At 57.6% G+C, this 115,343-nt stretch carries 116 protein-coding genes and 1 tRNA gene (2 of these 117 cut by a window edge); 44 read left to right on the plus strand and 73 right to left on the minus strand.

Translation table 11 applies throughout. The features are described from left to right. Positions 1–43: 43 nt before the first annotated feature. Positions 44–817: an SDR family NAD(P)-dependent oxidoreductase gene (locus BVH74_RS17730; protein ID WP_080051386.1), complete on the minus strand. Its 774-nt coding sequence runs from the start codon at positions 815–817 to the stop codon at positions 44–46. 11 nt (positions 818–828) lie between these two features. Next, positions 829–1,563, minus strand: coding sequence for an SDR family NAD(P)-dependent oxidoreductase (locus tag BVH74_RS17735; protein WP_080051387.1), 735 nt, complete (start codon positions 1,561–1,563; stop codon positions 829–831). Positions 1,564–1,779: 216 nt separating this feature from the next. On the opposite strand from BVH74_RS17735, the gene BVH74_RS17740 reads away from it, so the two are divergent. The 16 genes from BVH74_RS17740 (at position 1,780) to BVH74_RS17815 (ending at position 20,891) form a co-directional block, all read left to right on the plus strand. Continuing rightward, positions 1,780–3,102, plus strand: a complete 1,323-nt coding sequence (locus BVH74_RS17740; protein WP_080051388.1) for a spinster family MFS transporter — start codon at positions 1,780–1,782, stop codon at positions 3,100–3,102. Between the two features lie 18 nt (positions 3,103–3,120). After that, positions 3,121–3,960, plus strand: coding sequence for an alpha/beta fold hydrolase (locus BVH74_RS17745; protein ID WP_080051389.1), 840 nt, complete (start codon positions 3,121–3,123; stop codon positions 3,958–3,960). A gap of 49 nt (positions 3,961–4,009) precedes the next feature. Next, complete coding sequence (locus BVH74_RS17750) at positions 4,010–6,133, plus strand: oxidoreductase (RefSeq protein WP_080051390.1); 2,124 nt, start codon at positions 4,010–4,012, stop codon at positions 6,131–6,133. A 49-nt stretch (positions 6,134–6,182) separates the two neighbouring features. Beyond that, on the plus strand, positions 6,183–6,860 hold the full coding sequence (npdG, locus tag BVH74_RS17755) for an NADPH-dependent F420 reductase (protein ID WP_080051391.1): 678 nt from the start codon (positions 6,183–6,185) through the stop codon (positions 6,858–6,860). 15 nt (positions 6,861–6,875) lie between these two features. Next, positions 6,876–7,628: a coenzyme F420-0:L-glutamate ligase gene (gene cofE / locus BVH74_RS17760; RefSeq protein ID WP_080051392.1), complete on the plus strand. Its 753-nt coding sequence runs from the start codon at positions 6,876–6,878 to the stop codon at positions 7,626–7,628. Further along, positions 7,625–8,605 carry a 2-phospho-L-lactate transferase gene (gene cofD / locus BVH74_RS17765; RefSeq protein ID WP_080051393.1) on the plus strand — a complete coding sequence of 327 codons (981 nt, stop codon included), beginning with the start codon at positions 7,625–7,627 and terminating at the stop codon, positions 8,603–8,605. Before cofE ends, cofD begins: the two co-directional genes overlap by 4 nt. Before the next feature lie 234 nt (positions 8,606–8,839). After that, positions 8,840–9,481 (plus strand): 2-phospho-L-lactate guanylyltransferase, encoded by a 642-nt coding sequence (gene cofC, locus BVH74_RS17770; RefSeq protein ID WP_177344554.1) that lies wholly within the window; start codon positions 8,840–8,842, stop codon positions 9,479–9,481. After that, complete coding sequence (cofH, locus tag BVH74_RS17775; RefSeq protein WP_080051395.1) at positions 9,457–11,886, plus strand: 5-amino-6-(D-ribitylamino)uracil--L-tyrosine 4-hydroxyphenyl transferase CofH; 2,430 nt, start codon at positions 9,457–9,459, stop codon at positions 11,884–11,886. Before cofC ends, cofH begins: the two co-directional genes overlap by 25 nt. A 25-nt stretch (positions 11,887–11,911) precedes the next feature. Then, positions 11,912–12,844 (plus strand): sulfate adenylyltransferase subunit CysD, encoded by a 933-nt coding sequence (gene cysD, locus BVH74_RS17780; protein ID WP_269434115.1) that lies wholly within the window; start codon positions 11,912–11,914, stop codon positions 12,842–12,844. Next, positions 12,844–14,751, plus strand: a complete 1,908-nt coding sequence (gene cysN, locus BVH74_RS17785; protein ID WP_080051397.1) for a sulfate adenylyltransferase subunit CysN — start codon at positions 12,844–12,846, stop codon at positions 14,749–14,751. Before cysD ends, cysN begins: the two co-directional genes overlap by 1 nt. A 32-nt stretch (positions 14,752–14,783) precedes the next feature. Next, positions 14,784–15,560 carry a 3'(2'),5'-bisphosphate nucleotidase CysQ gene (gene cysQ / locus BVH74_RS17790; protein WP_080051398.1) on the plus strand — a complete coding sequence of 259 codons (777 nt, stop codon included), beginning with the start codon at positions 14,784–14,786 and terminating at the stop codon, positions 15,558–15,560. A gap of 145 nt (positions 15,561–15,705) precedes the next feature. After that, complete coding sequence (locus tag BVH74_RS17795; protein WP_080051399.1) at positions 15,706–16,383, plus strand: TetR/AcrR family transcriptional regulator; 678 nt, start codon at positions 15,706–15,708, stop codon at positions 16,381–16,383. Next, positions 16,358–17,557 carry a sulfotransferase family protein gene (locus BVH74_RS17800; protein WP_218189153.1) on the plus strand — a complete coding sequence of 400 codons (1,200 nt, stop codon included), beginning with the start codon at positions 16,358–16,360 and terminating at the stop codon, positions 17,555–17,557. Before BVH74_RS17795 ends, BVH74_RS17800 begins: the two co-directional genes overlap by 26 nt. Beyond that, entirely contained in the window at positions 17,544–18,956 is a 1,413-nt protein-coding gene (locus BVH74_RS17805; protein ID WP_080051401.1) for a hypothetical protein, read from the plus strand. Before BVH74_RS17800 ends, BVH74_RS17805 begins: the two co-directional genes overlap by 14 nt. A 10-nt stretch (positions 18,957–18,966) precedes the next feature. After that, positions 18,967–19,833, plus strand: a complete 867-nt coding sequence (locus BVH74_RS17810; RefSeq protein ID WP_080051791.1) for an SDR family NAD(P)-dependent oxidoreductase — start codon at positions 18,967–18,969, stop codon at positions 19,831–19,833. Positions 19,834–19,850: 17 nt separating this feature from the next. Continuing rightward, positions 19,851–20,891: a TIGR03617 family F420-dependent LLM class oxidoreductase gene (locus BVH74_RS17815; RefSeq protein ID WP_080051402.1), complete on the plus strand. Its 1,041-nt coding sequence runs from the start codon at positions 19,851–19,853 to the stop codon at positions 20,889–20,891. An 80-nt stretch (positions 20,892–20,971) separates the two neighbouring features. Here BVH74_RS17815 and BVH74_RS17820 read toward each other — a convergent pair whose 3' ends face one another. From BVH74_RS17820 to BVH74_RS17890, 15 genes are all read right to left on the minus strand, one after another. Continuing rightward, the gene (locus tag BVH74_RS17820) at positions 20,972–22,525 is read right to left on the minus strand and encodes an MFS transporter (RefSeq protein WP_080051403.1); all 1,554 of its coding nucleotides are present in this window, start codon (positions 22,523–22,525) and stop codon (positions 20,972–20,974) included. A 47-nt stretch (positions 22,526–22,572) separates the two neighbouring features. Beyond that, entirely contained in the window at positions 22,573–23,364 is a 792-nt protein-coding gene (locus BVH74_RS17825) for an SDR family NAD(P)-dependent oxidoreductase (RefSeq protein WP_080051404.1), read from the minus strand. Between the two features lies 1 nt (position 23,365). After that, on the minus strand, positions 23,366–25,057 hold the full coding sequence (locus BVH74_RS17830) for a class I adenylate-forming enzyme family protein (protein WP_080051792.1): 1,692 nt from the start codon (positions 25,055–25,057) through the stop codon (positions 23,366–23,368). Between the two features lie 305 nt (positions 25,058–25,362). Continuing rightward, positions 25,363–26,496 carry an acyl-CoA dehydrogenase family protein gene (locus tag BVH74_RS17835; RefSeq protein ID WP_080051405.1) on the minus strand — a complete coding sequence of 378 codons (1,134 nt, stop codon included), beginning with the start codon at positions 26,494–26,496 and terminating at the stop codon, positions 25,363–25,365. 10 nt (positions 26,497–26,506) lie between these two features. Further along, positions 26,507–27,697, minus strand: coding sequence for an acyl-CoA dehydrogenase family protein (locus BVH74_RS17840; protein ID WP_080051406.1), 1,191 nt, complete (start codon positions 27,695–27,697; stop codon positions 26,507–26,509). A 104-nt stretch (positions 27,698–27,801) separates the two neighbouring features. Further along, positions 27,802–29,283 (minus strand): FAD-dependent oxidoreductase, encoded by a 1,482-nt coding sequence (locus BVH74_RS17845; protein WP_080051407.1) that lies wholly within the window; start codon positions 29,281–29,283, stop codon positions 27,802–27,804. A 35-nt stretch (positions 29,284–29,318) separates the two neighbouring features. Further along, positions 29,319–30,557, minus strand: coding sequence for an NADH:flavin oxidoreductase (locus BVH74_RS17850; RefSeq protein ID WP_080051408.1), 1,239 nt, complete (start codon positions 30,555–30,557; stop codon positions 29,319–29,321). Next, complete coding sequence (locus tag BVH74_RS17855; protein ID WP_231705540.1) at positions 30,547–30,996, minus strand: nuclear transport factor 2 family protein; 450 nt, start codon at positions 30,994–30,996, stop codon at positions 30,547–30,549. Before BVH74_RS17855 ends, BVH74_RS17850 begins: the two co-directional genes overlap by 11 nt. A gap of 15 nt (positions 30,997–31,011) precedes the next feature. Next, positions 31,012–31,953, minus strand: coding sequence for an SDR family NAD(P)-dependent oxidoreductase (locus tag BVH74_RS17860; RefSeq protein WP_308417525.1), 942 nt, complete (start codon positions 31,951–31,953; stop codon positions 31,012–31,014). Positions 31,954–32,356: 403 nt separating this feature from the next. Next, on the minus strand, positions 32,357–33,523 hold the full coding sequence (locus BVH74_RS17865; RefSeq protein ID WP_080051411.1) for an acyl-CoA dehydrogenase family protein: 1,167 nt from the start codon (positions 33,521–33,523) through the stop codon (positions 32,357–32,359). Between the two features lie 10 nt (positions 33,524–33,533). Continuing rightward, complete coding sequence (locus BVH74_RS17870) at positions 33,534–34,712, minus strand: lipid-transfer protein (RefSeq protein ID WP_080051412.1); 1,179 nt, start codon at positions 34,710–34,712, stop codon at positions 33,534–33,536. Positions 34,713–34,724: 12 nt separating this feature from the next. Next, positions 34,725–35,147, minus strand: coding sequence for a MaoC family dehydratase (locus BVH74_RS17875; RefSeq protein ID WP_080051413.1), 423 nt, complete (start codon positions 35,145–35,147; stop codon positions 34,725–34,727). Continuing rightward, positions 35,116–36,252 (minus strand): acyl-CoA dehydrogenase family protein, encoded by a 1,137-nt coding sequence (locus tag BVH74_RS17880; protein WP_080051414.1) that lies wholly within the window; start codon positions 36,250–36,252, stop codon positions 35,116–35,118. The genes BVH74_RS17875 and BVH74_RS17880 overlap by 32 nt, the downstream gene beginning before the upstream one ends. 9 nt (positions 36,253–36,261) lie before the next feature. Continuing rightward, positions 36,262–37,242 carry a bifunctional MaoC family dehydratase N-terminal/OB-fold nucleic acid binding domain-containing protein gene (locus BVH74_RS17885; RefSeq protein WP_177344555.1) on the minus strand — a complete coding sequence of 327 codons (981 nt, stop codon included), beginning with the start codon at positions 37,240–37,242 and terminating at the stop codon, positions 36,262–36,264. A 56-nt stretch (positions 37,243–37,298) separates the two neighbouring features. After that, entirely contained in the window at positions 37,299–38,084 is a 786-nt protein-coding gene (locus BVH74_RS17890) for an SDR family oxidoreductase (RefSeq protein ID WP_080051415.1), read from the minus strand. Between the two features lie 145 nt (positions 38,085–38,229). Here BVH74_RS17890 and BVH74_RS17895 point away from each other — a divergent pair, with 145 nt between their 5' ends. Then, positions 38,230–39,015: an enoyl-CoA hydratase gene (locus BVH74_RS17895; RefSeq protein WP_080051416.1), complete on the plus strand. Its 786-nt coding sequence runs from the start codon at positions 38,230–38,232 to the stop codon at positions 39,013–39,015. A gap of 18 nt (positions 39,016–39,033) precedes the next feature. Next, entirely contained in the window at positions 39,034–39,786 is a 753-nt protein-coding gene (locus tag BVH74_RS17900; protein WP_080051417.1) for an SDR family NAD(P)-dependent oxidoreductase, read from the plus strand. Between the two features lie 68 nt (positions 39,787–39,854). Here the strand turns inward: BVH74_RS17900 and BVH74_RS17905 are convergent, their stop codons facing one another. The 9 genes from BVH74_RS17905 to BVH74_RS17945 all read right to left on the minus strand — a co-directional run bounded on the left by BVH74_RS17905 (position 39,855) and on the right by BVH74_RS17945 (position 52,785). Next, positions 39,855–41,234 carry a DUF1329 domain-containing protein gene (locus BVH74_RS17905; protein WP_080051418.1) on the minus strand — a complete coding sequence of 460 codons (1,380 nt, stop codon included), beginning with the start codon at positions 41,232–41,234 and terminating at the stop codon, positions 39,855–39,857. Positions 41,235–41,246: 12 nt separating this feature from the next. After that, the gene (locus tag BVH74_RS17910) at positions 41,247–42,899 is read right to left on the minus strand and encodes a DUF1302 domain-containing protein (protein WP_231705541.1); all 1,653 of its coding nucleotides are present in this window, start codon (positions 42,897–42,899) and stop codon (positions 41,247–41,249) included. Positions 42,900–43,008: 109 nt separating this feature from the next. Further along, the gene (locus tag BVH74_RS17915; protein ID WP_080051419.1) at positions 43,009–44,598 is read right to left on the minus strand and encodes a FadD3 family acyl-CoA ligase; all 1,590 of its coding nucleotides are present in this window, start codon (positions 44,596–44,598) and stop codon (positions 43,009–43,011) included. A gap of 21 nt (positions 44,599–44,619) precedes the next feature. Continuing rightward, positions 44,620–45,654, minus strand: a complete 1,035-nt coding sequence (locus BVH74_RS17920) for a ferredoxin--NADP reductase (RefSeq protein WP_080051420.1) — start codon at positions 45,652–45,654, stop codon at positions 44,620–44,622. Position 45,655: 1 nt separating this feature from the next. Then, positions 45,656–46,420, minus strand: a complete 765-nt coding sequence (locus tag BVH74_RS17925) for a glucose 1-dehydrogenase (protein WP_080051795.1) — start codon at positions 46,418–46,420, stop codon at positions 45,656–45,658. 13 nt (positions 46,421–46,433) lie between these two features. Continuing rightward, the gene (locus BVH74_RS17930; protein ID WP_080051421.1) at positions 46,434–48,146 is read right to left on the minus strand and encodes an FAD-dependent oxidoreductase; all 1,713 of its coding nucleotides are present in this window, start codon (positions 48,144–48,146) and stop codon (positions 46,434–46,436) included. Between the two features lie 62 nt (positions 48,147–48,208). After that, on the minus strand, positions 48,209–49,399 hold the full coding sequence (locus BVH74_RS17935; protein ID WP_080051422.1) for an acyl-CoA dehydrogenase family protein: 1,191 nt from the start codon (positions 49,397–49,399) through the stop codon (positions 48,209–48,211). 213 nt (positions 49,400–49,612) lie between these two features. Further along, on the minus strand, positions 49,613–51,421 hold the full coding sequence (locus BVH74_RS17940) for a methyl-accepting chemotaxis protein (RefSeq protein WP_155121741.1): 1,809 nt from the start codon (positions 51,419–51,421) through the stop codon (positions 49,613–49,615). Further along, positions 51,355–52,785, minus strand: a complete 1,431-nt coding sequence (locus tag BVH74_RS17945) for a coniferyl aldehyde dehydrogenase (RefSeq protein ID WP_080051424.1) — start codon at positions 52,783–52,785, stop codon at positions 51,355–51,357. Before BVH74_RS17945 ends, BVH74_RS17940 begins: the two co-directional genes overlap by 67 nt. 192 nt (positions 52,786–52,977) lie before the next feature. Between BVH74_RS17945 and BVH74_RS17950 the strand changes: the two genes are divergently transcribed. Genes BVH74_RS17950 through BVH74_RS17975 form a run of 6 tightly spaced genes read left to right on the plus strand, consistent with a single transcriptional unit; the run spans position 52,978 to position 58,908 of the window. Beyond that, the gene (locus tag BVH74_RS17950; RefSeq protein WP_080051425.1) at positions 52,978–54,003 is read left to right on the plus strand and encodes a flavin reductase; all 1,026 of its coding nucleotides are present in this window, start codon (positions 52,978–52,980) and stop codon (positions 54,001–54,003) included. Continuing rightward, positions 54,000–54,773 carry a glucose 1-dehydrogenase gene (locus BVH74_RS17955; protein ID WP_080051426.1) on the plus strand — a complete coding sequence of 258 codons (774 nt, stop codon included), beginning with the start codon at positions 54,000–54,002 and terminating at the stop codon, positions 54,771–54,773. Before BVH74_RS17950 ends, BVH74_RS17955 begins: the two co-directional genes overlap by 4 nt. Positions 54,774–54,793: 20 nt before the next feature. Then, on the plus strand, positions 54,794–55,585 hold the full coding sequence (locus BVH74_RS17960; protein WP_080051796.1) for a fumarylacetoacetate hydrolase family protein: 792 nt from the start codon (positions 54,794–54,796) through the stop codon (positions 55,583–55,585). Positions 55,586–55,602: 17 nt separating this feature from the next. Further along, positions 55,603–56,499: an acetaldehyde dehydrogenase (acetylating) gene (locus BVH74_RS17965; RefSeq protein WP_080051427.1), complete on the plus strand. Its 897-nt coding sequence runs from the start codon at positions 55,603–55,605 to the stop codon at positions 56,497–56,499. An 11-nt stretch (positions 56,500–56,510) separates the two neighbouring features. Continuing rightward, the gene (gene dmpG, locus BVH74_RS17970; RefSeq protein ID WP_080051428.1) at positions 56,511–57,536 is read left to right on the plus strand and encodes a 4-hydroxy-2-oxovalerate aldolase; all 1,026 of its coding nucleotides are present in this window, start codon (positions 56,511–56,513) and stop codon (positions 57,534–57,536) included. Positions 57,537–57,594: 58 nt separating this feature from the next. Continuing rightward, on the plus strand, positions 57,595–58,908 hold the full coding sequence (locus BVH74_RS17975) for a spinster family MFS transporter (RefSeq protein ID WP_080051429.1): 1,314 nt from the start codon (positions 57,595–57,597) through the stop codon (positions 58,906–58,908). 53 nt (positions 58,909–58,961) lie between these two features. On the opposite strand, the gene BVH74_RS17980 is transcribed toward BVH74_RS17975, so the two are convergent. From BVH74_RS17980 to BVH74_RS17995, 4 genes are all read right to left on the minus strand, one after another. Further along, positions 58,962–59,729 (minus strand): SDR family oxidoreductase, encoded by a 768-nt coding sequence (locus BVH74_RS17980; RefSeq protein WP_080051430.1) that lies wholly within the window; start codon positions 59,727–59,729, stop codon positions 58,962–58,964. Between the two features lie 83 nt (positions 59,730–59,812). Then, positions 59,813–61,342, minus strand: a complete 1,530-nt coding sequence (locus BVH74_RS17985; RefSeq protein ID WP_080051431.1) for an amidase — start codon at positions 61,340–61,342, stop codon at positions 59,813–59,815. Positions 61,343–61,357: 15 nt separating this feature from the next. Further along, complete coding sequence (locus BVH74_RS17990) at positions 61,358–62,008, minus strand: EthD domain-containing protein (RefSeq protein WP_080051432.1); 651 nt, start codon at positions 62,006–62,008, stop codon at positions 61,358–61,360. Between the two features lie 314 nt (positions 62,009–62,322). Continuing rightward, a tRNA-Ser gene (locus tag BVH74_RS17995) sits at positions 62,323–62,413 on the minus strand. 187 nt (positions 62,414–62,600) lie between these two features. Here BVH74_RS17995 and BVH74_RS18000 point away from each other — a divergent pair. From BVH74_RS18000 to BVH74_RS18010, 3 genes are all read left to right on the plus strand, one after another. Beyond that, positions 62,601–63,290, plus strand: a complete 690-nt coding sequence (locus BVH74_RS18000) for a crotonase/enoyl-CoA hydratase family protein (RefSeq protein WP_080051433.1) — start codon at positions 62,601–62,603, stop codon at positions 63,288–63,290. 89 nt (positions 63,291–63,379) lie between these two features. After that, on the plus strand, positions 63,380–64,444 hold the full coding sequence (locus BVH74_RS18005) for a metal-dependent hydrolase (RefSeq protein WP_080051434.1): 1,065 nt from the start codon (positions 63,380–63,382) through the stop codon (positions 64,442–64,444). A gap of 57 nt (positions 64,445–64,501) precedes the next feature. Further along, positions 64,502–65,728, plus strand: coding sequence for an MFS transporter (locus BVH74_RS18010; protein ID WP_080051435.1), 1,227 nt, complete (start codon positions 64,502–64,504; stop codon positions 65,726–65,728). Here BVH74_RS18010 and BVH74_RS18015 read toward each other — a convergent pair whose 3' ends face one another. The 5 genes from BVH74_RS18015 to erdR all read right to left on the minus strand — a co-directional run bounded on the left by BVH74_RS18015 (position 65,729) and on the right by erdR (position 71,490). Continuing rightward, a complete protein-coding gene (locus BVH74_RS18015; RefSeq protein ID WP_080051436.1) occupies positions 65,729–66,064 on the minus strand; it encodes an AzlD domain-containing protein in 336 nt (111 codons plus the stop codon). Continuing rightward, a complete protein-coding gene (locus tag BVH74_RS18020) occupies positions 66,051–66,779 on the minus strand; it encodes an AzlC family ABC transporter permease (protein WP_080051437.1) in 729 nt (242 codons plus the stop codon). The genes BVH74_RS18015 and BVH74_RS18020 overlap by 14 nt, the downstream gene beginning before the upstream one ends. A gap of 84 nt (positions 66,780–66,863) precedes the next feature. After that, complete coding sequence (locus BVH74_RS18025) at positions 66,864–70,355, minus strand: hybrid sensor histidine kinase/response regulator (RefSeq protein WP_080051438.1); 3,492 nt, start codon at positions 70,353–70,355, stop codon at positions 66,864–66,866. Between the two features lie 104 nt (positions 70,356–70,459). Further along, positions 70,460–70,831 carry a diacylglycerol kinase gene (locus tag BVH74_RS18030; protein WP_080051439.1) on the minus strand — a complete coding sequence of 124 codons (372 nt, stop codon included), beginning with the start codon at positions 70,829–70,831 and terminating at the stop codon, positions 70,460–70,462. A gap of 2 nt (positions 70,832–70,833) precedes the next feature. Continuing rightward, complete coding sequence (gene erdR, locus BVH74_RS18035; protein WP_080051440.1) at positions 70,834–71,490, minus strand: response regulator transcription factor ErdR; 657 nt, start codon at positions 71,488–71,490, stop codon at positions 70,834–70,836. A 184-nt stretch (positions 71,491–71,674) separates the two neighbouring features. Between erdR and BVH74_RS18040 the strand changes: the two genes are divergently transcribed. Beyond that, positions 71,675–72,604 carry a DMT family transporter gene (locus BVH74_RS18040; RefSeq protein ID WP_080051441.1) on the plus strand — a complete coding sequence of 310 codons (930 nt, stop codon included), beginning with the start codon at positions 71,675–71,677 and terminating at the stop codon, positions 72,602–72,604. A 6-nt stretch (positions 72,605–72,610) separates the two neighbouring features. On the opposite strand, the gene BVH74_RS18045 is transcribed toward BVH74_RS18040, so the two are convergent. Then, positions 72,611–73,327, minus strand: coding sequence for a tRNA-uridine aminocarboxypropyltransferase (locus BVH74_RS18045; protein WP_080051797.1), 717 nt, complete (start codon positions 73,325–73,327; stop codon positions 72,611–72,613). Between the two features lie 182 nt (positions 73,328–73,509). Here BVH74_RS18045 and BVH74_RS18050 point away from each other — a divergent pair, with 182 nt between their 5' ends. The 3 genes from BVH74_RS18050 to BVH74_RS18060 all read left to right on the plus strand — a co-directional run bounded on the left by BVH74_RS18050 (position 73,510) and on the right by BVH74_RS18060 (position 76,526). Beyond that, positions 73,510–73,908: a PA3611 family quorum-sensing-regulated virulence factor gene (locus BVH74_RS18050; protein ID WP_080051442.1), complete on the plus strand. Its 399-nt coding sequence runs from the start codon at positions 73,510–73,512 to the stop codon at positions 73,906–73,908. Between the two features lie 110 nt (positions 73,909–74,018). Next, on the plus strand, positions 74,019–75,422 hold the full coding sequence (locus BVH74_RS18055; RefSeq protein ID WP_080051443.1) for an MBL fold metallo-hydrolase RNA specificity domain-containing protein: 1,404 nt from the start codon (positions 74,019–74,021) through the stop codon (positions 75,420–75,422). 27 nt (positions 75,423–75,449) lie between these two features. Then, on the plus strand, positions 75,450–76,526 hold the full coding sequence (locus BVH74_RS18060; protein ID WP_080051444.1) for an LOG family protein: 1,077 nt from the start codon (positions 75,450–75,452) through the stop codon (positions 76,524–76,526). A gap of 17 nt (positions 76,527–76,543) precedes the next feature. On the opposite strand, the gene BVH74_RS18065 is transcribed toward BVH74_RS18060, so the two are convergent. The 10 genes from BVH74_RS18065 to BVH74_RS19020 all read right to left on the minus strand — a co-directional run bounded on the left by BVH74_RS18065 (position 76,544) and on the right by BVH74_RS19020 (position 83,658). After that, positions 76,544–76,981 carry a regulatory protein RecX gene (locus BVH74_RS18065; protein ID WP_080051445.1) on the minus strand — a complete coding sequence of 146 codons (438 nt, stop codon included), beginning with the start codon at positions 76,979–76,981 and terminating at the stop codon, positions 76,544–76,546. A 65-nt stretch (positions 76,982–77,046) separates the two neighbouring features. Further along, positions 77,047–78,084, minus strand: a complete 1,038-nt coding sequence (gene recA / locus BVH74_RS18070) for a recombinase RecA (RefSeq protein ID WP_080051446.1) — start codon at positions 78,082–78,084, stop codon at positions 77,047–77,049. 103 nt (positions 78,085–78,187) lie between these two features. Then, positions 78,188–78,697, minus strand: a complete 510-nt coding sequence (locus BVH74_RS18075) for a CinA family protein (protein ID WP_080051447.1) — start codon at positions 78,695–78,697, stop codon at positions 78,188–78,190. Positions 78,698–79,065: 368 nt separating this feature from the next. Beyond that, positions 79,066–79,926: a BRO-N domain-containing protein gene (locus BVH74_RS18080; RefSeq protein WP_080051448.1), complete on the minus strand. Its 861-nt coding sequence runs from the start codon at positions 79,924–79,926 to the stop codon at positions 79,066–79,068. After that, a complete protein-coding gene (locus BVH74_RS18085; RefSeq protein ID WP_080051449.1) occupies positions 79,923–80,390 on the minus strand; it encodes a hypothetical protein in 468 nt (155 codons plus the stop codon). The genes BVH74_RS18080 and BVH74_RS18085 overlap by 4 nt, the downstream gene beginning before the upstream one ends. Continuing rightward, complete coding sequence (locus BVH74_RS18885; RefSeq protein WP_177344556.1) at positions 80,387–80,560, minus strand: hypothetical protein; 174 nt, start codon at positions 80,558–80,560, stop codon at positions 80,387–80,389. Before BVH74_RS18885 ends, BVH74_RS18085 begins: the two co-directional genes overlap by 4 nt. Before the next feature lie 368 nt (positions 80,561–80,928). Then, positions 80,929–81,774 carry a DUF4435 domain-containing protein gene (locus BVH74_RS18090; RefSeq protein WP_080051450.1) on the minus strand — a complete coding sequence of 282 codons (846 nt, stop codon included), beginning with the start codon at positions 81,772–81,774 and terminating at the stop codon, positions 80,929–80,931. After that, positions 81,761–83,080: an AAA family ATPase gene (locus BVH74_RS18095; protein ID WP_080051451.1), complete on the minus strand. Its 1,320-nt coding sequence runs from the start codon at positions 83,078–83,080 to the stop codon at positions 81,761–81,763. The genes BVH74_RS18090 and BVH74_RS18095 overlap by 14 nt, the downstream gene beginning before the upstream one ends. Before the next feature lie 97 nt (positions 83,081–83,177). Continuing rightward, complete coding sequence (locus BVH74_RS19115; protein WP_373279497.1) at positions 83,178–83,357, minus strand: hypothetical protein; 180 nt, start codon at positions 83,355–83,357, stop codon at positions 83,178–83,180. Then, a complete protein-coding gene (locus BVH74_RS19020; RefSeq protein ID WP_231705542.1) occupies positions 83,275–83,658 on the minus strand; it encodes a hypothetical protein in 384 nt (127 codons plus the stop codon). Before BVH74_RS19020 ends, BVH74_RS19115 begins: the two co-directional genes overlap by 83 nt. A gap of 123 nt (positions 83,659–83,781) precedes the next feature. Between BVH74_RS19020 and BVH74_RS18105 the strand changes: the two genes are divergently transcribed. Together BVH74_RS18105 and BVH74_RS18110 are read left to right on the plus strand one after the other, a co-directional pair. Then, positions 83,782–84,564 (plus strand): hypothetical protein, encoded by a 783-nt coding sequence (locus BVH74_RS18105; protein ID WP_080051453.1) that lies wholly within the window; start codon positions 83,782–83,784, stop codon positions 84,562–84,564. After that, complete coding sequence (locus BVH74_RS18110) at positions 84,554–84,772, plus strand: hypothetical protein (protein WP_080051454.1); 219 nt, start codon at positions 84,554–84,556, stop codon at positions 84,770–84,772. The genes BVH74_RS18105 and BVH74_RS18110 overlap by 11 nt, the downstream gene beginning before the upstream one ends. 3 nt (positions 84,773–84,775) lie before the next feature. Here the strand turns inward: BVH74_RS18110 and BVH74_RS18115 are convergent, their stop codons facing one another. The 26 genes from BVH74_RS18115 to BVH74_RS18240 all read right to left on the minus strand — a co-directional run bounded on the left by BVH74_RS18115 (position 84,776) and on the right by BVH74_RS18240 (position 107,413). Beyond that, a complete protein-coding gene (locus BVH74_RS18115) occupies positions 84,776–85,117 on the minus strand; it encodes a M15 family metallopeptidase (RefSeq protein WP_080051455.1) in 342 nt (113 codons plus the stop codon). A gap of 217 nt (positions 85,118–85,334) precedes the next feature. Beyond that, a complete protein-coding gene (locus BVH74_RS18120; protein ID WP_080051456.1) occupies positions 85,335–86,450 on the minus strand; it encodes a hypothetical protein in 1,116 nt (371 codons plus the stop codon). Next, positions 86,450–88,102: a hypothetical protein gene (locus tag BVH74_RS18125; protein WP_080051457.1), complete on the minus strand. Its 1,653-nt coding sequence runs from the start codon at positions 88,100–88,102 to the stop codon at positions 86,450–86,452. Before BVH74_RS18125 ends, BVH74_RS18120 begins: the two co-directional genes overlap by 1 nt. After that, entirely contained in the window at positions 88,099–88,455 is a 357-nt protein-coding gene (locus BVH74_RS18130; protein ID WP_080051458.1) for a hypothetical protein, read from the minus strand. Before BVH74_RS18130 ends, BVH74_RS18125 begins: the two co-directional genes overlap by 4 nt. Before the next feature lie 2 nt (positions 88,456–88,457). Beyond that, a complete protein-coding gene (locus tag BVH74_RS18135) occupies positions 88,458–90,173 on the minus strand; it encodes a hypothetical protein (RefSeq protein ID WP_080051459.1) in 1,716 nt (571 codons plus the stop codon). A 1-nt stretch (position 90,174) separates the two neighbouring features. Beyond that, positions 90,175–90,672, minus strand: coding sequence for a hypothetical protein (locus tag BVH74_RS18140; protein ID WP_080051460.1), 498 nt, complete (start codon positions 90,670–90,672; stop codon positions 90,175–90,177). Between the two features lie 4 nt (positions 90,673–90,676). After that, the gene (locus tag BVH74_RS18145) at positions 90,677–92,602 is read right to left on the minus strand and encodes a tape measure protein (RefSeq protein ID WP_177344557.1); all 1,926 of its coding nucleotides are present in this window, start codon (positions 92,600–92,602) and stop codon (positions 90,677–90,679) included. A gap of 334 nt (positions 92,603–92,936) precedes the next feature. Further along, on the minus strand, positions 92,937–93,302 hold the full coding sequence (locus BVH74_RS18150; protein WP_080051462.1) for a hypothetical protein: 366 nt from the start codon (positions 93,300–93,302) through the stop codon (positions 92,937–92,939). A gap of 54 nt (positions 93,303–93,356) precedes the next feature. Further along, positions 93,357–93,851: a DUF4124 domain-containing protein gene (locus BVH74_RS18155; protein WP_080051463.1), complete on the minus strand. Its 495-nt coding sequence runs from the start codon at positions 93,849–93,851 to the stop codon at positions 93,357–93,359. A gap of 72 nt (positions 93,852–93,923) precedes the next feature. Continuing rightward, positions 93,924–94,661: a phage tail tube protein gene (locus BVH74_RS18160; protein ID WP_080051464.1), complete on the minus strand. Its 738-nt coding sequence runs from the start codon at positions 94,659–94,661 to the stop codon at positions 93,924–93,926. Between the two features lie 53 nt (positions 94,662–94,714). Next, positions 94,715–95,146, minus strand: coding sequence for a hypothetical protein (locus tag BVH74_RS18165; RefSeq protein ID WP_080051465.1), 432 nt, complete (start codon positions 95,144–95,146; stop codon positions 94,715–94,717). Beyond that, positions 95,143–95,718, minus strand: coding sequence for a hypothetical protein (locus tag BVH74_RS18170; protein WP_080051466.1), 576 nt, complete (start codon positions 95,716–95,718; stop codon positions 95,143–95,145). The genes BVH74_RS18165 and BVH74_RS18170 overlap by 4 nt, the downstream gene beginning before the upstream one ends. Beyond that, a complete protein-coding gene (locus BVH74_RS18175; protein WP_080051467.1) occupies positions 95,718–96,263 on the minus strand; it encodes a hypothetical protein in 546 nt (181 codons plus the stop codon). The genes BVH74_RS18170 and BVH74_RS18175 overlap by 1 nt, the downstream gene beginning before the upstream one ends. Beyond that, positions 96,260–96,793: a head-tail connector protein gene (locus tag BVH74_RS18180; protein ID WP_080051468.1), complete on the minus strand. Its 534-nt coding sequence runs from the start codon at positions 96,791–96,793 to the stop codon at positions 96,260–96,262. Before BVH74_RS18180 ends, BVH74_RS18175 begins: the two co-directional genes overlap by 4 nt. Positions 96,794–96,798: 5 nt before the next feature. Continuing rightward, entirely contained in the window at positions 96,799–97,041 is a 243-nt protein-coding gene (locus BVH74_RS18185; RefSeq protein ID WP_080051469.1) for a hypothetical protein, read from the minus strand. Positions 97,042–97,104: 63 nt separating this feature from the next. Beyond that, positions 97,105–98,343, minus strand: coding sequence for a phage major capsid protein (locus tag BVH74_RS18190; RefSeq protein ID WP_080051470.1), 1,239 nt, complete (start codon positions 98,341–98,343; stop codon positions 97,105–97,107). Positions 98,344–98,415: 72 nt separating this feature from the next. Then, entirely contained in the window at positions 98,416–99,135 is a 720-nt protein-coding gene (locus BVH74_RS18195; RefSeq protein WP_080051471.1) for a head maturation protease, ClpP-related, read from the minus strand. Continuing rightward, on the minus strand, positions 99,077–100,375 hold the full coding sequence (locus tag BVH74_RS18200; RefSeq protein ID WP_231705543.1) for a phage portal protein: 1,299 nt from the start codon (positions 100,373–100,375) through the stop codon (positions 99,077–99,079). The genes BVH74_RS18195 and BVH74_RS18200 overlap by 59 nt, the downstream gene beginning before the upstream one ends. Before the next feature lie 7 nt (positions 100,376–100,382). Continuing rightward, positions 100,383–102,122 carry a terminase large subunit gene (locus tag BVH74_RS18205; RefSeq protein WP_080051472.1) on the minus strand — a complete coding sequence of 580 codons (1,740 nt, stop codon included), beginning with the start codon at positions 102,120–102,122 and terminating at the stop codon, positions 100,383–100,385. After that, positions 102,088–102,615, minus strand: coding sequence for a phage terminase small subunit P27 family (locus BVH74_RS18210; protein WP_080051473.1), 528 nt, complete (start codon positions 102,613–102,615; stop codon positions 102,088–102,090). Before BVH74_RS18210 ends, BVH74_RS18205 begins: the two co-directional genes overlap by 35 nt. Positions 102,616–102,757: 142 nt before the next feature. Beyond that, complete coding sequence (locus BVH74_RS18215; protein WP_080051474.1) at positions 102,758–103,126, minus strand: HNH endonuclease; 369 nt, start codon at positions 103,124–103,126, stop codon at positions 102,758–102,760. Then, positions 103,101–103,472: a phage holin family protein gene (locus tag BVH74_RS18220; RefSeq protein ID WP_080051475.1), complete on the minus strand. Its 372-nt coding sequence runs from the start codon at positions 103,470–103,472 to the stop codon at positions 103,101–103,103. The genes BVH74_RS18215 and BVH74_RS18220 overlap by 26 nt, the downstream gene beginning before the upstream one ends. A gap of 577 nt (positions 103,473–104,049) precedes the next feature. Next, complete coding sequence (locus tag BVH74_RS18225; protein ID WP_080051476.1) at positions 104,050–104,424, minus strand: PA0613 family protein; 375 nt, start codon at positions 104,422–104,424, stop codon at positions 104,050–104,052. Then, on the minus strand, positions 104,421–106,643 hold the full coding sequence (locus tag BVH74_RS18230) for a virulence-associated E family protein (protein WP_080051799.1): 2,223 nt from the start codon (positions 106,641–106,643) through the stop codon (positions 104,421–104,423). The genes BVH74_RS18225 and BVH74_RS18230 overlap by 4 nt, the downstream gene beginning before the upstream one ends. A 10-nt stretch (positions 106,644–106,653) precedes the next feature. Further along, positions 106,654–106,881, minus strand: coding sequence for a TraR/DksA C4-type zinc finger protein (locus tag BVH74_RS18235; RefSeq protein ID WP_080051477.1), 228 nt, complete (start codon positions 106,879–106,881; stop codon positions 106,654–106,656). Beyond that, positions 106,874–107,413 (minus strand): phage regulatory CII family protein, encoded by a 540-nt coding sequence (locus BVH74_RS18240; protein WP_080051478.1) that lies wholly within the window; start codon positions 107,411–107,413, stop codon positions 106,874–106,876. The genes BVH74_RS18235 and BVH74_RS18240 overlap by 8 nt, the downstream gene beginning before the upstream one ends. A gap of 755 nt (positions 107,414–108,168) precedes the next feature. On the opposite strand from BVH74_RS18240, the gene BVH74_RS18250 reads away from it, so the two are divergent. The 3 genes from BVH74_RS18250 (at position 108,169) to BVH74_RS18840 (ending at position 111,023) form a co-directional block, all read left to right on the plus strand. Next, positions 108,169–108,900, plus strand: a complete 732-nt coding sequence (locus BVH74_RS18250) for an XRE family transcriptional regulator (protein ID WP_080051480.1) — start codon at positions 108,169–108,171, stop codon at positions 108,898–108,900. 21 nt (positions 108,901–108,921) lie between these two features. Beyond that, positions 108,922–110,064 carry a ParB N-terminal domain-containing protein gene (locus tag BVH74_RS18255; RefSeq protein ID WP_080051481.1) on the plus strand — a complete coding sequence of 381 codons (1,143 nt, stop codon included), beginning with the start codon at positions 108,922–108,924 and terminating at the stop codon, positions 110,062–110,064. 86 nt (positions 110,065–110,150) lie between these two features. Continuing rightward, a complete protein-coding gene (locus tag BVH74_RS18840) occupies positions 110,151–111,023 on the plus strand; it encodes a hypothetical protein (RefSeq protein WP_155121743.1) in 873 nt (290 codons plus the stop codon). On the opposite strand, the gene BVH74_RS18265 is transcribed toward BVH74_RS18840, so the two are convergent. Continuing rightward, positions 111,020–112,018, minus strand: coding sequence for a DNA cytosine methyltransferase (locus tag BVH74_RS18265; RefSeq protein ID WP_080051483.1), 999 nt, complete (start codon positions 112,016–112,018; stop codon positions 111,020–111,022). The genes BVH74_RS18840 and BVH74_RS18265 overlap by 4 nt on opposite strands. 341 nt (positions 112,019–112,359) lie before the next feature. Between BVH74_RS18265 and BVH74_RS18270 the strand changes: the two genes are divergently transcribed. Then, positions 112,360–112,890, plus strand: a complete 531-nt coding sequence (locus BVH74_RS18270) for a hypothetical protein (RefSeq protein ID WP_080051484.1) — start codon at positions 112,360–112,362, stop codon at positions 112,888–112,890. A 10-nt stretch (positions 112,891–112,900) separates the two neighbouring features. Further along, complete coding sequence (locus tag BVH74_RS18275; RefSeq protein ID WP_080051485.1) at positions 112,901–113,191, plus strand: phage antirepressor KilAC domain-containing protein; 291 nt, start codon at positions 112,901–112,903, stop codon at positions 113,189–113,191. Continuing rightward, positions 113,181–113,390 carry a hypothetical protein gene (locus BVH74_RS18280; RefSeq protein ID WP_080051486.1) on the plus strand — a complete coding sequence of 70 codons (210 nt, stop codon included), beginning with the start codon at positions 113,181–113,183 and terminating at the stop codon, positions 113,388–113,390. Before BVH74_RS18275 ends, BVH74_RS18280 begins: the two co-directional genes overlap by 11 nt. Further along, on the plus strand, positions 113,387–113,710 hold the full coding sequence (locus tag BVH74_RS18285) for a pyocin activator PrtN family protein (protein ID WP_231705545.1): 324 nt from the start codon (positions 113,387–113,389) through the stop codon (positions 113,708–113,710). The genes BVH74_RS18280 and BVH74_RS18285 overlap by 4 nt, the downstream gene beginning before the upstream one ends. 46 nt (positions 113,711–113,756) lie before the next feature. Continuing rightward, a complete protein-coding gene (locus tag BVH74_RS18290) occupies positions 113,757–114,227 on the plus strand; it encodes a hypothetical protein (protein ID WP_080051487.1) in 471 nt (156 codons plus the stop codon). Continuing rightward, the gene (locus tag BVH74_RS18295; RefSeq protein ID WP_080051488.1) at positions 114,224–114,829 is read left to right on the plus strand and encodes a phosphohydrolase; all 606 of its coding nucleotides are present in this window, start codon (positions 114,224–114,226) and stop codon (positions 114,827–114,829) included. Before BVH74_RS18290 ends, BVH74_RS18295 begins: the two co-directional genes overlap by 4 nt. A 346-nt stretch (positions 114,830–115,175) precedes the next feature. Then, positions 115,176–115,343, plus strand: the 5' portion of a protein-coding gene (gene xisR / locus BVH74_RS18300) for an excisionase family protein (RefSeq protein WP_080051489.1). It continues 30 nt past the right edge of the window; 168 of the gene's 198 nt are visible here — the first part of the coding sequence; its start codon is at positions 115,176–115,178; its stop codon lies beyond the right edge, outside the window. Next, positions 115,340–115,343, plus strand: the beginning of a protein-coding gene (locus BVH74_RS18305) for an Arm DNA-binding domain-containing protein (RefSeq protein WP_080051490.1). It continues 1,274 nt past the right edge of the window; 4 of the gene's 1,278 nt are visible here — the first part of the coding sequence; it begins with the start codon at positions 115,340–115,342; the stop codon falls past the right edge of the window. Before xisR ends, BVH74_RS18305 begins: the two co-directional genes overlap by 34 nt.

Here is a 115,343-nt window from a genome sequence, read left to right on the forward strand (position 1 = left end):
CTTTTGCCTTTTTCGGGCAGGTGCGGGCCCATGGCCCGCCCTGTCATTCGAGTACGGTGTAAAGGTCCGAGCTGCGGCCGCCATCCACGGCCAGGCTGGCCCCGGTGATGTAGGAGGCTTCATCCGATGCCAGGAAGAACACCGCATTGGCCAACTCATCGGCCTCGCCAACACGGCCCATCGGGATCAGCTTTTCAGTGTTGGTCCTGGATTTGTCGTCGCCCAGCATGCCGGCAGTCGCGGGGGTCGCTACCACGCCCGGCACGACCACATTGCAGCGCACATTGACTGGCGCCCCTTCGGAGGCCACGGCACGGCTGAAATTGATCACAGCAGCCTTGGCTGCTGAGTAACCGGACATCCAGGCGGTACCAAACACACCGCAGATCGAAGCGATATTGACGATGGCCCCACCACCCTGTGGCTTCATCAGCTTCATGGCCGTGCGGGTACCCCAGAATGTGCCGTCCACCGTAGTGGCAAAATTGACATGCCAATCCTGAGTACTCATCTGATCAACCCCGCCCCAGGTGTAGGCCATGGCGTTGTTGACCATGACATCCAGGCGGCCATACTCGGCTGCAGTGGACTCGATGGCTGCGACAAAAGCCTTCTCATCGCTGACATCAGCAACCCGATACGCGGCCTTGCCTCCTGCCTGTTCGATCTGGGCCACTACTGTCTTCAAAGGCTCTTCCCGGCGACCACAAATCACCACGATGCCGCCCTCTGCCGCCATTTTTCGGGCAGTAGCGGCGCCGATACCCGAACCACCACCGGTTACAAAACAGACTTTGTTCTGCATGCGTGCTGTCATCACAGTTCTCCTCAGATAAAGGCCGAGCCGCCATTGATGGTGATGTTCTGACCGGTAATGAAGCTGGCCTCATCGCTGGCCAGGAAGGCCGCGGCACGAGCAATCTCGACAGGTTGGCCGAGGCGACCCAAAGGAATGGCCGCAATCATCGACTGCATCCACTCATCCGGAATACCTGCCATCATCGGGGTATCGGTTGGGCCTGGAACGATGGTGTTGACGCGGATACGGTAGGGCGCCAGCTCTCGCGCCAAACTGCGAGTCAGCCCCATGACGCCAGCCTTAGAGGCTACGTAGTGGCTTGGGCCTTCACCGGTCACGGCACCGGTGCTGGAGAAATTGATGATGGTTCCTGCGGTTTCCTTCGCCACCATCAGCCGGGCGGCTTCACGAGCACACAGGAAACTACCCTTGAGATTGACGCCGACCACCCGATCCCAGTGCTCGACCGGGGTATCCAGGAAACTGTCAACCGAACCGGTACCGGCATTATTGACAAGAATATCCAGGCGCCCCACCTCTTCAGTGATACGCTGCATGGCAGCCTGAACCGAGGCCTCGTCCATGACATTGCACACCAGTGCGCGGGCCTTGCCATTCAGCTCAGCCACACTGGCTACAATGGCCTGCTCATTGATATCAGCGGCATAGACGGTGGCGCCTTGCTGGACAAACTCGCGAACGATGGCAGCACCCATACCTTGGGCGGCGCCGGTCACGAAGGCAATCTTGTTATTGAGTTTCATGGCTGCTCCTCATTGGCTGACACAGGGTCAACCCGTTGACGGTTGCAGCTATGATTGATTGGCCGACAAGGCCCAACATCGTCCGTTGAGACTAAGGCTTTTAAAGGATGCTTGACCTTTCAGCACCACCATGATCTCAATGGTCTGAACGGACGATGCCGGCGATCATGACAATAGGGACTATCGAGCAAATGATAAAAATCCGGAGTCCTCGACGTGTCCACCAACAATCACAAAGTCACATGGCATACGCACTACGCGCTGCTGATCCTGGCGATAATCTATATCTTCAATTACATAGATCGTCTGCTGGTTTCTATTCTGATCGAACCAATCAAGCTTGAGTTTGGTGTCTCCGATACGTTGATCGGGCTACTCTCCGGCGTAGCGTTTGCTCTGTTCTACACCGTGTTCGGATTACCCTTCAGCCGTTTGGCCGATCGCATCGGACGCAAACCCGTCGTGGCCATGGCCTGTATCGCCTGGAGCCTGATGACCATGCTGTGCGGTGTAGCTACCAGCTTCGCGATGCTACTGCTGTTCCGTATCGGTGTAGCCGTCGGTGAAGCCGGTGGCTCAGCACCCTCGGTCGCGATGATTTCCGACCTTTACCCAGCCAATCAGCGTTCACGCGCACTCGCCGTTTTCCTTATGGGACCCGCTCTGGGTGCCGTATTCGGCCTGGGGGCCGGCGGCTGGATCGCCGAAATGTATGGTTGGCGCTGGGCATTCATCATCATCGGCGCACCAGGCGTATTGCTGGGTCTTATTCTGGCATTGACTGTCAGAGCTCCCACCAGAACGGCCAGCGATGCCAGCCTCCCGCAAGAGTCCTTCGCCAAGACGGTCCGCTCCCTGACCCGCACCCCGTCATATCTGCTGATTGTGACTGCCGGCAGCGTTGCTGCTATCGCTGGCTATGCCATTGGCACCTGGAATCCCAGCTTCCTGATCCGCTCCCACGGACTCAGCCTCAAAGAGGCGGGGATTCTGATGGGGCTGGGCGGCGGCATGATGTCCGTTGTCGGAACCCTGGCTTGTGGCTGGTTCACCGACCGAATGGTCAACAAGGATACTGGCTGGCAGTTGGGTACAGCACTGCTAGGCACTGTTATCAGCATTCCCTTCGGCCTGCTGTTCTTCCTTTGGCCGGCCGGAACTGCCTTCATGCTGGGTGAGATTGCCGTGCCCACCGCATTCTTCTTCTACCTGGGCTTTGCATTCTTCGGCACCTGGTGGACGGTGCCCTGCTTCGGCTCAATGAGCCACCTGTTCCCTGCCCACAAACTGGCCCAGGGCACAGCTATTTTCTTCATGGGCATCACCTTGCTAGGTGTAGGACTGGGCCCTCTGGTGGTCGGCATTCTGAGTGATTTCTTCACCCTGACTATCGGTTCCGAGGCGCTGCGCTATGCCCTGGCCAGCACTATTGGCTTACTGGCTATTACCTGCATCTGCTTTGCTTACGCCATTCCTCGCTATCGCCAGCAGGTAGCAACACCAGCAGATTCGATTGCAACTCAAACAGCCACAGCCTGATTATTCGGAGTCAAGCGCATGTCATCTCATACTCAACAAGATCTACCACTGCCTACTGGCGAATTCGTTACTCTGGACAATGGTCTGACCCTGCACTACCTGGATATCGGCACCGGCCCGGTGGTGGTCTGGCTGCACGGTAGTGGCCCAGGCGCCAGCGGCTTCAGCAACTTCAAGGGCAACTACCCAGCGTTCGAGAAAGCCGGCTTTCGCAATATCGTGCTTGATCTCCCAGGCTTTGGCCGGTCGGACAAACCGGACAACGTCAATTACGATCTGGATTTCTTTGTCGGTAACCTGAAAGCCCTGCTGGACAAGATTGGCATCCCCAAGGCGACACTGCTTGGCAACTCGCTGGGCGGCGCCATCGCGTTAGGCGCAGCACTTGCCCACCCCGAGCTGATCGAGAAACTTATTCTCATGGCCCCGGGGGGAGTTGAAGAACGTGAGACCTACTTTCAGATGGAAGGCATTTCACGCATGGTCGAAGTCTACAGCCAGGGACCGATGGGCATTGAGCAGATGCGTCAGGTCATGACCTTGCAACTGTTTGACAGCAGCCAGTTGCAGGACAGTCTGCTGGCAGAGCGGGTAGCCGTTGCGGTAACCCAGCCAGCCAATCTGTTCTCCACCATGATGGTGCCCAACATGACCAAGCGTCTGCATGAAATCCAGGCACCCATTCTTGGCTTCTGGGGTACCAACGATCTGTTCAACCCCCCATCGGGCAGTTTCAAGATCCTCGACAACGCACCCAATGCCCGCTTCACCATGCTCAACCGTTGTGGGCACTGGGTGCAGGTTGAGCATCAGTCACTATTCAATCGCCAGTGCCTCGATTTTCTGGGCAACGCCTGACCCTCAACTCCCATGCCGCACTGCCCAGTGCGGCTTCGAGGTAAGTTTCATGTCCTACAAACACCTTCTTGCGCCAGGCAATATCGGCAAACTGTCGCTACGCAACCGCATCATCATGGCACCGATGGGTTCGAATTTCGCCGAAGCCGACGGCACCTGTGGCGAGCGTATCCAGGCCTACTATGAGGCACGTGCCGCAGGCGGTGCCGGCTTGCTGATCATGGGTGTCTGTGCCGTGGCCTTTCCGGCCGGCACCGCCGAACCGTTCCAGGTTGGGGTTTCCGATGACCGGTTCATACCGGGCCTGCAGCGTCTCGCCGAGCGGGTACACCAGCACGGCGCCAAGATTGCCATGCAGTTGCAGCACGCGGGCAAAACTGCCACGCGCGACCTGGCCGAAGGCCGTGAGCTGTGGGTACCCTCCATGCCTCCGCCATTGAAGACCGACATGATGGCGGCCCTCACTCCAGAGGAGCTCGGCAACTTTATCAGTGGCAACAAAGGAGCTGGGCGTCCAACCATCCGGGTGATGCAAAAGCCCGATATCGAGCAGATGGTCGAGTGGTTCGCCAGCGCCGCCGCGCGCGCGCAGCAGGCAGGTTTCGATGGTGTCGAGATCCATGCGGCTCACAGCTACATCATTGCCGGTTTTCTTTCCCCCTACTACAACAAGCGCGAGGACGAATACGGTGGCAGCATCGAGAACCGTGCCCGTCTGATGCTGGAGATTCTGCGCGAAGTTCGTAGCCGAACTGGTGATACGTTTGGTGTGTGGCTACGCCTGGACGCCAAGGAACTGCACACCGAAGGTGGTATCACCCTGGATGAGTGCAAGGCTTTTGCCCGCATGGCCGAGGCAGCCGGTGCCGACGCAGTGTCGGTTTCGGCCTACGCCACCATCAAGACTGGCGTCGCCTTTACCGAAGCCCCCCTGGTACAAAAGCCTGCCGGCTTCCTCGACTGGGCCGCAGAGGTCAAACAGGCCGTCAAGGTTCCCGTAATCGCCGTTGGTCGTCTGGAGCCAGAGGTAGCTGAAAAGGCCATTGCCAATGGGCAGTGCGATTTTGTCGCCATGGCCCGCAAGATGCTGGCCGACCCTGAACTGCCCAACAAGCTGGCACGCAATGATGCCGCCTCGATTCGCCCCTGCATCTACTGTTATGTCTGCGTCAGCCAGATATTCGTCAACGAACGGGTCAAATGTGCAGTCAATCCCTTTACCGGCCATGAGTACCAGCGGGTAATCACCCCCAGCGAATCACCCAGGCATATTCTTGTGGTCGGCGCAGGTCCGGCCGGGCTGGAAGCCGCTCGTCTGGCTAGTCTGCGCGGACACAGGGTAACGCTGGTCGAGCGCAGCAACCGCCTTGGCGGAACGCTGTTCTTCGCAGCATTGGCCTACCCCGAGAACGGCGCACTACTGGACAATCTGGTTCACCAGGTCAAGCAATTGCCGATCGATATCAGACTCAACACCACAGCCACAGCCGAATTGGTCGAGCAATTGAATCCCGACCATATTCTGGTTGCCAATGGCGCCAAGCGTGCCGCACCGAATATTCCGGGCGCTACAGCCAAACATGTATGGAGTGGTGACGAGTTACGCCGCCTGATGACCGGCGACGGCGCCGACGAAATCGCCAAGGCCAAGCTCTCTCTGACCCAGCGTACCCTGATGAAGGCTGGCAGCCTGACCGGAGCCAACAACAGTACCGACGCGCTGAAACAGTTGTCCAAACTGTGGATGCCTCTGGGCAAACAGGTAGTCATTATCGGAGGTGGGTTGGTCGGACTCGAGTTGGCGGAATTCCTAGTCGAGCGTGGCCGCCAGGTCACCATTCTTGAACCCAGCGAGAGCCTGGGGCGTGAGTTATCTATCGTGCGCCGCTGGCGAGTGCTGGACAACCTGCACCAGCATAAGGTGTCAATGCTCACCCAGACCAAGGTTATCAGCATTGACCAGGCTCAGGTGCACTACCTGGACGACAAGGGGAATCAACAGCAGCTTGCCATGGACTCAGTGGTGCTGGCATTGGGCGCCGGCCCGGATGAGAGTTTGAGCATAGCGCTGGGCAAGACCGGTAAACCGGTTCAGAGCATTGGTGATTGCAGCAACCTGGGATACATCGAGGGTGCTATCCGGTCAGCCACTGAAACCGTGCTGGCCCTCTAAGGTTCTTTAGAAACCAATCTAAACAACGATCATTGCCAGGAGACAAGGCATGACTGCACGCATCTACACAATCGGCATCCTGGGCGGCACAGGTAACCTCGGCAACGCTCTGGCAGCGCGCTGGGCAAAGGCCGGGCACCGAGTGATACTCGGTTCACGGGATGCCGCAAAGGCCCGTCAGAGAGCCGAGGAAATGTCCACTACGCTTGGCACAGAGATACGCTTTGGCAGCAATCAGGACACAGCCGAGCAGGCCGAAATCATCGTGCTGGCGGTGCCCTTCGCCAATCAGACAGATGCCATCGAAGAGGTTCGTCCGGCGCTAGCCGGGAAGATACTGCTAGACACCACGGTGCCTCTGCTACCACCCAAGGTAATGCGCGTGCAGATGCCCGCTGAGGGCTCAGCCGCCCAACGCGCTCAACTGGTCGCTGGAGAAAACGTACGCGTTGTGTCGGCCTTCCACAATGTGGCAGCCCACAAGTTGGCCAGCGCGCACAAACTGGAAGGTGATGTACTGGTATTTGGTGATGACCTTGAAGCGCGCAAGGTAGTGGTTGAACTTGCCAATGCGACCGGTCTACGCGGCTTGCATGCAGGCGCTTTGGCCAACTCAGTCGCTGCCGAAGCGCTGACTTCTGTGCTGATCTTCATGAACAAGCACTACGCTGCCGATGGTGCCGGCATTCGTATCACCGGCGAACTCGACGCGGGAAAACTGGGCTAGAAACAGGAGTTCGCCATGCATGTCGTCCCTCTGGTTGGACTGCCGGAAATCAGCCCTGGTACCGAGCTGGCCGACCTGCTCGCAGCTCGACTGCAAACCGAAACCGTGGACTGGGGCAGCTCACCGCTGCTGGTGTTGGCACAAAAGATCATTTCCAAGGCCGAGGGCCGCTACGTCGATCTTGCCGAGATAACGCCTGATGCCCAAGCGCTTGAACTAGCCAGAGTAACCGGCAAGGATCCGCGCATGATCAGTCTGATCCTTGCAGAGTCCAGCGAAGTGGTTCGCGCTGTTCCCGGTCTCATCATCGTTCGCCACCGGCTGGGCTACGTCATGGCCAATGCGGGTATCGATCAGTCGAATATTCCAATGCAGGGTCGTGATCTCGCCCTGCTGCTTCCTGAAGATCCGCATGCATCAGCCCGTCACTTGCTCGAGCAACTGCGCAAACTCGAGTGTCCTTTGGCCGGGATAATTATCAGCGACAGCTTCGGTCGTCCCTGGCGTCAAGGCGTGGTCAATATCGCCCTGGCCAGTGCCGGTATCCCTGCACTAATTGATCGTCGCAACACCGCTGATCGCCATGGGCGGACTCTGCAAGTCACTCAGATCGCCTTTGCCGATGCCGTCGCCGCCGCTGCGGGACGGGTTATGGGTGAGGCCGAAGAAGGGGTACCGGCTGCGCTGGTCTGTGGGCTCATGACACAGGCTCCGGAGGTAGACTGCCGGGCCCTACTGCGGCCACCGGAAATGGATCTGTTTCAATGAGCACCCAGTCCTGCCCCCGGGTCCTGGCTTTAAGCGGTGGCGTCGGCGGGGCCAAGCTGGCCCATGGTCTTTATTCAATCCTGCCTGACTGGCAGTTGCAGATCGTGGTCAATACCGGAGATGACTTCGAGCACCTGGGACTGCACATCAGTCCCGACATCGACACCCTGCTCTACACCTTGTCAGGCCTGGCCAACCCCGCAACCGGCTGGGGCCGCGATGGAGAGCAATGGCTATGTATGGAAGCGCTGTCGCAACTAGGTGAAGCCGATTGGTTTCAGTTGGGTGACCGTGATCTGGCTATGCATCTTTCACGTAGCCATCGTCTGCGTCAGGGCTCAACGCTGACCCAGATCACCCAGTACCAGGCCGAACGTCTGAGCATACAGGCGCGGATCACACCGATGTCAGACGACCCCGTGCCCACTCGGGTTCATACTGATGCCGGCCAGCTCGATTTCCAGCATTATTTTGTCAAGGAGCGCTGCCTGCCGCAGGTTCATGCGCTTGAATATACCGGAGCAGACGCGGCACAGCCTGCACCCGCAGCATTGGCCGCCCTTCAGGAGGAAACTCTGGAAGCTGTGATCATCTGCCCTTCCAACCCTTATCTGAGCATCGCCCCCATATTGGCACTTCCTGGATTTCGAGAAGCATTAAGGAACACGCGAGCTCCGGTTATTGCTGTATCCCCTCTCGTCAACCGCAAGGCGATCAAAGGACCTACGGACAAGATAATGCGCGAACTGAGCATCCAGGTTAGCTCTGCCAGCATTGCCAACCACTATGCCGATTGCCTGGATGGTCTTGTGATCGATTACAGCGAACAAACCCTGGCCCACACACTGCCATTACCTACCCTAGTGACCAACACCTTGATGCAGAACAACGACGATCGGTGCCAACTGGCTCACGCCTGCCTGAACTTTGCCTCTGAACTCAAACAAGCGAAGAACCAAAACCGAGCTTTTTCATAAAACCAGCACCGCCCCGCAAAAATCAGATGTAACCACTTGAAAATAAATATTTTTTTAAAACTCACTCGAATCAAAAAAGATACCGAAAGCGAGTAGAACCGAGCAAATTCAGTTGTTTGAATGGAGGTAACCAGGGAGTTACCTCATGCTCAACACCCACAAAGTCACCACGTACCAGAACAGCCCCCAGTCCAGAAGCTGGCTGTCACTGCCGCAGCTCGTGGAGACCTGGACATGAGCTGCTGGGCCCTTATTCCGCTTAAAAATACCTGTCTCAGCAAAAGCCGGCTGATGCCACACCTGACGCGGCAACAACGGCAAGCATTGATCGACCACATGCTCGATAGGGTCATAGACGCTGCCAGGTCCTGTGCTCATGTCGATGCCGTCGCACTGGTTGGCAGCCGGCTTCCCCCCAGATCGGACCTGCTGATTCTGCAGGAGCGCCAGCCCGGACTAAACCCGGCGCTGAAACAAGCGCGCAGCGTGCTGCGCCAGAAGGGAGCGCAAGAGCTGGTCATTCTGCATGCCGATCTACCGTTGATCCGTGCAGATGATATCGATGCCTTGATCGAACAAGGTCGCCAACAGGGTCTGGGAATTGCCCCGGACAAGCTTGATCAGGGCACCAATGCGCTCTACCTGCCCACAGACCTGCCGTTCGATTTCCAGTTTGGTAACACCAGCCTGCGCTGCCATGTCGCTGGGGCCAATGACCTGCATATCCAGCCAGCGCTTGTGCGTCGTCAGGGGCTTGGCCTTGACATCGACACTCTTGACGACTTAACGGCGCTGGGCAGCGAGACCGCCGCCCTCTTCGCTCATACCACACGCTTCGGGAGTTCATCCTCATGGAAACTGTCGGCACTTTGTTGAATCAATTGCGTCAAGACGTACGCCTCGGCCGCGACGAACTCATGCTTCTGGGTGAAAAGGCCCCGTTAAGCGCGCTGATGGCCTGTGCGCAAGAGCTCACCCTAGCGGGGCATGGTCAACTGGTCGGCTACTCGCGCAAGGTGTTCATTCCCCTGACACGTCTATGTCGAAACACCTGCGGCTATTGCACCTTTGCCACCTCACCGAAAAAACTGACCTCAGCCTACCTGAGCCCTGATGAGGTTCTTGAGATCGCTCGAGCCGGGGCCGCACAAGGTTGTCATGAGGCGCTTTTCACCCTGGGAGAAAGGCCCGAACTGCGCTATCAGCAGGCTCGCCAGGCACTGGCTGAGCTCGGCTACGCCACTACCCTGGAGTATCTGGCGGCAATGGCTGATCTGGTCTACCACGAGACCGGACTGCTGCCGCATATTAATCCAGGCACCATGCACCCGCATGAGGTGGTGCCACTACATGCTGTGTCAGCCTCCCTGGGAATCATGCTGGAAACCACCGCGCAACGTCTGTGCGAGCCGGGCGGGGCACACTGGAACTGCCCGGACAAACATCCCCAGGTACGCCTGGACACCCTGCGCAGTGCAGGTCAGCAAGGCGCTCCCATCACTTCAGGCTTGCTCATAGGTATTGGTGAAACGCGTACCGAACGTTTAGAGGCCTTACTCGAACTCCGCAGCCTGCAGGAGCAATACGGCCATCTTCAGGAACTCATCATTCAGAACTTCCGGGCCAAACCGGGTACCCGCATGGCATCGGCCGGCGAACCCGACTTGGATGAGCAGTTATGGACGATTGCCATGGCGCGACTGGCCTTTGGTTCACAGATGTCAATCCAGGCGCCACCGAACTTACGCCCGGAAGCCTTGGGGCAACTGTTGAGCGCCGGTGTAAATGACTGGGGTGGGATCTCCCCCGTCACCCTGGACCATGTCAATCCCGAGGCGGCCTGGCCACAAATAGAGCAGTTGGCAGTTGAAACAGCACGCTCTGGTCGCCACCTGCTTCAGCGTCTGCCGCTGGTTCCAGCCTTTGTCCGTGAAGTTGATCGCTGGGCAGCCCCGGAGATGGCGCGGGCCATTCGCCGCAACAGCGATAGTCGAGGTTATGCACGTGGCGAACAATGGTATCCCGGTAGTGGCAAACCGTTGCCCGTCGGCGCCGCCCATCGCCTGCTCAACGGCCTTGGCCCCGCCAGTACCAATTTGCAGATTACCGACATCCTGGCCCGGGCTGCCAACCATCAGCGTTTGACCGAACAGGACATTGTCACCTTGTTCCAGGCCGAGGGTGCCGACCTGCAGGCGATCTTCCACCAGGCCGATGCTCTGCGTCAGGCTAGCTGTGGTGACAATGTCACCTTTGTGAACAACTGCAATATCAATTACACCAACATCTGCCTTTTCCGCTGCGGATTCTGCGCTTTTGCCAAAGGCCGAACGGCCAACCAGTTACGTGGCCCAGCCTATTTGCTGACACCGCAACAAGTCGCCGAGCGCGCCAAAGAAGCCTGGCAACAGGGCGCGCGGGAAGTCTGCATGCAAGGCGGAATCCACCCCGCGTTTACCGGTGAGACTTACTTGAGCCTGGTCAAGGCGGTCAAAGAGGTCGTGCCGGACATGCATGTGCACGCCTTCTCACCTCTTGAAATCAAACAGGGCGCCCAGACACTCGGGTTATCACTGCACGACTACCTGCAGCAACTGTATGACGCTGGCCTGCGTACACTGCCAGGCACCGCAGCGGAAATACTTGATGACCCGGTCCGGGCCAGACTGTGCTCCGACAAGCTCTCCACCCAGGAATGGCTTGAGGTCATGCGCACAGCCCACCGTTGCGGAATACGCAGCACAGCCACCATCATGTTTGGCCACCTCGACACGCCTCAAAACTGGGCCCGCCATCTGTTGGCGATCCATGACCTGCAGGCGCAAACCGGGGGCTTTACCGAATTCGTTCCGTTGCCCTTCGTGCATATGGAGTCACCCATCTGGCACAAGGGGCTTGCTCGCTCCGGCCCGACCCTACGTGAATGCCTGTTGATGCATGCCGTCAGCCGGCTGGTGCTGGACTCTGTCCTGCCGAATATCCAAACCTCCTGGGTCAAGATGGGTAACGATGGTGCAGCTCTATGCCTGCAGGTAGGCGCCAACGACCTGGGCGGAACCCTGATGTATGAGTCCATCACCCGCGCGGCTGGTGGCAACAACGGCCAACTGCAGACACCATCCAGCCTGCATGTCATCAGCAGCCGTTGTGGTCGTACCCTGCAACAACGCGACACCCTTTACCGGCCAATATCGCCGGCACTCCCACCGCTGACTATGTCACTTACCCAAAACATACCGCTTGTCGACTGCACGCTGGCTGTTGCAACCAGGCAGTCGTGATATCGACAGGCACTTACAACAATCAATAACCGCAACGAGGCAAACCATGTCATTAACTCATTTGCAGCGGCTGGAAGCCGAAAGCATCCAAATCATGCGTGAGGTTGTGGCCGAAGCCGAGTCACCGGTCATGCTGTACTCGATCGGCAAGGACAGCGCCGTCATGCTGCATATTGCGCGCAAGGCCTTTTACCCCTCTGCCCCACCATTTCCCCTACTGCATGTCGACACTCGTTGGAAGTTCCGGGAAATGTACGCATTCCGCGACCAGATGGCCAGTGACAGCGGCATGGAGCTGATTGTCCACATCAACCCTGAAGGCGTTGAGCACGACATAAACCCCTTTACTCATGGTTCGGCCGTTCACACCGACGTAATGAAGACCGAAGGGCTAAAACAGGCCCTTAACAAGTACGGCTTTGACGCCGCGTTTGGTGGCGCACGACGTGACGAGGAAAAGTCACGCGCCAAGGAGCGAGTCTTTTCTTTCCGTACAGCACAACATAACTGGGATCCAAAAAATCAGCGACCGGAGCTTTGGAAGCTATACAACGCTCGCAAAAACAAGGGTGAATCGATCCGCGTATTCCCCTTGTCCAACTGGACCGAGCTGGATATCTGGCAGTACATCCACCTGGAACAGGTGCCTATCGTGCCCTTGTATTACGCCGCCAAAAGACCCGTGGTAGACCTGAACGGCACCTTGGTAATGGTCGATGACGAACGCATTCTGCACTACCTCACACCAGAACAGCGAGACAGCATCTCGGAACGCATGGTGCGTTTCCGGACCCTGGGTTGTTACCCGCTGACCGGTGCAGTGGAATCCAGCGCGGTCAGCCTGCCGCAAATCATCCAGGAAATGCTGCTGACCAGAACATCCGAACGCCAGGGGCGGGTCATCGATCATGACACCGCAGCCTCCATGGAAAAGAAAAAACAAGAGGGGTATTTCTGATGGCCCATGTTTCTGACCTGATTGCCAAAGATATCGACACTTATCTGCAACAGCATGAACACAAAAGTCTCTTGCGCTTTATCACCTGCGGTAGTGTGGATGATGGTAAAAGTACGCTGATCGGCCGCCTGCTGTTCGAGTCGAAGATGCTGTTCGAGGACCAGTTGGCCGCCGTAGAAGCTGACTCGCGCAAGTTCGGTACACAGGGTGATGACATCGACTTCGCCCTGCTGGTCGATGGCCTGGCCGCCGAACGCGAACAAGGCATCACCATTGATGTGGCCTACCGCTTCTTCTCAACTGACAAGCGCAAGTTCATTGTTGCCGACACTCCCGGCCACGAACAATACACACGCAACATGGTCACCGGTGCCTCGACCGCAGATGCCGCTATTCTCATGGTCGATGCACGCAAGGGCATACTGACCCAAACCAGGCGCCACAGCTATCTAGTCTCCATGTTGGGCACCCGCCACGTCATAGTCGCCATCAACAAGATGGATTTGGTTGATTATCAGCAGCTCACCTACGAGCAGATCGTTGCCGATTATCGTCGGTTCGCTGCCGACCTGGGCATGAAGGATGTAATCTTCATTCCTCTGTCAGCGTTCAAGGGCGATAACATCGTTGAGCCCAGCACGCGCATGCCTTGGTACAAAGGCCCAACCCTGATGCAGGTGCTGGAACAGGCCGAGATCGACGACGACCACAGCACGCAGTTACCATTCAGGCTGCCAGTACAGTGGGTCAACCGCCCCCATCTTGATTTTCGGGGCTATTGCGGAATGGTCACCAGCGGACGGATCAAGCCAGGGGATCGTGTACGCGTGCAGCCCTCGGGCAAGGAAAGCACAGTTGCCGCTGTCGTCACCATGGACGGCGAACTGAGCGAAGCGCTCGCCGGACAGTCAGTCACCCTAACCCTGACTGAAGAACTGGACATCTCTCGCGGCGATGTCATCTCCAGCGTCACGGGCCCTGCGGAGATTGCCGACCAGTTCGAATGCACCCTGGTATGGATGCATGACAGCCCGTTGCTGCCAGGACGTCCCTATCTGCTGAAGATCGGAACCCGAACCTTGACGGCCAGCGTCACCGAGATCAAGCATCAGGTCAACATCAATACCCTGGACAAACAACCGGCCAAATCGCTGGAACTGAATGCTATCGGCCTTTGCAATCTGAGCCTGGACCGGGCTATAGCCTTCGACCCCTACGCCGACAACCGCGACATGGGCAGTTTCATTCTGATTGATCGCTTCAGCAACAATACCGTTGGTGCCGGCCTGATCAATTTCGCCTTGCGCCGCGCCAACAACATCCATCAGCAACCACTGGATGTCAACAAGGCCGCACGCGCACAGCTCAAGCTGCAAAAAGGCTGCGTACTCTGGTTCACCGGTTTGTCCGGCGCAGGAAAGTCCGCCATTGCCAATGCCGTGGAGAAGCGTCTGTTTTCCATGGGTCAGCACACCTATCTGCTCGATGGCGACAATGTCCGTCATGGTCTGAACAAGGACCTAGGCTTCACCGATGTCGATCGCGTCGAGAACATCCGCCGCATCGCCGAAGTATCCAAGCTTATGGTCGATGCCGGCCTGATCGTATTGACAGCCTTCATATCGCCTTTTCGTGCCGAACGGGATATGGCTCGCACGCTCGTTGAAAGCGATGAATTCATCGAAATTTTCGTCGATACGCCACTGGATGTGGCAGAACAGCGAGACGTTAAAGGGCTGTACCGCAAGGCCCGCAAGGGTGAACTCAAAAATTTCACTGGCCTCGACTCTCCTTATGAAGCGCCACAGAACCCGGACCTGCGCATCGATACCACTCACATGAACATCGACAGCGCCGCCGACCTGATCATCGATCTGCTCAAGACCCGCAAGGTCGTATGCGCATAAGCAGTCCTGCCGCTAACATAGGAAACACCAACATGAGTACACAACTATCACTTGGCGAATGGCTGCACACCCTGATACCGCTGGTCAGACAAGCCGGTGAAGCCGTCATGAACTTGTACGACAGCGATTTGAAGGTGCGTGAAAAAGCAGATCGTTCGCCGGTTACCGCCGCCGATATGGCTGCCGAGGCGATTCTGGTCCCAGCACTTGAACGCATCGACCAGGCAATTCCGGTGGTGTCAGAGGAACAGGCCGAGACCGGAATACTACCGGAGGTCGGCGAGTGCTTCTGGCTGGTCGATCCTCTGGACGGTACCAAAGAGTTCATCAGCCGCAATGGTGAATTCACCATCAATGTCGCCCTGATAAAGGCCGGCGAGCCAATTCTCGGTGTTGTATACGCCCCTGCTCTAGACCGCTTGTTTGCCGGTGCCAAGGGACTTGGCGCTTTCGTTGAAGAACAAGACACAAGACGCAGCCTGCACACCCGACAACAGCCAAACGAAGGCCTGACAGTCGTTTCAAGCCGCTCACACGGCGATGACGACGCACTGAGTGGCTTTCTTCGCGATCTGCCGGTTGCTCAGCGCGTCAGCGCCGGCTCATCGCTCAAGCTCTGTCTGGTAGCCGCGGGAGAAGCCGATCTCTACCCACGACTCGGGCGCACCATGGAATGGGATATTGCCGCTGGCGACGCAGTGTTACGCGCCGCTGGTGGCGCAACTCTGACCTTGGACGGAGCACGGTTGCTGTATGGCAAGACCGGCTTCGACAACCCGCATTTTGCCGCTTGGGGCCAGTGCAACTGAGCCACCGTAGGGATATGCCCTCCGGGCAGTATCGGCAAAACCGAATCTGCTCGGATTTATCCTGCATAAGGCCTATGCGCGCGAAATTTTATCGGCGTACAACAAACGACAGGCAGTCCTCAATAACAACAAGAGGGGTAAGACGATGGCAGCACGTACACCGGCCTTGCGCAGAAACCCGACCCAGTCGCGCGCGGAGATGACCTTGCAATCCATTCGCGAAGCCAGCCTCAAAATTCTCGAGAAAGAGGGTTACAAACGCCTGACAACCAACCACATCGCAGAAGTTGCCGGTATCAGTATCGGCACCCTGTATCAGTATTACGCCGACAAGCAAGCGATTGCGGCTGACTTGTGCAACCAGTTGCTGTGGAGTGAGCTCAGCGAGCTGAACCGCTTCGACCAAACCACGTTGGCGCACTTTGAAACATCCCTGGAATGCACCATGGCGTTCTTCGTGCGCGAACATATTGCCCGGCATAAGCGCCTATACCAAAAGCTGAAAACGTTTTATCTCGAGATCCACTGGCAATACGACTTCGAAGACTACATGCGCAGGAAACACCCGCGGAAGCTGAAAACTGTCGAATGGTTGCCGTCAGCGCTAGCCCACCACTCCAGGAATCTGGGCGTTAACAACTACAGCCTGGCCGCAACCTTAGTCATGCACATGATTGAAGGCACTATCCACGCCACCCTGGACCGCGACCCGGAATTGATCATGCATCCCGAGTTCGAAACCGAACTTGTGCATGCGGTACTCGGCTATCTGCATTTCAAGCCAGCGGCCAGCCCGCATGGCGACCATGAACAAGGAGAATGACGTGCTGTTCTATTTTGATTTCACCATGTGGCTGAAAATGCTGAGGATGGCCTCCAAAGAGGCCAGCAGGAAACAACGCTACAAACTCTACAAGCTACTGCTGGTTCGGGTGCCGTTGCGTGCCAGCGTTCACAGCCTGTTCTTCATGCTCGACATGCTGCTGTTTCCCAAACTGTGGTTCACCAAGGTTCGAGAACCCGTTTTCATTATCGGTCATGCTCGAAGTGGCACCACCCTGGCGCATAGGCTCATGAGCGGAGATGAGCGCTTCTCGACTTTTAAATACTACGAGTTGCTGTTGCCCTCGTTACTCCAGAAAAAGCTGGTCCGGCTCGGCGCCTGGCTGGATAGCCACCTGCTACGCGGCTATCTGGAAGGCCGACTTAAGGCTTGGGAGGCACGCAAGTTCGGCCCTACTCAGCACATTCACAAGATGGGCCTGAACATACCCGAGGAGGACGACCTGATGTATTTCAACTCCTGTGCCTCTGGTTTCTGGGCCACCAAATTGCCCTACATGGATTCACTGGATTTTTTCCACATCGATCAGAGACCAGCCCGAAGCCGTCGGCGACTGATGCGCTTCTACCGCAACTGTGTCAAACGCCAGCTCTATATCAACGGCAACAACAAGATTCACTTGAGTAAGAACCCTACCTACTGTGGCCGTGTCGAGTCCCTGCTGGAAGCCTTCCCGGATGCTCGCTTCGTCGTGCTCTACCGCAACCCGTATGAAACCATACCCAGTCTGCTCAAGCTGTTGCATGTCGGCTGGAAACTGCAAGGCAACCTTGCGAGCGAACGCATCCAGCGCTCAACCCGAGAAATGATCAACCTGTCTTATGAAAGCTATTTGTATCCATTGCAGGTGCTGAAGCGCCACCCACAAACGCCGAGCGCGATTATCGACTACCGCGAACTGATCAGCGCCCCACGTCAAGCTATTGAAAAAGTCTATGCCGATCTCGGCTTAACGCTGACGCCGCAATTGAGCACTTTTCTAGACAGGGAAGCGAGCCGCTCAGGCAAACATGAAACAAGCCACAGCTATAGCCTGGCCGAGTTTGGCCTAGCCGACGATGAAATCCATCAGCAACTCGAACCACTGTTTTCCACCTTTGATTGGGAGTTGCCGAACACATTACAAAAGGAGACCGACCATGACCATGCCTGAGAACTATCATGACGACCCCGCTACTCTACAGGTGGCCGAGCAACTTAAAGACGCCTGGGACGCCTTGTGGGAGGATGTTCAGCAAGCCCGCAACTGCGTCGACGACCCCAAGCTTTGGGCTCCACCAGCCTCGCCACGTAATCTGGCGGAAGGCTACCGCTACGTACTTGGCTTTTTGTACGGCTCCATTGCCCGCAGTCTGGGCCCTACAGTGGAAAACCCCTATTTCGTAAGGGCAATCCAGCCCCTTAACCGCTCGACCATCGATAACGCAGACGCCATCTACCTGACCGCACCAATCGACGGCAACTACACCTATAGCATTCGCGGCCGTGTAGGTGATACCAGCGCATGGCGCGCAGAATCAGCGCCAGAAGGAGTACGCAAGGCACCACATTATGTAATTTTCGAGACGCCGAGCGGCTTCTCGGGCGAAAGTGGAAGTCTTAAGGAGCTCAAACCTGGCACTCGCGTCAATTGCGCCGTACTTGACTCCAGCAAGCTCCAGGTAGCTGCCGACGGCAGTTTTGAGATTCTTCTAGCGCCGGAAAAACCCGCAGACTACAACGGCAATTTCATGCTCACGCGCACCACCCGCCAGCGCAAACAGCAGGATGGCTCAGTGATTGAAAAAACCTATGTCGCCCAACAGGTGATGCTGCGTGAACTGTTCTGCGACTGGGCCAACGAAGACCTGATGGAACTGTTCATCTATCGCCATGATCGACTCGGCAAACCCATCGCAGTCTACGATGCCGAACGCGCCACACAGCAGATGCATACCATAGGTACTATCACCCGCAACCAGGTGCATTTCTGGAATGAATTCTATGCAGTCGTTTGCGAGGCCTATGGCGACATGAACGGTGATGGTGAATGCTTTATGCCACGCAACACCTTCAACAAGCCCAATGCCGCCTCGCTGGCAACTGCTGGTGGAATGGCCACCAATGTCTATTGCGGAGGCATCTTCGAACTGGCCGATGACGAGGCCCTTATTGTTGAGCTACACCAGCCTGTCGAGCCTGTTTACATCGGCTTTCACCTCGGCAACATGTGGGGCGAGTCCCTTGAGTTCGGCAGCCATCAGACCAGTCTCAACGGACTGCAGGCACATCGCGATCGCGACAACGTCTACCGCCTGGTAATTGCTCATCATGATCCAGGTATTGCCAACTGGCTGGATACCACGGGGCAACCCGAAGGCTATATGGCAGTGCGCTGGGCCTACCCGGAAAAACCCATGGACAACCTACCCTGGGCTCAAGCGCTCAAGGTTAAGTTCGACGACATTCGCCTGCACCTTCCTGCCGAGACAACTCAAATTACTGCACAGGAGCGCGAACAGGTGATCGCGGTTCGGCAAGAGCATGTGCAACGCCGCTACCGCCATCATTAGAGAGATCATCATGGGCAATATTCTGAACAACAAGATTGCCATCATCACTGGCGCCAGCCGTGGCATTGGTGCTGCTATTGCCGAGCGGTTTGCTGCCGAGGGTGCCAAGGTAGTGATTACCGCCCGTACTAGCGAACCGGGCGCTCGTTTGCCTGGTTCCTTGCAAGAAACCGCCGAGCGCATCCGCGCTCGCGGTGGCGAATGCATGTGCATCAGTGGCGATCTTTCGAAGGAAGCTGACCGCGAACGAATCATCGCCGAAACTCTAGAACAGTGGGGAGGCATCGATATCCTGGTGAACAACGCCGCGTTTGCGCGCTTCAGCCCGACGCATAGGCAGGAGCCGAAGCACGTGCAACTGTCATTGGGAATCAACTTCATCGCACCGCTGCATCTGACACAGTTGGTCGTGCCAGTGATGATCGAACGGGGCGGCGGCTGGATCCTCAATCTGTCCAGTGATACCGCACGCAGACCAGCATCTGGACCCTATCAGACGGATGATCGCGCGTATCGCTTTCACACCGCTGCATCGCCCAACCTCTACGGGGCGACCAAAGCGGCGCTGGAGAGGCTGACAGCAGGCTGGGCCATGGAGCTGGCCAGCGACTCTATTGCACTCAACACTCTAGCACCAGTGGAAGCGGTCGCCAGTGAAGGAGCACTAGACAGCGGCAGTATCGATGAGCTGGCCTTTTTTGAGCCAATTGAATCCATGGCCGAGGCAGCTTTGGCTCTCTGCTCCAAACCACGCGATCAGTTAACCGGACGCATCACCTTTAGCTTGCCATTGCTTGAGGAGCTGGGCATTCCGGTCCGCACGCTGGACGGCCTGACCAAACTCGACAACGTGCCCACAGCACCACAAAAAGCGTAATATCAAGGAGCATCACCATGTTGGAAGTTTTTGCCTCTACCCCAGAGAACCTCGGGCTGGGTGATATCGGTGCCTTCGCGCGTCGCGTTGAAGCCATGGGCTACGATGGGCTGTTCGTCTCCGACGCCATCCATGACGGCCTGCTATTGGCCGGACAGGCGCTGGCCTCCACCAGCCGGCTCAAGGTTGGCACCTCTGTACTCATCGCCTTCCCCCGTAGCCCAATGAACGTAGCTCTGGCCTGCTGGGATCTGCAAAGCATGTCTAGCGGGCGCTTCGAGCTGGGGTTAGGTACTCAGATAAAACAGAACATCGAAGAACGCTATTCCGCTCGCTGGCTTCCACCTGCAGCTGGCATGCGCGAATACCTGGAAGCATTGAGGGCAATCTTTCACAGTTTCCGCACTGGGGAAAGACTAAATTACGAAGGCGAACACTTTCGCTTTACTCGCCTGCAACCCTTTTTCAATCCTGGCCCGATCAATGCACCCGACGTTCCGCTGATGCTTGGTGCCGTAGGTCCAAAGATGCTTGAGCTGGTAGGCTCAACAGCTGACGGCATTCACACACACCCAACAAACACCTCTGTCCGCTACCTGCAGGAGGTCATTCGCCCGCACATCAACAAAGGCCTGGCTATGCGCGATCCACAGTTGCCACCACCTGTGATCAGCGCCAGTCAGTTTGTCGCCACCGGCCCCGATGCAGAAACAGTCGCCGGTGAGCGTGAGCGCTTCCGCGACATGTTGGCTTTCCTGTTTTCCACACCGGCCTACCGCGCTAGCCTGGAATTATTTGGCTGGGAAGAAATTGGCGAACAGCTCCAGCAACTCACCCGTGCCAATCGCTGGCATGACATGCCCAATATTCTTACTGACGAGATTCTCGATACCTTCCTGGTCAGCAGCGACTATGCCGGGCTACCAGACGCACTGGTCAGCCGGTTCAATGGACTGGTAGACCGCGTGACCCTGACGGTGCCTGGCAACCCCAACCATGATGAGGCCTGCGCCGTCGCCATCGCGGAGATTCGCCGCCGAGCCCAAACCCACGCATGAAACAGCTGCGCCAGACCGGACTTCCGGGCTGGCGCAGCAACTCATACTTACCGTTTCAGTTTCACCACACGTATAACGGATTATCCCGAGACAGCCTGAATATCCTTGCGCAAACTCAGCCAGGGACTCAGCAGCAAGGCCAGCAGCAACATCATTAGCAGCAGATAGCCTACATTGTTGATTGCCCCACCCAGAGAAGCCACGGTAATACTTTCAAGCACGTGCCCCACCTCAGCCCCGGAGGCCTGAAGTGCCGCCGCCAGATCAGCGCTGACCTCGGCCGACCGGCGCCCCGCCGCCGCCATCAGCTCGGCCCCCAGAGCATCACCCAGGCCCAGCTCGGCCGCCGTTTCATCCGTTACACGCCGGGTGTGAAACGACGAAGACAAGCCAAAGATTGCCAACGCCAAAGATGAGCCCGTAGGCAAGCCCAAATCACGCAACATGCTGAACAACCCAGATCCGGCACCCGCCTTATGTGGCGGAACCGCTCCCAACGCCAACTTCATCAAGGCGGTACTGTTGGCCCCCATCATGACTCCGATAACGCCCGCCATCACCAGTACTGAGCCCAGCGAAACAGTAGTTTCCATCTGCACAAAGAACAGTATCGCCAGCAGACTGCCGATCAGCGACAGGGTTGCAATGCGCTTGGGCTCAAAATGATCAATCAACTTGCCGGCGATCGGCGAGGCCAGCATAGTGCAACCGAACAGCGCCAAGGTCACCATGCCAAACTGCGCGGCAGAGCCACCGGGGCGATTATTGATAAAGAATGCCAGCGAATAAACCACACCACTGCTAAGCAGCATCTGAATCCAGTAGATCGCGCTGGGAACAGCAAAGCGCCGATCCTTGAGCAGAGCCACATCCAGAATTGGAGCAGCCTGTCGGCCACTGTGTCGCCACAGCGCTATCAGACTCAGCAAACCAACCACCACAACGGCCCAGGTTACCCAGGATGAACGACCGAAATTAGCCGCCCAGGTCGGCAAAGACAGTAATGCAGCGATCGTCAAAAACAGCAACAGCGCCCCAAGACTGTCAAACCGGCCCGCAGGTACTTCGCCATCACTCTCCGGCACCCAGACCAGCAGTGGTACCAACCCCAGAAGCGCCAGGATGCCACTGATGATGTAAACGCTGGGCCAGCCAAAAGCATCAATCAGCAAACCACCCAGCAAGCCGCCACTGGCGGCCCCCAGTGTCATGATAAACATCATGATGCCTAGCGCCATGCCCCGCTGATCCTCGGCAAACAGCCGATTTACATAGCTGAACACTGCCGGGAAGATGAAAGCCACGCCCAGGCCCTGCAAAAAGCGGGCAAAAAGGAAAAACCAGAAGCTTGGCGCCCATGCTGCCATGAACTCGGAAATACCAAATACCACCAGCCCTATGGTAACCATGCGTCGACGACCATACTGATCACCCATGCGCCCCATCATGGGTGCGAACACAGCCACCGCAATGAAATAAAAAATCAGGATCAGCGCGGCCAGGTTTACCGGGATACCAAAATGCGCTGTGACACTGGGCAGAACCGGGGCCTGAAAAGCTGCCGCTTCAATGGTTACGAAGGTTGCAAACAGCAGGGCAATGAAACTTACCCAGGGGTTGGCTTGCTTGTTCATGGATGCCTCTATGTTTGTTGTTGTCAGGCCAGAATCAACTGTGATCCTCAATCTCCTGGCTGTGGAGACCAATGCACACCGTTGATGTGGGCGCCACCGTCGACGAAAAAGGTATTGCCCGTGACATAGCGGCAGTCGTCACTGGCAAGGAAGACGGCCACCGGCCCGATATCATGCAGCGGATCACCGATACGCCCCATCGGGTTGGCTGCTTGCATGGCCGCAGCATTGGCGGGGTTGGCGGCAGCAAAGCGTTGATAAGCCTCGCTGGCAGCGCCAGGGCAAATGATATTGCAGCAAATCTGGTCCGACGCCCATTCCCGGGCAGCGGTGCGCGTCAGGCTGCGCAAAGCTTCCTTGGCAGCGTTGTAGTCGGCACTGTACATGTGGGCATTGACGCCATTGAGCGAGCAGAGATTGATTACCCGACCCGCACCCAACCGGCGAAACTCGGGCAAGGCCGCCTGCATGGCCCAGAAGGCGGCCATCACCGCCATATCAAAAGCGCCACGCAGTTGCTCATCACTCTGACGCTCAATACGCGCCAGCCCCGCCCCCTTCCAGGCGTTGTTGACCAAAATATCCAGGCGACCAAACTTGGTGCAGGTAGCGGAGATCATCTGCTGCACCTGGGCCTTTTTGGTCACGTCCACAGTCATGCTACTGACCCTGTCATGATGCCGCTCACTCAGCTCCCTGACACATGCATCTAGTGCCGTAGTGTTGATATCAATGAGCATGACTCGGGCGCCAGCATTCAGCATAGCTTCGGCAATACCCCGACCTATGCCCATTGCCGCCCCTGTAATCAACGCCGCCTTGTTATCCAGACGCAACATCTCAAACCTCCTGATCAATCCCTAGTGCTTGTTTGATCAAGGGTTTCTGCAGTTTCCCGGTTGCATTACGAGCCAGGGGCTCCGACGTGAACCAGACATGTTCAGGGCATTTATAGGTTGCCAGCTGCTCACGCATGAAGGCACACAAAGCACTCGTCTCTAACGGCTCACGAGAGCGCACAACCAGCCCTACAACTTCACCAAAGCGCGTATCCGGGCAGGCAAAAGCCGCAGCTTCGATCACCGCCGGATGTGTTCCGGCAACCTGCTCGACCTCCTGTGCCGAGATATTCTCACCACCACGAATAATGATGTCTTTAATCCGGTCGGTAATATGGACCATGCCGTGTTCGTTCAGGTAGCCAACGTCGCCACTGAACAACCAGCCATCACGCAAGGCCTCACCGGTCTCCTGAGGGCGTTTCCAGTATCCCTTCATCACTGCAGATGAGCGCAACCAAATCGGCCCCTGTACCCCCGGCGCCATGGGCTTGCTGGGAGTTTCACCAACGACCAGATCAACTATCGGCAGAGGCCAGCCCACACTGCCGGGGAAGTGGACGAACTGCTCACCAGAATGTGCAGCACCAATACCGTTACCTTCGGTCATCCCGTAGCCAGTACCGGCCATGGCCAACGGCTTAACACTCAACAACCGGTCAAGCAAACTACCTGATGCAGCCCCCCCGCCCATGCCCAGAGAGTACAGGCTGGCGGTTGCCTGAGAATCAAAACGCGGGTGATTGAGCAGTTCCTGCATCATCACTGGGGCGCCATTGAACTGGGTACAGCGTTCAGTTTCAATCAGCCTCATGGCTTCATCAACATCCCACTTGTACATGATCACCATGCGCCGGCCATTGCGCAGCATGCTGAGGAACTGAGCGTGCAGACCACTGACATGAAACAGCGGGAAACACAGCAATGCCGTCGGTTGCAGACCTGACTCCATGATCGGCTTGATGCGCTCGGGTGAAGTCATACCGGCCATTGCCGCCTGATAGTCCAGAGCAAACAATGCCTGACCCAAAGCACGATGGCTGGAAACCACACCCTTGGCCCGACTCGTAGTGCCTGAGGTATAGAGAATCAACGCGTCATCGTCAGGAGCTGGCTGGTGTAGACTGGCAGGAGACAATGACAGTTGCATCTGCTGCTCCCAGAATGCCGAAACGGTTTCATCGCCGCTGCCATCAACCAGCAACACCAGGGTGCTGTCGGGCAGCCCCCCCTCAATCTGCTGCCAACGTGCGAGATCACAGATCAGCAGATCCACCTCGGCATCTTCAATACTGTGCAACAGCTCGTCACGCAACCCCCAACTGTTAAGCGGCACGGGTACCACCCCAGCCTGTACGCAGGCTACGAAGGCGATCATCCACTCCGGGCGGTTACGCATGGCAATCGCAGCACGCTGCCCCGGGCGCAAGCCCAGTGACTGTTGCAATGCAGCGGTTAACTGATCTGCTGCCGCGAAAAACTCGGCAACTGTATAGCGCTGCTGCTGCCACAGTAACAAAGGCGCATTACCATGCCGGCGCCCAGCCTGAATAGCTTCAACCAGATTGACTGGAGCATTGCGGAAAGACTTCACCCCAGAGGTATCCGTATCCAGGGCAAAGGGCGACTGGTCATGCAGCAACTGCTGGATACTGGCCTTGGCAGTGTCAAGAAAAGCTTGCGGATTGGTCATGGTCGTGGCCCTGATCTTATTGGTCATCGTCTAGAAGCATGGTGCTTCGCAGAAACATCAGCAGTTGGCGGTCAGCTTCCTACTTGACCGGTTCATCCCGGCCAAAGATGTAGTCTTGTGCAGACAAGTCTCATGGCAGTATCTGCTGTTCATGCCCAGTTGAAATAGCGACTTGCGGTCCAACCAGTGTCGGTAGCTGCCGACTGACGGCCCTTCACTACCAGATAGCATTTTTGTCATTGTTATGTCCTGATATTGCATCAAACGCCATCCAGCCAGCCCTATCGAGGCTGGCTGGAAGTTGATCATGAATTACCCTGGCTCGCCTCAGCATAACGCCGTGCCAGAAACTCCGAATGCCCCAGTTGTGCCTGAGCCAGACGAATACGCTTGAGGTACAGCCCAAGATCATACTCATCGGTGACACCGATACCGCCATGCATCTGCACCGCTTCGTTACTGATCAGTTGAGCTGCCTGGTTGGCCTTCCATTTCGCCAGACTGCTCAGGCGGGCACACTCTGCGGCATTGTCGGCGGTTCGCTCAAGGCACTCGAAAGCACCCATCACTGCACTACGCGCCAGTTGCAATTCGATATAGAGGCGCGCAGCCCGGTGTTGCAAGGCCTGGAAGCTGCCAATAGCTGCATCGAACTGCACACGCGTCTTCAGGTAGTCGATCGTCATCTCAAACAGGGTTTCCGACAGGCCCAGCAACTCGGCCGCCAGACAGGTACGGCCCTGTTCAAGTACTCGCTCAAGAGCATTCTCGGTATTCCCGCAAGCCAGCAGTGCCGAAGCCTCAACCAACGCATCTTCGAATGTCAGCTCGGCCATATTGCGCGCATCGATCATCTGCCGTGGCGAAACACTGACCCCTTGGGTGTCGGCAGGAACGATGAAAATTGCTCGCTGCCCCGCTTCCGAACGGGCCACAACCAACCAGCTATCGGCGCCCTGGGCATCGGCGACCCACACCTTTCGACCGCTCAGACGGTAGCCTTCCGAGGTCTTGCGCGCAATCAGGGAGCAGGTTTCTGGTTGATGCCGTGCACACTCTTCCAAGGCAAGTGCAAAGCGTTTCTCACCACAAATCAGTGCCGGCAACAGAGCTTTCTGGTCAGCAGATCCCAGTTGTTCAATCAGACCGGCGCACAACACGATACTGCTGAGCATCGGTGATGCCGTCAGATGGCGACCAATCTGTTCAAACAGCGGGGCAAACCCGGCAAAGCCAAAATTCAGTCCACCATGCTCTTCAGGCAATGCTACAGCGGACCAGCCCAGCTCGATCATGCCTTCCCAAACCTTGGGGTCGTAACCCAGTGGGCTTTTTTCATCGCGCAGAGCACGCTGAGCGGCAACGGGTGAGCGCGCAGCCAAAAAGTCGCGGGCACTGTCGAGTAGCTGCAGTTGATCTTCGTTATACACCAGGCTCACAGCGTTCTCCTTACTTGGCATCAGGCAGGCCAAGCACACGCTTGGCAATGACGTTCAACTGAACTTCAGATGAGCCGCCAGCAATGGTCTGGGCATAGCTCATCAACCAGGCTCCGGTCAGTTCCAGATCTCGCGGTGAAAATCCCTGCCCTTCCCAACCCAGCGCCTCATGGCCAAGCAATTCCAGCAAAAGTTCGAACTTCTCCCGCTCCTGCTCGCTGTGAACCAGTTTGGAGATGGCCATCAACCCGGAGACATCCTGACGCGCCCGCAGGCTGTCCGTCATACGCCGATTGGTCAGGCTGTAGGCTTCTTCATTCATCATGCAGGCGATGGCTCTCTGATGTAGAACCACTTCATCGGCGCTGGTCGGTTGCGGTAGGCAGCGCTGAAGAAACTCGTCCAGATCGAAATGAGTCGGCAGAGCAAATTCGCTGAACTTCGACATCGCCCGGCGTTCGTGCTGTAAAAGCGCCTTGGCCAGTTTCCAGCCTTCGTTGACCTGCCCGATCAACTGCGATTTGGGCACCCGAACATTGTCGAAGAAAACCTGACAGAAGCTGGATTTGCCGCTGATCAGATCAATCGGGGTCACTGTGACGCCAGGCGACTGCATGTCCAGCACGATCAGGCTGATGCCTGCTTGCTTGGGCACCATCGGACCAGTACGCACCAAGGCATACATCCAGTCAGACTTGTTGCCGTATGAGGTCCAGATTTTGGTGCCGTTGATGACATAGTCATCGCCATCCAGCACCGCACTGGTTCTCAGACTGGCCAGATCAGAGCCGGCATTAGGCTCTGAGAAGCCCTGACACCAGCGTACTTCGCCGCGCGCCATAGGCGGCAGGAAGCGCTGTTTCTGCTCTTCACTGGCGTATTCGAGCAGAACCGGGCCGAGCATCCAGATCCCCAGATTGATCTGCGGTGGGCGACAGCGCAAGCGACGCATTTCCGCCTCAAGAATGGCCAAGTGCTGATGATCCAGGCCACCACCGCCATACTCGCTCGGCCAATCCGGACAGAACCAGCCTTTATCACGCATGCGCTCGAACCAGAGCCGCTGATCCTCATGTTTGAACTCCAGATTGCGGCCGCCCCAAACCATTTCGTCGGATGGCATGGCGGTACGCATCGACGCGGGGCAATTGGCTTCCAGCCAGGCCCTGGTTTCTGCGCGGAAAGCTTCTAGATCACTCATCATCGTACCTGTTGGCGGTTGATGCCGGATCCTCGGACCCGGGGACGGAATTTGATTCTGACTCTACCGACTGTACAGCCGCTCTTCGTCGTCCAGACGGACGATCAGACAACCGATTGACCAGCTGCCTTGCGTCCCGCCTGACGACCAAAAAAGGTGGAATCACCCAGCGAAAGACCAGAGCTGTAGCCCTCGCCCCAGCGCGGCAGACCGCAGGCGGTCCGACCTGCGGCAAACAGTCCGGGGATTGGCTGACCATCAGCATCCAGTACCTCGCCACTGGGCCGAGTGGCCAGACCGCCCAGAGTAAAAGCATGACCCTGGAAGTCCCCCTTGCAATAACTCAGAGCTGCAAACGGAGGCTCGGTCAGTGGTCGTAGCCACTCTGCAGCCTTATGGAAATAGGGATCGTTACCCGTACTCGCCAGGCGATTGAATTCCTCGACCGTATGTACCAGAGCACCTTCCGGCAAGCCCAACTCCCGCTCAACCTCAGCCCAGGTTTCACCTACAGCAGCTATCTGAATATCTTCCTGGATCACCGGACGACCAAAAATTTCGTTGTCGACCAACAACCAGGCACGCCCATCCGGCTGGCGCAGCACATAATGAGCTACCCGGCCGTGATAGCTGTCTTCATTAATGAAGCGCTGCCCACGTCCGTTGATAAAAATCCCCTTGACCAGAGATTCGGGCGGGAAAAATGGCAAGGTGGCAAAAAACTCCTGCATGTTGAGTGTTGCCGCACCAACACTAATGCCCATACGAATGCCCGAACCATCATCATTGCCGCCAGTTACCGGCAACTCACAGTCCAACGCTGCTGGTACAAAACGCTTGACCATTTCACTGTTGCAGATAAAACCACCGGCGCACAGGATCACCCCGCGCCTAGCCCGGACAAAACGCACTACGCCCTCTTCCCGGACTACAGCCCCGATCACTTGCCCGGCATCCACCACCAGCGTCAACGCCCGGGTGTTGTAATGCACATCAGCCCCAAGCTGCACGGCACGCTCACACAACACCTGCATCAGCACCTTGCCGCCACCCCAGCCCGTGAACTGCACTGTATGCCCGCGCGGCGCCGGATTGGCCTTTTCAACATAGGGCCAGGCTTTTTCGTTGCCGGACCAGAGCAAGGTGTCGTCGGTTGGTGGCTCGATCCACTTGCCCGGCAGATAGGTTCCCTTGAATGGTACGCCCTGCTCACGCAGCCAATTGAAATGACTGACTCCGTTGCCAGCATAGATTGCCACCCGCTCGGCATCGGCAGCCGGTCCTCCGGCCATCAGGAGATACTGCTGCAGGTCCTCGGTGCTGTCGACAAACCCATGTTCACGCTGCACATCAGTACCACCACTGCCCCCGACGTAGACCTCGCCCCCCGACAGGCTGGCACTACCACCACCAGCGGCAGCAACTTCCAGCACCAAAACCTCTGCACCGGCCTGGCGCGCCTCAATCGCCGCGCAGGCACCAGCCGCACCAAACCCCACCACCAGCACATCAGTTTCAAGATCCCAGTGCGGCACCTGATCCAACGAGCAGGCCCGGGCGGGAGTAAAGCGTTTTTCGGCACTCATAAACACCTCTTGTTCTTTTTAAAATTACCAGGCGATCAGCCAGCGGCCGGCATACTATTGAGCAAGGGATCACCGGGCTTACCCAGGACGCAAGAAGTGCCCCCCTCGGTATACATCATGGCGACACAACGATTGCAGGCTGTACACCCAGAACGCGTCATGCTGCCGTCACGCAACTGGTTAACCCAAGTCGGGTCATGGATTAACACACGCCCCAAGGCCATGGCCTCAAACCCCTCTGAAATAAGCGTATTGACACCATCAGCGGAGGTCAGGCCGCCAAGATAAGCCAGCGGAATATTGACTGCCGAGCGTACCTGACGGGCATACTTGAGCAGATAAAGCTCACTGAAATCGCGAGGCTTTTCAGCCAACTGCTGCAAATACATCGCGGCCTTCATAATCGGATTGGTTACCACCGCACGGTTTTCCGGCGGAAAAGACGAACCGAACATGGTCGTGATGGATTCGGCATTCATGCCGGCACTGAGCACCAGCATGTGCGCTCCCTCCTCAGCCAGATGCCGGGCGATTTCAACGCCATCCTCTGGACGATTACCGGCACGCACACCGTCAGTCATACTGAATTTGCAGATCACCGCCAGATCATCACCCACGGCATCCAGCACCTGACGCAGCACCTGACGCGGAAAACGCATGCGGTTTGCCAGGCTGCCGCCATATTCGTCACGACGCCGGTTATAAAGCGGCGAAATAAACTGGCTGAGCAGATACCCATGCCCCATGTGTATCTCTACTGCATCAAAACCAGCCTCCCGAGCCAGTCGCGCCCCCTCGGCGAAATCCTCAGCGATACGCTGCATGTCGGTGCTACCCATTGCGCGCTTGAAAAACTGCCCGCTCATGAGCCCGATCTTGTTGAAGCCACCACTCGCCGACAACGGACGCCGCTTACCTTCGACCTTGGTAAAGGTGAAACAACCTCCATGGGTGATTTGTGCCGACACCGCGCCACCGGCTGCATGCACCGCATCGGTTAGCACTCGCAGATGCGGCAGCGTAGCCCGATCCAGACGAATCTGACTGGGCAGCGTGCAGCCATCAGCACTGACAGCACAGTAGGCAACCGTCGTCAGAGCGGCACCGCCCGCAGCCATTGCCGCGTGAAACTCAACCAATTGCCGTGAAGGCACGCCTTGTGGCGACATACCTTCATTGGTTGCCGACTTGATGAAGCGATTCTTCAGTAGCAGCGGCCCGATCTGTAACGGCGTAAAGGCCTGTTCGATAGACGACAAGGCATTATTCGACATTGTGCTCTCCCAAATGACGACCATTAACCACCGAGTGCAGACGGCAAACGCTCTCGACGATACGCCAGCCTTCGCTGGTTTTTCGATAGCGATCCAGATATACGCCTCCAAGCTGACGCGTCAGCCCGGTATCTGCATCCAGGTTGAAGTAATACAACGCCCAACGCGCCTGAGCCCACTCATCACCATCCAGAGTGATTTCCGGGTTGGCTCCATGGTGCAGGTCAACCACCTGAGGACGACAAGCCATATGCCGGTAGACCTCGATAAAGTCATCGCGGTTGCTGAAAGTGCCAACCGGGCCGAAGTCGATCCAGATTTCCCCGGCGGCGAAACAGTCACGAATCGCATCGATGTCTTTCTGGTCACAGGCGTTGAGGTAGCGATGTTTCAGTGTACGAATGGCCTCAAGGTCTTCGAGGCGAATCAGTCGTTGCAACAACGCATCCACTGTTCAGCCCACCCTGGCCGGATTCACGCCACGCGGACCACCCAGCTGGTTGCGTAACGACGCTGGCTGACGCCCATCAAGATCTTGCAAGCCGTAGGTCAGTGCCTGCTCGGCAACAATCAGGGCCTGACCGCTAAGTTGCTTGAGATCTGGATCGTTCAGCAGGGCATGAATCAGATTACCGGTGAATTCCGGCGTCTCGGCCCGATCCAAAAATGCGGCGTACTCGGCACCCACACTAGCGCCGGCTAACGCACTGCGCTCTGTTTTCTGCAGTCCCAGCCAGAGCGATACAGCCGATACCGCCGTCGTTTCCAGGTCCACCGCCATATCGGCTGCCATCTTGTCACAGCCCGCTTTCTGTGCGCCGTAAGCCGGGCCATGCATGTAACAGTTGGCGCCATAGCTGGAAATAAATGCGATCAAACCCTGCCTGCTACGCAGCAGCAACGGCATAGCCAAACAGCTGGCGACATAGGCCGAGCGCAACCCGACATCGAGCATACCGGCCATATCCAGTGGCTTGTCCCAGAACGGGCCTGGTTCGATTAGCTGTGCAGGGAGAAAAGTCGCGTTATTGACCAACAGATCAAGCCGCCCCTGCTCCAGCTCTATGCGCTTGAATAGCGCAGCGACCTGCACATCATCGGCATGATCACACAGTACCGGTATCGCTTGGCCGCCAGCGGCACAGACGTCCGCCGCTGCCTGGCGCAAGTTACCTGACAACGGCTGGCCGTTGACTACGTCTGTGCCATTACCATCCCAGGTACGACCGCTTAGGTATACCGTCATCCCTTTTGCACCAAGAGCCCGGGCTATGCCGCAGCCAACGCCCCGGCTGGCCCCGGTCACAAGAGCGACTCGTGGTGAATTGTTATCGTTCATGGCTTGTTTCCCTGATCGCTTGCACCCGATTCTGAGAACAGCAACCTGCGCCGACATCGTCTGAGTGGACGATACCTGCCACTGGTCAGCAACCAGCACACCTAACCCGTTTGGACGAGGCAGCAACCCTGCGAACCCGCAATAGTGTCAGCCTGTATTAGTTGTTTTCCCGGCTCACACAAACTCAAGAAGAGGGCCTGAGATGAAAAAAACAAAAACGCATCTGTGGGTATTTGGCTCAGTAACCGTGTTTCTGGCGATCCTCATAACTGCAGCCTTGCATGCTCCGCACCCCCAGCCCAAGCACCCCCAGTGCCATAGCAATGGCCAATTCTGTTACACCCAGTCGTTGCACGTTCTCAAGTTGTTACCTTGAGCGATCAGCAACCTAGCCCCAAAGCCTGACACCGCCATAAACGCAAAAGGCCAGCTTCAAGCTGGCCTTTTGCGTTGCTGACAATCAGCGGGAACGAGGCATACCCAACCCGAACTGAGCGATCAACTCGCGCTGGATTTCATTGGTCCCTCCGCCAAAGGTCAAGGTTACGCACGCCCGTACATCGTACTCCAGCTCGCCCATCAAAAAGGCTGCCGTACTGCCGTCACGCACCAGACCATTAGCACCAACCACCTCAGTCAATTTGCGCAGAATATCCACTACAGACTCTGAACCATAGACCTTGGTCACCGATGCCAGTGCCACATCCATCTTGCCTTGTTCCAGATCGGCAGCAATCCGGAAGTTGATCAGCCGCATGGCATCAATCCGGGCATAACACTCAGCCAAAAGCTGGCGAACCCAGCCCTGATCCATCGCACGACGCCCTGACTCATCAGGCTCCTTGGCCCACAGGTAAACCTTGCGGAACATGCCGACCACGCGATCAGACCAGGAACCCAGCCCCAAACGCTCATGATTAAGCTGCGCGGTGACCAGTTGCCAGCCTTTGTGCAGCTCACCCACCAGCCGGTTTTTCGGAACGACAACGTTGTCATAATAGGTCGCAGCCGTTGGATTACTGCAGGTCGGGATCAGGGTATGCGAGAACCCCTCGCTACGGCAGTCGACGATCAGGATCGAGATCCCCTTGTGCCTAGGCTCCTGCGGATTGGTTCGGGCTGCCAGCCAAACATAGTCCGCTGAGTGCGCGCCGGACGTCCACAGCTTGTTGCCATTAACCACAAAATGCTCATCTTCAACCCGAGCCGTGGTTTTCAGGGTAGCCAGGTCCGAACCAGCTCCAGGCTCGGAATAGCCGATGGCGAAATGGATTTCACCTGCGGCGATACCCGGCAAGAAAGCCTCCTTCTGCTCGTCGGTGCCATAACTCATCAACGCTGGACCAACCGTACTAATAGTTACGAACGGCAATGGAGCCCCTGCGATATTGGCTTCCTCGAAAAAGATCAGTTGTTCGGTCGGCCCATAACCCTGCCCGCCATAGGCCTTAGGCCAGCCAACCGCAAGCCAGCCATCCTTGCCCATCTGCCGTACCAGCCGGTGCGAGGTCTCACTCCCCTCGGCACCGCGCAACTCCTGGCGCAGCTCATCAGTCATCAGGCCATTGAAGTAGTCGCGCACTTTCAGGCGCAGTTCCCGTTGTTCCGCTGTCAGATCAACGTACATAACCACCTCCTCAGGCAATACCCAAAATCAGGCCACTAGTCGGCACCCCGGTCCCAGCGGTAACCAGCACGTTTTCAACCTTGTCCACCTGGTTGACCGAACTACCCCGTACCTGACGCACTCCTTCGGCAATACCGTTCATACCATGGATGTAGGCCTCACCTAACTGACCACCATGGGTATTGATCGGCAAACGACCGCCACGGGCATGCTGACCGGCTCGAATGAACTCCTTGGCCTCACCACGCTCGGCAAACCCGAACTCCTCCAACTGCGGCAAGACAAAGGGCGTGAAGTGGTCATAGATAACCGCTGTCTGAATGGCATCAGGCCCCAGACCAGACTGGCGATACACCTCCTTGGCAACCACACCCATTTCCGGCAAGCCGGTAATATCTTCGCGATAGAAAGACGTCATGCTCTGCTGCCCGTCGGCAATTCCCTGCGACGCGCCTTTGATGATCACCGGCTTCTGCCGCAGATCCCGTGCACGCTCAACCGAGGTGATAACCATGGCTACAGCACCATCGGATTCTTGGCAGCAGTCCAGCAAATGCAGGGGTTCGCATATCCAGCGTGACTCTTGGTGCTCCTCAAGGGTAATCGGCTTCTGGAAGAAGAACGCTGCCGGATTGGTCGCAGCAAAGTCGCGTGCAGCCACTGCTACCCGACCAAAGTCTTCAGAAGTCGCACCGTAGGTATGCATATAGCGCTGGGCAAACATACCCACCCAGGCCGCCGGAGTATGAAAGCCATGCGGCATGTACCAGCCATAATTGACATTATCGAAGATCGGCGTGGCGCCAAAGCCATAGCTGCCGGTACCGAAGCGATACCAGGAACGCTCATTCATGGCCCGGTAAACCACTACGGTTTTCGCAACGCCGGTGGCTACCGCCATCGCTGCATGCATCACCGGACCGCAGGCGGCCCCCCCACCATGGGGGACCTGAGAGAAAAACCGTACATTGTTGCAGCCCAGCAGACGTGCAATCTCATACTCAGGGACCTTGTCGACCGAATAGGAGCTGAAACCATCAACATCCTTAGGGTCGATACCAGCATCCGCTAATGCTGCCAGGGTAGCCTCCATTGCCAGTCGCAGCTCGGTGCGCCCGGAATTCTTGGAAAACTCGGTGGCACCCAGGCCCACAATGGCTGCCTTGCCGGAAAGCAATGCATCACTCATGTAATTTCTCCGTTACGCGGGCAGAACCACTGTGACCTTGCCGGTCGCGTGATTACCCATGGAATTCTTGCCCTTGAGACTGACTACCAGCGTATTACTGGCCTCGTCCCGCTCGGTGACCTCGCCGAAAAAGGTCATGGTGTCGCCCGGATAGTTCGGCACACCCAGCTTGATCTGGATGTCCTTGAACGTCGCCTGCGGGCCAGCCCAGCCTTCGACAAACCGCTGCACCAGCGCCGTGGTGGTGAGAATGTTCATAAAGATGTGTGGCGAGCCCAGTTCACGTGCCGCGTCGGCATCATGGTGGCCGGCAAAATAGTCACGCGTGGCAATCGCACCACCATTGATAAGGGTAACGGTGACCGGAATCGCCAGCTCGGGCAACTGCTCGCCCAGGCGTGTATCAGCAAAGGCTCTGGTTTTCATCGAGGTCATATTTCCATCCAAGCTTGTCATTGTTGGCCAACCAGTCCCCCAGACGTTCGAGGCTGGCAGCGGAACCGCCGAGCACCTGACTCAGGTAACGGCTCCAGTAAAGGAAACGATGGATCGGATAAGTCAGATCGACACCGATCCCGCCATGCACGTGCTGGGCCTTGTGGCCAACCAGATGCGCCATTTCAGTACACAGATAGCGTGTCGCTAACGCTTCAGAGTCACTGGCCAGACTGTTGTCCAGCCGGTAGCAGAGCTGGAACAGTGCGCTGCGCAACGCCTCAATGGCGATATGGGCATCCGCCATGCTCACCTGCACAGCTTGGAAGGTAGCGATCGGCCGGTCGAACTGAACACGTTGATTGACATATTCCACCGTACGGCGGACTTGCTCTTCACTGACACCCAACTGCAGCGCCGCCGTCGCAGCAATCGCGCGCTGCTCCAGCCAAGCCACGGCCTGAACCGGCAGAATCTGATCGCCACTGAGCACCACCTGATGGCAGTGCACATCGGCCACCGCAAGGCCATGGTTGTAAGTCCCCTCAACCAGCTCTACCCCGTCGCTACGCGGGTCCAGCAAGACCAGATGTACCCCTTCCTCAGACTCGGCCAGCACCAGCAAACGCTGAGCCTGGGCGGCGACATCAACAGCCCCAACCGAACCTTGCAGCAGCAGATGTCCATCGGACTGCTCCAGTTGCAGGCCAATACCGTGGCTGGCTGCCAGACCATTGAGGGAGAAGCTCATCAGCAACTCGCCAGTGGCTGCCTGCTGCACCAGATCCGCCATAGCATCACCCGCGAATCGGGCCACGCAGGAGGCTGCCAACTGGTGCTGCCACAAGGGCACTTGGCCAAGCCCCGCCCCCTGAGCCTTGAGCACACAATACAGATCGGTGATACCCATACCACTGCCGCCAAAGGCTTCCGGAATGGTCAGAGCATGCAGGCCAGTCTCAATACAGGTTTGCCACAGCGGCTGCATGAATGGCTGGGCATCGAGGTCAAACTCGCGCATACGCTCGTCAGTGCAATAATCACGAAACACACTCTCGGCCATTTCGGCGATAGCGCGCTGATCATCAGTCAGAGAAAAATCCATGGCGGCTCCTTATTCAGTGACCGGCCGGAATTGCGGCAGGGTTTGCTGGTCATCAAAACGCTGGAATTCCACCTGGACACGCTGCCCAATGGCCAGCTCATCCTTGTCGACCCCGATCAAACCGGCAATCAGCCGCACGCCCTCATCCAGCTCAATCAAACCGATCGGGTTGGGGTATTCAAAGGGCGGGACTTCGGGATAGTGCATGACCACAAACGAGTAGATCTGCCCCTTGCCCGTAGACTCCACGGTATCCCAGGCAAAACTGTGGCATTTTGAGCACACGGGCCCCGGCGGATGACGCAGAGTTTTACAGTCCTGACAACGCTGAATCAGTAGCTTGCCGGCCTCGCAGCCTTCCCAGAAGAAACGGGTATCATCGCTGACACCAGGCAACGGGCGCTTGACGGACTTGGCCTCGGCTTTTTTCTCGGTGTTCTGCGCCTGTGGCCGTTGAGCCGGCTTGAACTTGAACACTCGGAACAATTGCCGACCAATAGGCTCATCAACACCGTCGTTCTCGGCCTGAACGAAATAGCTCATCAGCACCGTAACGAAGAAACCGGTTCCCAGCGGGGTGGTCTTTTCTTCGCTGACGCTGTCCAGCTTGCTGGTAAAGTACAGGCGCTCACCGGCGACTATCTGACGGTCGAAATAAAGGTCAGAGTTCACCGCCACAACTGCCGGATAGCCGTAAGGCTCGATGACCTTGAGCACCTCGAAATTGTTCTCCGTGCTAGACCCCTCAGGGAAGCTCTCCTGGTCCAGCCCACCCATGCACCAGACCTGCAACATGCCAGGTGGCGCTACCACATCTGCATACCCCTGATCGCGGGCAAAGGCAGCGTCGGTATACAACGGATTATTGATGCCCATGATCTCGCACCAGTGCCGGATCATCGGAGCGTTCACCCGGTCCCAGGCATAGACACGACCGTATTCGCGTCCGACCATGGCCTGTACCTTGTCGAGTAGTTCTTGATCAGCCAAGTTCGTCTCCTGATTGTTCTAATGGACAATGCCGAATCAGGCACAGTCGGGTTGGATCACGCCATGCCGGCGGTCGAAGCAGCCAGAAACGCTGGCTTCTCGCCTCCGCCATGCAACAGCAGGTTGGTACCACTGAAATAAGCCGCCATCGGAGAGGCAGCGAAGACACAGGCATTGGCGATATCCTGCGGATCACCCATGCGACCGACAGGAATGGTCTGACCGACCGCTGCGATACCCGCAGCATCGCCATAATGCAAATGAGATTGCTCGGTCTGGATAAGACCAGGACTGATGCACAACACCCGTACACGCGGCGCCCATTCAACCGCCAGAGAGCTGGCCAGTGACACGATGCCGGCCTTTGCCGCACCATAAGCAGCCGTACCAGGCGATGGGCGCGATGCGCTGACCGAGCCAATGAAAATGATCACGCCACCTTCAGCCTGCTGTTGCATCAACTGGTTGGCTTGCTGGGCGGTGTTTAAAGGAGCGAGCAGGTTGAGCCGCAGAATGCTTTCGCTAAAGCGTGGCGATGCTGTCGCCGCGTCCACATGCGGACTACCACCGGCATTGTTGATCAAAACATCGAGCCGGCCGTAATGCTCGCTGACGGCGGCAAACACTCCTGCCATGGCTTCTACATCACGCACATCAGCCGCCATGAACCGGGCACTGCGCCCCGCCGCCTGCGGCAGATGTTCCGGCTGTTGGCGACCACAAACGACAACCTGGGCACCCGCAGCCAGGAAACCACAGGCTATCCCAGCTCCAATACCTTTGGTCCCGCCGGTGATCAGTACCACTTTGCCGCTGAAGTCGAGTTGATTGGGGGAGTGCATCCGACATTCCTCTTGCGAAGTCATGCCCTCACTCTATTGGCTGTGTCACCCGGGCTCTTCGTCTGAACGGACGATGAATGCCACCTTCACGCTCCCGACAATCATCAGTATCGCCATACTGCCGTTCACTTTTGGAGCAATGCCCATGTCGGATACAGACCCTGCCATTCTGCTGCTTGAACACCCAGCCCCCGGAGTCGCCCGCCTGACCCTGAACCGCCCGAAGGTAAGCAACGCTCTGAGTCTGGACCTGCAGGCAGCGCTGTCCGAACAGTTCAGCTTGCTGGCAACAGATCCCGATGTGCGCTGCATCATTCTTACTGGCGGCGATACGGTTTTTGCCGCCGGTGGCGACATATCCAGCATGGCTGGCGTTGGCCCGATCGATATCGTGCAACGTCACACTGAACGCGTCTGGGCTCCCATACAACATTGCCCCAAGCCGGTGATCGCCGCTGTGTGTGGTTACGCCTACGGCGGAGGCTGTGAGCTAGCCATGCATGCCGACATCCTTATCGCCGGCAAGAGTGCACGCTTCTGCCAGCCGGAAATTCGCATTGGCATCATGCCTGGCATTGGCGGAACTCAACGCCTGGTACGCGCGGTTGGCAAGGCCAAAGCCATGCAGATGGCCCTTACCGGGCGCCCAATCACTGCGGAGGAAGCCTGGGTCAGCGGTCTGGTCAGCGAAGTGGTCGATGATCAACAGGTTCAGAGCGTTGCTCTGGAACAGGCCAGTCTGATTGCTGGCATGCCGCCCTTGGCGGCAGAACAGATCAAGGAAGTCATTCTTGCCGGCATGGATGCCTCGCTGGAGGCTGGCTTGGCACTTGAGCGCAAGGCCAATGCCCTACTGTTCGCCTCGCAGGATCAGAAAGAAGGCATGCAAGCCTTTATTGAAAAACGCCGGCCCAGGTTCAGCGGCCAATAAACTTGAGGAATCACCAATATGAACAGCCCCCTGTTTTCGCTTGAAGGACAAGTGGCCCTAGTCACCGGTGCAGGCCGTGGCATGGGCCTGGGTATCGCTGAAACGCTGGCCAGGCTGGGCGCCACAGTCGCAATCAACGATTACTATCCCGAGCGCGCGCAAGCTGCGGCGGCTCAGCTAACTGAACAGGGCCTCAAGGCTATTGCCGCCCCTGCCGATGTTACCGACTATCAAGCCGTTGAATTGATGGCCCGCGACATTGAGAAACAGGTCGGCGGGATTGATATTTTCGTCTCCAATGCCGGAGTACCGGTCACCGGCATGGGTTACAAAAAGTTCATCGAATCAAGCCGGGATGACTGGCAAGACTTCATCAATCTAAACCTGTTCGGACTGATGAATGCCTGTCATGTAATCGTGCCCGGCATGATTGAGCGTGGCTATGGCCGTATCGTCGCAATCACCTCAGAGTCCTGGCGCGCCGGACTGCCGATGGGCATTGCCGCCTACGCCGCCTCCAAGGCGGGTGCTGTGGGCTTCATCCGCCATCTGGCCGCTGAAACCGGACGCAAGGGAATCACCGTCAACGCCTTGTCTCTCGGCACCATGAACAACTGGGATTCCGAGGAACTGGCGAAGAAAACCTGCTTTGTGCCTAGAGCCGGATCACCTCAGGATGTCGGTGCCGGGGTGGCCTACTTCGCCTCCAGGGAAGCCAGCTGGGTAACCGGACAGGTACTACCGCTCAACGGAGGCAGCCTGACGGCCTGATTCACCTGACACCCGAATCAAAAAGCCCCGCCGTTACAGCATGTCGGCGGGGCTTTTTATTGAGGCTCTCAACGCCCAGCGCGACGGGCTGCTTCCGGACCGAAATCCCGGGCAGACAGATTCCCCCGATTGAGGATGTAGCCGCGAGGCTGCTCATTGATCAAATTGAAGGCCAGATAGCTACGAGCCTGCAGATCATGGTACAGCCCAACCCCGGCCTGCCAGGTTTGCGCCTCATATGCGTAGAAGTAGTTCACCATTGAGGTGCGCCACAAGCCACCACGAGCGTCGTAATTGTCAGCCATGATCATCAGCCAACTGTCCTCATCCACATACATGTGTCGCTTGGTATACAGATGCCGATAGTTGTCCTTGATATTGGCCTCCAATACCCAAACCCGACGCAGCTCATAACGCATATGTTGCGGGTTGGCATGATGAGGCGGCAGCAACTCATCGTAACTCAGATCTGCGGAGTGGATACGGTAGGTATTGGCTGGGATATACATCTCCTGCTTGCCAACAATGCTCCAGTTGTAACGCTGGCCAGAGCCATTGAAGATGCGCACCTCATCCACGGTAATTGAGCCGCCACTACCCGGGAACTGCATATCGAAGCCGTATTCCGGCGATTGCCGCACACGCCGTGTACCCGGATCATAGCGCCAGCTCTGACGAGGTTCACTGCGGTGGTTGAAGAACTCCATTCCAGTATTGATTTCACCACGATCACGCTGCGGCAGCAGGGTTTCGTTCAGGTAGAAGGAGGACTGCCCCTCGGTCCTGCCGATATGCCCAGGTTTGAGCGACGGCGCCAAGTTCCGGGAGTTTACCCGCCCCCAGTTGATGCGACCGTTACTCAACACATAGGCGTTGTCTGAAACCAGTTCCTCGGTCCACGGCCGATAGGTGAAAAAGGACGAGGTCCACATCAGCTCAAGGCCAGTCTTCGGGAACGGGAACAGGATGCCGCCCGTGGTGGCCACAACCCCTTCACCATCATCGACCAATTGAGCACTTTGGGCATTTTGCAGGGTGGCTTCACAGACCGAATCCGGGAAACGGAAATCACGCCGGGTTTCATATATCGGCATTTGGAAAGTATCCGGATAGGCTTCAAACAATGCCTTTTGCCCGGCAGACAGACGTCCGGCATATTCATGCATGTTTGCCGCCGTAATCACGAACAAGGGTTGATCATCTGGATAGGGATCAATCGGGTGATTCCCCGTCCCCTGGAAATCAACATGCTCAGGTACGCCCAGCCATTTACCAGTCCAGGCACTCAGGCTGCCGTCGGCATTACCGGCCTTTTCCGCACCGACACAGGTCAGATCCTTGCCAAGCCTGGCAATCTCCTGCGGCGTGGCTGCAGCTTGAGCCAGAGACGCTGTAAGCAGGCACTGAGCGGCCAGCAGAGACAAACAAAAAGGTTTGATGACACGCATGCTCACTGCTCCCTAGAAAGTGTATTTGGCATTGATCGACAGGTAGTCACGGTCAGCCATGACACGATCCTTGGCGACATTGGCTGAAGACAGGTAGTTGACCCAGGTCATGCCAATTTCAAAGTTGCCCAAATAACTGAAATCAGCGCCCAGAGTGAGCGTTTTTTCATCTTCACCCAGGCCCTGGTACGCATAACCGTCGAGATTCTGTTGCCAGACCGCAGACAGGGTCAGATCCCAGCCACGCATAATGCTCGGATAGTCGAAAAAAGCCCCGACGCCCATGACCGTGGTTGAACGCGTACCGAAGTCTTTGAAAGAGCCATCCACGCCTGGCCCGCCGCCAGTGACATGTAACGTATCGACCGACTGAATCCGCTCATTGACGATCTCACCCATCCAGGTTGTTTGTTGCGCCAGACGTGAGGGCCCCTGAATATAAACTGCATTCAGGCTGGTCATCAGCCGATCACCCGTGGTTGGCGACCCATTACTCAGATAGACAGGCGCGTCCTGACGCAGGCTCAGGTCAGAGCCAACCTGCACATCTCCCAGTTTCGACGTCAAGCTCAGCCCCGTCAGCTTGATATCTTCAAAGTAACCAAACTTGAGCGCAGGAATACCCGGACCAAATCCCAGCTTGTCGATACTGCTCAAAGACGAGAATTGGGTGGTGCCACTGAAATCAAAGAACATCGCCGCAACACGGTCATGGTAGCGGTAGTGATACAGACCGAGTTCTGTGTTGAAGTCGACATTCCAGCGTACGCCCAGACCCCATTGGCCCGAGTCTCGCGGATCAACTTCACCTGCGGTATTGACTACAGTAAATGTGTTGTCCGGCAGGTTACTGATCACTCCCGGAGCCAGGCGAAAAAATTGCGAGCCTGGACCAAAGAAGTCACTGCCAAAAAAATCACCGACCGGATTCAGACGCGTCTCTTCCCACTCGAATTGATAGAAGCCGGTGACCGCCCAGCTCTCATTCAATGCATAGGTGAAAGAGAACTGGTTGACTGGCAGGTAGGCATCCTTGGCTTCGGTACCCGGCACATTGAACTTGGTGGCATCAACCGGGGCCTGACCCTGACTGATATTTGGCCAGAACAGGCTCTCACCCCAGGCAACCAGATGACGACCGGCATTCAAAGACAGATACTGCGTCTCTGCGATCGGCCAGTTGCCATACACATATGCATCGAGCAACTGGAAACGACTGCCACTGTCACGCCTGGTCTTACCGATGAAACGCTTTTCATCACCTGGGTTGGCGACCACCCGGTTCACGCTACCGGGCGAATCGTTATTGTTGTCACGCTTGTAGACATCATCATAAAAATGACTGGCCCGCAGCACCGCCCCAAGATTGTCTTTCTGGGCGATAACCTCGCCAAACAGACTGACCCGGTTGTTGATTGGACGATAACGCTTGAAGTTACGCGTTCCGTCATCATGGTTGAGTTCAGCCAGATAATGGCTGTCCGGGCTACGGGTCCGGAATGAATAGGTGTAGTTGGCGGTGACCTGTGAATCCAGAGTCAAACCGTTGTCGAACTCTATAGTCGGCAACGCTAGAGCAGCGGGTGCCAAGCCTGCCGCGACGGCGAAGGCCAAAGGCTTCAGTGCCGGCTGCAGACATCTTGTCTTGAGGTTATTGTTCTTCACATGAGGCTCCTGATTATTATCCACACCTTTTGAGGGTGTTCAGGCAGTATCAGCAAGCCAAAAAAAAACCGCCTACTCCGAATGGAGTAGGCGGGATCAGCAAATAAAATCAAGCAGATAGCTGAGCGGAAAGCTGCAGTTTGTCTACCTTGTTGGAAGCATTAACCGGCAGAGCTGAATAAAACACCACCTTACGCGGCACCTTGTAATTGGCCATGCGCTCACGTGACCATGCAATCAACTCAGCCTCGTTCAACTCGCTGCCCTGGCGCAACACTACGCAGGCACACCCGACCTCCCCCATACGCGGATCCGCCACTCCCAATACCGCAACCTGGGCAATTGCCGGATGCTCACTCAGACAAGCTTCGATCTCGGCTGGATAGCAATTGAAGCCACCGACGATGAACATATCTTTAAGGCGCCCGGTAATCCGAAGATTGCCTTGCGCGTCCAGACTGCCAACATCACCTGTATGCAGCCAACCTTCGGCATCGATACTTTCGCTGGTAGCTTCGGGGTTATTGAAATAGCCAGGCATAACATGGAAGCCACGCAGGCAGATCTCACCCTGCTCTCCAGGCGGAACGCCGTGCCCCTGCGCATCCAGAATTGCCAGCTCGGTGCCCGGTATAGGCTTGCCGCTGGTGCTGGCGATAGTTTGCGCCGAGTCCTGTGGGTCGCAGATGGTTGCCAGACCACCGCATTCGGTCAGCCCGTATGCCGTAGTGACCAGTTCAAAACCCAGCTCTTCGCGCATGCGTTTGATCAGCACCGGCGGAATGGTCGATGCGCCGGTTATCGCCACACGCAGGCTGGATAGATCCGCTGTAGCCAACCTGGGGTGATCCAGCATGGACAGATAAAGCGTTGGCGGCCCTGGCAGAATGGTAATGCGCTGCTGAGCTACGCACTGGAAGATCTCGTCAGCATCGAACATCGCCAGAGGCAAAATCGTTGCCCCTCCCAACAGGCAGGTCAACCAGCCGGCCTTGTAGCCAAAGGAATGGAAGAACGGATTGACGATCAGGTAGCGGTCACCAGGTACCAGACCAATAATCCGCACATACTCATTGAATGCCCTCAGACTCTGGCCATGGGTATACATAACCCCCTTGGGTTTGCCGGTTGTTCCCGATGTAAACAACAAATCGGACAGGTCTTCACTCCGTACTGCGGCGGCACGGGCCTGAGCCTGATCGAGCGTCACGGAGCTTCCAGCTTCCAGAAAGGCTGACAGTGTTTGATCCCCGGCACCCGGCGCAGTACCGATGACCACCATGCGCTCCAAGCTCTGCGGCCGAACAGCCGCGAGCATTGCCGGATAATCATTGCCAAGAAAATGCTCCTGAACAAACGCCAGACGCGCTCCGCTACGAGCAACGATATCCGCCGCCTCATGACCTTTCATTCTGGTATTGAGTGGAACCAGAATCGCGCCAGCTGCCTGCAACCCCAGAGCCAGTAGCACCCAATCAATGCTGTTGGCCGCCCAGAGTGCAACACGGTCGCCCTTGTTGATACCCACAGCCATCAAGGCCCGTGAAATCTCCAACATACGCTCGGGCAGTTGGTCATATCTGACGCACTGCCCGGCATCTTCAAGCGCCGTGCGCCCCTCATGCAAATGCGCGGCACGCATCACCAGTGCCGGAATGGAGGCTGGCAGATCAGCCGGAGTTGAAAACACTGAAGCCATCTGAGGAAACTCTCATTGGAATTAATCGGGGAAGCGCAAATGCACCTGATCACTGGTGGCGACCGCCTGACAGGCCAACGTCCAGCCCTCGCTGAGTTCCTGCTGATCCAGGGCATCGTTGTGCAAAAGATCAACCTTGCCCGCAACCAGCGTGCACATGCAGGAGGCGCAAGAACCGACCAGGCACGAATGTGGTGGCTCCAGCCCCTCGCGCTGCATCGCCGCAAGCAGTATTTCTCCGGGAGCACATTCGATTTCACGAGTCTCACCATCGAGTTCAACAGTCAGCCGGGTCGCGGTTGCTCCTGCATGCTCGACGACCGTGGCCACCGGCTGCTCACTCTCACCAGGCAGTGAGACAAAACGCTCGACATGGATTGCTGAACTGGCCAAGCCAGCCTGTTTCAGTGCTGCAACCCCGGCATCCATGAACGGCTCCGGGCCACAAATGAAGGCCTGGGCTGCTTCATAGCCCGCTGCCAGATGCGCCAGTTGATGACTGCTCGGATGCCCCTGTACGCTGGCCAACCAATGCACCACCTGTAGCCGTTGCGGATAGTCGGCAACCAGTTGCTGGAGCAGGTCACGAAAGATCACCGATTGCTCATCGCGGTTGGCATACACGAGGCGCACTCGCCCCTGAGCCTGACTCAGCACCGAACGCAGAATCGACAATACCGGGGTGATGCCGCTACCACCGGCCAGCAATAGAAAGTCACCCTCCAGACTCTTGGGTACGAATGCCCCAGCTGGTGGCAAGGTCTGCAGCAGATCACCGGGCCTGACCTGATCACACAACCAGTTCGAGCCACGCCCATCATCTACTCGCTTGACCGTTACCCGCAGGTTTTCACTCTCATAGGGCGAACTGGATAGCGAATAGCAGCGCGGCAACCAGTCATCGCCATGCGGGATGCGCAGTGTTAGAAACTGGCCAGGACGGTATTTGAACCTTTCCCGCAGCTCTGCAGATACGGAAAACTCAAAAGAGCAGCTATCGTGTGTTTCCCGAATCACTGCGGCAACCGGCAGACTGATATAGGTGTGGCTACTCATTTCAGATACTCATCACAAATTGGCCACTATCGACCCGCAACTCGATGCCGTTGACCGCTCGCGACTCATCCGATGCCAGATAGAGCACCGCAGAGGCTACATCCTGCGGGAGGCAGGCCCGGTTCATCGGATCGCTATCGATTGTAAAACGGGCCGGATCGACACCCTGGGGATAGGACGCTCGCGTCATGGCCGTCAACACTCCGTCGGGGTGTACCGAATTGCAACGGATCCGGTATTTCTGCTTACGACAATGTACCGCTACGCTGCGAGTCATGGCCGCCACCGCCCCCTTGCTAGCTCCATAGGCCATGTAATCATCACGCGCCGCCAACGCTGCAATCGAGGAGATATTGATGATAGAACCGCCACCACCACTGACTTTCATGAGTCGAATCGCCGTCTGACAGCCCAGAAAAGCACTATCTGCATTAACCCTCAGCAGTTTCTGCCACTGTTCCAGGGTCGCTTCTTCAATGTTCCCCGAAAGCAGAATACCGGCATTGTTAACCAGCACATCCAGGCGTTGAAAACGCTCCCGGACCAAGTCCGCCAGTGCCGCCCAAGACGCAGAATCAGCAACATCCTGAGTCATAAACACGACCTGGTTACCAAGTTCTGCCGCAATGCGCTCGCCCTCAACCGCGTTCAGATCGGTCATGATCACGCGAGCTCCTTCGGCTACAAACAGCCGTACAACGGCTTCACCGATACCGCTGGCGGCCCCGGTAACCACTGCCACTTTGTTGTTCAGTCGCTTGCTCATGCTGGGTTCCTCTTCACTGTTCAGCCAGATGCCCAGCCGCAACATAACCAAAGGTCATGGCAGGCCCCAAAGTCCCACCAGCTCCGGGATAAGTTGTCCCCATTACCGAAGCCGAAGTATTACCAATGGCATACAGGCCAGCGATCGGCTCTCCCGACTCGCACAGCACCCGAGCATGCTCATCGGTCAGCAATCCACCTTTGGTTCCAATATCACCGGCATACATGGGCATGGCGTAGTAAGGCCCTTTTTCCATTGGTGCCAGACAAGGGTTGGGGCTGATATTGCTATCGCCGTAATAGCGATCAAAAACATTCCCGCCACGCGCAAAGTCTTCATCCTTACCAGTACGGGCAAAACCATTTACGCGTTCGACGGTGCTTTTCAGCCCAGCCGCATCGACCCCAATTTGCGCCGCCAGGGCGTCCAGGCTGTCGGCCTTGAAATAGACCTTGTTCAGCCACTCCTTGCGCAGGCGGCTATCCGGCATTATTTGGGCCGGCATAAGCGGCCCCATGGCATAGTTGAAGCGGAACTTGCTATCGAACACCACCCAGCTCGGAATAGTTTTCCCGCCGCTAAGCGTATTGTCCCGGTACATGGCATCGACAAACTCAAGATAGGGAGCAGCTTCATTGACAAAGCGACGGCCTTCGCCATTGACCACAATGGCACCAGGGAAAGCCCGCTCGGCAAACACTCCGCGCGCCCGGTCTTCACCCGGAACCAACAGGCTAGGCGCCCACCAACCCCACTCCATCAGGTCCGTTGCAGCCCCCAGTTTCTGGGCCGCCTCAAGGGCCGCACCGGTATTGGCACCCGCCGGCGTAGCACTCCAGGCAACCTTGTTTGGTTGTGGTAGATACTTGTCACGCAATGCCTGGTTCTGCTCAAAGCCGCCGGAGCCGAGTACAACCCCCTTGCGCGCTGCAATGCGCAAAACCTGCCCGTCGCGCTCCACCACCACGCCGCAAACACGCCCAGCCTCTTCAATCAATTCACGAAAGTCGGTTTTCAGCCAGAGCGGAATTTTGCGGTCCATCATCGACACTCGCAGACTGGCTACCAAGGCATTGCCCAGGGCAGTACGTCGGTCACGCCGGCTTCCGGTCTTGCGCCGCCAGGCAAAATCCAGTTTGTAGCGCAGCATCAGACCAATGATCATCAGGCGCCAGCCACGACTTTTCGACATGGCCTTGTGTGCATGCCGCGCGGTCCAGGCGATGCGCCCCATTAGCATATTGCCGGGAGCGCCCTCACGCAGAGCATGCAACTCATCACCCAACTGACTAAGGTCAAAAAGCTCAGGATCCAGGCTGCGGCCACCAGCAAGGGCACCCGGCAAATCCTGATAGTAGTCAGGATATTTTTCAGCCACGGCATAGCGCACCCGAGTATGTTGCTCCAGCCAAGCAATCATCTCAGGGGCTTTTTTCAGGTAGGTGCGCAGACGCTTTTCATCAACCCGATCACCGACGGCCGCTTTGAGGTAGGTCCAGGCCAGCTCTTCACTGTCGTTACCGCCTATCGCTTTGAAATAATGATTGTTGGGGATCCAGATTCCACCACCGGACAAAGCTGATGTGCCACCATATTGGTCAGCTTTTTCCACCACCAGCACACTCAGGCCCTTGTCGGCGGCCGCAACAGCCGCCGTCATGGCTCCAGCACCGGAGCCAACCACCACTACATCAAACTCTGCGCTGAAATCGTTCTTGTTATGCATGTCACTACTCTTGGTTGCGATCTGCCAACGGCCACCCACAATTGCAGGTGGCCAACTCAGGCTCAGACGTAAGGATCAGGATTGGGGAGTCCCAGTTGAACCGCACCATAGGCACGTGCGAAAGCCGCCACGTTGTTGGAAATATGACCCCGTGCCTGGTGCAGATCACGGAAGATCCGTGCGACCGGGTTGGTGTTGTACAACCCAGAAGCGGCCATGCAACGCAGCAGTTGACTCACTTTCTCAGCACAGGTGTTGGTCACATATGCCGACTGGTAGCGATACAGCAGCCGGGTTTCAACATCGGGAAACTCGCCCCGCTCGGCCAGAGTCCAGAGATGTTCGAAGTTGCGCTCCAGCACTAGCTTGAGCTGATCAAGTGTCAACAGAGCATCGGCAACCACTTCCTGGGCCAAGGGGTCTTCCGCCGTTTTGGCGCCATGCTTGCCGATGTGCTTGGCGGCGTTATCACGGAACTCGTTGATGGCACCCTGCAACGCTCCCAGACAGGAACTGGAAACTGCCCGGGTAAATACCTGAGCAAAGGGGATGGCGAACAGCGGACTGGTATTGACCTTGCGACCTGGAGTTGCCTCCAGACTGGTATTGTTGGTGCGTTGTACCCGGTGATACGGGACAAAGGCATCTTCGACAACAATATCGTGACTACCGGTACCGCGTAGCCCCAGTACATTCCAGTTGCGTTCAATCCGGTAATCGCTACAAGGTACCAGGAAGGTGCCATGCTCGGAGCCTTCGCCCTTGGCATCCGGCGGGATAATGCCGCCAAGCAGAGTCCATTTGCAGTGTTCACTACCGCTGGAGAAGCCCCAGCGCCCACTGATACGGTAACCGCCATCGACCTCGGTTACCTTGGCAACTGGCATATAGGTCGAACCCACCAGGGTTTTGGGGTCGTCGCCCCAGACCTCTTCCTGGGCCTGCAGCGGGTAGCGCGCCAGCTGCCAGGGATGCACGCCCATGACCCCGTAAATCCAGGCAGTGGACATGCAGCCTTCGGCCAAGGTCATCTGAATATCGAAGAAAGCTCGCGGATCCAGCTCAAGTCCGCCAAAGCGCTTGGGTTGCATGGCCTGAAAGAGCCCGGCTTCCTGCATATCGGCCACGGTCTCATCGGGCACCTTGAGATCCCGCTCTGCCTGCTCGGCGCGGGCTTTGAGCGCTGGAATCATCTTGCGCGCGGCGTCCAGCATCTCGAGTTCTTTTTGTGTTCTTTCGCGACTGACAACCATCTCTTGGTCCTCCAAAGACTTTTCCGCAACGACAATACGCGCGGCTTGATTCGATTATCTGGAGGCTGTCCGTATGACTCATCGTCAATGTGGACTATGGGTTATATCCGCAGCGACGAACGATCCGCAGACTCATAAAAAAGCCCGGAGACGCACAGGCGGCTCCAGGCCAGACAAAAAATCACATCGACCACACGAGTCCCCAGGCGAGGCTCAGGTCACTCTGAATTGTTGTGCCATCTGCTCAAGCTCAACCGCCAGGCGCTCCAGCTCTAGCGCTGCCGAAGCGCCATCAGCCGCACTCTCGGACATCTGGTGCACACCAGAGGCCACGCCCTCGACCTCTTGAGCAATTTCACGGGTTGCTGTTGACTGGCCGTTGAGAATTTCCCTGATTTCACTGACCGCCGTAATCACCTCTACAGTGCCAGCACGAATGGCCGCCACAGACTCACTGGCCTGCCCGGCCAGCCGTACTCCGCGCTCAACTCTCTCGACCGATTGACGCATACCACCGGCAGCCGCCCGCGTACCATGCTGGATCTGCTTGACCGTTTCGACAATTTCCAGAGTCGATTGCGACGTGCGCTCGGCCAACTGCCTGACTTCACCGGCCACTACTGCAAATCCACGCCCCATATCCCCTGCACGCGCCGCTTCAATGGCCGCGTTCAATGACAACAGGTTGGTCTGTTCGGCAACCTCATTGATCACCTGAATCACACTGCCAATCTGCTCGGAAAACTTCTCCAGCGCCTGCATGTGCTCTGCAGTTGACGCCACGACCCCTGCAATATCGCGCATTTCTGCACTCATCTGGCCAATCAGGGCTTCACTGTCATGGCTCGCCTGCTCCGCTCGCTCGGTGGTCTGGCGGGTCGCCTCGGCATGATTGCGCACCTCATCAATCGAAACCGAAAGCTCTTCCACGGCTGCCGACATACTGCTGACCGCTTCGGCCTGATGCCTTGCCAACCGTGATGAGCCATCGGACAGCGATGTCATTTGCGAAGAAGAACGCCCCAACAGACTCACCTGATCCCTCACCGCAACAAGCAACTTGCGCAGGTTATCGCGCATCCGAGCGAAATCATGCATCAGATCGGCGATTTCATCATTGCCTGAAACGTCGAGCTGGCGGGTCAAGTCGCCAGATGCGATGGCCTTGGCCTGCCCGGCCACGATTTTCAACCCGGAACGCAGCCGGCGCAGGGTCATGACCCCGGCCGCGCTACCAACCACCAGCCCGAACACGGCAAGAACGATATAAACGCTGACCGTTAATTGATAACGGCGTTCAGCAAGGAGGAAATCCGCTTCGGTTTTCTCTTCCTGATAAGCCCGCAATTCAACCAGCACATCACTCGCCTGCCGCCCCTCCTCAGCACCAACCTGGAGAAATACACGCATACCGTTAACGCCAAAGTCTTCGATCTCCAGCAATGCCAACATGGCATCCAGATCTTCACTCCAAAACCCATAATGCTCATCAAAGCGGGCCAACAGCAAATGATCAGTCTCATCCAGATCTCGTACTTTCAATTGCTCACGCAACGCCTCGATGCGCGCAGTATTGGCCCTAATTTCATCAAGATAAACCGACAGTGCCTGACCATGTGCAATGGAAAGCTTGCCGTCGGGGTCATATTGGAAGGCAATCAGAACCAGGCGCCGGTTGTAGTCCAGCAGACGCTCAATTTCACTGGTCTGCCGAATCGCTGCAAGACGCTCTTCATGCGCCGTATACAGGCTGTCACGAGATAATTTCAAACCATACCAGCCCAGCGCCACAGCACTATAAAACAAGATACTTGCCAGGCCCGCCCAAAGAAGAAGGCGCGCAGCAATGGTCATACGCAACGCGACAGGGAACATGCGAAGTACTCCGACAGAGAGTGCAGCAACAGACCACCAGACATGATGGCCTGCATGGATGGCGGGATAAGCGCTCCTGATCAGCGACTGATCTGAGCTTTCATCGCTGCAGTAAACCCTTCGTGGTAAGGCGCAAGCATGCCCCACTCGGCCCGCGGGTCGAACTCTGGCGCCTTGAATACGGTGCGTACGTGGCTGAACTCGACGAAACCTTCACGGCCGTGATAGTGCCCCATACCGGAGGCGCCGACACCACCAAAGGGCGCATCCTCCATGGCCGCATGCATGAGCGCATCATTAATGGTCACCCCGCCGGACAAGGTGTGGCTGAGCACCAGTGTTTGCTCAGCGTCATCATTGCCAAAGTAATACAGCGCCAGCGGCCTTTCGCCCTGGTTGATTTCCTCGACCACATGCCGAATATCACTGTAGGTCAAAACAACCAGGGCCGGCCCAAAGATCTCTTCGCGCATGATGCGACTAGTACGCGGCGGATTGATCACCAGAGACATCGGCCGCTTGCGCTGCGTCAGCGAAAACTCCACATCAGGACAGCGCACCACCTGCGCGCCCAGCTCAACCGCTTCGTTCAGGCAGGCATCAATACGCTGCATGTGATGGTCGTTGACTACGCAGACCAGATCCGGATTGTCGCTCACCTGCGGGTACAACTGGGAAAAGGCCCGGGAAAAGGCCTGAATGAAAGCGTCGCGCAACTCCACAGGGACATATACCGTATCCGGAGAAATACAGATTTGCCCCCCATTGGTCCCCTTGGCTACGGCCAGACGCCGAGCAGCCTCGGCTATATCGGCGGTCCGACTGATCAACACCGGCGACTTGCCCCCCAACTCCAGGGTCACAGGCACCAGATGCTCAGACGCCCGACGCATAATGTCACGCCCCACAACCGTACTGCCGGTAAACACCAGATGATTGAACGGCTGACCAGCAAACCCCTGCCCCACGTCAACACCACCGGTTATGACAGCCAGCTCCAACGGATCAAAACGTGCGTCAATGGCCTTGGCCAGCACTTCAGCGGTACGCGGGGTAATTTCAGAAGGTTTGAGTACCGCTCGATTGCCAGCAGAAAATGCCCCAGCCAGAGGGCTCAGCAAGGTAAACAACGGCGCATTCCAGGTTCCCATGATGCCAACCGTACCTTTGGGTTGGTACTGAACCCAGGCCTGGGCGCCCAACTGATCATAGGGCGGAAAAACCTGACGAGGCTGACTTGGTGTCCACTCGTGCAAGTGATCACGGGCATATTTCAGCGATGACAGCGAACCAAGCACATCATTCATCAACCCATAACCAGGATGGCGCCCACCAAAGTCAGCATCCATGGCAGCCGACAAGTCCTCATGCTCATCCACCAGCAGGTCAATCACGGCCTGGATACGCTGACGCCGGACATCCTCACTCACCATGCCCTGTTGATCAGTAGCCTGGCGCTGCTCAGCCAACAGTGAGGTCAATTGCTCTATCGATTGCAGATGCGCACGCATGTCAGCCTGACTCCTTACCCGCGAATGGGTCGTTATTGTAATTGCTAAAGACACTAGCCCAGGCCTGCGGAAGCATCCTCGTCCGTTCGGACGACTGCAGCATGCGCACCACCGTTAGTCCATTAAGACGATGACTGCAGCCCCCATGGATTCGATACTTGCCGCACTATCACGAATAATGCGAGGCAGGTCATGACTGCTCAAGCCAGTTTCAATCCCAAGGCGTTCCGCGACGCACTTAGCACTTTCACCACCGGCGTAACCATTATTACCACTCGCAATAGTGATGGGGAACCGGTAGGCATTACCGCTAACAGCTTCAATTCGGTGTCTCTGAACCCGCCACTGGTACTCTGGAGCCTGGCCAAGTCTGCCTTCAGTCTTGAAGCCTTCTCGAGCAACAAGCACTGGAACGTGCATGTCCTGTCAACAGAACAGGAAACCCTGTCTGGCCGTTTTGCCTCACGAGGGGAAGACAAGTTTGCCGGAATTGACCTGGACCGGGGCATTAACGATATCCCCCTGCTGCACAATTGCACCGCACGCTTTCAGTGTCGAACCGCCTTTATGTATGAAGGCGGCGATCATGTCATCTTTGTTGGCGAAGTGCTCGGTTTCGACAAGAGCGAACTACCCCCGTTGGCATTTCAAAGCGGACAATACGCCCTGGCGGCCCGCAAACCCCGTGAAGGCGTCCGCCTTTCCAATGCCCAGGAGCACCCACCGGAGTGCAGCTATACCGAAGACCTGCTCGGTTATCTGGCCGGCCGCGCCCACTATCAACTGGTTGCCTACCTGCGCACCCTGCTGCAGAACCACAGACTCGACGAGCATGCCTTCTTCGTCCTATCAGTGCTGAGCATTCAAGACAAACTGACCTTGGAGCAGATCAATCATTACGTGGCCTACACCGGTCGCGAAGTCAATCTGGCGTTGATGCTGTTTCTTGAGAAACAGGGGTACGTGGTCATGGAGCGCAAAGGCAATCGGGATCGCTATGTTCTCACCGCTGAAGGCCGTGAAGTATCTCTGGAGCATGTTGCTCTGGCCAAGGCCGTTGAGCAGCAAGTCACTGAAAAGCTCGGCGCAGGCGATAGCCAAGCCCTGAAAATTCTGCTCAAACGCCTGATCCAGGCCACCGACCCAGGCATTCCAGACCTGTGGACAACTGAAGATAGCCCAATCCTGACAAACCCTACCAGTGAGGTACCGTCATGAGTCTTATCGACAGATTCACCCTCAAAGATCAGGTTGCCCTGGTTACCGGGGCCGGCAAAGGGATTGGCAAAGCCATTGCCCTGGCCTACGCCGAAGCAGGCGCCAAAGTAGCCTGCGCAGCCCGCACCCTGGCCGACGTGGAAGCCGTTGCTGAGCAGATCCGCGCCAGCGGCGGCCAGGCCATCGCTATCAGCTGTGATGTGAATGACGCCAGCCAACGTGAAGCTGCAGTCCAGACCACAGTCCAAACCTTCGGAAAACTGACTCACTTGGTCAATAACGCTGGCGGCGGCGGCCCTAACAACCCGCTGAAATTGAGCTGGGAAGAGTTTGACCGCTCCATGCATTTTAACGTCACCAGCGCTTACCACCTCATTCAGCTGTGCGTTCCACACATGTTCGAAGCAGGCCAGGGTAACGTGGTCAATATCACATCAGGAGCCGCTCGCTATATTCAGCGCGGTTTCAGCCGCTATGCTTCAGCCAAAGCCGCACTGACTCAACTGGGCTTCATGCTGGCGCAGGACTTTGCTCCAACCATCCGCATTAATGCTATCGCTCCCGGACCAATCATGACCGACGCCTTGCAGGGCGTGATGAGCGATGAAATCCGTCAGATCATGGAAACCAACACCCCCCTGAAATGCCTGGGCGAAGTCGAGGATATCGCCGCCGCCGCACTTTATCTGGCAACACCGGCTTCCAAGTGGGTGACCGGCAAGGTCATCGAAGTCGACGGCGGTGCCGAATCCAGCGTATTCCCCACCTGAGAGGCAAACAGCACATGGCTCTGGATCCACAACTGATCAAGGCTTTGGGTGACGAACTTTTCAACGCCCTGCGCCAGCGCACAACGCTCACCCCGCTGACCAACCGCTATGCAGACATCAGCATTGAGGATGCCTACCGGATTTCCCTGCAGTTTCTGAGCCGGCGCGAAGCACTTGGTGAACGCGTGATCGGCAAGAAGATCGGCGTAACAAGCAAGGCCGTGCAGGACATGCTCAATGTGCATCAACCTGACTTCGGCTTTCTCACTGACCGTATGCAGGTAGCCAACGGTACCAGTGTGAGTCTGGCCGAGTACAACCTGATCCAGCCCCGAGCCGAAGGCGAGATCGCCTTCATTCTGGCTGAAGATCTGAATGGCCCAGGTATCAGTGCCGACGATGTACTGACCGCAACTGAAGCGGTTACCCCCTGTTTTGAAATTGTCGACTCTCGCATTGCCGACTGGCAGATCCGCATTCAGGACACCGTCGCCGATAACGCCTCGTGCGGCGTTTTTGCTTTAGGCGAGACCCGCATTGACCCACGCCAAATCGACCTGGCCAGCGTGGAACTGACCATGCAGAAAAACGCCCAACCCGCCGGTAATGGCCTGGGCTCCGCAGTTCAGGGGCACCCCTGCGCGGCAGTTGCCTGGCTGGCCAATACCCTTGGTGAGCTGGGCATTCCCTTCCGTCGGGGCGAAATCATTTTGTCCGGGGCGCTTGCCCCGTTGGTTCCGGTCACTGCCGGCGACCAGATCGAGATGCATATCAGCGAACTGGGCAGTGCCCGCCTGCGCTTCACCGACTGACACTCAGGGAGAACCTTATGAGCAAGAAAATCCGCTGCGCCCTGATCGGGCCCGGCAATATCGGTACCGACCTGCTCTATAAACTGCAACGCAGCGAAGTACTTGAGCCCGTGTGGATGGTCGGTATCGACCCGACCTCCGAAGGCCTCAAACGCGCAGAACAGATGGGGCTCAAGGTAACCTGCGAAGGCGTCGATGGACTGCTGCCACATGTACGCGATGATGATATCCGTATCGCCTTCGATGCCACGTCGGCTTATGTGCATCGCGAAAACAGCCGCAAACTGACTGAGCAAGGGGTCCTTATGATCGACCTCACGCCGGCTGCCATAGGCCCCTACTGCGTACCACCAGTCAACTTGGCGGCCAACCTCAAGGCCGGTGCCACCAATGTCAACATGGTCACTTGCGGTGGCCAGGCAACCATTCCTCTGGTTGCCGCCGTGTCTCGCGTACAACCGGTGGAGTACGCCGAGATCATTGCAACTGCCGCGTCGAAATCGGTCGGCCCTGGCACACGCAAGAACATCGATGAGTTCACTCGCACCACCGCTAGCGCGATTGAGAAAGTCGGCGGCGCACGCAAAGGCAAGGCGATCATTATCATCAACCCCGCCGAGCCTCCGCTGATCATGCGCGACACCGTTCACTGCCTGGTTTCTGGTGAACCAGACCAGGCGGCGATCAGTGCTTCCATCGAGCAGATGATCAGCGAAGTACAGAAGTACGTCCCCGGCTACAAACTGGTCAACGGGCCGGTATTTGACGGCAATCGGGTCTCGATCTTTATGGAGGTAGAGGGCTTGGGCGACTTCCTGCCCAAATATGCCGGCAATCTGGACATCATGACTGCCGCCGCAGCCCGCACGGCGGAAATGTTCGCCGAAAACCTGCTCAAGCAAACCGCTCTGTAAGGAGGCACATCATGGATCTTAGCGGCAAGAAGATTACCGTACACGACATGTGCCTGCGCGACGGCATGCACCCGAAAAGACATCAGATCAGTCTGCAACAAATGCAGGCTATCGCCATGGGCCTGGATCAGGCCGGTATTCCTCTGATCGAAGTCACCCATGGCGACGGCCTGGGAGGCAGTTCGGTCAACTATGGCTTCCCGGCTCACAGCGATGAAGAGTATCTGTCGGCGGTCATTCCGCTTCTCAAACAGGCCAAAGTTTCCGCTCTGCTACTCCCGGGTATCGGCACTGTCGATCACCTGCGCATGGCGCAGGATCTGGGCGTCAACACCATCCGTGTGGCAACCCACTGCACTGAAGCCGATGTCTCGGAACAGCACATCAGCCTGGCCCGCAACCTGGGCATGGATACCGTCGGTTTTCTAATGATGGCTCACATGAACAGCCCCGAAGGTCTGGCCAGTCAGGCGCTGCTGATGGAGAGCTACGGTGCAAACTGCATTTATGTCACCGACTCGGCCGGCTATATGTTGCCGCAGGACGTCAGCGCGCGCATCGAAGCACTGCGCGCTACCCTCAAGCCAGAAACCGAAATCGGCTTCCACGGCCACCACAACCTGGCCATGGGGGTTTCCAACTCCATCGCGGCCATTGCCGCCGGAGCTAATCGCATCGATGCAGCCTGTGCAGGACTGGGCGCCGGCGCCGGCAATACCCCAATGGAGATTCTGATCGCGGTCTGCAGTCGCATGGGTATCGAGACCGGCGTAGATGTCTTTGACATCCAGGATGTTGCCGACGATCTGGTCGTTCCCATCATGGACTTCCCTATTCGCAGCGACAAGGATGCCCTGACCATGGGTTATGCCGGAGTTTATGGCTCCTTCCTGCTATTCGCCAAACGTGCCGAGCAGAAGTACGGCGTGCCAGCCCGAGAGATTCTGGTCGAAATGGGTCGCCGCGGCATGGTTGGAGGTCAGGAGGACATGATCGAAGACACTGCACTTACTCTGCTCAAGCAGCGCCAGGCCTGAACCTCTGTAGCCTACCAGCGGCCCCTGATGGGGCCGTTGTTTATTGGGGAGTGATCTTATGTCCACGGTAGTTGAGAGTCCCGGCCTCGGCTGGCGGGCCCATGGGGTGCTTTCGGTTTTGGTGTTTGGCTATGCCGGATTCTTCATCGGCCGACAGATCATGTCGGTGATGATTGAGCCGATCAAGCTCGAGTTTGGTGCATCGGATGCAGCCATGGGGCTGATCTCCGGGCTGGCCTTTGCCGGTGTCTATGCCCTGATGGGATTGCCAGCAGGACGCCTGGCGGACCGTCGATCCCGAGTTCGCCTACTGGCCGCTACCGCCCTGCTATGGTCCATAGCCACCCTGCTATGCGGCTTTGCCATGAGTTTCTGGATGCTAGTACTAGCCCGCATGCTGGTTGCGGTTACCGAAGCACCAGTGACCCCAGCATCCCTGTCTCTGATTACCGACCTCTATCCAGCCAATCAGCGTTCGCTGGCCATCAGCTTTTTTACTGGCGCCCCTACCGTGTCGGCGATTATCGGACTGGGCCTGGGCGCCTGGGTGATCGACAACTTTGGCTGGCGTACCGGCTTTTACCTGATTGCCACGCCAGTACTACTTGTTTCGCTGGTGCTGAGCTTCCTGGTCAAAGAACCTGCGCGCGGCTACTGGGATACCAGCCCCCCTGCCAAGCCGCCCCACCAGTCACTGCGTCAGGCTGCCCACCGGTTAATGCGTAATCGAGCTTATATGCAGCTGATCGCGGTATGCGCCCTGTTCAGCTTCAGCGGCTTTGCGTTTGCGATGTGGAACACCAGTTTCCTGATCCGCTCACACGGCTTGTCATTGCAACATGCCGGGATCATGGCCGGAGTGGTAACAGGTACTACCGCCGCAGTCGGTGGCCTGTTCAGCGGCTGGCTATGTGACCGTCTGAGCAGCACCAATCGGCAATGGCTGATCTGCATTCCCATTATTGGTCAAAGCATTGCCCTGCTCTGCATGCTGTCCTATCTGCTATGGCCAACCGGAACGGTGTTTCATATCGGCAACATGCCTGTACCCAAGGCAATGCTGTGGTGCGCGCTGATGGGCTTCTTTACCGTCTGGTGGGTAGCCCCGATCTTCAATCTGCTAACCCAACTGGTCAGTCCCTGGGAGCGCGCTACCGCCATTGCTCTGCAAACCATCTGCACTACGCTCGCCGGAGTAGGGCTCGGGCCGCTCCTGACCGGCATTCTGAGTGACGCCCTAAGCGGCCCAAGCGGCAGTGAGTCACTGCGCCACGCCATGCTCATCATCAACCTCAGCCTGCTTATCCCTATTGCCTTGCTGGCTTGGCTGCATCGCCAGAAAATTATTGTCCACCCCCCGGCACCTGGATAGCCCACTCACACAAAAGGCCCCAGTGGGGCCTTTTGTGTTGACTCAGCAAACCATCAGAAACGCTCAGGCCGCATCATAGCGTCCATCCCGCCATCGGCGAAAACCACCGTGCCATGCATGAAACTGGCTTGATCAGACAATAGAAAGCGAATCACGTTGGCCAGCTCATCCGGCTGGCTACCCCGGCCCAGCGGAGCAACAAAGTTGCGGGTCGCTTCGCCATAACGCGCATCTTCGGTAGAAGCCTTATACAGAGGAGTTTCCACCACACCCGGCGCAACCACGTTCAAGCGTACTCCACGCTTGGCCCACTCACGCACCTTGCGCCGCACCAAAATACTCACTGCCAGCTTGGAGCCGGCATAAGCCAGACTAGGCTCCTTGATGTCATCGATCGCAGCCAAGGCGCCAGCCTCATCACCGTCGAGCATCTGCGCAATAATTGGGTGTTTATCCACGCCCGGCTGCACCGAAGCCACTGACCCCACAACAACGGCCGAAGCCTCATGCCCGTTGCCCAGCGCTTCGGCCAAGCCATCAAGCAATGAACTGACGGCGAAATAGTTGACCGCGAGAATCAAGCCACAGCTAGGCGCCGTGACACCCACACCCGCACAAAGCACCAAATGATCAAGGGTCCCGGCAGACTTGGCCAACACTTGCTCAATCACTAACTGCCGACCTTCGGCCGTTGCCAGATCGGCATTGATATCAGCATTGGCGCGATCAATGCCAATGACTGTATGTCCGGCTTCGCGCAATTGGGCACAGAGCGCAGCCCCAATGCCCGAGGCCGAACCAGTAACCGCAGTAATAGGCATATTGCTTCTCCAAGGTTTCAAAGGTTGATGACTGCCACTCTGACTAACCTCCGGCGACTATTCATCGTCCTAAAAGACTAGCGTTACAATTTCGGCAGGCGCGTGAACCAGGGCTGCGCCTGTTCCAGCTGCGCCGCCAGACGCAACAAAGTACGCTCCTCACCAAAACGTCCAGCAAACATCACCCCAACCGGAAGTCCAGACTCAGTCCAGTACAAAGGCACCGACATCGCCGGCTGGCCAGTGGTATTGAATATTGATGTAAATGCCGCAACCCGGCCTGCCACAGCCCCGAACTGCTCCAGCGGCAGCGCCATGTCAATTACCCCGAGCTTGGGCGGGACCTGTGCAAGGGTAGGGCTCAGCAGCACATCATAATCTTGCATGAACTCGGCCATTTCGCGCGCTGCCTGCTGCAGCGCATCAAGTCCGCGGGCATAGTCCAGCGCAGGAATTTGTTTGCCCCAGCTCAACATCTGCCAGTTGGCCGGCTCCAGGTCAGCCTCCGTAACCGCACGCCCAAGTTCAGCTTCTCGCAGCGCTACACGATGCGCCAGGCTGACAATACTCATAAGCCCTGATGCCTGGGCAGCGGAGGCCATATCGATACGCGGTACCGCCTCCTCGACCCGATGCCCCAGTTCGCGGCAAAGCAGTGCGGCCTGATCAACAGCCTTGATACATTCGGCATCGACCGGAAAATCCTGCAAGGGCTCCTGCATCACCGCGATGCGCAGCTTCCCGGGTTCACGCTTCATCTGCGCAATATAACTGCCCTCACCCGAGTGGGCATCAAACGCCCGCCCCGGATTCGACCAGGCAAAAGCGTCCAGCATTGCGGCAGTGTCACGCACACTGCGACTGATCACATGCTGCGCCGACAGGCCTCCACGCACTTCCCCATCGCCCGAACCGATCGGCACCAAACCACGACTAGGCTTCAGGCCAAACAAGCCACAAGCAGAAGCCGGGATACGAATCGATCCACCACCGTCGCTAGCATGGGCAACCGGCACAATGCCGGCCGCTACTGCAGCAGCGGCACCACCTGACGACCCGCCAACGCTGTAATCCAGATTCCAGGGGTTACACGTTGCGCCAAACAGGGAGCTTTCGGTATTGGGACTGTTACCAAACTCAGGACTGTGGGTTTTGCCGAAGACCACCAGTCCGGCATCACGCACCTTGCGCACGAACGGGTCGTCCTGCCGGGCTCGGGCATCCTTGAAGAACCGTGAACCCTGGGTAGTCACTGTATCGGCCATGGAAACGCCAAGGTCCTTGAGCAGAAAAGGCACCCCAGCAAAGGCTCCGCCACCGACTCCGGCCGCAACCTGTCGCCTGGCCAGTTCAAAGTGTTCCATAACCACAGCGTTGATCTGCGGATTGACCGCCTCAGTACGGTTGATCGCCAGTTCCAGAAGCTCGGCCGGGGATACCGCACCCAGGCGCACCTGCTCAGCCAGCCCCATGGCATCGAAACGCACATATTCATCAAAGCGCAGCCCGCTTGACCCAGCCCAACTGAGCGGGGCCCGTAACGTGCTGACTGCGGCACCAGCAGCCAGCAGCGCGGTACCGGCAATAAAGTCTCTGCGGGAAAATGTTGTCATTATTGTGCTCCACAATTACGGAAGAAATGCCACGAAACGCTCTTTCAACTCATCAGCATCCGATCGGCAAGTAGCCACCCGAATGCAACGCTCATCACCCTTAAGGGCTCTTGTAAGGCTGGATTGCAGCTCTTCGATATTCTCAGCCTCCAACCACAGCAAGGCGGCAAACGGCAATATCGACGCGCCTTTTTGCAACTGATCAAGGCTGGCCTTGATGTCGTAAAACTCACCGCCGGCCAAAACCTGCAGCAGTGTCTGGGCCCTTACCAGTTGCGCGGTGGCGGAAGCATTGGGAGGCAATAACACAACCACACGCTCACCAGCGCAGCCCCCAGCCGGTTTAATATCACGCCAATCAGAAAGCAATAGCTCATGCGCCGACCCAACCCGAATCATCTCCTGACGCATGAACTGGGCTTCATCATCGAGCACCCGGTTACGTGATTCGGAGCGCATGATGCGCCCCACATCCAAAACCTGGGCAAGGCGGACTTCGGTTATACAGTCGAAGTCCAGATCTTCAGCATCCAGAAGATGGTTACGAACATATTGAGCGAATGGGAAGTATTTCATCGCCAACAGGCAATGAGTCGACTCGTAATAGTTGCGAAAGGCCTGCCGATCCAGATCGTCCCGGCGGGTAATTAGTGACAGAGCTTTCATCCCGGCGTTCCGTGGCTACAATTTCTTGCAGACTAGAAGCCGGGGAAGACCTCGACATCGTCAATTCAGACCATGCCTGGAGGATCAGGCCAGGTTATAAGCTACTTTTTAGCTTTCTCCACGCATAGTCATGCAGCAACTTACCAATACGGTACCAGTACAGTAAGCCACATACTGCTTGGCGGGTCTGAATGCATTATGGGGCTCAAGCCCTGATCAACACGAGCAAGATCTTTCGGCACCGTTGTCCCCCCAACTTTCCCCCGGGAAAAGTAAAAAGGCCCAAGCTTGCGCTTGGGCCTTTTTACTTTGTCTGGCGGAGAGAGAGGGATTCGAACCCTCGATACGCTATTAACGTATACACACTTTCCAGGCGTGCTCCTTCAACCACTCGGACACCTCTCCGGAGGCTTGATGACCGGTCACCCGGCTACCAAGGCGCGCTAATTTACCGGATGCAGGCTGCCTTGGCAAACCCTTTTTCGCAGCCACGGCAACAGGATAGCCAGAACTGGCCGGTCATGATTAAGTTGTTAAACTGCCTCGATACCAGGCCGTGTCGGCCTGTGGTCTTTGCATCGAGGATTTGATCATGAGCGAGCTGGTTTCCTACCGTTTTGCCGACGGCATTGCCCACCTGAGTCTGAGCAATGGCAAGGTCAATGCGATTTCACCGGAGGTGATCGATGCCTTCAATGCAGCGCTGGACCAGGCTGAGGCGGATCGGGCGGTAGTAGTGATCAGCGGTCAGCCGGGCATGCTCTCGGGTGGTTATGACCTCAAGGTGATGACGTCCAGCGCCGAGGCGGCCAAGGCGCTGGTAGCCAAGGGCTCGACTCTGGCCCGGCGTATGCTCTCGCACCCGTTCCCTATAGTGGTCTGTTGCACCGGCCATGCCGTGGCCAAGGGTGCGTTCATCCTGCTCTCTGCCGACTACCGGATTGGCGTGGAGGGTCCGTTCAAGATTGGCCTGAACGAAGTGGCGATCGGCATGACCATGCACCATGTCGGCATTGAGCTGGCCCGCGCCCGGCTGACCAACGCAGCATTCAACCGCTCGGTCATCAATGCCGAGATGTTCTCACCGGAGCAGGCAGTAGAAGCTGGCTTTCTGGACAAGGTGGTGCCCGCCGATCAACTGGAAGAGCAAACCCTGGCGATGGCCAAGTTCCTCACCACCCTGAACATGACCGCGCACCGCAATACCAAGCTCAAGAGTCGCAAGGCGCTGCTGGAACTGCTCGATGCGTCCATTGAGCTGGATAAGCAACACGCCCTCTGAGCCGGAAAAAACTCGAATCCATTTGCCACTGGGCCTGTATTGGCCGACCGGGTTAAGCTGACGCCCTTGAACCAAACGGGACGGTGGCAGTGGATTCAATTACCCAGGCAGTTCTCGGCGCCTCGATTCATGGTGCCATGCTCGGTCGCTGGCAGGGACGCAAAGCCCTGCTCTACGGTGCCATGCTTGGTACCCTGCCAGACCTGGATGTGGTGCTTGATTATGGCGATGCCGTAGCCAACATGACCCAGCATCGCGGTTTCAGCCATTCCCTGTTCGTGCTCACCGGTCTGAGCCTGCTAATGACCTGGCTGATCCGCCGCTATCGTCCCAATCCCGGCTACACCGGCATGCGCTTATGGCTAACGATCTGGCTGGTGCTGGTGACCCATGTACTACTCGACGCCTTCACCGCCTACGGCACACAACTGTTCTGGCCGTTCACCCCTACGCCTACGGCCTGGTCGAGCATTTTTATCATCGACCCCCTATACACCCTGCCGCTGCTGTTGGCCGTTATCGTCGGCCTGCTGTTTGGCCTGCGCCACCGCGGCCTGCGCTGGCAGTACTGGGCACTGGGTCTGAGCAGTCTGTATCTGGCCAGTACTCTGGCCGGCAAGCAGATGGCCGAGCAGCAATTGCAACTGGCGCTGGCCGAGCGCGGCATTCAGACCGAGCAGACCTTCACCTCGCCTACCCCGTTCAACACCCTGCTCTGGCGGGTGGTGGCAATTGATGGTGATGACTATTACGAAGGCGTGGTGAGTTGGCTGGACCGTCAGCCGCCGCCACTGGAGCGCCTGCCGCGCCACTACCGGGCAGCCAAGACGGCCCTGGCCGGCAGCAGCGCTCACCAGCGGCTGCGTTGGTTCACAGATGATGTGCTGCGCTATGACCTGATCGACAATCACTGGGTGGTTACCGATCTGCGTTTGGGCATGACTGGTTATCACCCCTTCCGTTTTGCCCTGGCCGAGATTACCGACAGCGGTGTAAAGCTGATCGAAGCCCCGGAGCACTGGCCTCTACCGCCACGCGACTTTTCTCAATTGACAGCGCTGCGCCGGCGCGCTCTGGACCCGGACTACCCATTGTCATTAGCGGAACTCGCCCATGGGCTGGGTACATCACCAAGCGTGATCAGCAATCCTTAGCGCAGGCGGGCCGGCACTCTGCAATAATGGCCGTTATTTTGCCCAGGAAATGACGCTATGCCGGGCCCTGCGCCAACGACGCTCCCACCAGAAAGCCGCCGCCTGGCCATGGCGGCGGCTTTGCTGGCAATCTTCACCACTATCTTCGCCAGCAACCTGCCAACCCCACTGTATGCGGTCTGGCAGGTACGCATGGGCTTTTCATCCACGGCCCTGACGGCGATCTTTTCGGTATACGTGCTCGGGGTGATCAGTATGCTGCTGACCCTGGGCTCATTGTCGGACAAGCTCGGCCGCCGCCAATTGCTGGTACCCGGCATGCTGTTCATCGCCGCCGGCGCAGTGATGTTCCTGCTGGCTCAGGATATTGTCGGGCTGGGGGTGGCGCGGGTTTTGACCGGTTTGGGTACCGGGCTGGTGACGGGGGCTGCATCAGCAGCGGTTGTGGAACTGGAGCCAAACGAAAACTGGACCCGTGCCGCCACACTGTCGGCCCTGGCCTTCACCCTGGGCGCCTTTGCCGGGCCTATGCTCAGTTCATTGGCACTGAAACTCGGGCCAGGCGCGGATACCTGGCCCTTCGTACTGGTCGTGGTCATGAGCCTGACGACCATCGCCCTGCTGGTGCTGGCACCCTGGCCAAGCGGGATCGGACAACGCCAGGCCGGTTTCAGCCTGCGGCGCTGGAGACCTACCACTATTCGGGTGCCACGCGAGTTGCTGGGGCCATTTGCCTTTGCTGGGGCGGCCATCTGCCTGGCCTGGTCAACCGGCAGTCTGTACGCTTCGCTGGGTCCGTCGCTGGCCCGTGAGCTGGTAGGTATCAGTGACCGAGCACTGGCCGGGATGTTCGCCGCCGGTTGGCAGTTGATTGCCGGACTCAGCCAGTTTTTCTGCCAACACCAACCACGTGATCGTCTGCTACTGGTCGGCCCGACCCTGCTGATCAGCGGCCTGCTGGTGATGGCCGGCGCGGTGCTCCTGGCCTCGCCCTGGCTGTTTACTCTGGCAACCCTGGCCACCGCCAGTGGTGCCGGCTCCACCGGGGTGGTGGCCATGGCTTCGATCAGCCAGGATGCCCCGCCCAGCGAGCGCGCCAGCATCAACTCAACGTTCTACCTGTTAGCCTATCTGACCATGGCTTCGGTAGTACTTGGGGTCGGTTTCGTCAGTGATCTGATCGGTTTCGGCACAACCGTAATCGGTTTCACCCTGTGCATTTCGCTGGCGGCCATCAGCCTGATGGCCGTAGCCATCAGGACCGGGCGCACCTCGCTGTGGTAATCAGAACAACCCTTGGGCCAGCCAGCGCCAGAGGAAGAAGGCCAGCATACCGCCACCGATGGTGGCCAGCAGGTTACGCCAGCGTGCGGCGATCAGGATAGCGATGAGGCCACCGATCAGGTAGGCATTGTCCAGGCTCAGTTGCCAGTGCTGGCCGTCGGGTATGACCATTGCCGGAACGATGATCGCAGTCAGTACCGCCACGGGTACATAGCCCAGTGCCTGACTGACCAGCGGACTGAAGCGCACCCGATGGCCGGCGGCAAACAATACATAGCGAATACCGAAGGTAATCAGCGCCATACCGGCGATCAGCGTAACCTCAAAGCTGCTCATCAGCCACCTCCAGACGCTCGCGGGCATTCAGCCGCTCAGCCATTACCCCGGCAGCCACCCCCAGCAACGCCGCCAGCATCAGCCCCAGCTTGTAGGGCAGCGGATGCGCAACCAGCGCTACCACTGCCGCAACCAGCGCGGCCACCAGCATCGGCCGGGTGCGCAGCATAGGCACAACAATACCGATAAAGGTTGCGACCATGGCGAAATCCAGGCCCCAGCCAGCCATGCCCGGCAAGGCATGGCCCAGCAACGCGCCGATCAGGGTGCAGGCGAACCAGTTGCTGTACATGGCCAGGCAGGAACCAAGAAAATACCAGTGCTTGTGGGTCATTGGGGTCTGAGCATCGTGGTAGTGATGCTGAACCACTGCATAGCTTTCATCGGTCAGCCAGAATGCCAGCGGCACCCGCCAGCGTTGCGGCAAATGACGCACAAAGGGCAACAGGCTGGCACTGTAGAGCATGTGCCGCAGGTTGACGATGAAGGTCGTCAGCAGAATCACCGCCAGACCAGCCCCGGAGGCCACCAGACTGACAGCGATGAACTGGGCCGAGCCGGCGAACACCAGTAGAGACATGGCCAGGGTTGCGCCCAGCGACAACCCCGAGGCCACCGCCAAGGTGCCGAATATGATGCCGAACGGCAGCGCGCCGACCAGCATGGGAATGGTATCGCGGGCCCCGTGCAGGGCCGCCTGAAAACGGGCAGACATGAGTGCAACATTCATATGGGATGGCAGAGTACGCTAACAGCCCCACCCCGCCCCCACAAGATACAGTTGGGCAGTAACAGTGCCCTACTTGAGGTCGATATAGCGACTGATCAGGGCCCGCAAAGCCGCCGGCTTGACCGGCTTGGGCAGGTAATCCAGACCCGCCAGACGGATGTGGGCAATCAGTTCGCTGCGCCCGTCGGCGCTGATCACCACACCTGGCAGATCGTCGGACAGCCGCTCGCGCAGCCAGCTCATCAACTCAAGCCCGGTATCCCCGGCATCCAGGTGATAGTCGACCAACACCAACTGCGGCTGGAAGCCGGACTCCAGAACCTGCTCGACCTCCAGCCGGTCGCGAGCGATAGCCACATGGCATTGCCAGCGACTGAGCAGGCTTTGCATCCCGGTCAGGATATTCGGCTCGTTGTCGATGCACAGCACCTGCGCACCACTGAGCACTGGCGCCGGCTGAGTACTGGGCACAGCCACCCGGACTGGCGTGTGCTTGGCCACCGGCAGGGTCACGCTGAACACGCTGCCACGCCCCGGCCAGGAGCGCACGCCCAGCTCATGACCAAGCACCCGACACAGCCCGTCGGCAATCGCCAGGCCCAGCCCCAGCCCTTTTTCCGCCTGGGTTCGATGGCTATCCAGACGCTGAAATTCCTCGAAAATCACCTGCAACTTGTCGCGCGGAATGCCAGGCCCCTGGTCCCACACCTCGATCCGCACCTGCTCGCCCTGACGCCGCACCCCGAGCAGTACCCGGGAGCGCCCGGCATAGCGGAAGGCATTGGTCAGGAAGTTCTGCAGCACCCGACGCAGCAGGCGCATGTCACTGCGCACCCGTAAATGACTGGACAGCACCCGCAGGTCTACACCCTGCTCGGCAGCAATCGCCCCGAACTCGATTTTCAGCGGCTCCAGCAACTCGGCCAGATCGAAATCGCTCCACTCCGGGTTGACCCGCCCAGCCTCCAGCCGCGAGATATCCAGCAGATCGGAAATCAGATCCTCGGCCGAGCGCAACGAGGTATCCAGATGGCGAATCAGTTCCTCGCTTTCCGCCGGCAAGCCCTCCTGGTGACTGAGCGAAGCCGAGAACAGCCGGGCGGCATTGAGCGGCTGCATCAGGTCATGGCTGACGGCGGTCAAAAACCTGCTCTTGGACTGACTGGCGCGCTCGGTCTGGGCCTTGGCCAGCAGCAGCGCCTCGTTGAGTTCGGACAGTTCGCGGGTCCGCTCGGCCACCCGCTGCTCCAATCGTTCATTGGCTTCCTTGAGCGCCTGCTCAGCCTCACGGAACGCGGTGATATCGGTAAAGCTCATAACAAAGCCGCCGCCAGGCATCGGGTTGCCGATGATCTCGATCACCCGGCCGTTGGGGAAGCGCCGCTCGGAACGGTGAGCAGTGCCCTGCTTCATCCAGTTAATGCGCTTGTCGACATGCTCCTGCGGATCGCCCGGGCCACACAGCCCACGCTGGGCATTGTTCAGAATAATGTCGGCGATCGGCCGGCCAATGGTGATCAGACCATCGGGATACTCGAACATTTCCAGATAGCGACGATTCCAGGCTACCAGCCGCAGTTCCTTGTCGGCCACGCTGATGCCCTGGGTGATGTTCTCGATCGCGCCCTGCAGCAGCCCCCGGTTGAACTGCAAGACCTCCGAGGCTTCATCGACGATACGCACCACATCGTCGAACTGCATGTCACGCCCTTCAATCGCCGCCTTGACCACCACCCGTGCCGAAGAAGCTCCCAACACCCCGGCCAGCAAACGCTCGCTGTGGGTAATCCAGCCGCTGCTGGCAACCTGGCCCGGCGCGAAGTTCAGGGCCTGAACCTGCGCGTAACGCTGGAAGCTGACCAACGCCCGCTCCTCACCAACGAAGCGCGCCGCCAGGGCCAGCAGGTCTTCCACCGTGACCCGCAGCAAGGCCCGACTCGGGCCATCGACCCAGGCCTGCGAGTCCTGGCTGACGAAACGGCCAGCCTGCCAATGCTCCAGCACCCGGGTTCGGCTGAACACCGAGACCATAACAAAGGCCATGAAGTTGCAGGTCAGCGCAATTAGGCTACCCAGGGTGATGCTATTGACCGGTAGCCCCAGCGAACGCTCGTGCAGCACCTCAAGCAGCGGCCAACCGTTCAATTGCCAGCCCATACCAGAGCCCACCAACGGCAGGATCAGCAGATACAGCCACAGCACCAGGCCAATGAGTAGTCCGGCGAACACCCCGCTGCGATTGGCCTGCTTCCAGAACAGCGCGCCAAACATAGCCGGTGCCAACTGGGCAATCGCGCCAAAGGCGATCTGGCCGATACTGGCCAGAGTCCCGGCCGAACCGATCAGCCGGTAGACCACATAGGCCAGTAACAGAATAACCAGAATACTGGTGCGCCGAACATTCAGCAGCAGGCCGCGAAACTCTTCATAGGAGCGTTCCTGCTGACTCTTGTTGCGCAGCATCAACGGCAGCACCACGTCATTGGAGACCATGGTACTCAGGGCAATGGCGGCCACGATCACCATTCCGGTCGCTGCCGACGCTCCGCCAAGAAACGCCAGCAACGCCAGCACTGGCCGGCCTTCGAGCAGCGGCACGCTGATCACATAGGAGTCGGCCGAGACCGCCGGCCCCAGGGTCATCTGCCCAGCCAGGCTGATCGGCACCACGAACAGCGCAGCCAGTACCAGATAAGCTGGGAACACCCAGCGCGCCAGACGCAGATCACCCGGTTCGATATTCTCCACCACCGCAACCTGGAATTGCCGCGGCAGGCAGAGAAAGGCCAGGATAGCGATAAAGGTCTGGAAGATCAGACTGGTTACCAGCGTTTCACGCTGCCAGTAGTCGGACAACTCAGGACTGCTGCTGGCACGCTCGAGCAGGTCCTGCACCCCGCCGAACAGACTGAAAGTCACGAAGGCACCAACCGCCAGGAAGGCCAGTAGCTTGACCAGCGACTCGAAGGCGATCGCCAGCATCATGCCACGGTGGTGCTCGGTGGCATCCAGGCTGCGGGTACCGAACAAAATGGTGAACAGCGCCAGCACCAGCGTCACTACCAATGCGGTATCGGCCGCCCCCGTCGACTCTTCGGCCTGGCCCTGAAGCATCGCCGGCACGCTCAGCAGGTTGTAACCCAGCACGATACCCTTGAGCTGCAGGGCGATATAGGGCAACACACTGACCAGGCACAACAGGCTGACCGCCACCGCCAGCGCCTGGGACTTGCCATAGCGCGAGGCGATGAAGTCAGCAATCGAGGTGATGTTTTCCTGCTTGCTGATGGCGATCATGCGGGCATACAGACGCCAGCCAAACAGGAACAGCAGTACCGGACCGATGTAAATGGGCAAAAAGCCCCAGAGTTGCTCCGAGGCCATGCCAACGGCGCCAAAGAAGGTCCAACTGGTACACCAGACCGCCAGTGACAGACTGTAGACCCAGACACGCAGGCGCGGATTGAACTCCCCGGGGCGACGGTCACCCCAGAAGGCGATGGCGAACAGCAACGCCATATAAAGCAGGAAAATAAAGGCTACCAGGCCACCTGAAAGCATCGTCAACCGTCGCGCATCATATCGGGGAAACAGAAGTTAGTCTGGCAGTGCTGACGGCATTTGCCCAGTCATGGACCCTACGACCTAAGTCGACCAACTGCTGATCAACCCAGCAGCACCAGACTCCAGACCACGATGATCAACAGCAACCCAAGCATCTGCGCAGCGCTGCCCATATCCTTGGAGGCCTTGGACAATGGATGACGTTCCAGCGAGATTCGATCGATCGCAGCTTCGATGGCCGAGTTGAGCAACTCGATAATCAACGACAACAGCACACTGCCGATCATCAAGGCACGGCCAATATTGTCGACTGGTAGCCAGATGGCCAGGGGAATCAGCACCAGCGCCAGCCATACCAATTGGCGGAATGCGGCTTCGCCGCGGTAGGCGGCACTCAGGCCATCGAGCGAATAGCCCGCCGCACGCCAGATTCGGCGCCAACCGGTAATACCCTTATAAGGATTGTCGCTCATCGTCAGTGACCGGTCTGGGTCAGCTCCATGTGCTGTAGCGCCAGGGCAGCCTGGGTACGGGTACGCACCCCAAGCTTGCGGAAGATTGCAGTGACGTGGGCCTTGACCGTCGCCTCCGATACGTTCAGTTCATAGGCGATCTGCTTGTTCAGCAGGCCGTCACACACCATGGTCAGAACCCGGAACTGCTGCGGCGTGAGGCTGGCCAGCTGGGCACTGAGCGCCTGCTCCTGATCCGACAACGGGCCGCTATCCTCACTCTGGGCAGGCCAGCATACCCCACCTTCAAGCACTTCGGTCACGGCCGCCTGAATACCTTCCAGAGTCGATGACTTGGGAATGAAGCCACTGGCGCCGAAGTCCCGGGCTCTGGTCACCACAGCGGCCTCTTCCTGAGCCGAAATAACCACTACCGGAATCTGCGGATACTGGCCACGCAGCAGGACCAGACCGGAAAAACCGTAGGCGCCGGGCATGTTCAGATCCAGCAGGACCAGATCCCAGTCACCGCGCTGATCCAGACAGTTCTGCAATTCGGCGATGCTGCCGGCTTCGGTAAGGCGAAGATCAGCCCCCAGACCACTGCTCAAGGCTTGCTTCAAGGCGCTGCGAAACAGCGGGTGATCATCGGCGATCAGGATGTCATAGGTCAGGCCCATGCAGGGATTCCCAAGTTTTTTTGTTGTCGTTGGCTGGGCGTCAAGCCTGCCATCCAGAGCGCTCCGCGTCAATTTTAACTTCAGCACAAAGACTGCTATGGCCATCACTCATGCAACTGTATCTGTCTGCCACGGCAGGTGGGCGGCATAATTCCGCTCTTTTGCCAGCCATGTGGAAGCAGTCATGAACCTGCGCACTTACAAAGCCGACGCCCTGATGCTGATCACCGCCCTGATCTGGGGCACGACCTTTGTCGCGCAGAGTCTGGGCATGGAACATATCGGCCCCCTCCTCTACACCGGTCTGCGCTTCACCCTTGGCGCACTGGTGGTGCTGCCACTGGTACTACTGGCTCGCCCGCAGGCCGACCAGGCTCATCGGCGCTTCAGCCGACCAATGCTGCTGGGCAGCCTGGTACTGGGGTTGGTACTGACTCTGGGGATTAACCTGCAGCAGATCGGCCTGATGTTCACCACAGTCACCAACTCCGGCTTCATCACCGGTCTGTATGTAATTCTAGTCCCATTGTTTGGCCTGTTCATTGGCATGCGTACCGGCCTGGGAACCTGGGGTGGCGCTCTGTTGGCACTGGTCGGCATGCTGCTGCTGAGCATCAACGAGGATTACCGGATCGTCTCTGGTGACTGGTTGCAACTGGCTGGCGCTGCCTGCTGGGCCGTGCATGTTTTGCTGGTCGGCGCACTGGCCAGTCGCTACGATCCAATCCGGGTAGCCTTTCTCCAGTTCGTAGTCTGCGCCCTGATCAGTCTGACTCTGGCCTTCGCCCTAGAGCCAATCGACTGGGATGCAGTGCTGTTGGCCGGACCGGCGATCCTGTATGGAGGCTTGCTGGCCGTAGGCATTGCCTTCACCTTGCAAGTGGTGGCGCAAAAGGATGCGCTTGCCTCCCATGCCGCAATCATTCTCAGTCTGGAAGCCGTGTTCGCCGCCATCGCTGGCTGGCTGGTCCTGAATGAAACCTTGAGTCTGCGCGGTTTTATCGGCTGCTGCCTGATGCTCGCCGGTATGCTGATCGCTCAACTGGTACCGTTATACCTGGAACGGCGCCGCACACTGCTGGCAGTTCAGCAGGAGCCGGCCGGGCATCATTGAGCGCTATCAGCCCTCAAGCCTTGCTTGCAAACGCTCGCGCGCTGGACTATGCGGCGCCGACACCCTCAACCGTGAGGCCAGATAACTCTCGCTGAACACCTGAAAGTAGTCATCCAGGCACTGACCGACCTGAGGCTCACCGGCCGCTGCCAGGCAGGCCGCCGCCACTTCCACTGTGCATAGATGTTCCTCGCGGCAGGAGCGGCGTAGACGGTAACGCGAAGCCTGCTCAGGCTGCAGACTGAGTAATGGCAAGCCGGCCAGATAAGGGCTTTTGCGAAACATCTTGCGCGCCTGGGTCCAGGTAGCATCAAGAATGATCAATAGCGGACGCTTGCCCGGCGTGGCCTGGGGAGCGCTGACCACCGCCTGCCCGACACGGGCGTACTCAACCGGAAACACCACGTAAGGCTGCCAACGCGGATCGGCCAGCAGCGCCAGCAACGCCGGATCAACCTCGGTACGCGACCAGACGAACGCCTGAGTGTCAGCCAGACAATCGGCGATCAGCCGCCCGGTATTGGTTGGCTTCAACGGCTCCAGCGCATGCATCAGCAGGCAAAAACAGGGCTCGGCCTGCAGGTTCGGGCGCAGTGCGCAAATGCAGGTATGCACGGCCAGATGGCAGCCGGCGCAGCGCTGCATGCGCGAGCCCCGGGCCTTGAACTCACGGGTGGAGCGCGCCTTGAGTTCATGACGCAACTGATTGACCGCATGCGGCAGAGTCGTATTCACCAGGATAATCCCACGGACTGGACAGCATCATGGCCGCATGACAGCATGCAGCCAGTGACCAGCAAGGATACGCCAGACGGGCCAACTTTGCAGTGGCGGCGAACCAGTTCAGATCGCCATGGTCAGAGGGATACATGGATTTGCTTCCTGCCATTGGAGATTGCCCCATCATGCGTTGGTTCACCGTTCTGATAGCCCTGCTCATCGCGCTACCCAGCCACGCGATTTCATTGCGTGAAATGCGTTTGCAGGAAACCCTCAAGCAAGTTGCCGAACAAAGCAGCGAAGGTACCCCCAGAGCCGTCAATGCCGACATTACCGACGAAGGTTTCGTCGCCAACGGCAGCGAGCTGGTCAACCACCTGTCAGTCAATGCCGAATATGCCGAACGCCTGCAATCAGACCCCCTGCTGGTTCGCAGCCAGTTGCAGGCGAGCGTCTGTGCCGATCAGCGCTTTCGCCGTCTGCTGGACATGGGCGCCACCCTCACCTATCACTTCGTCATCGCCGACTCGGGCCAGCCAGTCCTCACCCAAAGCTTCGTCGCCGATCACTGTCAGGCCCTGTGACAGTCGCCCCTATCTCGTTCCGGGTCAGCCAAGGCTGACCCATATCAAGGCCAACACGTCCCAAAGCAGCCATACTGTCAGCTATAGATACGGCAACCGATGAGGACATCATGGCTTTACTGACCTTCCATGGCGCCACCCGCCAGGTAACCGGCTCCTGCTATCTGTTGGAGGCCAACGACCAGCGGGTGTTGCTTGAATGCGGCATGACCCAGGGCTTTCGCCGCGACGAGGAGAGCAACCGCAACCGCTTTCCCTTTGACCCCAAAAGCCTGCACGCAGTGGTGGTGTCGCACGCCCACCTGGATCACTCGGGGTTATTACCCAAACTGGTTGCCGAAGGCTACAGCGGGCCTATTTATGTCACCCCGCCCAGCGCCGAACTGCTGGACCTGATGCTCAAGGACTCGGCGGGCCTGCAGGAACGTGATGCCGAGTGGGAAAACCGCTGGCGCACCCGCTCAGGCAAGCCCCTGATCAAGCCACTCTACACCCAGCGTGATACCGAACTGGCGCTCGAGTTACTGCAACCGCTGGAATACCGCCAGCCGACCATGGTCGCCAAGGGTATCGAGGTCTGCTTCCATGAAGCCGGACATATCCTCGGCTCGGCCATCGTCGCGGTAACCATACACGAAGCCCATAACCTGACGCGTAAACTGGTGTTCTCCGGCGATCTTGGTAACCAGTGCTCACCCTTGCTGCAGCCGCCGGCCACCCTGGATGAAGCCGATCTCGTGCTGATGGAGTCGACCTATGGCGACCGCGACCATCGCAATCAGGAAGAAACCCTGGCCGAATTGCAGCAGATACTCGACCAGGCCTGGCGAGAGGGAGGCAACGTTCTGATTCCCAGCTTTGCCGTCGGCCGCACTCAGGACCTGCTCTACTACCTGGGCAAGTTCTACCAGAACGGCACCCTCAAGCAGCAAGCGGTGTTTCTCGACAGCCCCATGGCGATCGCCGCTACCGATATCTACAGCCGCTACCTGCCTGCCTCCGAGCAGGAGCGCAAGCTGGCCGGCGATGGCCAGCGCCGAGGCCGGCTCTACAACTGGTTGCCAATTCTCAAATGCACACCCTCGCCGGAAGAGTCCATGGCCCTGAACCGGATCAAGAGTGGAGCGATCATTATTGCCGGTAGCGGCATGTGTACTGGCGGCCGGATAGTCCATCACTTCAAACACAATATCTGGCGCGAGGAGTGTCATCTCGTCATTCCAGGCTTCCAGGCCAAAGGCACGCTGGGCCGGCGCCTGGTCGATGGCGAGAAGCAGATTCGGGTCATCCACCAGAATCTGGCAGTGAAGGCTCAGATCCACACCCTCGGGGGATTTTCCGCCCATGCCGGGCAAAGTCAGTTGATCAACTGGCTCAAGCACTTCAAACATTGCCCTGAGTTGTATCTGGTGCATGGGGAGCTGGAAAAGAGCCAGATATTGGCAGACACCATCCATCAACAACTGGGCTGGCCCGCCAGCATTCCTGAGCAGGGTGAGCAGATCGCATTCTGAGCAGCAAAGACTGCCAAGGAGCCTCTCATGAGCGACGAACTGGGACCTGTTGACTACCTCAACCGTCACTGGCAAACCACTGGCGAAGGCGTGCAACAGAAGCTCGACGAACTGGTCGAGCTGACTGCCGGCAACAGTGGCAATGCCGAACTCTACCGCGAGATGCTACATGGCGTGGTGCGCATGGCCCAGGCTGATCGCAACCGCTGGGACGCCAAGATCATGCTGCAAACCATCCGTGAACTGGAGCAGGCCTTCGCCCGCCTGGATCAGTTCAAGCGCAGCCGCAAGGTTACTGTGTTCGGCTCGGCACGCACTCCCCGCGAGCACCCCGCTTACAAGCTGGCCCAGGATATGGGTCGGCAATTGGCGCGTCATGATTTTATGGCGATCACTGGCGGAGGTGGCGGGATCATGGCCGCCGCCCATGAAGGCGCTGGCCTGGACAATAGTCTTGGCTTCAACATCACTTTGCCGTTCGAGCAACGCTCAAACCATGTGATTCATGAAACTGATCATGATTTGCCGTTCAAGTTCTTCTTTTTGCGCAAGCTTTTCTTCGTCAAGGAAGCCGACGCCCTGATCCTCTGCCCCGGTGGCTTTGGTACTCTTGATGAAACCCTGGAAGTACTAACGCTGATCCAGACAGGGAAAAGCCCGGTGGTTCCGGTGATCCTGCTCGACACCCCTGACGGCAACTACTGGACAAGCCTGCTGCAATTTCTCAACGAACAGCTCTGTACCAACGGCTACATCCACGAGGCCGACTTTCGCCTGATCAGCCTTGTTCACTCAGCCGAGGACGCCATACAGGTTGTCCTCAACTTCTATCGCAACTATCACTCCTCGCGCTGGATCAACTCGCATTATCTGCTGCGCCTGAACCACCCACTCAAGCACAACGCCTTGCGTCAGCTTGAACAGCAGTTCACCGACATCTGCGTGGAGGATGGTTTCTGTCAGGATCAGGATTGCCGTCAGGAGCTGGACGAACCGGAATTCAGCCATCTGCATCGTCTGAGCTTCCGTTTCAATGGCCGCGATCATGGCCGGCTGCGGGAGTTGATCGACTTCGTCAATCAGCCCGAGCACTTGCAATACTGAGGGTTGGCGCCTGAAGGTTAGAACTCGGAGCCAAAACCCCGATACAGCATAAAGCGCAGCTGTTTGGCCCGGTCTTTGGGATCGCTGGCCTTGCCTTCGGGGAAGCGCTTGTTGAAGGTTTCTTGGGCCCGCGCTGGCCAGTCCCAGCACGCATCGCCCAGCACCTGCTCGATCAGGCTGGCAGCCACACCGCGCTGGCGCAGCTCCTCCCGCAGACGCTGCGGCCCATAGCCGCGCTGACTGCGGGCATGGACATAGGCTTCGCAGAAGCGCTCGTCACTAAGCAGGCCGTCATCCTGCAGACGATCCAGCTCGATCTCTGCCTGCTCGCTGGTCGCACCGCGCTGCTTGAGCTTGCGCAGCATTTCGGCATAGCTATGCTCACGCCGCGCCAGCAGATCCATGGCACTGCGACGAATCGCCTGCGGGCTGTCGAGCTGTGAACGGCGAAACATGGTCACTCCTCATACAACAACGGGCCACCCGTAGGCAGCCCGTTGCTTAGACCTAGCAACCTGGTTCAGGCGTCCAGTTCGGCGCTGTCTTCAACCGCCGCCTTGGCATTGCCCGGCTTGGCCAGCAACTGGTCGCGAATGGCCTTCTCAATCTCGTCGGCCACCTGTGGGTTGTCTTCGAGGAACTTGGCGGCATTGGCCTTGCCCTGACCGATCTTGCTGCCCTGGTAGCTGTACCAGGCACCGGATTTCTCGACCAGACCAATCTGCACACCCAGATCGATGATCTCGGCATTGTGGTAGATGCCAGTGCCGTAGAGGATCTGGAACTCGGCCTGGCGGAACGGCGGAGCCACCTTGTTCTTGACCACTTTGACCCGGGTCTCACTACCGACCACTTCGTCACCGTCCTTGACCGCGCCGGTACGGCGAATATCCAGGCGCACCGAGGAATAGAACTTCAGGGCATTACCACCGGTGGTGGTTTCTGGGTTGCCGAACATTACCCCGATCTTCATACGGATCTGGTTGATGAAGATCACCAGGCAGTTGGCATTCTTGATGTTGCCGGTAATCTTGCGCAGTGCCTGAGACATCAGACGGGCCTGTACGCCGACGTGATGATCACCCATCTCGCCCTCGATCTCGGCCTTGGGTACCAACGCCGCTACCGAGTCGACAATGATCACGTCAACCGCATTGGAGCGTACCAGCATGTCGGTGATTTCCAGCGCCTGCTCACCGGTATCGGGCTGCGAAACCAGCAGGTCGTCGACGTTGACGCCAAGCTTGCCGGCGTACTCGGGGTCCAGTGCGTGCTCGGCATCGACGAAGGCGCAGGTGGCGCCATGCTTCTGTGCCTGGGCAATGACCGACAGAGTCAGGGTGGTTTTACCGGAAGATTCCGGGCCGTAGATTTCAACGATCCGGCCCTTGGGCAGTCCACCAATACCGAGGGCGATATCCAGCCCCAGAGAACCAGTCGAGATAGCCGGAATGGCCTGGCGCTCATGGTCGCCCATGCGCATCACGGCGCCTTTGCCAAACTGACGTTCAATCTGACTCAAAGCCGCGGAAAGCGCCTTCTTTTTGTTCTCGTCCATTGTGCATCCTCTCTGGAGTGACGGGTGGTCGACGAATCAACTACTGTATATTTGGTCAGTATTATTCCATAGAAGACTGGCCTCGCCTACCCCTCTTTTCAGTTCAGAGTGCCAACGGCTTGGCAACCCGCTTCTCCAACCCTTCCAGCGCCTTGAGCACGGTCTGGGCTCGCACTTCACGGCGGTTACCCTGCAGTCGTCGACACTCGCTGTGCACCTCACCGCCGCGCACCGCCCAGGCAAACCATACAGTGCCTACCGGCTTTTGCGCCGAACCGCCATCAGGCCCGGCAATGCCGCTGACTGCCACCGCCAGATCGGCACCGGCGGCCTCCAGGGCGCCCTGAGCCATGGCCCGCACCACAGGTTCACTGACCGCACCGTGCTCGGCCAGGTCGGTTTCGCTAACCCCCAGCAGGCGTGCCTTGCTGGCGTTGGCGTACGTAACGAACCCGGTCTCGAACCAGGCCGAGCTGCCGCTGACCCGGGTAATGGCCTCGGCGATACCGCCGCCAGTACAGGACTCGGCGGTGGTTACCGTCAGTCCATGACGGCGCAGCGCATTGCCAAGCCGGGCAGCAGCGGTATCGATCAACGGATCGTAATGCGACATGTGTTCTCCTTGAGCGGGTTTGCGTAGACTATCGGGCTGTTTTCATTCGACTGACCAGGGACTTTCATGAGCCGCGCCGAGAAATCCGCCAGCCATACGCCAATGATGCAACAACGCACCGCATAAACTCGACAAAATCTTTTATTTTCAATCGGTTGAAGCAAAGTTACTGCGCAGCAGAAATAGAAAAAATAGCGCTTATTGGCATGTAATGGCGCACACTTTGCCCCAATCCTGCCCCACGCTTGCGGCACTTACGCACCCCAAGCACCCGCTGCACTGGCAGGATATACCCCCAATACCGCACACCACCAGCCCGCTCAGCTGACAGGCACAGCACTGCCAGATAAATGGCGGGCGATCAGAGCCTATGAACAGGCCCTGACCGGAATCATTGACTGACAAACCTCCAACGCAGGCAAAGTATCCAGTTGATACACATACGGCCGCGCCCCACCTGGTCTAGTAGGTGACAGCCGCACCCGCTTGTAGCCGAGCAACCGCAGGCAGCTACCAACGGAGGTTTGGGTGCCTCGATCATTGACCAACTGCAGGGCTTCTATCACTTGCTGCACGCTGAAGCCTTGCGGCCAATCATTGGCAACCAGGTGTGCGCGGATGCGTTGCTGCAGCTCATAGGCCTTGCGCTGTGGCGCGGGCATGTCTGGGCCATCCAGCCAGGGGCTGGCGTCCAACTCGGCTGCCAGATCCACCCCGGTGGTGCGCTCGGCGGCCTGGTTGGCGCGGGTGGCGGCCAGCCGGCGCGGCATGCCCATGCTGCGGCCGACGGTGTAGAGCGAGCGGAACACCCGCCCCGCAGCCACCACCTCTTCCGCTTCTACCCGTGACGACCTCGGTACCGGCTCGGGGTCAGCTTGCGTGTTGGGCATAACGTACCCGCCATATTTGCGGATGCTGGGCAGCACCTCAGAGGTGACCCACTTCTTAAAGCGCTTGGCCGAGGCCTTGCGGCTGCGCAGGATGGCGGAATACAGGCCGGATTCGTTGATGATGGTCATCTCGCGGATCTGCGAAACACCATTGACCGAGCTGGTACCCACATTGTGGGTACCAGCTTCATCAGAATCCAGCATACGAGTCATCTTCTCCGCATCCCGATACTCAAGCGCTCGCGACAGATCGCTCGCTACCCACCACGGCTCACCATCCACAAGCACCACACGCACCGGCTTGTCATCAAACGCGAACTCGATGATAGGCTGGCTCATGACTCACCCTCCCCGCAGCGCTCATCAGAATGCAGCCCGGCATTGACCAGGGCCAGCAGCGCCTTATCGCTCTGGGCATCCAAGCCGCCTTCCAGATTGCATGCAGCCACCTCTAACCACGCGTCCAGCTCAGAGAAAAAGCCAACCACCTGGCCGCGCAGTGCTGCTTGCTCCGGCGTCAGCACGCTCGCAGCGGGAGGCCCGATCATGTCCAGCACGATCCACTGGAGCGCGCCCAGGCCTTCAGGGCGGCCGTGCTGCTTGAGGTACTTCAGGTAAATGCGAGCCAACCCACGCCCCGCATCGTTACCACCGGCGTAGCCGCCCGTTCTGGGCACAGCCCAAAAGCTGAACTGGGTGCGGCCGCGCACTGGGCCAATGAAGGGTAAGCGATGCAGCGGGAGATCCCGCCGGTTGTTGAAGTGCAGCGGAGCAGCCGCCGACGCCTGCGCTTGAACGCTCATTGGGCACCTCCACGCGCTTCCAGGTCACGGGCTTTGGCCATGGCGGTGTTATACCGCTTGAGCCGGACAGACAGGGAGGAGTCAGCGTGCAGCGCGGTCAGTGCCTGGGCACGGTAGCGGGCGGCGCGATTTTTGAACGGATTGAGGGTAAGAACGGGAAGTTTCGGCATGATCACAGGCCTCTGGTATGCGGTGCTTTCCGCTTACCCCGTCGCCAAACAGGGTGAGCGAACCGTGCAGGTTGGCGAACCGGCTACCAGTAACCGGCAGACCCGAAGGTCTCCCACACGGCCCGCCCATAAAGGCCTTGCCGTGTTGCGGACACAAAAAAACCGCGAAAAGGCGGTGTCCGCCTGGTAGTTACGAGTCGCCAAACCCTTGTCGCTGAATTTGCAGTGACGTAGAAACAGTAGCCGGATTCCGGCCCTTGGTCAACGGTATAGTAATACTGTACGCGAACATGGTGGCTCCAACGGTGGGTACCCTTTCGAGGATACCCATCGCCAAATACGGTTCCACTCAAGTCGATGTAGTTGCTCTATGCATCGGCCAAAGCACCAATAGCCTCATTTACTGCTTGCTGATAGAACGCAGACTCAGGGCGGCGTCTAATGGAGTTCTTTAGACACCCAACCGCACTGGCATAAAGAGCATCAAATGAAACACTCTTCTTTGCATTTGATGCACCGGTATTCTTGGAAACATACTTCTGCACCAAGCTTTCAAGGAAATGCCCCCGAATCAGATTTCTCGTACTTACGTTCGACTCTGCGATTCTTTTAGCCGCCTCTGCAAGCTCCTCCGCTGAGAAAAGCTTTCCCACCTTAGCAAGGTGCGCTTGCAGCTTCTGTAAATCAAAATCAGGCGACTTCTCAGACACCATAAACCTAGTGCAGTTATCGGGGACCACGGCAACACCGCGCTGGTAAATATGATTTGCGCAGTCGTATAACACTAGCTGCTCCACAGCCCGAAAGACGTCTTCAAACCACCGTTCGCAGTCAGCCTGGGTTGCACGCACTGCACGACACCACACGAACGATATCTCTGCGACTGACTCAACGTTGTACAGGCAGTTTTCGATAGAGTAGCCGTGGGTGTAGAGAATTCGAGGGTCTTGAATATTCTGCCCTGAAGCACGGATAAAGTCCGAATCTCGTGCTGCCAGAACTTTAAGATCAGCTTCTAATATCTCATTTATTTTCCTGTCAACTTCTGGTGCACCATACATGGGAAGCACTTCAACCGACACGTCAGACAACTCATCAAAGACTACCTTCCAGAAGGGTATATCGTCATCCCCTTCAACATACAAAACGACGTCGCATCGATAAAAAAAGTTCAACACATTTTCTGCATCGGCAGAATAATCAAGAGACGACATGAAGGATATCCTCCATATCAATTATCGACCCCTTATATTTACTTGCAATTTCAGGGGAGTGGGTAGCCACGACTACCTGCGCATTGGGATTAAGGCTTTTAATGGCAGGCACGACTCTCCGCTGCCATGCAATATGAAGAGACAACTCCGGCTCATCAGCCAAGAATATATACGACTCCTGTCTCTGCAGCACTGCTTCAGTCAGCAAAATAAGAAGTTGTTTCTCACCAGAGGAGAGCTTAGAAACCGAGAACTTTTTTGGCTCAACAATTGTCAGAACCCCTGAATCAAACTCAAACCGCTTGCCAACAATAAAGTCAGAAATAATTTTCAGGAAGAGATCTAATTGACTAAAAACATCTTTGCTGTCTTTCTCAGCTTGAAGCGATAACTCGTAAACTTTACTGATACGTCTGGAAGCCTCGATCGGAGTAAAGTCTAACTGGTCATCACGCTCAACTCGATCAACTCGCTCACCGCGCGCCTTAAGCTCCTTACGTTCCCGCTCATCATCCAACCAGCTTCGAATCCCTCTAACCGCCTCATCAACGGCTTTTACATGCTCGTTAATTCTCTTGGTAACTGAACCACCAGAAAGTCCCAGCTGCTTATAAGCAGACATCAGATTTTTGCGTTCAGAGTCAGCATCGTAAGTCAACGCAAACCCTGTCTTAGCCGGATTAGGCTCTTGCTGATAAAGCAAAGACATAAGAACTTCACGCTGAAGTTCATAAGAAATATCCCTTGCTTTCTGTGACAGCTCAAGCTGATACTTAGTCAACCCCTGCATCAGCTCTTGCAAGCGAGCATCCACAGGCCCTTGCAACTTCCTATTATACGCCCCTCGATCCCCCGCATCGTACTCTTGCGCATTCCTGAACCTGTACACCGAAAGTGATGCCAGAGACACTAGCCCAGCCAGCTCATCCTTGATTACTTGAGCCGCTTCAGCAGCGCGCCGCCGATATAGCGACGCACTTCGAATTTCATCGACGCCAATCAAAGGCAAAGCAAATTTTTTCTGACCGATGCTGTACTTAGCAAGCGCGAACGGAACATCGTCATGCTTAGTTACACGAACAGTTCGTGTGCTGCCCTCATGACCAAGCTTCACGACCACTGACTCAAACTCATTTTCCGCCAAAGCAGAAACATCTACCGATAGAACAGCATTCAATATATTCATGAATGTTGTCTTGCCGGTACCATTCTGCCCAATAACAATATTTACATCGTTATTGAAAGAGCAGAACGCTTTAAACTCTCCCCAGAACCCCTGTATTTCTACATCAATAATCTTGTACATTCAGCATCCCTTCCGAGGCGCAATCCAAAGACTCCCAGACATCTATATACGTCTAGGGCTCCTAGATTAACGCCGGCTCACGCCATCCGCTATGCCTTTATGGATGGAAATCCTCCTGATCAATGCACCCTCGGACCTGCACAGCACACGCAAGCAAGGCGTTCTCCGCTTCATCCAACGCCCTACGCCAATCGTCATTCACTACCAGCGGCTGGCGTGCCGGCAGCAGGCACGGCACCAGGCTGCACTGTGCTTTCTGAACGGTAGGCTGCGGGATCGGTTGTGGCTGGGCGGGCGTAGAGCAGCCCGAGTTCAACAGGCACATGCTCAGACAGATACTGCCTAATAGTTTGGTCATTGCGTTTCAGTTCCTCTATCGCTTGTGATTGATTAGCGGCATTGCGGCGCACCTGCTGCCGCAGCAGCTCAAGCCCTCGGCCGATCTCCGCAATGCGCTCCATTTCCTGCTGCTGCCCTTCCAACACCCTTGCTTGCACCTGGATAAGCTCATCGGCTTTGGCCAGATCCCGCTCGGCCGTCTCGGCCCTCAACCGCTGCAGCTCGATGCGCGGCGACACAGCCCACCACCCTGCCCACAGCACAACCACCAACAACCCAGCCGCGACCACAAGCTGAGCCGCCCATTTCCAGTTTCCAAACATGATTCCTCCAGGCACAAAAAAGCCCGCGGGTGCGGGCTCATGGATGGCAGCAAGGCATCTGCCGGTACAAACGCGAGCGTGATAACCTCTGTTTTTTTCAGGGGCGATCAGGGAATGACAAAAAAGCGTTGGGATATACCGAAGCGACCAGCAAAGCAACCTGAAGCAACAGAGCCACCCGCTTCCCCAAAAAACGGCGAGCTTTTAGGCACCATCACTAAGGTCGTGATTGCCACAAACGGCCTGTTAGCCGGCGCAGGCTACCTTTTCTTAGCGGGGTATCTCGGCAAGGTTGGCATTGAGATTTCTGAACTAGAGATTGGGCTGCCCTCCTTGCTACTAAATGGCTACATCTTCGCCATCGAGGCGTTTCTTCACGGCAGCAAGAACATACTCTGGCTAAAGCTGATAGTGCTTTTTTTAATAGTCGCACTGTGTATTTACTGGGTCATAACTCATAACTTCCCTAACAAGATCAGCAAGGAGCTTGGCGCAGTATTGACTATCGCAAGTGCACCTACAGTCGCTCTGGTTTTTCTGCTCGCCCCGATATGGATACTCAGTATCGGAGAAGGTAGCGCATTTAATAAGGAGATAACCGAAATGGGCCTATCCTCACAAAAATCTGCAAATAAAACGCAGGTAATTAGCACACCTGACGGACATCTGAGCGGGCAGCTAGTCATCGCTGACCAGCGATACACCTACCTGCGATCTGGCAACGTGATCTACAAGATCGCCAATGACTCGCAAAAAGTGGTCAGAGCCATTACGTTTACCTCAGCCGATACTGACGAGCTGGAGGAGCAGGATGGCAAGTAACAACCGCTTAAGAAAAACACCCATCGTAAGGGGTCGCACTGCCCGCAGCATTGCGCAAGACTACGTTGCGGCCCTCCTGCTCGACTCCTCCAAGCATGCGGATGCGTTCGACAACGAGGCACTGACAGAAGCGGAACGCGAAATTGCCAGAGATGAGGTTAAGCGCCTCGGTATCGAGTTACTGGAGCGCTATAAGTGCGAGCTGTAGCAGCTACCGCCGCCCATCATGCTCCAGGGAGTAGTGGTTCCCATCATTGAACCGCCCACCCCAGGCGCCACCCAGAGACTCCCAATACTCACCCAACAGCCGGTGATCCTCTGTTTGGGTGAGGTACCGACCGTCACGGAACAAATTGAAGTCCACCGCCAGGCGCTGCTTGTGCAGCGATCCCGCTGAGCTGTACGACTTCTTTTCGCCAACCTGCCCATGCACTCGCGGGTCGCGGTATGCGTCCCCGAACGTCAGCTCATAGCCATTCTGGTAGGCATACTCGATCAACAGGCCGATCATTCGAGTGAAGCGGCGCTGCTTCTGTCCAAGCGTTTCTGTCATCATTTTTCTCCAGGCACAAAAAAACCCGCACACAGCGGGTTATGAGACATAGTTCAATTTTGTTTCAGGCTGGCTATAGCATTATTTGGAAGTCAGCACGAGCGCATCGAGTTGACCTTTCAAGTGATTGGATTACCGGCTCCCTGGGGCCGGTTTTTTTACTGGCAGCCCTCACACCAGCCGCCACGCACCCCAGTTAAAAAAGGCCTGGAATCGGTTAAATCAGACTAGGCGTCAACGCGACAACAACGTTAGCCCCGTCAGCCCAGGCCACCGACTGCTCAAGCGGTACATCGAAGTACCAGAAAAACTGCCCGCTGGATTCGTGATCAATCAGAAACGCCTGCTCGCCAGAAGGCAAGCTGGGACCGCTTAGGTAGTAGCGGGCAGCCTGATCCTGAGCCAGTGATTCAGGGCTACTCCCCTCAATTCTAAGGGTGTAATCGTCGCCAGACTCAACAACATAGAGCCCTGTGACCACAACCCCATCAATGCCACCAAGCTCGGTTGATGCCGAGTTGAGAGACCCCATCGACGTGTCAGACCGGTATCCCTTCTCGACAGAACCGCCCTCACTGTACGACCCAACAGTTATATCGATAACAAAAGACTCAGGCGGGTCTATCGGGGACAGAGTCAGCGTGACTTGCTGCCCAACAGTCCAACCAGCAGATGCATCCATGTCAGAGAACATAATCTCCCACTCGGCCCCCTCATCTGCCGGCCAAACAACAAGCTCAGCAACCATCCCAGCCGGCACCCCGGTTCCCGCCACCGCGTAATACTGGATCGGAAACAAGCCTTCACAAGCACCCCAGGCATAGATCCCATGGGCCTCCCAGCCCGGCTCCAGCCAGCTGTCGGATGCAACCTCATAAACACTCAAAGCCACCCCGGCAACCTCGGCCGGCGCGGCCAGAAGCTCACCGGCAAGCGGGTCAGCCCGGTATCCGTAGACCCGGGAATACGACTCAGACTCAGCCGATAGCTCACCCACCACAAACACGAACTCAAGCTCACCCTCCGGGGGTTGCGGCGGATTCTCCAGCGCCGCCAGCCGGGCAAAAATGTCCTGCAACACCCCCGCAGTAATAGCGCAGTACGCCCAGCTACCCTCCGGCCAGAGTTGATCATCGGTACCTTCCAACCCGCGCACCAGCTCAGCCAGGCCGGCCTGGACGGTGGCCTGCACAATCTCCCAGCGGGTGGGCGTTGTCAGGCTGTCTGTCAGGGTGAGGCGGTAAAGGCCATCGGGGATGTCAATGGCAACAATCGCCGGGCCAGGGTCCAGCACTATCGGGGCACTGAAGTTGTTTAGAAAAGAAAGATTCATCAGATCCACCCGGCGATCAAAATGTCAGGGTAGTCGACCACTCTAGCAGTCTCGCCCGTCATGGGGTTGTAATAGGCCTCCTCATAAGGGCCGCTCGGGCGGCCCGCATACGAAGAGATATGAAAGTCATCGCCGACGGACCCTGCCGGCGTCAGCACACCCGTGACCAGGGCCGAACTCCAGGGGTTTTGCCCGGAGTCCCGCTTGTTCACGGCAACAAAGCCAAACGTTTTACCGCAGCCCGTAGCCGCTGGCTTGCAGTCAATCATGCTCGAAGGAAAAGAAAGTTCCGGGCGCCGCACGATTGCAAATGGCGCATACAACCCCGGCTCCCTGGGCACCATGCTGTAAATACTTTGGGGGTCAAACGGGATTTCAAATGGAGTCTCGCTTGTATAAGTAAAAGTTTCGTCTCTTACATGCGAAAGCTCACCGAAGGTCTCTATTACATCTCGCTCAACAGTGCCAGACATTCTTTCGCCATCAATGATGCCGCGGAAGACGGTATCAATATTCATTGTCTGAACATAATCAAAGCTATAGTTATAACTTTTGGTGCTCCCTCCGGCACTCAGATTAACAACCATACTGCGCTTGCACTGCCGGGTGCCTCTATATCTTGCGAAGTTATAATACTCACTATCAGGCGTTTCCTTTTCCCCGTATGTGCCGTCTATATCACTCACATCAAGCCAGTTATATGAATAACTCATCCGAACCAGCTCGACACTTCCTGCAGCATTGTACCAACCGCCGAGCACAACGCCCGAGTGCGCAACCGTGTATTCAACCCAGCCCACTCTAAATGGCTTTAGAACATCAAAAGATTGACCAGGACCAACGGTCCAGCTTGCAGGCTGGCTAGGGGCATATCGCCAGGAGATCAATTGCCCAGTGTCTTTGTCTATGCCAGAGATATAGGCATTTTCATCCCAATTGTAACTGTACTCGCCGACACAGGCTTCAGCATTGGCAATCACTACAACATCAACTGACCAGTTCCAATCTTCATCAGCGCTTATAACAATTTCGAAAACACCGTAATAAAAAGCGTAGGTGACACTGCCGCTAACATAGCTACCGACCAAGCCATACAAACGCCGTGACCCGTCTGGCGACCGGTCAAACTGGTGAACTAATCCACCAACACCAAGCACGATATCATCCCCAAAATAAGGGTGACGCAACACGGTATATCCAGACAATATACTGGACGGAATTTCAAACTCAGCAAGAGCAGGAGGATTACCAGGGCCGGAGTACTCAAAATCATAAAGCTCACGTTCACCAATTCCGCCATCAGCCTTGACTCGAATGCCAACCTTCCTGAGCACCCCGTTCACAGAGATAAGGCCGCTCCCAATATCCAGCAGACGCACAGAGCGCGACTCAGCCCCCGCGTCATCCAAACACTGTGAAAATGGCGGCTCAGGCAAGCCCAAGTCCCACAGCGCGGCATCTTTTCGACCACGGTACAACTCAGAAAATGAAAAACTGGAGACGTTCGGCGGGTTGGGCAGGTTGCGCGGCGGGTGACCATTATCCGGAATCAGCCAGTTCTGACCAGCATCAAAGTAGACCAGGCCATGCCAGGGGTACGGGTCAATAGCCTCAATGCTCAGCGGCCCCTCCCAGTTAAACTCACAGCTCATAGATTCCCGGCCTCGGCAAAGTTGATCACAATCTCCCGGCCCTCTGCGTCCAGCACGGTCATAGAGTCAATTTTCCGCACACGGAAATAGCCGCTGCCGTCGATGGTCGGAAGGAACACAGGTTCGGCGCTGTAAGTGCGCGAAACCTCTGTCAACGGGCTGGCGATACCTGCGCCGCCGCCCTCCCCGGTTCCCGGTTGCAGGTTTACCTCAGCCTGGCCGCGCCGCCCTGGAATTGCTCCGCGCGGCTCCTCTTGGCGTAATTGACGTGGCTCACGAGCTGGCGGAATCAGCCCGGCCAGATCAGAGAGCAGCCGCTGCCCCTGACGCTGATTATTCGCACTCTGCGTCATCGTCAAATCTCCAACAGATCAATTGGCGGTGCCACCCGATAGGTGGATGACTGGCTCGCGGCGATCTCATCACGCCACTGCGCCGGTATCTCAGGTGTATCCACAGCAAAACGGCGCGGATAACGGTCTTCCGGCGCTCCATTGCCTATGGAATAGTTACCCGCAAACCCCGGCAGCGACTCGTCATAAGGCGGACTCTCTATACGCAGCCCCAACTGCGTCGGCTGTACTACCGGGACATTTGGGCTCCAGTCGTCAACAAAAGCGGGGGCATCCGGTACAACGAGAGGATCAGCTACCGCATTCTCTGCCCCTTGACTGACTGCCAACGTGATAGTCAGCAACGCCGCGCCGGTGTCCATGTCCAGATCATCGGTCAACTCAGTAACAGTACCGGTGATGCAAGCCTGATCATCCAGTTTCAAGCGCTGCCCCAGATCCACACCCAAGGCATGAGCCAACGGAATCTGCCAACTGACCAAGTTGCCCCGCTGCGCGGCCAGCAACTGCGCTTTCGCTCGGTGCAAAGCAGTCAGCACTGCATTATCAAGGCGCGCCTGATCACGCCGAGGCAGCTGGGTTTCCGGCTCATCATCGCCAACCAGCCCGCCAGCCGCTCCCCGGCTTTCCTCCCACAGCCTGTCACTATCCGTATCGGTATCCAGAACAACACGCTCGCGCGCAATCACCTCACCGACAGCAGCGACAGCAGCCGGGATCTCCAGCCGTATCGGGTAGCGCTCAACCGCGCGCTGGGTCCAGCGGATCGAAGCGCGCCAATCTGCCCCCAGTAAAAGGTCTGTGTTTTTGTTGTACCAAGGCTGAGGCAGGTTCGGCAGATCCCCCGGCAGGCGATACCACTCGGCATAAGCTACCCACCACCCAGCCTGCTCCGTAGCCTGAATGATCATGGGTATGTCCGGCAGCTCAGTAGAGTCCTCACGCCATGCCAGCAGCCCCTGAACCCCCACAAGTCCTCCGGTACCAGGGTGCTGCCAACTGTAACGCTGGTAGCGCTGCCGGTATCGTGTGTAGCGATAATCCAACTCCAGCTCGACTACATTCGTGGTATCACTCAGCGAGGCCAACGCCACATCAAGCGACTGATACAGCGTGCTGCCCTGAGTGAAAACATAGCTGGTGCCCGCCGAGTACCAGTTCGTTATGCGCGGCTGACCATTCATGGTCACGCTCAAACTGACGGTTTGAGTGCTCAGGCGCTCCTGGGCATATTCCCAGCGGCTGCGCCCTTCGCGCGGCTCAAACACATCGGCGCTCCACCAGCCACCAACCAGTAGATCTATCTGCTCAAAAGGCATAGTCTCAATCGAGTCGGCCAGGCGTGTTGTCGCCTCGCAACTCAGAACCCGGCTGAGTACGTCGAATTCTGGCTGCACCAGGTAGCCAGTAAACCGCCGCACGCTGGTTTGCGCCTCTCCCAACAACACGAAATCCAGTTGCACCGGCATGCCTGTGTAGGCAGCGATGTCCACCGGATCTGGCCCAAGCCAAAGCGCAAAGCTGCACACGCTATCACCCTGCTCTGGCCGGCTGATACGCACCGCCCCAGCCAGACTGGCCGACACATCAGTACCACCCAACGTCAGGGCTATATCCCATACAAAGCTGTCACCGGGCTCCAGCTCCACCGCCGCGCCGCTTGCCCCACCCCACAGCCTATTGAGCGGCCCACTGTTTAGAGGGTTGCTATTGAGCATGTCAAACCTCGCGGCAGAAAAGCTGCCAACTCACAACCCGGTCAGCCAGGCTAGCGGGTGGCGGTGTGCATAGCACAGTGAACCGGGGGTACCAGACGACTTCATACAGCGATGCACCGGCTACCGGGGTCATGCTTGCCACACGGCCGACCATCTCCACTGGCGTACTCACCCGGCGTCCACTCACCAGCGCTTCTGCGATGACCGACTCATCCGGTCGGGCGTCACTGGTAAGTGTCGCCTGCGGCAGAACTGTACTCAGCCGCATTGGGGCAGGGCTCCACAGCTCGTGGTAAGCATCCCAGTCAAGAGAGTCCAGACCGGTATCTATCCAACCAGTGCCCGTAATGGTGATAGTTCTTTTCTTGAAGTGGCGCATGCGCACCGGTCGACCACCGCTCAGCACTGCATCTGTGTAGCCGTCGGGAGCGTCATAGCTTACGGCAGGCACACCGGAACATAGCGTCACCGGGATGCCGCCGAGGATGAGTTCAGGCATGAGGTCAGTTCCGTTTCAATTTGCTCAGCCGCACAAAGCGGGCCAGCTCATCAAGCACCTGTGGCTGACCGCTCAGTTCGAAAGGCTTCCCATCAAGAGATAGGTGCAAAGGCGCACCAGAGGCAGGAGGATTAAAATCACCCACCAGGCCACCATCAGCGAAGCGTGGCAACTGCATACCGTTGATCATGTCCAGCAAGTGAGTTCCATACTTGCGTACCGCAGCCGCCTGAATCATGTACTCACCATTCGAGCCATACATAAGAATGCTGTCGCTGGTGCCAGTGCCCGGCCCGCGAATCAGACCACCGCTGGCGTACCCCGGCAAACTGTCACCGCCACCCGGAGCCTGGACCCGCACGGGCAATATCAGCTCATTACCGAGCTGCCTGGCCAGTTCCATGATCTGGCTACGCACTTTATTCAGGCTGGCTTCATCCATCTCAAAGGAGATAGAAGTGCTTTTGAGTTCCTCAGCCTGCTTGGCCAGGTCTGCCATTTCCAAGCGAATGGCCTGCAGCTTCTCTTCGGCCCGGGTCTGCTCTATGTCATTAGCAGCCAGCTCAATGGCCTCAAGCTCTTTGATAAAGCCAGCAAAGCCATAGGTGTTCTCTCCAGCCTCGGCCAACTCTTGCAACATCTGCAGAGCAGCCTGTGCTTGGCGCTGGGCATCTTCAACATCCCCCCTGGTAAGCGCTTGTCGCGCTCCAGCCTTGAGCGCCTGCGCCGCCCCGTAGGATGCCTCCTGAGTGCCTCCGAGCTTTGTCAGCGCATCCCGGTACCGCTGCTCAATCTTGAGCCTGTCGGCGCGAACCTTCTCAATATCACGCTGGGCCGCTCGCTCCTGTGAAACCAGGCGCCTGGCCGCTGTCTCAGCGTCCTTAATCTGCTGCTCCTGGAGAGTGCGCAGGTCACTTAGATACTTCCGGTAATCTGCCAGTTGCCGATCATGCAACTCTCTCGCCTCAGCCTCAGCCTGCTGAGCAACAGCCCGCAACTCTGCGCTCATCCCTGTTTGCTGCTCGATCAAGGCATCCCTGTATTCCCGCCACGCAGCCAATCGCCGCTCAATCTCAGCATCACTCAGCCAAAGATCGAGAATGCCCCACCCATTGGCGGCAGCCTCCAGCTTTTGAATTTCCTTGTTGGCACGATCAAGATCAGAAACCCCTCCCAGAATGCGGGCCGCGATGTAACCCAGGTCATCACCCAGCGTCACAACCCCACTCCCAGCCTCAACCGACAAGGCCGCAAGATTCACAAGAGCAGAAGTCAGCCTGACGATGTTTTCAACAACAACAGGGTCTGACAGGGTTTTTTTGAGTTCACCCAGCGCCTCAATCAATGGCGCCATATCCGTTTGACCAACAGCCTCCTGAATAGCCCGCTCAATCTGCACCATTGCGTCGCCAACGGTGATATTCATGCCATCTACAGCATCACCCAGGCTATCCAGCTGGCTGTTGATCGCTGGAATAACCTTCTCACTGGTCAACTCTCCTGCCGACGCCAAGCGGATCAGCTCTTGCCTTGTAACCCCCAGGCCACGGGCCAGCGCCTCAGCCAAAGCTGGAGTCCGTTCAATTACGGCATTAAAAGCATCACCCCGCAGCACGCCCTGCTGCATCGCACGGCTCACTTGCTGAATAACCGCCTCGGCGGCCTGCCCCTTGGCAGCACTAGCAACCAACCCTAGGTTCACCGCTTCGGTAAAGTTCAGGATTTCATTGTCAGTAAAACCACGCTCGCGCAACGGCTGCAGAGAGTTGATAAACAACTCAGCGTTGTTAGCCATACTGGTAAAGGTGCGGTCGCTGATATCACGAATGCGATCAAGACTGCGCTCGTAGTCCTCCTGAGTCCCGGTGGCTATCTTCAGCCGGTCGGTCATCTCAACCCAAGAATCAGAAATTCTGGTTACCGAGCGCAAAGCCCCTGACAAAGCCTGAACACTGAAATAAGCCTTGATCGCTCGACCAGCAGTTTTCAATTGCTGCTCAAGGCTATTCAGATCATCGCTGACTTCCTTGAACGTCTGACGGGTGCTGTTCTTACCCTCAATGACAAGCTGAGTCTTGACTCTGGACATTACCCGATATCCTTCATGACCTTGCGGAAGTCAGCCCCAGACACCTGCGCTGCACGCGCGGCAATCAGAGCGATGCGGTTAGCAGCCCGATCCTCGACGGCAATGGCCTTATTGAATGCCTCGATCTGCGCCAGGGTGTAACCTCTAATGTCCTGCAGGTGGTGCCCTGCCCGTATCAGTCGCTGAACGATTTCGCTCCATTCAGCTTGTCGACCATTGCGGGCAGAGCTTCGCCGAAAAAACCAGCATTCTCAGCTACCACAGCAACCAGCAACTGCACAGCCACCGTTGCTGGCAAACGCTTGCGCTGCCACCAGCTCAGGTCAGTCGTCACCGCCAGCACCTTCTGCAGTTGGCCGGCATGCGTGGCGGCATACCGGTTGATCTGCTGCACATTCGCGTTGCTTAGCAGTCCCATCAGTTCAGCCGCTGCCTGGCCATACAGCTCAAAGTGTTCAAGCGTTACCGGCTTGAGCTTCACAGGCTTGCCGGCCAGCACTACTTCGCCCGGCTCCGGGAAAAGGATATTCAGGTTAGACATACAATCTCCGGGCACAAAAAAACCCGCCGAGGCGGGTTTGTGCTTGAACTTAAACTAACGTTGATAAGTACCCTGCACCGTAGTAACGCAACCATTTCTCACATAGAAATAAGATGAACCACCTCGCGGCCAATGGTATGCGTGCTGGCTGCCATTGACGCTGCTTGGCCTACCCCAAGCCCGCAATGCATCAGCTTGAGTCATACCTTCAACAACTTGATTCTTGATGATCATGGTCCGTAGGTCGGTGCTATTGAACTCTCGGCACGCCCCTCGCTCGATATCGGACAAAGCCCTTTCGTAACGCCTCTCAATCTCTCGTCGCTCCCCACTCAACCGGCGCAACTCTTGCTCCCGGTGATAGCCTTCAGTCGGCCCCAGCGTCCCACCAATTTCATTTCTGCGGATCTGCACCTCTTCAGCAGCAGAACCAGAACACGGCGTCTGCGAAAATACCGCTCGACCAGCAGCATCCTCACAGCGATAAACGGTTGCCGCATGCGCCCAGCCAGCAACCATCAGCAGTATAAAAAATGCCATTACGCGCATAGTCACCCCTCCCTGATCAACCCAGGGAGGATCATAGTCCAATGCCAGAGGCACGTCATATACTCGCCATGTTCAATCGACGTCCTGAACATAGAGGAACTGACTCACATCAGTACCAATCTTGGTTGGGTCTTTCTCCGCCTTACCGCTGAACTCCATCGCACCATAATCACTGCCGATCAGACCCAGAGTTGCAGGGCTGTGCGAGATACGATGCACATCCACAATCATCGGTTTACCACTGCGCGCCTCATTCAGCCCCACGAACACCTGCCGGAACTTCCGATTGCTTGCAGTCATTCCCTGAATATCGGCATGGGCAGGGTACGAATATGACACCGTGATTTGGGACTCATCAGGAATGCTACCAGCTTCCAGCACTTCGATACCGGCATCCGAAATGATGTAGTCCTCATCAAGCAAATACGTCACATCGCCTGCCTGATTTTTCACAACAACAGCGCTCGGCTTAGGGAACTTGGTTTTGACAAGCGCCCCATGATAAGCAGTGTGCGGCTCATCCACAGCGTTACCGCCAGGCACATCACTCACCTTAGCCCTCAGCGCCCGTGCGATGTTGGCTTTATTGAAATGATGCGCAGTGTAAGCAATATTCATTGCCGTAATCCGCGAAACGCTTGAGTCTGTTCCACCCCCAGGAGTTGTGTAGTCCGGCAAAACCATATCTTCAACATCTGGCTCATAGCTCAGAGCAGAACAGTTGCCAATAAAAATCAGTTTTTCAGGCGTTTCAATGTCAGCAAGGTAAATCTTGCCGCTGCCAATAAAGGCGCCACGAGTATCAGCCATGGTGAATTCCTCTGGTCATATAAAACCGCCAAAGCGGGTTTCAAATTAAGTAATCAGTAATGCTCGATGTAGCGCACCTGAAGCCTGCATTTCGCAGCACGCTGCGTAGCCCCGTCCAAGGCCTGGTCGTACTCCACGCTTTCCTCTTCAACAGCGCCGGGCTTTAGCGGTCGCTCTGGTTGGTACTGCCCATAGCCAAGAGCGCGCAGAATGTCGTGGTGGCAGCGCTGCATATCCTGCAGACTGGCCACGCGACTGAACTGCGCCTCTACCACATAGGTGGCCAGGCGCTTAACCGTCGGGCCAACCATTTCCTCCATACCGTCGTCCGGCAGACTGACCAGCAGGCAAGGCAGTGGCGCCTTGTCCGGCTTGGATTCCAAGGGCCCATACACAGCCTTGATGTCAGTGTGGAAACCATTGGCCGGGCTAATCTCGCCCAGGCACTGCACAATGGCATCCGTCAGATTTGCACCCTCACTCATCTCACCCCCTTGGCAATTTCAAGCCTGATGCGCCGCTCGAACTCGCGCTGTAAAAACCCATTGACCCAACGCACCGTAGCGCCACCAGACAACTGCTTGAACCAGAACGCAGCAGACGGGGCCAGCGCCTCGCCCAGTGCCCGCTGGTAGGTGTAGGTGCGCTTGGCTCCGCGCTTCTCGCTACGCGTACCAAGCGGCGCTTGCCTGCGGCCCGAAGGATTAACAAAGCCCGCAGCGATCTTCTTGCCCGACGGCCCCATCACCCACACCCGCGCACGGGTCCGATCAATTGGGTCAAAACCCCAGCGCGAATACTCGGTAACAGCAATGCCCGAGCTGGATGGGATGATGCGCGCATCCATGCGCCCCCGCCGCGCCCGCTTGATCACCAAACGACGATTCAAGCGCCGCGATGGCAATGCCACCCGCAGCGGCTTGGTATAGCGCTCACGCCGGGCGCTGGTCGCAGTAGTGTTCAGCGCCCCCCGCAGCACCGGCTCAATGCTGCGATTAACTGTTGCCAGCCGGGCCTCTGCAAACGGCACACCCTGCAACTTGATCCCCAGCTCCATCACTGCGCCTCCAGCCACAAGCCACGCACCACACCATCGTCCGACCCATCGTCGTAAGCGATCACGTTGTAGGTCACATCACCGACAACCAACTGGTCACCAATCTGAGGCCGACCTGCCTCAATCAACGCGACCTCAGCACGAGTCTGGTAGTCCGTGACGCGCCCAGCTTCGTCAACCACAGGAGCGGAATGGATTAAGCAGATACGGCAAGACCTGGGCGGCTGGCCCTCGGCTCGATACTCTCCGGGCTGACCGATCAACTCCGAGCAGGCCAGCTGCATTTCTACCTGCTGCCCGGTAATGTCGCGCACGTCATCAATCAACAGCAGCCGATGCTCAGCGCGCAGGTACCGGCCCGGCACCAAGCTGTCATCCCACCAGGCGCGCACCTGAACCTGCGCACTACTGCGCAAGCCGCGAGCGGGTGCCACGTCGCCCTCTCTGGCACGAATGCCAACCCATACCCAACCGAGCGTTGCAGGATGCAGGCCGTGTGTCAGCTCAAGTACATCTGCCGGGGTATCCAGTTGGCCAGACCTCATGCGGGCACCTCGTAGTCGGTCAGCAAGCCGTCAACAAAACCAAGTTCCGCTGTAATGGTTCCAACCACCACGCCACTAGCGTTCTCATACAGCGCTGCCAAGCGCATCAGCATCCAGTCCACAATCGGACCCGGCACATCGGCAGGCTCATCGCCGTAGCCGGCCAGATAGCGCACACGAACATCACGGCCCAACCAACTGCTGCCATCGGCCGGCAGTACACACGCACGATCTCCGGCGTGCACCTCATACAGCGTCTGGTCCAACACAACACCATCAACGCTCACCTGCCCAACGCTTTGCACTGGCCAGCGCACCAGAGGGATACGCCCCGGAGCATGTAAGGCATGCTGCTCCCATTCCTGGGTAATCAGCGCCCGACCGGTGCGCTTCTCGGCCTGCTGCCGCACACTGCGAATCAGTTGCTCCAGTCGCGCATCCATCTTGTCGTGGCGGACGCGGCACTGCAGCTTGGCATCGGCCAAGGTCAGCGGCTCCTGTTCCGGGCCGCTGATGAGCGTCAGGTGCATAGCTGTTACTCCCCAGGCTGTTGGCCACCAGCAGGCTGCTGATTGCCATCGTCTTCAATCACGCTGTCGACGATTTGTAGCGGCTGGGCTGCAATGGCTGCCTTCAATGCGGCAGCACTGGTATCCACTCGCTTGGCGGCTTCAAGCTGCTGCGCCAGTGCGGCATCCAGCTCAACCACCTGCCCACACTTGAGCCCGTGCGCCGGCTCATCGAGCAGCACAAGGCACTTCACTTTCTTCGCGGCCATGATCTGGCTCCTGTCAGATTGAGACTAAGCACGGAGCTGCGATGCAGCCCCGTATCGGCATCATCACGACGCAGAGTTCTGGTACGCCTTGATTGCCCCACCAACATCCATCAGGCGACCACCGCTGCGCATGAACGCCAGGAAGCCGACCTGCCCCTTGCGGGTGAAAGCGCTATCGCTCATTCGGAACAGGGCAACCTGCATCACATCGCGGATGATGTAGCGGCTGAAGTCACCGAACAGCACCGACTTGTTACCAGCCGCCATCACCGGCATATGCTGGTTGATGCTGTAGCGGTAGCCAGCCAACACATCCGGCTCGCTGGCCGATACACCAGGCAACCAGATCGGACGACCCTCGTTGTCCTTGAGCTTCTTCAGCTCGCGCAGAGTGTTGTCGTGGAACATGAAGGCTGCACCACCACTGCGATAGGCCGGATCAACTGAGTGTTCCAGATCGATCAGATCCTCCCAGGTGATACTGGTGGCCTGACCAGTTGCACCGATCTTGCCAGCAGCCGCGCCGGTCACAATGCCGTGCGGCTGACCAGCACCAGTGCCCGTGGTAAACATGCGGTTGGTGACACGTCCCAAGCGCTGAACCAGACGCTCACGAATGTGCGCCTCGATATCAATAGCGCTGTCCTGAAGCAGCTCAAAAGGTACCGCAATGTCCTTAGAGCTGAACTTGTAGACCACATGCGGCAGAGTGCCGAAGGTTGCATCCTCGCGGTCAACCTCGACGTTCTCGCCGATGATTTCACCCTCTTCCGAGGTTGCGTCAGTGGTCGGAAAGTCCATAGCCGCACCAGATTCGGTGCGAATCACCTGCGCCACTTCGCGCATTCCGCCGTAGGCCTTGAGCGCTTCCAGCAGAGTGGCACTGAACTCACGGGGCACCAGATAGCCACCCTCGGCCGGAACACCGGTGCTCATAGCGTTGCGCAGATCCTCGCGGCGCTTAGCTACGAGCTCGCGTTGCTCGGGGGTAAGCGCATCAATGCCGCCAGCCAGCCAGGAGCGGAAAACGGCCTTGTCTTCCAAGCTACGCTGGGTGGCTTCGTCGTCACTGATACCCTCGCGCTCGGCGCGTTGGCGGGTGGTAAGCTTTTCCTTGGCTTCAATGTCGAGCACCTTCTGGGTGCGCTCAATGTCAGCGTCCAGGCGGTCAATCTCAGCCACCAGATTGTCATACTGTTGCTGTTGCTCCTGCCCCCAGCTATCAGCCGGGTTGGCGTCCATAAGGGCACGGGTTTGCTCGGCCAACTTACGGCGCTGCTCCCGCTTGGCTTGGATACTCATAGAGTCGTTCTCCGGTTTTCAGATACAAAAAAACCGCCAGATGGCGGTGTGAGTGCTGCGTGCGGGAGCCCGCTACGCTGCAAGGCTTTCCAGCAGAGCCAGACGACGCTCAGCCATGGCCCGGTCATACTGTGGCTGCTCGGTTTGCCGCTTGCTGGCCAGCAGGGCGGCGGGGGTGTTGTTGTAGGCGCCCAGGTTCCAACGATTTGCCAAGGCCGCGCCTTGCCCTTCCAGCAGGCTGTCGGCAAAGCCGTGTTCTACCGCCTCATCCGCAGTGAACCAGGTTTCAGCCTTCATCCACTCACGAATCTGAGCTTCGTCCTTGTCAGTCTTGAGCATGTAATCGTTGACGATGCTGCCGTCCACCTTACGCAGCAAGCCTGCCGTGACTTCAAGCTCATCAGCATTGCCAATGGCCAGCGTCCAGGCGTTGTGAATCATGAAGAACGCACCCTGGCTGATACGTACCTCTGCCGCCGCCGTAGCTACATAAGTGGCAGCGCTTGCGGCCAGACCGTCAATCTGCGCAGTAACCCGCCCCCTGTGCTGCTGAATAGCAGTGGCCATCGCACGACCCTCGAACACATCACCGCCCGGACTATTGATCCGTAACAGCACATCCTGTCCATCGAAGTCGCGCAGGGCGCGCACAATACTTTCAGCACTGATGCCGTACCAATCGCCAATAGCGTCGTACAAGAAAATCTCAGGCGTTTCACCCTCGGCGCGGATTTCAAACTTCTTCTCCGCTTTCAGGTTGTCCTGAACCAGTTTCAGCAGCCGGTTTTTCATTAGCCTTTTCTCCCGCCCAAATAAGCTTGTCGCCACCAGCTATGGGCGGCAGATTTTTGATACGGCGCACTTCGTTGACCGTCATGTAGCCCTGCGATCCAGGACCACCGAGCGCCTTGCCCAGATACTCGGCCTCGGCCTTACTGTCACCAGCCAGCAGCCCTTGGCGGTTGAACTCACAAAAATAGCGAGCACTGCGCGGCCACAACTTGCGGTTCAGCTCTTGCTCAATCGGCCGCAGGTGACGGTTCAGCGTCCAGCGCACAAAGCCGATACCCAACTGCTCAATACCGCTGCCCCAACTGCTGGATTTCTCATGCTCACCGATCATGTGCGCCGGCACACCAAAGATCCGAGCAATATCCACCACCTGCCAGCGCCGAGTTTCCAATAACTGGCTGTCCTCGGCAGACATGGTCAGCTCCTTGATATCGGCACCACCTGTGAGCATTGCCGGCAAGTGGCTACGACTACCCCCCTGGTGCCGCTCCAGCCATTTCTCACGCATCAGGTTTACCTGATCCGTGCCCGGGTTGCCGGGGTGCTTGATAGCAAAGTCAGGACGGGCGCCGTTGCTGAAAAAACGGGCACTGTATTCCTCCGCTGCCAGCGCCACCCCAATGCTCTGCCGACCCGCCAGGCCGATCACCGACGGACTCTTGACCCCGTCAAAACCCAGGCTGTGAAAGTGCAGAATGTCTTCCTGGTCTACCCCGAAGTACTCGCCGTCAAGCTCGAAGTAATAAACGTTGCGCCCACCTCGCCGCTCAACCAGCGTCTGCGTCCATGGTAGCGGTATGATTTCCTCTGGCTCCCCGGCTCTGTTACGCACCAGCCATGCATAGCTGTCGCCGCGCAGCAGCTTGCAACTGATCAGATACTCCCAGGCAGCGAAGGCACTGAAGCTCGGGGTGAACTGCTCGTTCAGCAGATACCACACCGGATGATCAACCCTCTCACGGCCATCAGCCGTCCGCTGATAAGCCGGAATGGGTAGCGAGGCAATGGCGCCCGCAATCAGCGCCACGCTCGCGTAAACCGCCGAGGCCTTCATTGCAGTCTGCGAATTTACGGTTGGGCCGGCATAGCTGGGCTGCACATTGAACAGCTCAAGAATCGCCTCGCGGTCACTGGTGCTTACCATGCCGCCGCTATTCTGGATCTGGCCTTCCAGCTCGGCCAGTCGGGTAGTCAGTTGCTCTACCTGGGCCTGCTGCTCGCGGCGTTTTTTTCCGAACATGAAGACCTCACAACAGGATGATGCCGGCCTCCGGTTCTGCTTCAGGGGGCGGCGCAATACTTCTGCCAGCGGCCATGACGCCGGCAACAATACCGTCTACACGGCCCGTGGCCTTATCTTTGGCAATCTTGCGGTTGCCCGCAGGATCCTGTGCTGTTACAGCGTTGGCCGCGCACCAGGTCATTACCGGGTTGCCGTTGTGCCTCAGAGCGCCACCGATCAACAGCCGCTCGAACTCATCCAGCGCTGGCCCCATGTCTTTGTAGCCCTGACCAAAAGCATGAAACTCCGGCAGCACCAAGCCCTCATCGGCAATCATTTGCTTGAGGTCTTCAATGCGCCAACGGTCATAAGCGATGCCCTGCAGGTCGAACTTGTCAGCCACTTCGACCAACTGGTGCAGCACAAACAACTTACTGATCGCCCTGCCCGGCGTGGTCTGCAACCAGCCGTGGTCCTGCCAAGTGGTGTAGGGCACACGGTCCCGGTCAGCCTTCTCGGCCAACCCGTCTTCTGGCAACCAGAAGTACGGCAGCAGCCGCCAATGCGGGTCGCTGTCGTCAGGCTCGAACAACAAAACCAGAGCCGTCAGATCCTGGGTGCTGGACAGGTCCAGCCCCCCATAGCATCGGCGGCCTCGTAACTGCTCAGCAGCATACTCATCGCGGGCACCCAGCCACACGTCACCGCTGATCCATGGGCTCGCAGATTCAACCCACTGGCAGAAATTCAGCCGCCGCACGGTCGCCTCTTTGCTTGGCATGCCTCGCGCCTCAGTCACCTGCTCACGCAAATACTTCATGCCCGGTATGCCATGCTCAAGACTCGGGTTGGCCTTCGCCCAGCAACGTTCATCCTGGAATGGATCATCGGCCTCATCTACCGAGCAGATGAACGCAAAGAAACTGTCGTCATAGTACGGATCACCCGGCATAGCACCCGCCGCACCGGCAGCGCTTACCTTGGCCCCGTACTCGTGGTACTCCCAGCACACGCTCTGCTTGTTGGTGCCACTGTTGGTGATCATGAAGATCAGCGCCTGAGTCCGGTTCTTGGTACCGGCGCGCATCATGTTCACCACCATGCCGCTCTTGTGCTCATGAATCTCATCGAGCAGCGCAATATGTGGGCGCGGGCCTGATTGCCCATCGTCAGCAGCAACCGTGCGGAAAAAGCTGCCTGACCGAAGGTGAGCCAGGTTGAACTCCCGCCCGGGCGCGCCAGACTTCTCCAGGCGCTCCGCCAGCAGCGGCGATTGGTCAACCATCGCCACTGCATCGCGGAACAAAATCTGTGCCTGGTCCTTCTTCGTCGCGGCAGCGTAGATCTCGGCGCGAGCCTCACCGTCGCTGGTCAACCCGTAAAGCCCAATGCCTGCCGCCAGCGGCGACTTGCCCGAGCCCTTCGCTGTCTCAACGTACCCAGTGCGGAATCGCCTGAAGCCGTCTGCGCCCAGCCAACCGAATAGCGAACCAACCACGAACGCCTGCCAGGGCAGAACTTCAAAGGGCTTGCCCTCGAACTGCCCACCATTGAGGCGCAGCACATCCTCAAAGTAGCCAATCGCCCGCTGCGCCAGACTCAGATCCCAGCGCAACCCACGCTCATTGGCGGTCGCCAGATCATGCAGGTGCCGCTTGCAGGCATCACGCACATGCGGTCCGGCAATGATCTCGCCGGCCACCACCTGCTTGGCAAACTGGGTTACGCGATCAGAAGTACTTCTGCGCGATCTCTTTTTGCTCATTGGGGAACAGCTCACCTTGCGGGGCCTGCAATTGCGCTCGCAGGTTGCGCCGCGCAAGCGGACTAAAACCGAATTTCGCCCCAGCCGCGTCAGCGCGGCGTTCGGCGTCGTTACGCAGCTTGCGCCAGATGGACAAGTCTTTGGCACCGGTACGGTAAGTCATCACATCACCACGGCCTTCCAACTCATCGTTCAAGCGCTGGATCTTCAACGTCCAGCGGCGGTAGTCACTAACCGCCTCGCAGTATTGGGCCAGCGCCTGCCGGTCGAGCCTGGTCACCAAACCGAGCAATACCAAGTCAGGGCCCACTCGCTCCCACTCAGCACATGCATCATCGTCGAGCCAGTCCGGCGGCGCAGGCACTTCCACTGGCAGCGGGCTGGCCTGCATCTCATCCTGCAGCTTATGCGCTGGCAGTTTCGACTTATTGCCGGTCAGAACATGCACAATAGCCGGCTTGGCGTGCCGACCAGAATTTGCATTTCCAGCCATAAATCACCTCAGATTTCACACAGGGGCGCACCCCTCAGCAAAGGGGGCCACCCCCATTTTTCCCGCTCACATAAACGAGGTTCCCCCCGTCGTTCGAGAGTGCGTCGATTGAGGGCTTTTGGGTGCCCCCACCCCTGCCGGCTCACAGATTCCAATGGTGGCTGGCGTTGCGCGGGATGCCATCAGCCGAGCAGCCAGGCTCGCCGGACTTCTCGACCCGCTGCTTGTAGCTGTCGTGGCATTGCTTGCAGAGTGACTGCCAGTTCTTCCGATCCCAGAACAACTTGCGGGCTGCAGCTATTGCCAGCTTGCAACCACTCGCCAGCGCCTGGCCAAGCCGGTGCGGTACCTTATGGTCAACCACCGTGGCGGGCGTCACCCGGCCATGCCGCTTGCACTCTGCACATAGCGGATGCTCGGCCAACCAGACCAGTCGCGCCTTCTGCCATCGGTAGTCGTATCCCTTGGCCGCGCTGCTCGTGATCTTACTGGTCTTGCCCTGTTCGCCCATGTGGAGGCACCTCACAAACCCCTGCACGTTTAGCCGCCCAGCGCTCAAACAAGCTGCTGGCGACATCGCCGCCCAGCATGGCCGAGAAGATACACAGCGCCGCGCTTAAGTACGGATGCACTGCCAGGGCAAATGCCGCCATGAACACTGCAATACCAACCAGTCCGGCAGCACCGAAGCGCATGCCGATACGGGCAGCAATCTGCTTCCAGCTCAGATTGATCAGCGCAGAGGCTCGCAACATCTCGCCACTCAAGCCGGATGCCAGCGCCAGGAGAATCGCCATCCACAGCGGAATCTCGGCAATCGCCTTGCCGATGGGTGCAGGGTTGCTTGGGTCAGACATGCGGCCTCCGCGCGTTGAATAAAAAACCCCAGCCGCTTGGCTGGGTAAAAGCCCCCACTGGGCTGCCATGATTGGGTGGCACCGCGTCCTTGGCAGAATCAGCAACCGCCGGGCACCAGAAACAAAAAACCCGGCGCGTTGGCCGGGTTGTGTTTGCAGACTTCTTTGAAGTTACGGGATTTATACCCCCTGATTCTCATGGCAGCAAGGCAGGTTTACTGCCACACCATCAGTGCACCCGCAGTGTGCCGCCAATGTACCGCGAGAACACCGCGAGTATTCCCAATCTGGCTTTGGCGCCTGCGGCGCCTGACCCACATGCCCCACCTTTGTCAGAGGTTCAACACAGCGCAACCCCACATCCTTACTGACTGTGTCCCACTTCCCTACCTGTAAGGGGATAATAAATATGTGCGCGCATGCACGCGTGCGCGCGTAGGCGCACACATGTACCCGCACGCACGGGGGGCGGGGGTAAACGGTAGGGTGTTGGACACACCCAGAGAATGCGCGGCCTCCACGCTGCCCGACCTCAAAACGCAGGTGGGGATGTGGGACACAAACAAAAAAGCGCGCCTCATGCGGCGCGCTTCCTGTTCAACAAAGCCTGCTGTATCAGCACATGAGCCATGTGCAATCGCCTGTAAAACTGGGCTCGACTACAGCCACACGCCTCCAGGCGCTGGTACTCAAAACTGTCATGATTTACGTAGTGCTCCCATACCACCTGCGATTCCTTGAGCGGCAGATGCTTGTTCACGATCAGCTCAATATCGGCCGACTCGTCCAGCAACACACGGCTACCCCGCGTACTGCGGATCATCACGCCCTTAGCGTCAATCAACGCCCCCAGCGGGCTACTGCACTGGCCTCCAGACTCAAGCCACACCCCGTCAGGAGGATGCAGCTCTGCTGCCCACAGGCGCAACATGTCATCGATAGCGCGAATCATAACACCGGCTCCCTCGGTGTCGAGGCCTGATGCGCCCATGCCTTCCAGTCATCTGGCCGCAAGTACGCGTAAGGCCGAATTCCATAGCGCCCCTGCGGTGCCAGCCGCCGCCGGCGCCACCGTAGCCGGTGCATTACCTGGCCAATGCGCGTCTGCTCTGGCCTGCCCCAGTGGCCGGGGTCCATGTTCAGCGCCTTTTCCAGCAGCACATCACTGGTGACCGACTCACAGGGGTTGTCTTCCAGCCACTTCACAATCCGCGCCTCCCAGGCATCCCCCTGAAAGCGCAGATCCTGTTCAGCGGTGAACATGTCCATCTCGTCACTCTGCGGCCACCACGGCTCGCCAGCCAGATACAGCTCGTAGGCTTCTGCCCACAACTGGTCGCGCACCTCGGCCAGACCCGTCAGATCGACCTTGGTGCAGTCCACCGGCCAATAACGGCGGTTACCCGTTGGGTCGCGCAGGTATTCGTCCTGGTTAGTGGTACCGGCAAACACGCACTGCCTGGGCACATCCACCGTGCGCCGGGCATAACTGGCTCGGAAGGTATCCGTCGTCGCCCCGAAGAACTGCTTCGCCTTGGTGCTCTCAACCTTGTTGAACGCATCCAGCTCACCCAGCTCGATCAGCCACTTGCCGCGGATCTGCTGAAACGCTTCTTTGTCCCCCAGCGGAAACGGCGTATCCATGAACCACTCACCACCGAGAATCGACAGCGCAGTGGACTTACCCCGCCCCTGCAAACCCTCAAGGATGATCACGCAATCCGCCTTGGCGCCCGGCTTCATCACCCGCGCAACAGCAGACACCAGGTAACGCATACCCATGATGTCCGGGTAATCCTCGCGGTCTGCCAATGCTCGGCCACCCAGATAGGTACGCAACCAGCTACGCAAGCGCGGCACACCATCCCAGCGCAGGCTGGCCAGGTATTCACGCACCGGGTGCCACTGGTGCTCATGGGCAACCACACCCACCGCCTCCAGCACCGTCAGCGCCTTCACCCGCAAGCCGTACTGCTCGGCCAGCCAGATCGCCGTGCGGGTGTCGTCCAGGTCACTCCACTCCCCTGCCTTGCCGCCATAAGGCGTGGCCCGGCGCTTCACCGTCTTGGAGCTGAAAATATCCTCGGCAATCACCCCGGCCCAGCGCTCATCGTTCGCCAGAATCAGCGCCACGTTCACCACATGCGCCACCAGTGCCCCGGTATTGCTGCGGTGCAAGTGCTCCCGCCAGCCGCCTTCGGCACGGGGCCGCACCACCGCCATCACCTGCCGACGCACCGCCTCAATGCCCTCAGCCACGTGCAGGTCGTTAAAATCGGTCCATTTGTCTTCCCGCTCGCCCTCAAACAGCGGCATGACCACACGGCCACCCACCACTGCCGCTGCGTTCTCGGCCTTCTCCTGCCCCGGATTCCAAGGCTCGCCTTTGGCGTTAGTGGTCTTCCAGTCGTCATCAGCGCAAAACACAAACTGTCGGCCGGGGTAGCGCTCGCGCATCGCCTCGGCCACCGGCATCAGGTTGCCCGCATCAAAGGCAATCGCCACACACATACCGGTGGCCAAGTGCAGGCTTGCGCCGGTGGCGTAGCCCTCACACAACAGCACCGCTTCGCCCGGCTCTGGATGCGGCCCAATCAGGCAGAACGCACCCTCTTTCTGCAGGCCGGGCGGCCAATAGCGTTTGCTCAGGCCGTCTTCATCCGGCTGATCAAACAGAATCTGCAAACCCACCACTTGGTCGCGCACGTTCAGCATGGGCACCAATGCCGTGCCCGGCTTGCGGCCAAACTTCACGCCCAGCGCGGTTACCTGTTTGCGCTCCAGGTAGGCAGACCGGCCACGTTCTGGCAGCGTCTTCCACATGGCAGCAGCGCGCCGTCCTGCCCGTGCGTGTCGTGCCGCCTGCTTGGCCGCCTCGCGCTTTTTGGTGGCATCAATCCGCGCCTTGATGACCTTGCGGTCTTCCTCGCTCATGCGGCCGCCAACAGGCTTCAACTTGTGAAAGTCGCCTTTGCTGCCCTCACGCCAAGATCCGAACGCCCCCGCATAGAACGTTCGCCCATCGTTGCGGTGCTCATAAATCACATAAAACCCGGTGCGGGCCTTGCCCTGGTCGCCTTTCGCCTTGCAGCGGGTGCGCACACCAATTTCAAGCGGCGTGTCCGGGTCCAGCCCGGCATCGCGCAGTTGCGCCAACACATCTTCCAACAGCTCATGTACTTCAGCCATGGCGTACCCCCTTTTGCTTGTGCTCAAACAACTGCTGGCAGTCCAAACAGCGAATGCAACCGCAGCCGCTCAAAGCTGCCAGGCGCTCTGATGCAATGAGGTCGCCGCAGTCTTCACACGCGGGCGCCACCGTGCGCAAGGCACGGGTCGAGCGCTCAGCCAGTTTCTGGTCCAGATAGCGCTGCACGTTATCGTTGGCAATATCGACGTTATCAGCCATGGGCTGGCCCTCCCTCAACGTGGTGGTCCAGTGTGCGCTCCAGCAACAACAACGCGCCGTAAACGCGCTGAATCAGCTGTTTACACTCGGCCACCTCGCCGTGGTCCAGCACTCCGTCTGATAGGTGGTGCCCCAGCCGTTCAAGCAAGACAGACTGCTTACGCAAGGCTTCGCCCGCGCTGCTCAACACACCCGCCAACGCCTCAACCTCGCCCTGGTGCTCACGCTGCTGCCGGTCAAGCAACGGCTGCAGGTCTACCCAGCAGGCATTGCCAAAGGCCGCAATCATGGAGTCCACAATGCGCGGGTCGCGTGTGTAGGCGGTGATTTCTTCAACCTCAACGGGCGTCAGGTTGTGGGTGCGTTGAGTGGGGCTCAGCTTGTGCTGCATGGTGGAAGGGTTACGCCCATATTGGGCAGCAAAACCGGCGGTACCGCCGGGCATTTCACGCAACGCGTGATAACAGGCAAGCTCCAGCGGCAACAGCTCCCGCTTGGCCCGCTCGACGCAACTCATGGCTGCTCGACTCATGGCAGTTCTCTCCAAAGTCTGCCAGTGCCACAACGCGCCTGTTTTGCTACAGTTGCGCTGTGAGCACTGTCCCAGTGATCACAAACCCCTGACCGGCTGCTCTGTGGTGGAAACGCCGGCCAGAAAAAAGGCATGGGCCACCGCTCCGTGGTGCCCCTGCCAACCCGCCCGCCTATCTGTGGTGGAGACGGCGGGCAACCAAAGGCCGGTAAATCTGTGGTGGAGATACCGGCAAGTCCTGATCCAATCAGGTCGGTGATAGCCGGGCGTGCCCGGCAGTCACTTACTGCAACCGATCATCTGTGGTGGAGATGTCGGCCCGGCTTACGCCGGAAGAATTTGGTCTTGGCTCAACCTCACGGCTGTACCGCGACCGAATCCAGTCCAGTACGGGCTGGCTTTCATCACCGCCATAGAGAGCGGATGTGAAACATGAGACCAATAGCGCTAAGCCGCTGCCTTTCTTCGTGCACCTCGCGCAAGGATCTCCTCAGCACTGAACGGCTCACCAGCGGCCTTCGCCAAAACTGCTGCGTAAGAGGTTTCGCCGGTGTATTCAGTCCTAGGCAACGCGTCAGCAGCAAGCCACTTGTAGACAGCCCTGGGGCTAACTCCGCAGATTCCAGCAGCTGCAGATACGCCACCAGCCTTTGCGACAACCTCTTTCAAAGCGCTCATAAGCAAACCTTTTTGAACTTTAAGTACAGATTAACTCGGTACTGAAAGTACAGTCAAGCCCGTGCAATAGTGAACACATGGTACAAAATGACGAACTACGACAAGCCTTTGCCCAACGCCTGAAAGCCGCCCTCAAAAATGCCGGGCAGGAATCTTGGGGCGCAGGCGTTTATCTACGCGATGTGGCCGGGGTTTCCGACAAGGCCGCAAGTAAGTGGTTGAATGGCGAGACCATGCCTGGGCGCGCCAATATGCTTACTATCGCCAACCATCTCGGTGTCCGCGTGGAGTGGCTGCAATACGGTGAAGGCTCGCCGAGCGGTAGCAACGTTAAGGACAACAATGTGATCACAGCTGACTTTGCCGGGCGCGGTCGCCTCAAAGATGGTGAAATCTCGATCCCCCAGTACAACATTCGCGGCGCAATGGGCCACGGACAGGTTCCCGCCGACTACATCGAAACTGTTCGCCACCTTACGCTGCACGAGTCTCACCTGATTGGCCGCGGCATCTCGTTCAGCAAGGTTGAGAATCTGGCAGTGATCACCGGATGGGGCCAAAGCATGGAAGGCACCATCAACGACGGAGATCCAGTCATCATCGACCGCGGAGTCCACTCCTTTATGGGTGACGGGGTTTACGTGTTTACGTGGGACAACCTTCTGTACATTAAACGCCTTCAGAAACATTCCCCTACCCAGTTCGACATGATTAGCGATAACGAAAAGCACAAGGACCAGATCATTTGTGTTTCTGACGTGCAGATTCACGGCAGAGTTTTGCTGGTCTGGAATGCAAGAAAACTTTGACCTCTCATCAAGGCACTGGAAATGAGCGAAACATCTGAAAGACCCGTCGAATATATAGCGTTAGATAAGCTGCTACTCGACGCGGAAAACCCACGCTTTGGTGTAGCTAAAGGCGCGCGAAGAAATCAAAAAGAAATATTAGACTACATTGTCGAGAATTTCGGCATTGACGACGTCCTCAGTTCCTTGGCCTACAACGGTTACTTTGATGCCGAGCCATTAATCGCGAGAAAAAATGATGATGGAACTTACACCATTATCGAAGGAAACCGACGCCTTTCAGCCTGCTTAATACTAAGCCATTCAGACCGTGCAAATAACCAACACCAAAGAACAAGCCAGTTTAGCGAAGAAGTTCTTGAAAAATGGAACGAACCGGGAATAACCATCCCTGTTCATGTCTTTGGGAAATCAGACAACCTAAATAAGCTACACGCCTACTTAGGTGTCCGACATATCACTTCTGCTAAAGCTTGGGACTCATATGCCAAAGCCGCCTGGATTGACAGTGTAGTCTCGTCTGGAGAGATGACGCTCAACGAAATCGCAGAAGTGACCGGCGATAAAAACAACACAATCCAAAGACTTTTAGAAGGTTATTACTTCGTAAACCAGCTAATAGAAAGCGGCGACTTCATTCCGGAAAACAGCAGCAGAAAAGGCAGAGGCAGCAATCCTGAGTTCCCGTTCTCCTGGATATACACCTTACTTAACTACGCGCGAGTAAGAGACCACTTAAAACTCGCGGAATTTGACGAAAAGAATCAGAAACCAGTACCGCAAGATCGTGTTAGGGAAGCGAGCAACATCGTACGCTACATGTTTGGTGACCGTAGCAGCGCTCAAAACGGTGCGATTACCGATTCCAGACAGCTAGGAGCTCTAGCAACAGCTATTAGCGACCCAGTGCAGCGCGACCTCCTGGAGCGCGGAAAAAGCATCGATGAGATCATCAAGCAAACCAGACCATCAATTGACCAGCTCACAAGCTCTTTAATGACGTGCAAGGAAGAACTTATATCAGCTACAGGCTTAGTTAACAGTGGCGATATCCCTGCTGAAGATGCAGAGAAGGTGCTTGCGCAGGCCCGCGACGTTGCCAACTTAGCTGCTGCCCTTTTCAGGTCGATTAAAAACCTCGATGAGCCGAGTCCCGTTGAATAATGTACACTCCAGACACTACTCGCTGGAGCGATAGAACATTACTATTCAAACCAGCAACAAATGCAGACCAAACCGAATTAGAAGCAATGAAATTTGGTTCCACTCCGATAGACACTGGAGTGCAAGATGATCTAATCGCGGATGAACATCATGCTGACGACTTAAATGCTGACAACAATTGGGAGCAGGAAGATTTTGCGATAGAAGAAGTAAGCGGAAAAGTCGCCATTGAAATAGACAGAAGAGCAATTCTTGGTAATGGAAGCTACCCTTTTGTTCGTCAAGGCAACACGCTGAGGTACATCCCTAGCTCAACATCAGCTTATGAATTCTGCCTAGTAACCAGCCTACAAAAGAACATCACCAGAGCGCCATTCAACTCTCTCCCTATCACATTCGAACTATTATCCGCGGAGGTAGCAAAGCTTTATCTCGGAGAAAAGGCTGAGTGTGTCAGGACGGGATGGCCATCCCACGGCCCAGACCGCCCGACGTCCTTCATTGATTTGATGCTTCATGTCAAAAGGCTGACAGGCGAGTTTGAATGGCATCCAAGAATCCCAGTTGGGCCAGACGAGGGAGATGTAGGACCTAAGGATGAAGGAATGGACTACGTTGCCTGGAAGCCGTTTGGCGACCAGCGTAACGGCAAGATTTTCCTTCTAGGACAATGTGCGTGCGGGAATGACTGGGTAGACAAGCTAGACGACCTGAGCAAGGAAAAACTACAGCAGTGGCTAAACCCCATTACTTGGGCCGAGTTCTTACCAGCGTTCTCAGTTCCATACCACATACCTGGGCACTACATTTTTTCGTACGTATGTACCCAAGCTGGTGTCACATTCGATCGTCTTCGCCTAGCAATAATATCGGAGCAATATAACGCCACATTTCCTCAAGAGTTAAAGGAAAAGCTGATAGCAGGAGTGAGGTTATTCCTACCCGATTACCGGACTTAGTCCCATATGTCAGGCAACGCTGCAGCTACCGCTTCAAACATCGGCGGTGGCACTGCGTTACCAATCACACGGTAGCGGTGCCTGAGCATATTGTATGCAAAGTCCTTGCGCCCACTTTCAATGTTCTCAGGAAAAACCATGTCGCCTTGGTGTGTAGTGAATCGGGGCATGAAGCCCTGAAGCCTGGCCGCCTCTCGGTACGAAAACCTCCTAGCTGGCGCGTCGCTCTCGAACACCCATTTATCAGTGTGAATACGCTGCAATACCGGGCTAACGGGATGCAAAGGCATGTGCCGCATATGACTCACAATAGTTTTGCTCAACTCTCCCCAGTCTCTGCGCCGATTGCGGGACAGGTAATACCAGTGGAAAGGGTCCTCACAAAACTCACCCGCCGGCCACTCAGGAAGCCCAGCCAGCGCCTCTTTAATGGTGAAATAAGGCTTGTCGACTGACGGCCCATGTGTGGCACCCGGAAACGAGAAGCTTGCTCCCAAATCCCTTCGAATGCCAACGATCACGAGCCGCTTCCGTTCTTGGGCGACTCCATAATCGTGCGCGTTTAGCAACTGCCACTTGACGTCATAACCGAACTTTCCTGCCTCGGCAAAACGCTTAAGCTGATCTTCCAACAGGTGACGATAGGTGCTGCGCCGCAGCCCTGAAACGTTCTCAGCAATAAATGCTCTAGGCTCAATATCCCCAAGAGCTCGCGCGAACTCCAAGTAGAGCGTGTTGATTTTTCGATTCGCCTCACGTGCCCCACCTTGGCTAAACCCTTGACACGGGTAGCAGCCTACAAGCAGATCAGCTCTGGGGAAGCTCTCAATCGTCGAGACGTCCCCAAGGAAATAGTCTGTGTCTGGAAAGTTGGACAGGTACACGTCACGGGCATAGGGAAGAATATCGTTGGCCATAATCACGTCGAAACCGGCAGAGATCACCCCCGCATCAGAACCGCCGCAACCTGAAAAAAGTGAAACCGCTGTAGGCATACATCTCCCCCTCTAATCGGCAAATTATACGGTCTCCCCTGCAAGATTGCATTGCTTGGGGCCCTCAATGAGCACTCGCTCTCACACTCTCACCGCCGGACAATATAAACCAAAAGTTCTTTACCTAATTGTACTTTTGGTTCATATTTATTTCATCTCTCCACCACAGAGCCGAGGTAAACGATGAAGACCACCACACTCCACGCGCTGCCATCCTGCAGCGCAGACCGCATCTTTGATCTGCGCAGAGCCGCACGCAACACCGGCGCCCGGTATGTTGTTAGCCGACCACGCCTGCTCAGCCGCACCCCCTCCCCCTCACCACAAGGAGGCGACGCAGCATGAACATGCTCAGACTCAACCAGGCCAGCCACGCCCGCCTGCCAGCACAACTGGCACTCAATGGCACCTTTGAACACACCCTGCGCAACAACCTGGGCGTAAGCACAACAGTGCAAATGCTGGTGCTGCAATGCAGCCATGCTGTTGAGCTGACCGCCAGCAGCGACCAGGGCCACAGCTGCATCACCCTCAAGCGCCCAGCCTGCCCGGAACGCGCGGCTCGGTTTATTGAAGGCACTATCAACGGCGTGCACACAGAAGCCACCCAACCTGATGAATGGGATCTGGTGACCGAAGTGGAGAGTACTCTGCGCCGCGCAGTCGTCATGCGACAAGGCACCCAACAGTTCACCACAGACGACGATCTGGACGTGGAGGTGATCAGCTCACCGGAGCGCACCTGCATTCAAGTGCAAGACACCCGTCTCTGCATGGCGCTGCCAACCGATCCGGAAGCCGCCTATCAGCAACTGCACGATCTGCTGCAGCGCTTTCTCAGCGCCTGCCGCAGCACCGCACAGGTAGCCTGAGAGGTGGACCATGTATGCATACACACTGCAAAGCGCCGCCAAGGCGCTGGGCATTACGCGCCCGGAGCTAATCAAGCGCATGCGCGCCAAGCGGCTGCTGAACGACCGCAACCTACCCGCCCAGCCACAGCAGCACCGTGCCTATCTGTTCGTGCACGAGAGCAGTTGGCCACATCCATCACTTGGCATGCAGTACAGCCGCTCTACTCGCATTCGCCGGGACGGGCTGCGCTGGCTCGCTTTCCAGCTCGACATGCAACCACCCGCACCGCCACCACCGGACCGGGCAGATGTTGCTTGATGGTCAGAACCTGCGCAGCAACGGCCAGACAGTGCAGCCACTCACGCCTCGCGCTTGGGCAGCAGCCATTGTGCAACTGCCCACACTGGCCGAGCGCCGCGCTGCAATGGATCTGGTCCCATCCCACTGGCAAGCGCTGGTGCGCACGCACCTGACCATTGCCTGGAACCACCCGAAACGAAACAAGGAGTCATCGTGACCGAGGACACAGCTCAACAGGTACTGCGCCTGCACACGCCGCCCCGGCCAAGCACGCTGGACATGCTCTTTCGCATGTTCGGCACCGTGCTGGTGCCCCGCGAGGAGCTGCGCGAGCGCCTGTTTCGCAACGTCAATGAAGACCGCTTTAAACGCGTACTTGGCACCCCACGCCTGCCCCTTCCGGTCACCACACTGGAAGAAAGCCGCGAGGCCCGCCAGTACATCGAGATTCACCACCTGGCCGCCTACATAGACCAGCGCGCCGCCCGAGCGGACAACACGCTGGCCAAAACCCTGGCACCACCAGACGAACCCTGACTCACAGGCCGCCACCACCGGCCCCATAAACCACGGAGCAACCACCATGGATATGCAACCTACCACCCTTATAGGCCTTTGCATTTTGATCTGCGCACCGCTCGCACTGTACTTCTATGGCCTGCGCATTGGGCGCGGCGAACGCGACGTGCAGCACGAGATTCAGCAGGATCTACTGAACGACAAGGTAAGCCGGCACGAGCGCCTGGTGAGCGAGCAGCAGCACATCGCTGACCGTCAGCAGCAAACCATCGCGGACCTTAGCGCCCGGCTGCGTGAAGTGAAAGTACTGCAGGTATTCGACCGCAGCGCCCTGCTACAAGCCGCCGCCACGCTGGATCTGGCCGCCCGCACCTTTGATGCCTTCAACGCACCACAAGCCAAGACAGCTCGCGAACTGCGCGACGAGTGCCGCAGTATGGCCGCGCGCTTGGGTTGGATAGAGCAAGCGCCTCCGTGCCCGGACAGTGCCAGCCCAAACGATGAAGCGCAGGTAATGCAGGGAGGTGCGGCATGAGCTGGATACTCACCCACACCGGCAAGCACTTTGACCTTATGCGCCCCAGCGCAGAGGACGTCAGCCCGCTCGACATTGCACACGCACTGGCGCACCTGTGCCGCTTCAACGGCCACACCCACCACTTTTACAGCGTGGCGCAACACAGCTGCATGGTGGCAAAGCTGGTACCCTCAGAGCACCGCCTGATTGCCCTGCTGCACGACGCCACCGAAGCGTACATTGGCGACATCACCCGCCCCTTCAAAGCGCTACTGCCAGACGCCCGCCAGATTGAGCAGCACATCTGGCACGCGATCTGTGCCCGCTTCCGGCTCGATCCGGAGCTGCCGGCATGCGTGCACGACGCCGACATGATCGCCCTGGCCACAGAGAAGCGTGATCTGATGCCGGGTGATGGAACTCCATGGCCATGCCTGTCTGGCACCCAACCACTTGCCCAGCGGCTGCGCGCCTGGAGCAGCGAAGAAGCGTTTCATCAGTACCAGATGCAGCTTTTCAGCGAGCTGACTGCCCACAACCGCCGCCAGGCACTGCAAACACAGCAGCCCTGCCAGCCAGCGTCACCGGCTTACCTATCGGAAGGGAGAGACTGCGCATGACTACCAGCACAGCACCCGCTGCCGCTTACACCGCAGCTCCTGCCGCGCTACTGCGCGGCGGCGACCACAACCCGACACCCACCAACAGCGTCGCGCCACATGGTCGCCCTCACCCAGCCAACGGCAGCGCTATAAAGAGCCTCTGCCCCGCAGGGGCAGGCATTACTCCCCAGCCTTGCAGCCACCGCGTAACCGCCAATCCCCCCACCCAAGGCGTGCGCCACGCAGCAGAACCGAGCACACCGCTCCGCTTTGGGAGTGGTGCTGCAGCGCAGCTTGTGGAGGGGGATAAGCAAGTCTGGGTGCAGCCGATAGCGATGAGCTTGAGCAGGCAGGAGGTGCAAGTATGAGCACAGTCCGCTGGGTGCTGATCAACCGCGCATCCGAACTGACCGGCTACACCGTCAACGCCATTCAGCACAAGATCAAAGGCGGGGTATGGCCACAGGGCAAGCTGTGGCGCAAAGCACCGGATGGCAGAATCCTAATCAACCTTGAGGAGTTTGATCGTTGG

The sequence above is a fragment of the Halopseudomonas phragmitis genome (assembly GCF_002056295.1).
In the GTDB taxonomy this organism is placed as follows: domain Bacteria; phylum Pseudomonadota; class Gammaproteobacteria; order Pseudomonadales; family Pseudomonadaceae; genus Halopseudomonas; species Halopseudomonas phragmitis.

Bases quoted from the DNA above. Each gene is read 5' to 3' on its own strand.
- BVH74_RS17730 (WP_080051386.1), bottom strand. From the start codon at position 817: ATGACAGCACGCATGCAGAACAAAGTCTGTTTTGTAACCGGTGGTGGT.
- BVH74_RS17735 (WP_080051387.1), bottom strand. From the start codon at position 1,563: ATGAAACTCAATAACAAGATTGCCTTCGTGACCGGCGCCGCCCAAGGT.
- BVH74_RS17745 (WP_080051389.1), top strand. From the start codon at position 3,121: ATGTCATCTCATACTCAACAAGATCTACCACTGCCTACTGGCGAATTC.
- BVH74_RS17750 (WP_080051390.1), top strand. From the start codon at position 4,010: ATGTCCTACAAACACCTTCTTGCGCCAGGCAATATCGGCAAACTGTCG.
- npdG (WP_080051391.1), top strand. From the start codon at position 6,183: ATGACTGCACGCATCTACACAATCGGCATCCTGGGCGGCACAGGTAAC.
- cofE (WP_080051392.1), top strand. From the start codon at position 6,876: ATGCATGTCGTCCCTCTGGTTGGACTGCCGGAAATCAGCCCTGGTACC.
- cofD (WP_080051393.1), top strand. From the start codon at position 7,625: ATGAGCACCCAGTCCTGCCCCCGGGTCCTGGCTTTAAGCGGTGGCGTC.
- cofC (WP_177344554.1), top strand. From the start codon at position 8,840: ATGAGCTGCTGGGCCCTTATTCCGCTTAAAAATACCTGTCTCAGCAAA.
- cofH (WP_080051395.1), top strand. From the start codon at position 9,457: ATGGAAACTGTCGGCACTTTGTTGAATCAATTGCGTCAAGACGTACGC.
- cysN (WP_080051397.1), top strand. From the start codon at position 12,844: ATGGCCCATGTTTCTGACCTGATTGCCAAAGATATCGACACTTATCTG.
- cysQ (WP_080051398.1), top strand. From the start codon at position 14,784: ATGAGTACACAACTATCACTTGGCGAATGGCTGCACACCCTGATACCG.
- BVH74_RS17795 (WP_080051399.1), top strand. From the start codon at position 15,706: ATGGCAGCACGTACACCGGCCTTGCGCAGAAACCCGACCCAGTCGCGC.
- BVH74_RS17800 (WP_218189153.1), top strand. From the start codon at position 16,358: ATGGCGACCATGAACAAGGAGAATGACGTGCTGTTCTATTTTGATTTC.
- BVH74_RS17805 (WP_080051401.1), top strand. From the start codon at position 17,544: ATGACCATGCCTGAGAACTATCATGACGACCCCGCTACTCTACAGGTG.
- BVH74_RS17810 (WP_080051791.1), top strand. From the start codon at position 18,967: ATGGGCAATATTCTGAACAACAAGATTGCCATCATCACTGGCGCCAGC.
- BVH74_RS17815 (WP_080051402.1), top strand. From the start codon at position 19,851: ATGTTGGAAGTTTTTGCCTCTACCCCAGAGAACCTCGGGCTGGGTGAT.
- BVH74_RS17820 (WP_080051403.1), bottom strand. From the start codon at position 22,525: ATGAACAAGCAAGCCAACCCCTGGGTAAGTTTCATTGCCCTGCTGTTT.
- BVH74_RS17825 (WP_080051404.1), bottom strand. From the start codon at position 23,364: ATGTTGCGTCTGGATAACAAGGCGGCGTTGATTACAGGGGCGGCAATG.
- BVH74_RS17830 (WP_080051792.1), bottom strand. From the start codon at position 25,057: ATGACCAATCCGCAAGCTTTTCTTGACACTGCCAAGGCCAGTATCCAG.
- BVH74_RS17840 (WP_080051406.1), bottom strand. From the start codon at position 27,697: ATGAGTGATCTAGAAGCTTTCCGCGCAGAAACCAGGGCCTGGCTGGAA.
- BVH74_RS17845 (WP_080051407.1), bottom strand. From the start codon at position 29,283: ATGAGTGCCGAAAAACGCTTTACTCCCGCCCGGGCCTGCTCGTTGGAT.
- BVH74_RS17850 (WP_080051408.1), bottom strand. From the start codon at position 30,557: ATGTCGAATAATGCCTTGTCGTCTATCGAACAGGCCTTTACGCCGTTA.
- BVH74_RS17860 (WP_308417525.1), bottom strand. From the start codon at position 31,953: ATGTCGGCGCAGGTTGCTGTTCTCAGAATCGGGTGCAAGCGATCAGGG.
- BVH74_RS17865 (WP_080051411.1), bottom strand. From the start codon at position 33,523: ATGTACGTTGATCTGACAGCGGAACAACGGGAACTGCGCCTGAAAGTG.
- BVH74_RS17870 (WP_080051412.1), bottom strand. From the start codon at position 34,712: ATGAGTGATGCATTGCTTTCCGGCAAGGCAGCCATTGTGGGCCTGGGT.
- BVH74_RS17875 (WP_080051413.1), bottom strand. From the start codon at position 35,147: ATGACCTCGATGAAAACCAGAGCCTTTGCTGATACACGCCTGGGCGAG.
- BVH74_RS17880 (WP_080051414.1), bottom strand. From the start codon at position 36,252: ATGGATTTTTCTCTGACTGATGATCAGCGCGCTATCGCCGAAATGGCC.
- BVH74_RS17890 (WP_080051415.1), bottom strand. From the start codon at position 38,084: ATGCACTCCCCCAATCAACTCGACTTCAGCGGCAAAGTGGTACTGATC.
- BVH74_RS17895 (WP_080051416.1), top strand. From the start codon at position 38,230: ATGTCGGATACAGACCCTGCCATTCTGCTGCTTGAACACCCAGCCCCC.
- BVH74_RS17900 (WP_080051417.1), top strand. From the start codon at position 39,034: ATGAACAGCCCCCTGTTTTCGCTTGAAGGACAAGTGGCCCTAGTCACC.
- BVH74_RS17905 (WP_080051418.1), bottom strand. From the start codon at position 41,234: ATGCGTGTCATCAAACCTTTTTGTTTGTCTCTGCTGGCCGCTCAGTGC.
- BVH74_RS17915 (WP_080051419.1), bottom strand. From the start codon at position 44,598: ATGGCTTCAGTGTTTTCAACTCCGGCTGATCTGCCAGCCTCCATTCCG.
- BVH74_RS17920 (WP_080051420.1), bottom strand. From the start codon at position 45,654: ATGAGTAGCCACACCTATATCAGTCTGCCGGTTGCCGCAGTGATTCGG.
- BVH74_RS17925 (WP_080051795.1), bottom strand. From the start codon at position 46,420: ATGAGCAAGCGACTGAACAACAAAGTGGCAGTGGTTACCGGGGCCGCC.
- BVH74_RS17930 (WP_080051421.1), bottom strand. From the start codon at position 48,146: ATGCATAACAAGAACGATTTCAGCGCAGAGTTTGATGTAGTGGTGGTT.
- BVH74_RS17935 (WP_080051422.1), bottom strand. From the start codon at position 49,399: ATGGTTGTCAGTCGCGAAAGAACACAAAAAGAACTCGAGATGCTGGAC.
- BVH74_RS17945 (WP_080051424.1), bottom strand. From the start codon at position 52,785: ATGCGTGCGCATCTGCAATCGATAGAGCAATTGACCTCACTGTTGGCT.
- BVH74_RS17950 (WP_080051425.1), top strand. From the start codon at position 52,978: ATGACTGCTCAAGCCAGTTTCAATCCCAAGGCGTTCCGCGACGCACTT.
- BVH74_RS17955 (WP_080051426.1), top strand. From the start codon at position 54,000: ATGAGTCTTATCGACAGATTCACCCTCAAAGATCAGGTTGCCCTGGTT.
- BVH74_RS17965 (WP_080051427.1), top strand. From the start codon at position 55,603: ATGAGCAAGAAAATCCGCTGCGCCCTGATCGGGCCCGGCAATATCGGT.
- dmpG (WP_080051428.1), top strand. From the start codon at position 56,511: ATGGATCTTAGCGGCAAGAAGATTACCGTACACGACATGTGCCTGCGC.
- BVH74_RS17975 (WP_080051429.1), top strand. From the start codon at position 57,595: ATGTCCACGGTAGTTGAGAGTCCCGGCCTCGGCTGGCGGGCCCATGGG.
- BVH74_RS17980 (WP_080051430.1), bottom strand. From the start codon at position 59,729: ATGCCTATTACTGCGGTTACTGGTTCGGCCTCGGGCATTGGGGCTGCG.
- BVH74_RS17985 (WP_080051431.1), bottom strand. From the start codon at position 61,342: ATGACAACATTTTCCCGCAGAGACTTTATTGCCGGTACCGCGCTGCTG.
- BVH74_RS17990 (WP_080051432.1), bottom strand. From the start codon at position 62,008: ATGAAAGCTCTGTCACTAATTACCCGCCGGGACGATCTGGATCGGCAG.
- BVH74_RS18000 (WP_080051433.1), top strand. From the start codon at position 62,601: ATGAGCGAGCTGGTTTCCTACCGTTTTGCCGACGGCATTGCCCACCTG.
- BVH74_RS18010 (WP_080051435.1), top strand. From the start codon at position 64,502: ATGCCGGGCCCTGCGCCAACGACGCTCCCACCAGAAAGCCGCCGCCTG.
- BVH74_RS18015 (WP_080051436.1), bottom strand. From the start codon at position 66,064: ATGAGCAGCTTTGAGGTTACGCTGATCGCCGGTATGGCGCTGATTACC.
- BVH74_RS18020 (WP_080051437.1), bottom strand. From the start codon at position 66,779: ATGTCTGCCCGTTTTCAGGCGGCCCTGCACGGGGCCCGCGATACCATT.
- BVH74_RS18025 (WP_080051438.1), bottom strand. From the start codon at position 70,355: ATGCTTTCAGGTGGCCTGGTAGCCTTTATTTTCCTGCTTTATATGGCG.
- BVH74_RS18030 (WP_080051439.1), bottom strand. From the start codon at position 70,831: ATGAGCGACAATCCTTATAAGGGTATTACCGGTTGGCGCCGAATCTGG.
- erdR (WP_080051440.1), bottom strand. From the start codon at position 71,490: ATGGGCCTGACCTATGACATCCTGATCGCCGATGATCACCCGCTGTTT.
- BVH74_RS18040 (WP_080051441.1), top strand. From the start codon at position 71,675: ATGAACCTGCGCACTTACAAAGCCGACGCCCTGATGCTGATCACCGCC.
- BVH74_RS18050 (WP_080051442.1), top strand. From the start codon at position 73,510: ATGCGTTGGTTCACCGTTCTGATAGCCCTGCTCATCGCGCTACCCAGC.
- BVH74_RS18055 (WP_080051443.1), top strand. From the start codon at position 74,019: ATGGCTTTACTGACCTTCCATGGCGCCACCCGCCAGGTAACCGGCTCC.
- BVH74_RS18060 (WP_080051444.1), top strand. From the start codon at position 75,450: ATGAGCGACGAACTGGGACCTGTTGACTACCTCAACCGTCACTGGCAA.
- BVH74_RS18065 (WP_080051445.1), bottom strand. From the start codon at position 76,981: ATGTTTCGCCGTTCACAGCTCGACAGCCCGCAGGCGATTCGTCGCAGT.
- recA (WP_080051446.1), bottom strand. From the start codon at position 78,084: ATGGACGAGAACAAAAAGAAGGCGCTTTCCGCGGCTTTGAGTCAGATT.
- BVH74_RS18075 (WP_080051447.1), bottom strand. From the start codon at position 78,697: ATGTCGCATTACGATCCGTTGATCGATACCGCTGCTGCCCGGCTTGGC.
- BVH74_RS18080 (WP_080051448.1), bottom strand. From the start codon at position 79,926: ATGAGCCAGCCTATCATCGAGTTCGCGTTTGATGACAAGCCGGTGCGT.
- BVH74_RS18085 (WP_080051449.1), bottom strand. From the start codon at position 80,390: ATGAGCGTTCAAGCGCAGGCGTCGGCGGCTGCTCCGCTGCACTTCAAC.
- BVH74_RS18885 (WP_177344556.1), bottom strand. From the start codon at position 80,560: ATGCCGAAACTTCCCGTTCTTACCCTCAATCCGTTCAAAAATCGCGCC.
- BVH74_RS18090 (WP_080051450.1), bottom strand. From the start codon at position 81,774: ATGTCGTCTCTTGATTATTCTGCCGATGCAGAAAATGTGTTGAACTTT.
- BVH74_RS18095 (WP_080051451.1), bottom strand. From the start codon at position 83,080: ATGTACAAGATTATTGATGTAGAAATACAGGGGTTCTGGGGAGAGTTT.
- BVH74_RS18105 (WP_080051453.1), top strand. From the start codon at position 83,782: ATGGATGGCAGCAAGGCATCTGCCGGTACAAACGCGAGCGTGATAACC.
- BVH74_RS18110 (WP_080051454.1), top strand. From the start codon at position 84,554: ATGGCAAGTAACAACCGCTTAAGAAAAACACCCATCGTAAGGGGTCGC.
- BVH74_RS18115 (WP_080051455.1), bottom strand. From the start codon at position 85,117: ATGACAGAAACGCTTGGACAGAAGCAGCGCCGCTTCACTCGAATGATC.
- BVH74_RS18120 (WP_080051456.1), bottom strand. From the start codon at position 86,450: ATGAATCTTTCTTTTCTAAACAACTTCAGTGCCCCGATAGTGCTGGAC.
- BVH74_RS18125 (WP_080051457.1), bottom strand. From the start codon at position 88,102: ATGAGCTGTGAGTTTAACTGGGAGGGGCCGCTGAGCATTGAGGCTATT.
- BVH74_RS18130 (WP_080051458.1), bottom strand. From the start codon at position 88,455: ATGACGCAGAGTGCGAATAATCAGCGTCAGGGGCAGCGGCTGCTCTCT.
- BVH74_RS18135 (WP_080051459.1), bottom strand. From the start codon at position 90,173: ATGCTCAATAGCAACCCTCTAAACAGTGGGCCGCTCAATAGGCTGTGG.
- BVH74_RS18140 (WP_080051460.1), bottom strand. From the start codon at position 90,672: ATGCCTGAACTCATCCTCGGCGGCATCCCGGTGACGCTATGTTCCGGT.
- BVH74_RS18150 (WP_080051462.1), bottom strand. From the start codon at position 93,302: ATGTCTAACCTGAATATCCTTTTCCCGGAGCCGGGCGAAGTAGTGCTG.
- BVH74_RS18155 (WP_080051463.1), bottom strand. From the start codon at position 93,851: ATGCGCGTAATGGCATTTTTTATACTGCTGATGGTTGCTGGCTGGGCG.
- BVH74_RS18160 (WP_080051464.1), bottom strand. From the start codon at position 94,661: ATGGCTGATACTCGTGGCGCCTTTATTGGCAGCGGCAAGATTTACCTT.
- BVH74_RS18165 (WP_080051465.1), bottom strand. From the start codon at position 95,146: ATGAGTGAGGGTGCAAATCTGACGGATGCCATTGTGCAGTGCCTGGGC.
- BVH74_RS18170 (WP_080051466.1), bottom strand. From the start codon at position 95,718: ATGGAGCTGGGGATCAAGTTGCAGGGTGTGCCGTTTGCAGAGGCCCGG.
- BVH74_RS18175 (WP_080051467.1), bottom strand. From the start codon at position 96,263: ATGAGGTCTGGCCAACTGGATACCCCGGCAGATGTACTTGAGCTGACA.
- BVH74_RS18180 (WP_080051468.1), bottom strand. From the start codon at position 96,793: ATGCACCTGACGCTCATCAGCGGCCCGGAACAGGAGCCGCTGACCTTG.
- BVH74_RS18185 (WP_080051469.1), bottom strand. From the start codon at position 97,041: ATGGCCGCGAAGAAAGTGAAGTGCCTTGTGCTGCTCGATGAGCCGGCG.
- BVH74_RS18190 (WP_080051470.1), bottom strand. From the start codon at position 98,343: ATGAGTATCCAAGCCAAGCGGGAGCAGCGCCGTAAGTTGGCCGAGCAA.
- BVH74_RS18195 (WP_080051471.1), bottom strand. From the start codon at position 99,135: ATGAAAAACCGGCTGCTGAAACTGGTTCAGGACAACCTGAAAGCGGAG.
- BVH74_RS18200 (WP_231705543.1), bottom strand. From the start codon at position 100,375: ATGTTCGGAAAAAAACGCCGCGAGCAGCAGGCCCAGGTAGAGCAACTG.
- BVH74_RS18205 (WP_080051472.1), bottom strand. From the start codon at position 102,122: ATGAGCAAAAAGAGATCGCGCAGAAGTACTTCTGATCGCGTAACCCAG.
- BVH74_RS18210 (WP_080051473.1), bottom strand. From the start codon at position 102,615: ATGGCTGGAAATGCAAATTCTGGTCGGCACGCCAAGCCGGCTATTGTG.
- BVH74_RS18215 (WP_080051474.1), bottom strand. From the start codon at position 103,126: ATGGGCGAACAGGGCAAGACCAGTAAGATCACGAGCAGCGCGGCCAAG.
- BVH74_RS18220 (WP_080051475.1), bottom strand. From the start codon at position 103,472: ATGTCTGACCCAAGCAACCCTGCACCCATCGGCAAGGCGATTGCCGAG.
- BVH74_RS18225 (WP_080051476.1), bottom strand. From the start codon at position 104,424: ATGATTCGCGCTATCGATGACATGTTGCGCCTGTGGGCAGCAGAGCTG.
- BVH74_RS18235 (WP_080051477.1), bottom strand. From the start codon at position 106,881: ATGGCTGATAACGTCGATATTGCCAACGATAACGTGCAGCGCTATCTG.
- BVH74_RS18240 (WP_080051478.1), bottom strand. From the start codon at position 107,413: ATGAGTCGAGCAGCCATGAGTTGCGTCGAGCGGGCCAAGCGGGAGCTG.
- BVH74_RS18250 (WP_080051480.1), top strand. From the start codon at position 108,169: ATGGTACAAAATGACGAACTACGACAAGCCTTTGCCCAACGCCTGAAA.
- BVH74_RS18255 (WP_080051481.1), top strand. From the start codon at position 108,922: ATGAGCGAAACATCTGAAAGACCCGTCGAATATATAGCGTTAGATAAG.
- BVH74_RS18840 (WP_155121743.1), top strand. From the start codon at position 110,151: ATGAAATTTGGTTCCACTCCGATAGACACTGGAGTGCAAGATGATCTA.
- BVH74_RS18265 (WP_080051483.1), bottom strand. From the start codon at position 112,018: ATGCCTACAGCGGTTTCACTTTTTTCAGGTTGCGGCGGTTCTGATGCG.
- BVH74_RS18270 (WP_080051484.1), top strand. From the start codon at position 112,360: ATGAACATGCTCAGACTCAACCAGGCCAGCCACGCCCGCCTGCCAGCA.
- BVH74_RS18275 (WP_080051485.1), top strand. From the start codon at position 112,901: ATGTATGCATACACACTGCAAAGCGCCGCCAAGGCGCTGGGCATTACG.
- BVH74_RS18280 (WP_080051486.1), top strand. From the start codon at position 113,181: ATGTTGCTTGATGGTCAGAACCTGCGCAGCAACGGCCAGACAGTGCAG.
- BVH74_RS18290 (WP_080051487.1), top strand. From the start codon at position 113,757: ATGGATATGCAACCTACCACCCTTATAGGCCTTTGCATTTTGATCTGC.
- BVH74_RS18295 (WP_080051488.1), top strand. From the start codon at position 114,224: ATGAGCTGGATACTCACCCACACCGGCAAGCACTTTGACCTTATGCGC.